Consider the following 106,735-nt stretch of genomic DNA (forward strand, 5'->3'; position numbering starts at 1 on the left):
CGCGGGATCGATCTTCTTCGGCATACAGCCATCCTCCTCGACTCAAAAGGAGGCGGCGGGAAACCTGGGGCGGTTCACCCCGGACCATCATCGACCTACCAGCACACCGCCACAGCCGCTGGTGGAACCGAAACCACCACCACTACCACCCACCCGGCAACAGCACCCTGGAAAACCGCCTCAAAACCATCATCGACAACCTCACCGACCCACCACCCTTCTGACGCCGGCCGGCACCCGCGGTGCGACATCTCGCTTCGCGCGCTCCAGAGATAGGGGAAGGTGAGCGCATGACCACGATTCCGTCCAGCCCCGCGAACAACTCCCTGGCCGACGTCATGCCCTCCCTCGCGGCCACGTTGGGAACCGAGAGCCCCAACCCCCTGGCGCTGGAGCCGGCCCAGAACGCGGTGCTCGTGCTCGTAGACGGGCTGGGCGCGGAACTCATACGCCGGTACGCCGAGCAGGCGCCCACGCTCGCTGCGATGGCCACCCGGATGATCTCCGCCGGGTTCCCCAGCACTACGGCGACAAGCCTGACGAGCCTCGCGGTCGGCGCGCCCTGCTCGAAGCACGGAATCGTGGGCTACAGCTTCCGGATATCGGACTCTGAGGGGTCGACATCGTTCAACCCGCTGAGATGGACGCTCGACTCCGCCGGAGGGCCCACGGCGATCGACCGCTTCCCGCCCCGGGACGTCCAGAAACTGCCCAGTCTTCTCGAGCTGCTGTCCGCCGACGGCGTCGACGTCACCTATGTCATGCGCGAAGATTTCCGCGACTCGGGGCTCACCCGCGCGGCGTTCCGAGCAAGCGGCGACTACCGGCCAGCCAACGCGCTCGACGAGATCAGCCGCGCGGTGGTCGAAACCGTCGCCCGCCCCTCCCGGACGAGACGGTTCGTCTACGCCTATTTCGGGGATCTCGACATGATCGGCCACATCCACGGGCCCGGCTCACCGGAGTGGCTGCAGTCGCTCCGGGAGGTCGACGCGTTCATCGCCGATCTGGCCACGGACCTCCCCCGCGGCTGCCGATTGGTCGTCACGGCGGACCACGGGATGGTCACGGCAGAGACATCCATTGACATCGACACGACCCCCGCCCTGCTCGCCGATGTCACCACCGTGGCCGGGGAAGCTCGCGTTCGTCACGCATATGCGCGCCCGGGCGCCGAACAGAGTGTGCTCTCCGCCTGGAAGTCGGAGCTCGCGGGCCACGCACGTGTCCTCAGCCGGGAACAGGCACTTAACGAGAGCCTCTTCGGCCCCGGGCGTGACCATGCCGACCGGCTGGGCGACGTGATCGCGATAGCGACCGGCGGTGTCGTCCTCACCCGATCGTGGAACGAAAAGCTGGAATCCTCACTGATCGGCCACCACGGCGCCAACACAGCTGCCGAGCAGCACATCCCCCTCATCGTGCGCTGAACGCCCGGGGGGGCGCGGCCACCATCGGACTAGCAGGTCACCAGGACCGACGGATCGCTCGTCGTGTCCAACCACCGGCCGTATGCCGTCGACCCGGCGGAACGAACGTCCGAGCAGAGTTCCTGCTTCGAATAGCCCGAGGGCCGATATACCGCATAGATGACGTTCCCGTTCTCGTCACGCTGGCGCAGCGACGGGCACGCCATATCCGTGCGTAGATAGGACGCGCCGGGGTATTGCTCCAGCGCCGACGCGATCTCCTGCGCGTAGTCGCCCGGGGCCACCGCCGAGTACAGCACGACGATCCCGCGCCCGTCGCATGCAGGCCGCGTCAGGGGGATGGGCAGCCCCAGGTCCCCTACAGTTGTGTTTCCCCGGTCACCGACAGGGGTGACAGTGGTGGACGCCTCCGGCGGCGACGCGGAAGGGGCTGGCGCTGCGGTCACGGTGACGCGCTCGGGAGCAGGTTGCTGGCTCGAGAGATCCGCGGGTACCGCTGCCGGGGGCTCATCGTCCGGAGCCGCCAGCAGATATCCCACCACGCCCGCCAGCGCCGCCACCAACACCACTACCAGCGCACCGAGCGCCTACGTGACACCGTTACGCGACTGGGCCGGGCTCGGGGGAGCCGGGCCGCACCTGGACCGGATGCGGCCGACCCCCCGTCTCATTACGGTCTGTGACATGCGTGAACGCGCATCGCAACACCCGAGAGGAGCCCGCGATGAAGGCAGTCACCTGGCACGGCAAGCGAGATGTCCGGGTAGAGGACGTCCCCGACCCGCGGATCGAGCAGCCCACCGACGCGATAGTGAAGGTCACCAGCACCAACATCTGTGGTTCGGACCTGCACCTGTACGAGGTACTGGGGCCGTTCATGAACCAGGGCGACATCCTCGGCCACGAGCCGATGGGGATCGTCGAGGAGGTCGGGGCCGAGGTCACCGACCTGAAACCCGGGGACCGTGTGGTGATGCCCTTCCAGATCTCGTGCGGCCACTGCCACATGTGCGGCAAGGGCCTGCAGACCCAGTGTGAGACCACCCAGGTCCGCGACCAGGGCATGGGCGCCGCGTTGTTCGGGTATTCCGAGCTGTACGGCAGCGTGGCCGGCGGGCAGGCCGAGTACCTGCGCGTCCCGCAGGCCCAGTACACGCACATCAAGGCCCCCCACGAGCACGCTGACGACAGGTATCTCTACCTCTCCGATGTCCTGCCGACGGCCTGGCAGGGCGTGGAGTATGCGCAGATCCCGGACGGGGGCACGGTCGTGGTACTCGGGCTGGGTCCGATCGGCGACATGGCGGCCCGGATCGCGCAGCATCGCGGCCACCGGGTTATCGGTGTGGATCCGGTCGCCGAGCGTCGTGCCCGACAGGCCCACCGCGGGGTGGAGGTCCTCGACCCGACCGCGGTGCCGGGCGAAGTCGGAGATGCGATCCGGGACATCACCGACGGCCGCGGGCCTGACTCCGTGATCGACGCGGTGGGGATGGAGGCACACGGTTCGCCTGTAGCGTCCGCGGCGCACATGGCGGTCGGGCTGCTCCCGGAGTTCCTCGGCAAGAAGATGATGGAGCACGCCGGCGTCGACCGGCTCGGTGCCTTCTATTCGGCGATCGACATCGTCGGCCGCGGTGGCACCATTTCACTCTCCGGGGTCTACGGCGGCAGCGCCGATCCGTTGCCGATGCTCACGCTCTTCGACAAGCAGGTCACGTTGAAGATGGGCCAGGCGAACGTCAAGCACTGGGTTCCGGAGATCATGCCGCTCCTCACCGACGCCGACCCGCTGGGCGTCGACGACTTCGCCACGCACCGACTCCCGCTGGCCGAGGCGCCGGGTGCGTACGAGATGTTCCAGAAGAAGGAGGACGGCGCCGTCAAGGTGGTTCTCGAGCCGTGAACCACTCCTCTGCCCCACACGGTCTGACGCCCGCGGCGTCCCGGCGATCAGTATCCGGTGCGGCGTGGGCGGGCTCGAGGACCGGTCGGGGCGTCGTCGCCGTCGTCGCCCTTCTGGCACTGCTCACCGCCTTCCTCGCCGGCTGCGGCACACCGTTTCCCAAGGACACCGACGGCAGCCTCGACCGGATCACCGGCGGCACGCTGCGCGTCGGGGTCTCGGAGAACCCGCCCTGGACCGAGGTGGGCGACGACGACTCCGTGACCGGCCGCGAGGTCGACCTGCTCACCGGGTTCGCGCGCGAGTACGACGCGTCGGTGGAGTGGACCCCCGGCGCCGAGAGCGAGCTGATCATGGCGATGGTCCGCGGAGATCTGGACATCGTCGTGGGCGGGCTGACCGCTGACTCGCCGTGGGAGAAGGAAGTCGCGCTGACAAGAGCATATGCCCAGGAAGTCACCCCGGACGGGGATACAGAGGAGATGGTGATGGCCACCCCGCTCGGCGAGAACGCCCTTCTCGTGGCGCTCGAAACCTACCTCGCACACACCGGGGAGGAGTCGTGAGCACAGAGTCCAGGCCCGCCGCCGCACACGGCCGGTCGTCGGAGCACAAGGCGGCTCAACGGCGGGCGGTGCGGCTGGAGTGGACCACCATCGCGGTCCTGCTCGTGACGGTCGCGGCCGTCTACCTCGTGTCGGGCCAGTCGCAGGCGATGAAGGTCGCGTGGATCGAGGATTCGCTCTCGCTGCTACCGCCGATCGCGTTCCTCATCGCCGCTCGTGTGGCCCACCGGGCACCGAGTACCCACTTCCCGTACGGATATCACCGGGCGGTGGGGATCGGTCACCTCGTCGCGGGGGTCGCACTGCTGGCGATGGGACTGTTCCTCGTCGTGGATTCGGGCTCCGGTCTCCTGGCCGGCGAGCGGCCGCCGCTGGGCGTCGTGGAGATCGGCGGACAGGTGATCTGGGTCGGCTGGCTGATGGTCGCGGTCATGGCGCTGTCCTGCGTGGGACCCGTCATCCTGGGCCGGATGAAGGCCGCACCGGCGGAGACGCTGCACGACAAGGTGCTCTACGCCGACGCCGACATGAACCGCGCCGATTGGAAGACGGGGATCGCCACGATCGTCGGCGTGCTGGGCATCGGCATGGGCCTGTGGTGGGCTGACGCCGCGGCCGCGCTGGTGGTGAGCGTATCGATTCTTCGGGACGGCTGGGCCAACGTGAGCGGAGCTATCCAGGGCCTGGCCGACGCGCGCCCCACCCGCTTCGACGGCACCGACCCACACCCGCTGGTCCACGAGATCGACGAGGTTCTGGACGGCGTCGACTGGGCCGACGACCACGGCGCCCGCGTGCGCGACGAGGGCCACGTCCTTCACGTCGAGGCGTTCCTCGTCCCCGCCGACGGGCAGCAGGTCACCGTCGAGATGCTGACGGCCGTGCGGCGCCGGTTGACGGACCTGAGCTGGAAGCTCGAGGACGTCGTGGTGACGGTGGTCGCCGAGGTACACGACACCCACCGACCGTCCTGAGCCCGGCCCACAGCGGCTGCGATGCGGCTCCATGCCTGGCACCCTCGGGGCATGACTATTCGGCGAAGCACCAATGAGGACGAGATCACCGACGCCGTCGACGCCGCTACGGTTCCCGAGCCGGACGTGCTCGAGCGCGCGCGGATGATCATCGTGGACAAGCTCGGCGAATGGGACAGCCTCGGTCTGGACGAGCTGGTCGAGTCGGTCTGCGAGGCCTACGAGGCGCCGTCGGGCGAGCCACTGCGGGTGGCCGATGTGAACCAAGATGCGCCCGACACCGACTCCCCCGCGCTCCGGAACCTGCGCTACGCCCGCGCCGCGCGCACTGCGGTCATCGCCCTGGTCGAGGCCGGGACGATCATCCCCGTCGCACCGCTGGACGAGGACACGGCCCTGGTCGGCGAGGGCTCGCGAACAGTCACCCCGCCCGCCAGCACCCCGGCCGCCACCGCCCAGATGGAGACCACCGACTCGGCAGCACGGCAGGCCGGCACCGACGAGGTCCTCGTGAGCGTCGGCCCGCTGCCCGAGGGTCGGCGTTTCGCGCTCGCGACGCGCTGACCCGACGCGCTGCTCTGACCCGCTGTTCAGACGCGCTGATCAGAGGGCGACCGTGGACTCCGGGTGGTCGGTCTCCTTGAGCGGCTTCTGCGCCCCACCGGAGAGCCCCGCGCCCTCGACACGAGCGTCCCGGTAGCGCTCTGCCTGCGCCTGCGTAATGGGGTCGCGGGCGCCGTCCTTGGCGTAACAGACCGGCAGCCAGGCGCCGTCGCCGTCGAGCCGCGCGACGATCCGCGGACGCAGACGGAAGGGCTGGATCGAATCCGACCACGCGATCAGCAGATCGAGATTCTTGCCGCTGGCGTCCGGCAGCGAATCGCTCAGGCAGAAATGCTGGACGCTGCGCCACACCGCGTACTGCGCGTCGGCCACCGACACCGGGTCGACGGTCGCGGCTCTGGGGGCACGAGTGGTGCGGCTCCTGGTGGCCGCGGCGGGCGCTGCGGGCGGGGGCGGCGGAGGGGAGTTCTCCCCCGACTCGACCCGGCGGCGAGCCTCCTCCATACGACGCTGCCGCCGCTCCGCCGCCGATACATCGCCCGAATCCCAGAAGCCCGTCATGGCGGACGACTTTACGCGGCCGACACCCGTTGTCGCCTCATCGCAGCACCCGGATGGGGGCCGACCTCACACCGCCGCCCGGTCGGCGCCCGGTCCGCGTCAACGACACACGGTGTTCACATATCGAGGCCGAGGTCCAGGACGCCGACCGAGTGCGTCAGACCGCCCACGGCAAGGAAGTCGACACCGCAGCGCGCGTAGTCGGCGGCCACATCGAGCGTCAGTCCCCCACTGGACTCCAGGCGTGTGCCGGGCGAGACCTTGTCGCGTCGCTGGACCGCGATCTGGGTCTGCCACACCGGGAAGTTGTCGAGCAGGACCAGGTCGACCTTCTCGTCCAGCATCTGGTCCAGTTGCTCCAGCGAGTCGACCTCCACCTCGCACGGCAGCTGCGGGAACCTCTCACGGACCGCGGCCAGCGCGGGCAGCACACCGCCGGCGGCCACCACGTGGTTGTCCTTGACCAGGACCGCGTCCCCGAGTCCCAGCCGGTGATTGACACCACCGCCGCAGCGCACCGCGTACTTCTGCAGCAGCCGTAGGCCGGGCATCGTCTTGCGGGTGTCTCGTACGGCGCAGTCGGTGCCGGCGAGCTCGTCGGCCCACACCCGCGTCGCCGTCGCGACACCGGACAGGTGGCACACCAGGTTGAGCAGCGTGCGTTCGGCGGTCAGCAGTCCCAGGGTCGGGGCGGCGATCTCGGCCACCACCTCGCCGGCCTCGACGCGGTCGCCGTCGGCAGCGAGCAGGGTCACGGCGAAGTCGTCGGAGCCGACTCCGGGGCCGTTGCCTCCGAGCACCTCCGCGAGGACCATCTCGACCAGCGGTAGACCGGCCACGACCCCGTCCGATCGCGAAGCCAGCCGCGCGGTCGCCCGGTCGTCCGCCGGCACGGTCGCGAGCGAGGTCGCGTCCGGGCCGTAGCGCAGGTCCTCCTCGAGTGCACGACGGATCGCGATCACCGCGTCCGCGCGGGTGACGGCATCGAGAGTGGGGGCGCCGTGGCTAGGGGCGCTGTGGGTAGGGGCGCTGTCGTCGTCGTTCACTCTCCCGACCCCGGATTGCCGATCGCGATCATGCGCTCGACCGACCCGCGCGCGGCCTCGGCGGTGACGGGGTCCACGTCGACCTCGTCGGCACCCTCGACCAGGGCACGCAGCAGCGCGGCCGGGGTGATCATCTTCATGAAGGGGCAGCTCGCGTCCTCGTTGACCGGCAGGAAGTCGATCTCCGGCGCCGCCTTGCGCAGTTGGTGGATCATGCCGACCTCGGTGGCCACCAGGACCTCACGCGCGCCGGAGGCGCGGGCCGCGTCGACCATCCCGCCGGTCGACAGGATCTTGACCTGCTCCGCGGGCACCGCGCCCTCGGTGGCCAGGTGCAACGCGCTGGTCGCGCAGCCGCACTCCGGATGGACGAACAGCTCGGCGCCCGGATGGGACTCCGACTTCGCGGTGAGCTGGTCGCCGTTGATCGCGGCGTGGACGTGGCACTCGCCCGCCCACACCAGGACGTTGCCGCGGCCCGTCTTGCGCCGCACGTGGGCCCCGAGGAACTGGTCGGGCAGGAAGAGGATCTCCCGGTCGGGATCGATCGACTCCACCACGTCGACCGCGTTGGAACTGGTGCAGCAGATATCGGTGAGTGCCTTCACCGCGGCGGTCGTGTTGACGTAGGAGACCACGACGGCGTCCGGATGCTCGGACTTCCACTCGGCCAACTGCTCGGCGGTGATGGAGTCGGCGAGCGAACACCCGGCGGCCTCGTCGGGGATGAGGACCGTCTTCTCGGGCGAGAGGATCTTGGCGGTCTCCGCCATGAAATGCACGCCGCAGAAGATGATGGTCGACTGCTCGGCGCTCGCCGCGACGCGCGACAGGGCCAGCGAGTCCCCCACGTGGTGGGCGATGTCCTGGATGGCCGGAATCTCGTAGTTGTGCGCGAGGATCACGGCGTCGCGCTCGGCCGCGAGTCTGCGGATCTCCGAGGCCCACATCTCGTCGGGCTCGACGCCGGTGTACATCGATCCGTCGTGGCGGACCTTCCCGGCCAGCGGCGAATCGAGCCGCCCCACGGCGGTGTCGGTTCCAGTGGCAGTGCTCATCCCTGCCCCCTCTCGGGTAGAAAGTTCAGGCCGATACCCCACCGGCCGCGTTTTCGTCTTACAATCGAAAACGTGCATGAGTGTAACACCGGTCACGAGGTGCTCGTCGTCGTGGGCCAGGTACGGCCGACCCCAGGTGCCGCCGCGCCGTCACTTCACGTACTGCTCTGGCAGCACTCCCTGGGCCCCGCCGCCGGACGCTGGGCGCTGCCCGGCGGTGAGGTTCGTAACGACGAGGACCTCCCCACCTCCGCCACACGTCAACTCGACGAGAAGGTCGATGTCCGCGAGCTCAGCCACCTGGAATCGGTGTCCGACTTCTCCGATCCGGGGCGTGTGCCGGGTCGTCGCGTGTTCGCGTCCGGCTTCCTCGGCGTGCTGCCGAGCGACGCCGACCCCGACATCCCGGACGACACCGCGTGGTTCCGGGTCGACGACCTGCCGGAGACCGCGTTCGACCACGCGGAGATCATCGCCCGCGCCCGGCTCCGGCTGGCGGCCAAGCTCTCCTACTCCACGCTGGGCTTCGCCCTCGCCCCCGAGGAGTTCACGCTCTCCCTGCTCGCGCAGCTCTACGGTGCCGCGCTCGGGCACCCGGTGGACCCGACCAACCTGCAGCGGATCCTCACCCGGCGCGGCGAGCTCGTGCGGTGCGGGCGCAGCGCTCCCCCGGGCCCGTCAGGTGGTCGACCGGCGGCGCTCTACCGCTTCGCCGAGCGACGGCTACGGATCACCGATCAGTTCGCGACTCTCCGGCCACCGGGTCCGGCAGACGGCTGAAGTGGGCCAGGGCCGCGACCGCGAACAGCGCGATCATCGTGCCCCACACCAGCCAGCCCGCGCCCGGCGGCAACCAGTCCCACGACGGGCCCGAGGTGCCGTAGATCATCCGGTCGAAGAACAGGGCTCCGACGGCAGGCGCCTGCGAGACCACCCCACCAGCCGGGGCGTCCTGGGGCGGCGAGGCCACGAGGTCGGCGATCCGCGTGGCGTCCATGGCGGCAAGGGCGCACGCTAACCCTGGCAGGAGCGCGAGCGCGGGCACGCCCAGCGGGCGTCGCAGTCCCGGATGCCGGTGCCAGAGGACGAGCGCGGCGCACACGGACGCGAAGCCGAGCAGGACCACCAGCATCAAGAGCTGGCTCCCGCCGTCAACGCCGGCGTCGGGGAACCGGACGCCCCGCCCCTGCCCCACGGACAAGAGCTCCGAGCGCGGCGCGGCGACGATCCACACCAGCACCGCGACGATGAACGGCGCGAGAAGCCCGACGAGGGTCCCCACCGCGCGCGGCAACCCGCGGACGTTGCGCCGGTCACCTGTGGACGACGACGTGCTGGTCATGAGCGGGACTGTACCAACGCCCGAGCGCACCGACACGGGAGATCCGGGGCGGCTGTGGTCTAATCGGACCCGGCTCCGCCCACCTATCAACCGGACGAGACGTCAGGAAGTACCCGCCAGTGGCCACCAGCTCTACTCCCGCGACCACTGGTCGGTCGCGGAAGACGATGGCATACCGGCACGACATCGACGGCCTGCGGGGACTGGCGATCGCCTTGGTGGTGGTCTTCCACATCTGGATGGGCCGGGTCTCCGGCGGCGTCGATGTCTTCCTCGCCCTGTCCGGGTTCTTCTTCCTCGGGTCCCTGCTCCGCGGCGCGGGTAGCACGCGCACTCCGCTGAACCCCCTGCCCCACCTCCAGCGCCTCGTGCGGCGGCTCTACCCGGCGCTCGCGGTGACCATCGCCGCCACGGTCCTGGGCACCATGCTCATCAAGCCGCCCACGCAGTGGACGGCGATCTTCGACCAGACCGTCGCGTCGCTGCTCTACTACCAGAACTGGGAATTGGCGTACACCGCCGCGGACTACGCCGCGGCCGATGCGACCATCTCCCCGCTGCAGCATCTGTGGTCGATGTCCGTCCAGGGGCAGTTCTATCTGATCGCGCTCACCGTGATCCTCGGCGGCACCGCACTCTGGCGACTCCTTGTGCGCCGCGGCACCCCCAAACGGTTCCTGGTCGCCGTGGTCGCCGCCGGCACCATCGCCTCGGTGTGGTGGTCGGCGATCGGGCAGGACGCGAACCAGGCCTGGAACTACTACGACACCGCGTCCCGCATGTGGGAGCTACTCATCGGCGGTCTGGTGGCCATCGTGCTCGCCGGAATCGTCCTGCCGTGGCCGCTGCGTCTGATAGCCACGGTCTCCGGCCTGTTCCTCGTGGTGAGCACCGGGTTCTTCTTCGACGGCGCCGCATACTTCCCCGGCCCGCTCGCCTGGTATCCCATCGGTGGCGCACTACTCATCGTGCTCGGCGGAAACCTGCCCGCGGGCCAGCGTGCGACCCCCGCCAGGGACCCCATCACCTGGTTGCTGTCCGGAAAGGTGTTCCGCCGACTGGGCGATATCTCCTACTCGCTGTACCTGTGGCACTGGCCACTGCTCATCCTGTGGCTGTCCTACGACAGGGAGAACGAGACCACGTTCGTCTCCGGTACGGCGATTATCGTGATCTCGCTCGTGCTGGCCCTGATCACCGAGAAGTACATCGAGCGGCCGCTACGGATGGCCAGCCGGGCGAAGGGTCAGAAGACCCCCGCCGCCCTCGCGCGCGACATGCTCAGGGGCGCACCCGCGCGAACGGGCCGCCAGAAGCGCCAGTTCGTCGGTGCGACCGCGCTCGTCGTCGTCGCCGCCGTCGCCTCGCTCGGCACGGTCGGATGGTGGAGCGCCACCGCCTCCTCCCGGTCGTCGGTCCCTTACGTCGACTCCCTCACCGACCCCGTCCACCCGGGCGCTCGCGCCTTCTTCGACGGTGTCGGCGCCCCGGCGGACGCCCCGTACCTGCCCTCCCTTCTCCAGGTCGGCCACGATCTGCCGCCCAGCACCATGGACGGCTGCATCTCGACCTTCGAGTCCAGTGACGTGATCCTGTGCGTCTACGGCGACGAGGCCGCCACCCGCACCATCGCGCTGACCGGCGGATCCCACGCCGAGCATTGGATCAGCGGACTCGACGAGGTCGGGCGCCACTACGGGTTCCGGGTGGTCACCGTCCTCAAGATGGGCTGCCCCCTCACGCTCGACGCCACGGTCTCCGACAACGACGAACTACTGTACGAAAGCTGCGCCGAGTGGACCCCCAAGGCTCTGGGCGCCGTGGCCGGACTGCAGCCGGACTTCGTGTTCACCACGGCGACCCGGCCGGTGGGCGTCATGGGGCCCGACGTCGCCCCGCGGCAGTACGTCGACTTGTGGCGTGCGCTCGGCGAGCAGGGCATCAACGTGATCGCCATCCGCGACACCCCGTGGCTCAACAACGGCCGCGGACCGATCCGCGCCAGCGACTGCCTGGGCGACGGCGGCACCCCCGAGGAGTGCGGGATGCCGCGCGAGAGGTCCATCTCGCCCATCAACCCCGCCTCGCTCGCCGCCGCCGGACTCGACAATGTGCGGTTGATCGACCTGACCGACGGGTTGTGCGACCCCGAGAGCTGCCCTGTCGTGGTGGGCAACGTGATCGTCTACCACGACTCGCATCACCTGTCGGGGTCGTGGGTCCGGTCCGCCTCGGGCGAGCTGGCCCGGCAACTGGGACCCGCGACCGGCTGGTGGTGACCCCGGCGTAGCCCGTTACCGCCCCGAACCCCCGGTGTCGAGCACGCTGACCAGCGGCTCGATTCACGGGCGGTCCCGCGCGCGGCGTAAGCACTACTCTTGGACTTCGTGACCAACGCCGACCCCCAGCCGTCCGCTCCCGAACTCGTCCGCTCCTGGCCGGGCACCGCGTACCCACTCGGCGCGACCTACGACGGGACCGGCACCAACTTCGCGCTGTTCTCCGAGGTCGCCGAGGCGGTCGAGCTCTGCCTCATCGACCGCGACGGCGTCGAGTCGCGCATCGAACTCACCGAAGTCGACGGCCACATCTGGCACTGCTACCTGCTCGGCGTGACCCCCGGCCAGCGCTACGGCTACCGCGTGCACGGGCCCTACGAGCCCGAGCAGGGGCTGCGGTGCGACCCGTCCAAACTCCTGCTCGACCCGTACGGCAAGGCGTTCAGCGGAGCGTTCGACGGCGACCCCAGCCTCCACAGCTACGACCTCGACGACCCCACGCAGCGCAACACCGACGACTCGCTCGGGCACACCATGACCACAGTGGTGATCAACCCGTTCTTCGACTGGGGGAACGACCGCGCGCCGGGACACGAGTACCACAACACCGTCATCTACGAGGCCCACGTCAAGGGCATGACCGCCACGCACCCGGATGTTCCGGCCGAGATGCGGGGCACCTACGCCGGACTGTGCCACCCGGCGATCATCGAGCACCTCAAGGACCTGGGCGTCACCGCCATCGAGCTGATGCCCGTCCACCAGTTCATGCAGGACCAGCGCCTGATCGACCTGGGGCTGCGGAACTACTGGGGCTACAACAGCTTCGGCTTCCTGGCCCCGCACAACGAGTACGCGTTCGCCGAGAAGCCGGGCGACGCCGTGGCCGAGTTCAAGGCCATGGTCAAGACCTTCCACGACGCGGACATCGAGGTGATCCTCGACGTGGTCTACAACCACACGGCCGAGGGCAACCATCTGGGGCCGACGATCGGCTTCCGGGGCATCGACAACCAGGCCTACTACCGGCTGGTCGAGGGCGACGAGCAGCACTACATGGACTACACCGGAACCGGGAACACGCTCAATGTGCGGCACCCGCACTCCCTGCAGCTGATCATGGACTCGCTGCGCTACTGGATCCTCGAGATGCACGTCGACGGTTTCCGCTTCGACCTGGCCTCCACCCTGGCGCGCGGTCTGCACGACGTGGACCGGCTGTCGTCGTTCTTCGACCTGGTGCAGCAGGACCCGGTGGTCAGTCAGGTCAAACTCATCGCCGAGCCGTGGGACGTCGGCGAGGGCGGCTACCAGGTCGGCAACTTCCCTCCGCTGTGGACCGAGTGGAACGGGCAGTTCCGTGACACGGTTCGCGACTTCTGGCGCGGTGAGCCCGCCACCGTGGGCGAATTCGCCTCGCGACTGACCGGGTCCTCCGACCTGTACGAGCACACCGGTCGCCGTCCCACCGCGTCGATCAACTTCGTCACCGCGCACGACGGGTTCACTCTCAACGACCTGGTCAGCTATAACGAGAAGCACAACGACGCCAACGGCGAGGACGGCAACGACGGCGAGAGCCATAACCGTTCCTGGAACTGCGGCGTCGAAGGCCCCACGGACGACCCCGACGTGCTCGCGCTGCGCCACCGGCAGCGCCGCAATCTGCTCACCACGCTCATCCTGTCCCAGGGCACGCCGATGATCGCGCACGGTGACGAGATAGCCCGCACCCAGGACGGCAACAACAACGTCTACTGCCAGGACAACGAGCTCGCCTGGATGAACTGGGAACTCGACGACGAACAGGCCGACCTCCTCGAGTTCACCCGCGCACTCATCCGGCTGCGCAAGGACCACCCGGTGTTCCGCCGCCGCCGCTTCTTCGGGACACCGTTGCGCGGCGAGGAGGACCCGCAGGACATCGCCTGGTTCGCCCCGGACGGCTCCGAGATGACCAGCAAGGACTGGGACTCCGGCTTCGGCAAGTCCCTGGGCGTGTTCCTCAACGGCGAGGGCATCCACGAGCCGGACGAGCGTGGCCAGCGGATCGTCGATGACTCGTTCCTGCTGCTGTTCAACGCCCACCACGAGCCGATCGAGTTCGCCCTCCTGGGCAGCGAGTACGCGCACGAGTGGCAGGTCGTCCTGGACACCGCGAGCTACACGGGCGACGAGACCCCCGCTCTGCCGGCCGACGGTTCCCTCTCGGTCGACGGCCGCTCGACAGTGGTACTGCGGAAGCTGAGCTGACCGTGCGCCGGCTCCCCTCCAGCACCTATCGGCTCCAGCTCCGCACCCCGTCCTCCGACCCCGACGGCTGTGGCTTCACCCTTGCCGACGCCCGCGATCTGCTGCCCTACCTCGCCGACCTCGGGGTGGGTGCGGTGTACCTGTCGCCGATCCTCGAGGCCACGCCCGGCTCGACCCACGGCTACGACGTGGTGGATCCGACCACGGTCTCAGCCGAGCTCGGCGGGATCGACGGACTACGCGAGTTACGGGCCGCCTGCCGGGAGCACGGACTGGGCCTGGTGGTGGACATCGTGCCCAACCACCTGGGTGTGGACGAGCCGGCCGCCAACCCCTGGTGGTGGGATGCGCTGCGCAGGGGCCCGGAGTCACCGTATTACCCGTTCTTCGACTTCGACACGTCCCCCGCCAACGGCGCCGACGGTCGGATCGCCATCCCGGTGCTCGGCTCGCCGGACGATGTGGCGGACCTCGTCGTCGTCGCCCCCACCGACACTCCCAGCGGTGAGGCGGAGCTCCACTTCTACGAGCACCGGTTCCCGATCGCCCCCGGCACGGACGGACCAGTCCCCGGCACGGAGGGATCAGCCCCCGACACCGACGGCGGCTCGGCGCGGGAGGTCCACGACCGGCAGCACTACCGGCTGGTGCACTGGCGCGAGCCGCTGCTGGGCTACCGGCGGTTCTTCACCGTCACCGGCCTGGCAGGGCTGCGACAGGAGGACCCGGCCGTCTTCGACGCCACGCACGCCGAGGTGCGCCGGTGGTGCGAGGAGGACCTGGTCGACGGGATCCGCGTCGATCACCCCGACGGGCTGGCCGATCCCGTGGAGTACACACGGCGGCTCCGCGAGCTGGTCGGCGACGAGCGCTGGCTGTTGCTGGAGAAGATCCTCGCGCCCGGTGACGCCACGACCCCGCCCGAGGTGCTGGATCCGGTGATGCCCGTAGACGGAACCACCGGGTACGACGCATTGCGCCTCATCGACCAACTGCTGGTCGACACCCGCGGCGAGGCGCGGCTGTCCGCGCTGGCCGCGCGGTACTGCGGCGGTCCCGGTGACGAGGCTCAGGTGCACGCGCAGTCCGCGGAGATCAAACGCCGGATCGTGAGCGAGGACCTGGCGCCCGAGTTGGCGCGGTTGGTTCGGGCGGTGCGCCGCGACGGTGGTAGTGGCGACGACGACGAGGCCACCACCGGCGCCGACGCTCACCTGAGGGAGGCACTGCTCTCCGTGATCGCGCAGACACCGTTCTATCGGGCCGACTATCCCGTCCTGCGTGGCACTCTCCCGGCGATCCTGAACCGGCTGCGTGGGCAGCGGCCCGAGCTGGCGCCGCCGCTGCGGCTCCTGGGTGTCGCACTGGCCCGCGGGGGCGAGGCGTCGGTCAGGCTCGCACAGGTCACCGGGGCCGTCACCGCGAAGGCCGAGGAGGACCGGCTGTTCTATCGGCTCGGTCGGCTCGTCTCGCTCAACGAGGTGGGCGGGTCGCCGGGGCGGATGGACCTGTCGGTCGAGGCGTTCCATCTGACGATGGCCGAGCGCGCCTCCTCGACACCAGGGGCCATGACGGCACTGTCCACCCACGACACCAAACGCGGTGAGGACGTGCGCGCCAGGATCTCCGTACTGTCCCAGGTCCCCGACGAGTGGGCCGGATTCGTCGCGGCGGTGTTCGACGAGTTCCCACCGCCTGCCGAAGACGCCGCGTATTTCCTGTTACAGGTGATCGTGGGCGTGTGGCCGGAGCCGGGCGGCCCGTCCGAGCAGCTGCGCTCGCGACTGCACGCGTACGCCGACAAGGCGATGCGGGAGGCCGCCGTCCATACGACGTGGACGGATCAGGATGCCGGGTTCGAGTCGCGGATGCACCGGTGGATCGACGCGCTGATCGACTCCGGTGCCGGGGCGGTGGGCGCGTTCGTCGAGCGCATCGCGCCTGCAGGGCGGGACAATTCGCTCGTGGCCAAGGCCGTGCAACTGCTGTCGCCCGGCGTGCCGGACGTCTACCAGGGCACGGAGGTCTGGGAGGACTCGCTCGTCGACCCCGACAACCGCCGGTTCGTGGACTTCGAGCCGCTGCGGTCGGGGGCGGTCGCGCGGGCCGGTCATTGCAAGTTCCTGCTGGTGCGCGAACTCCTGAGGCTGCGGCGCGAGCATCCGGAGGCGATGGCCGGTGGCGCGTACCTACCGATACCGGTGCACGGCCCGGCCGCCGCCGACGTCGTGGCGTTCCGGCGGCCTCTCGTGCCCGCCGCCGACGGGAGCCGGCCCGCGGTCGGACTCATCGCCCGACTACGCACCGCGGCGAAGTCAGCCGACGAGCTCCTCGGGACGGTCGCCGAGTTGCCCGCGGGTTCGTGGGTGGTGCGCCCCGATGGCGCCGAGATCTCGGGCCGCGTCGACGTGGGTGAACTGCTGTCGGCGACGCCCGTCGTCGTCATCGTCCGCGAGTAGGGCTGGCGGCGGCGAGCCTGCACCCCCGGCAGCGGCTCATCGCGGCTCGCGGCCCAGCAGCCGGTCGGTCTCGCGCCGCTCCCGCTTGGTCGGCCGGCCGGCGCCCCGGTCCCGCCTCGGCTGAGACGCCACGATCTCCTTGGGTGGCGGCGGGGGCGAATGGTCGATGTAGCAGGTCGCGGCCACCGGCGCGCCCACCCGCTTGCTGACGGTCTCGACCACCTCGAGGATGCGGATCCGCCCCAGCGCGCCCGTGACCTGCACCCGGTCGCCGGGGACCACACTCTTCGAGGGCTGCACCGCCTCGCCGTTGACCTTGACGTGCCCGCCCCTGCACGCGGCTGCCGCCTTGGTGCGGGACGGGAACAACCGCACCGACCAGGTCCATGCGTCCACCCGAACTCCCATGGGCCGAGGATAGCGACCCAGCGCGGCCCACTGCCGCCGGCGCGCGACTGCGTCCGGGGCCCCGGCCCGCAGCCCGTGCTGGTGACGCGGCCTCAGCCCGATAACCCCCGCAGCCCGAGCCCGTGCGAAATCTGCCGCTCGAGTACCGATCTGCTGCGAGAGGTACGGCGGCAGATCGCATTCGGAGGCGCGGATCGTGAGGCTGCGACCGGCGTGGCGAACCCCGAAGTACGGCCGGCGCGGCGAGCGCCGAAGGCCGGGCCGCGGAGGCGGGCGTCGAGCGTGCGAGACTGGGAACACAGTCCTCGCATTACATCCAGCCCCGCGACTCACACGGGAGTGCCCATGTCCGACCCCACCGTCACGCCCGGCCCCGTCACTACCGACGGCCCTTCCACCGCCGCCGACGTGCTCGAGCGGATCCTCGAGGATCGCCACAGTTGCCGAGCATTCAACCCGGAGCCGGTCGACGAGGCGACGATCGAGAAGATCCTGCGAATGGCGCAGCGAACCGCGTCGTGGTGTAACTCACAGGCCTGGCAGATCGACCTGGTGTCGGGTGATGCGACGGCCGCGTTCGGCAAGGCCCTCACCGACTACGTGGCGTCCAACGACATGCGATCGGATCTCCCGGCACCCGAGCGTTATGACGGCGTGTACGGCGATCGCCGCCGGGCCAGCGGGTACGGGCTCTACTCGGCGCTGGGGATCGAGCGGTCCGACCACGACGCCCGCGCGCGTCAGATGCTCGAGAACTACCGGTTCTTCGGCGCCCCGCACGTCGCCATCATCACGTCCGACGCGGGACTGGGGACCTACGGCGCGGTGGACTGCGGCGCGTATGTGTCCACGTTCCTGGCGGCGGCGTCATCGCTGGGTGTGGCGACCTGCGCGCAGGCCGCGCTGGCGTTGTACTCGGACGGGGTCCGCGAGCACCTGGCCATTCCGGAGGACCGGCTGATCGTGTGCGGAATCGCGTTCGGCTACGCTGACCCGGAGCACCCTGCGAACGCGTTCCGCACCGAGCGTGCCGAGCTCGCGGATGTGGTGCGTCGACACTACTGAGCAGGGACGCTGACCGAGTCTGTCAGTAGCCGATCTGTCCGCGCGGGGAGTCCGGCCCCTTGATGCCCTTGCGCACCTTGAGCCCGTAGTAGACGGTGGCGATCCCGGCGAGGATCGCCACGACCATGAAGAACGAGCTCGCGAACAGTCCGATCGGCAGCGACACAACCGTCACGCCCAGCGCGATCGCGGTGTTCCGCGAATTCTTGCGGACCTGCTGCTTCCGGAGCTCGATCGAGTTCGGCTGGTAGGGCTGCATGCTCATGTACTCAGGATTCCATATCCCGGCGGGTGGCCGCGTTCTCGGTGGTCGCGACCCCCACGGACTCCCACTCGACGCCCCCGGACGTACGGGCAGCGAGGATCGGTCCGAGCACCTCGAACTCGCCGGCCACGCTCAACCGCACCCGCCGCCCGTAGTCCACATCCCGCACCTGCGCCCCGGCCGCGCGGAGGGCCGACTCGAGTCCGCCGGCCACGGCGTGGTCGACCTCGGCGACCCAGGCCGGCGTCTGCACGACCTCCACCACGCGTCCGGCACGCCACGCCTCGTCCACCGCGTCCGTCACCGCCGCCGCATACGCCCTGGCCAGCCCGCCGGTGCCCAACTTGGTGCCGCCGAACCACCGCACCACCACCGCACACAGCCCGGTCAGTCGGCTGCCGCGCAGCACGTCCAGCATGGGGGTTCCCGCGGTCCCGGACGGCTCGCCGTCGTCGTTGGACCGCTCGATCCGGCCGGCCCCGTCCGCGTCCACCAGGTAGGCGCTGCAGTGATGGCGCGCGGTCGGATACGTGGCCCGGAGCTCGGCGATCAGGGCGCGGGCGGCCTCGTCGTCGTCGCACCTGCGCAGTACCGCCACGAACCTGGAGCGTTTCTCCTCGTACTCCCCCGTCACGTCCGGTCCGGCGGTGAGGCGGAGAGCGCGGGGCGCGATCTGGTCCATGCCCCCAGTATCACGGTCCGCACGGCGTCCCGCCCGGCCGCCCGCGGCCCCACACATCCCGCGCGACACTTGCCTACCCTGGCCATGTGACCTCCCCGCGCCACGCGACCAACTCCCACCGCGACCCCTCCCCCAATCCTCTCGACGACGTCTTCTCGGTCTGGGCGCCGTACGCCCGCGCCATCGGCCTGGTTCTCGACTCCACCGACACCACCCCGATCCCGATGCACCGCACCGACAACGGATGGTGGGTCTCAGACCTGCGCCGGGAGGAGGGCAGGGACTACGGGTTCGTGCTGACGGGCGACGACGACGAGGTGCGCCCCGCCCGACCCGACCCGCGATCGACGCGACAGCCCTCCGGTGTGCACGGGCTGTCACGGGTGCACCGCGTCGACCCGGCGCGCTGGACCGATTCGTCCTGGACGGGGCGGCAGCTGGCCGGGTCGGTGATCTACGAGATGCACGTGGGCACGTTCTCGGCCGGTGGGACCCTGACCAGCGCGATCGAGCATCTGGACGAACTGGTCGCCCTCGGCGTCGACATGGTCGAGGTGATGCCGGTGAACGCCTTCAACGGCGAGCACGGCTGGGGTTACGACGGCGTGGCGTGGTTCGCGGTGCACGAGGCCTACGGCGGACCGGACGCGTTCCAGGAGTTCGTCGACGCGTGTCACGCGCGCGGGCTCGCCGTGTGTCTGGACGTGGTCTACAACCACCTGGGGCCGTCGGGGAACTATCTGCCGGAGTTCGGGCCGTACTTGTCAGCGGCCGACGGCCCCTGGGGGTCGGGGCTCAATCTGGACGGTCGGGATTCCGACGAGGTGCGGCGATACATCATCGACAATGCGCTGCGGTGGTTCGACGAGTTCCATGTGGACGCGTTGCGGCTGGATGCGGTGCATGCCCTGCACGACGGCTCGGCGGTGCACCTGCTCGAAGAGCTGGCAGTGGCGACGGAGTCGCTGTCCACACATCTGGGGCGGCCGTTGTCCCTGGTGGCGGAGTCGGACCGGAACGATCCGCGGACGATCACCGCACGGGAGGCCGGCGGTCTCGGACTGCACGCCCAGTGGGACGACGACGTGCACCACGCCGTCCACGCCGCGGTCTCCGGGGAACGGCAGGGATACTTCTCGGATTTCGGCTCACTCGAGGCGCTGCGTCAGGCGCTGACAGGGGCGTTCGTGCATGCGGGGACGTGGTCGTCGTTCCGGGGCCGGGTGCACGGCCGGCCGGTGGACGTGGGCCGCCTTCCGGGATCGCGCTTCGTCGCCTACACGCTCACCCACGACCAGGTGGGCAACCGCGCGGCCGGCGATCGGCCGTCCATGAGCTTGTCACCGCAGCAACTGTTGGCCAAGGCGGCGATCGTGCTGTGCTCGCCGTTCACCCCGATGCTGTTCCAGGGCGAGGAGTGGGGTGCAGCGACACCGTTCTGCTACTTCTCCTCGCATCCCGAGCCGGAGTTGGCCGAGGCGGTGCGGGGTGGCCGGCGGCGGGAGTTCGCGGCGACGGGCTGGGACCCGGCCGAGGTGGCGGACCCGCAGGACCCGGGGACGTTCCACCGGTCGAAACTCGACCGCGCCGAGCAGACCGCCGAGCCGCACGCCGGAATCCTCCGAGTCTACCGGGAGTTGATCGCCCTGCGGCGAGCCGAGCCGGAACTCAGTGATCCGTGGCTGGGCTATGTCCGCGTCGAGACGGGAACGGAGGCCGCGGACGACCGGTGGCTCGTCGTTCACCGCGGATCGGTGGCCCTCGCGGTCAATCTGGGCACCGAACCGTGCCGGGTCCCGCTGGACGGCGAGCCGCTGCTCGCCTCGGGAGCGGTCGCCGACACGGACTCGGTGTTCTGCCAGGCATTTGGGTTCGCGGTGCTGAAGAAGCACGCCGGCTGATCGACGGGGTACCGCTTCCCGCCGTGCCCCCTCGAGAAGAGTGTTTGGAACATCTCTACTCGCGCAACGTGCGCGCAATGCTCTTCTCGACGAGGGGAGGGCTCGGGAGGACGGTTCAGGTGAGGTACTCGTACGCGGCGGTACCGGGCTCCAGCCGCTCGCATTCGATGCGCGAGGCGTCCATCCGCTCGAGGAGGGAGTGCAGGCCCGTCGGCGAGCCGAGTTCGATGCCGACCAGGGCGGCACCGATCTCGCGATTGTTGCGCTTGAGGTAGTCGAACTGGGTGATGTCGTCTTCCGGGCCGAGCACCTCGTCGAGGAAGCGGCGCAGCTGGCCGGGCTCCTGAGGGAACTTGACCAGGAAATAGTGCTTGAGCCCCCGGTGGACCAGCGAGCGTTCGATGATCTCGCTGTAGCGCGAGACGTCGTTGTTCCCGCCGGAGACGATGCAGACGACGGTCGCACCCTCGTCGATGTCCAACTGTTCCAGCGCGGTCACGGCGAGTGCCCCGGCGGGCTCGGCGATGACTCCCTCGGTCTGATAGAGGTCGAGCATGGCGGTGCAGACCGCCCCCTCGTCCACCGTGAGGACCCGGATCCGATCCGTCATGGAGGAGATCACCTCGAACGGCAGCTCGCCGAGCCGCGCGACGGAAGCCCCGTCGACAAAGGTGTCGACCGTATCGAGAGTGACGGGCTCCCCCGCCTCGAGCGCCCGGGTGAGGGAGGGGGCGCCGGCGGGCTCGACCGCGATGATCTTGCAGTCCGGCGCGTACTCGGCCAGGTACGTGGCGATCCCCCCGACAAGGCCGCCGCCACCGACCGGTACCACCACGGCGTCGGGCGCCCGGTCGAGCTGCGCGAGGATCTCCGCGGCAATGGTGCCCTGGCCGGCCATGGTCGCGGGGTGGTCGAACGGCGGAACCAGTGTCGCTCCGGTCCGGTCGGCGTCCGCGCACGCTGCTGTCTGGGCGGCGTCGAAGTTGGCGCCGGTCACCACGAGCTCCACCCAGTTGCGGCCGTGGGACAGGATGCGATCACGCTTCTGCTTGGGCGTGTTGTTGGGCACGTAGATGCGCCCGTTGATGCCGAGCACGCGGCAGGCGAACGCCACACCCTGGGCGTGGTTACCGGCACTGGCCGCCACCACCCCGGCGCTGCGCTCGTCCTCGCCCAGTTGCGCCATGAGGTTGTAGGCGCCACGGATCTTGTACGAGCGGACGCCCTGCAGGTCCTCACGCTTGAGCAGGACCCGCGCACCGGTCTGCTCACTGAGCCGCTCACTGACGTCCAGATCGGTCGACCTGATCACGTCGCCGATCCGCCGGGCGGCAGCGTCGATGTCGTCGGTTGTCACGGCCTGGTCGGTGGCGGCGTCAGTGGAGGTCACGACGACCAGTCTCCCACCGCCACCGTCGCCGCCGCCAACCGGTCAGCCCGTGAGACACCCCGGGCCCAGGAGCGCCTTGAGATCGCCCATGAGCGAGGAGGAGGTCTCGACCCGGAGATGATCGTCGAGCCGCAGCACCGTGGACGAATCCCCGCTGACCAGCCGCAGGTGAACATCCGACGGGCCGGGATGCCGGCCCAGGACCTGCTTGAGCGCGGTGACCGTCTCGATGGTGCACATCCGTGTGGCCAGCGTCAGCGCGAGCGGCGCGCCGTTCCCGCCGACCACCAGGTCCGGCACCTCGAGGGTGTCGCCGAACACCGAGACCCGGTCTTCGCGGATATTGATACGGGCCTTGACCAGCACCACCGCGTCCTCCGCGATATCCAGCGCCGCGAGCCGGTAGGTCTTGGGGAAGAACAGGACCTCGACGCTCCCGTTGAAGTCCTCGATCGTGACGATCGCCCACGGCTCGCCGTTCTTGTTGACCCGGCGGTCGACGCCCGAGATGATCCCGCCGATCGTCACCGCGGTTCCGTGCGCGAGTTCACCCTCGTGGATCGTCGCGATGGTCGTGTCGGTTTTGGCCTCGAGTGCGGCTTCGAGTCCGTCGAGCGGGTGACCGGAGACGTACAGGCCCAGCATCTCGCGTTCCAGCGCGAGCTTCTGCTTGGTGTCCCACTCCTCGTCGGGCACGCGGACGGCGAACACGTCACCGAAACCGCTGTCGGCCCCGGTGTCGTCTCCCCCACCGAACAGGTCGAACTGTCCGACGGCCTCGGCCTTCTTCGTGGACATCACCGACTCGACGGCGTCCGCGTGGACGAGGAACAGGCCCTTGCGCGGATGCTCGAGAGCATCGAACGCGCCGGCCTTGATGAGCGACTCGGTGACCTTCTTGGTGCAGGCCGTCTGGTCGATCTTGGCCAGATAGTCCGAGAAGTCGGTGAACGCGCCCTTCGCCTCGCGTGCGGCGACCACGGACTCGACCACGTGCGCGCCGACATTTCGCACGGCGCCCATGCCGAAGCGGATGTCCGTGCCCACCGAGGCGAAGTTGGTGAGCGAGTCGTTGACCGACGGCGGCAGGACACGGATGCCCATCTGGCGACAGTTGGACAGGTACAGGGCAGCCTTGTCCTTGTCGTCACCCACCGAGGTGAGCAGGGCGGCCATGTACTCGGCCGGATAGTTGGCCTTGAGGTAGCCGGTCCAGAAGGAGACCAGGCCGTAGCCGGCGGCGTGCGACTTGTTGAACGCGTACGAGGCGAACGGCTCGATGGTGCCCCAAAGGGCGTCCACGGCGTCCTTGGAGAAGCCGCGCTCGAACATGCCGCCGGAGAACTTCTCGTACTCGGCGGCCAGGACCTCGGCCTTCTTCTTACCCATGGCCTTACGGAAGCCGTCGGCTTCGCCGGCCGTGTATCCCGCGAGCTCGCGGGAGATGGCCATGATCTGCTCCTGGTAGACGATCAGACCGTGCGTCTCGCCGAGGATCTCCTTGAGTGGTTCCTCCAACTCGGGGTGGATGGGCACCAGTTCCTGCTTGCCGTTCTTGCGATCGGCGTAGTTCCAGTGCGTCCCCATGCCCATCGGGCCGGGCCGGTACAGGGCGAGGGCGGCCACGATGTCGTTGAAGCCGGTCGGCTTCATCCGCTTGAGCAGCTCGCGCATACCGCCGGAGTCGAGCTGGAACACGCCGAGGGTGTCGCCCCGGGCGAGCAGTTCGTAGGTGGGCAGGTCGTCGGTGCTCAGGGTGTCGAGGTCGATCTCCTCGCCGCGGTTGAGCTTGATGTTCTCCAGGCAGTCACCGATCACGGTGAGGTTCCGCAGGCCGAGGAAGTCCATCTTCAGCAGGCCGATGTCCTCACAGGAGGGGTAGTCCCACCCGGTGATGAGGGCCCCGTCCTGTGCGCGCTTCCACATGGGGATCACGTCGAGCAGCGGCTCGGAGGACATGATCACCGCACACGCGTGCACGCCGGCCTGACGGACCATGCCCTCGAAGCCGCGGGCGGTCTCGTAGATCCGCTTGACGTCCGGGTCCGTCTCGAGGAGCTGGCGGACCTCGGCTGCCTCGCCGTAACGCTCGTGCCCCGAATCGGTGATGCCGGACAGCGGGATGTCCTTGGCCATGATCGGCGGCGGCAGCGCCTTGGTGATGCGGTCGGCGATCGCGTAACCGGGCTGTCCGAAGTTGACGCGTGCGGCGTCCTTGATGGCGGCCTTGGTCTTGATGGTGCCGAACGTGATGACCTGGGCGATCTTGTCCGCGCCCCATTTGTCGGAGGCGTAGCGGATCATCTCGCCGCGGCGACGGTCATCGAAGTCGATATCGATATCCGGCGCGGACGGTCGCTCCGGATTGAGGAACCTCTCGAACAGCAGGCCGTGCTCGATGGGATCGATATTGGTGATCTTGAGCGCATAGGCGACCAGCGCGCCGGCGGCCGAGCCTCGGCCCGGCCCGACCTTGATCCCGATGGAACGGGCGTGCTCGATGAGGTCACCGACCACGAGGAAGTAGCCCGGGTAGCCCTTGCCCTTGATGACCTCGAGCTCGAATTCCGCGCGGTCGATGTACTCCTGCGGTACGCCGTCCGGGAAACGCCACTGCAGGCCCTTGTGGACCTCCCTAGACAGCCAGGTGTCCTCCGTCTCGCCCTCCGGCACGGGGAACTTGGGCATCCGGTCCTTGGGCGTCCAGATGTCCTCGTAGGACTGCACGCGCTCGGCGACCCACAGAGTGTTGTCGCACCCCTGGGGGACCTCGGAGTCCCACTGGGCACGCATCTCCTCGGCGGACTTGAGGAAGTACCCGTCCCCGTCGAACTTGAAGCGGTTCTCGTCGGCCAACGTCTTGCCGGTCTGCACGCAGAGCATGGCCTCGTGGGCGTGGGCCTGGTCGCGGGTGACGTAATGGCAGTCGTTGGTGACCAGCGGCGGCATCCCGAGGTCCTTGCCGAGCTTGAGCAGGTCCTCGCGGACCCGACGCTCGATGTCGATCCCGTGGTCCATCAGCTCGAGGAAGAAGTTGTCCTTACCGAAGATCGACTGCCACTTCTCAGCGGCCTCGTAGGCCTCCTTGATGTGCCCGAGCCGCAACCGCGTCTGGATCTCACCCGACGGGCAGCCGGAGGTGGCGATGATCCCCTCGGAGTGCTCGGCGAGGATCTCCGCGTCCATACGGGCCCACTTGCCGAGTTGGCCCTCGTAGGAGGCCAGAGAGGACAGCAGGAAGAGGTTGCGCAGACCGGTGGCGTTCTCCGCCACCATCGTCATGTGCGTGTAGGCACCCGAACCGGCGACATCGTCACCCTTCTGGTGCTTCTCGCCCCACAGGACGCGTTTCTTGTTGAACCGCGACTCGGGCGCGACGTAGGCCTCGATACCGATGATCGGCTTGATGCCGGACTTGACGGCCTCCTTGTAGAAGTCCGACGACCCGTACATGTTGCCGTGGTCCGTCATCCCCACCGCGGGCATCCCGAGCCGGGACGCCTCCTTGAACAGGGGATCGATCTGAGCCATCCCGTCGAGCATCGAGAACTCGGTGTGATTGTGCAGATGCACGAACTGGGATCCGCCCACGCAGCATTCCTCCTAGGACTTGTCCGGCCCAGTCTAGGACGGATCTACGACAGCCTTCGACTTGCCGACGTACGCCCTGCGCGGCGACCTCCCTGCCAGCGTGAACGCCACGACCGCTGCCCAGATGAGGGCGAAACCGACCCACTGCACGGCGTCGAGCCGCTCCCCCACGACGATCAGACCCCACGCCATCTGCAGCACCGGGACGATGTACTGGAGCATGCCGACGGTGGCCAGGGGGATGCGCTGCGCAGCGAAGGCGAACAGCAGAAGCGGCACCACCGTGACCAGCCCGGAGGCGACGAGCACCGCCGTGTGCCCGGGGCCGAAGCCGGTGAACGTGCCCGCCCCGGTCGCGCCGAGCCACAGGAGCAGGGCCAGGGCGAGTGGAGCGATCACCGCCACCTCGCCGGTCATGCCGATCACCGGGTCCACCCGCAGCTTCTTCTTGAAGACCCCGTACAGGCCGAAGCTCACCGCGAGGATCACCGAGAGGGTGGGAAAATGACCGTAGCCGACGGTCAAGACGCCGACGGCGATGACGGCGAGGCCCACGGCCGACCACTGTGGGCGTGTGAGTCGTTCACCGAAGATGACCACCCCGAGCAACACACTCACCAATGGGTTGATCGTGTATCCGAGGGCCGCCTCCGTGACGCGCCCGGAGTTGACCGTGAACACGTACACGCCCCAGTTGGCGGAGACGAACACCGCGGCGCCGGAGATCCAGCCCCACGAGGCCCGGTCCACGGCCCGCAGGTCGCGCCAGCGGCGCAGGAGCGTGAGCACGATCGCCATGACGACCAGCGACCACACGATGCGGTTGGCGAGGATCTCCAGGGCGCCCGCGGGTTCGAGGAGCGGGAAGAACGCGGGGAAGAACCCCCACAGGGTGTAGGCGGCCACGCCCGCGGCCATCCCACCGGCGACGGGCTTGTCGACGGCCGCCGGGCCCGTGCTCCCGCCCGCCCGCTCGCCTGCATCGCCACCGCTCACTGTCGCCACCTGCTCATTCGCGCCACCTGCTCACCGCCGCAACCATAGCCGCGACACGGTGTCGGCCCGCCCCCGATAACCGCCCCCGCGGACACCTCCGCCGCGAGCAGGGCCCGCGACTACGGCCGGGCCGCAGTCAGACGTCGGTCGGGTGGCCGGCGCCGGTCAGGCGGCCGACGTCGGTCAGCTGGCCGGGACAGGAGCACTGTCGGGCAGCGGCGAGGCCGACCGGACGTGCTGCGGCAGGAGCGGCCGCACGGCGAAACGCCCCGACACCGCGTCGGCGGGCAGTGCCTCGACCGCCCGGACGCCGGGCCGTCCGGACACCGCGCGCAACTGCTCGGGCGTACCGCGGACGAGCAGCCCGACGATCGCCGGATCCCCGTCCCGGATCCGCGCGGCGGTCAGCGCGGAGGTCTGCGCCCCGCGATCGGCGCCGACGTCTCCGGGCCCCGGCTCGCGACCCGCCCCGAGCCCGCTGACCACCCCGTCCAGGCCGCGACCGAACGCCGGCTCGCGCGAGGGCTCCCCCGCCACCGGCTCGGCCAGGACGACCTCGGCCACCGGCATGGCGACGCCCTCCACCGGCACCTGCGCGATCAGCCCGGACACGCGCGGCAGCCCCCGCGCGACAGCAACCGCGTCCGCGACCGACCATGCCTGAACCGCCGAGACGAGCGCCCAGTGGTCCGTGTCGGGATCGGTGGACGGGTCCGGGGAGCCGGTGGTGTCGTCGTCGTCGCGGTGGTCGTCTCCCGCACCCACGTCGAGCGACGCGGCGGCGCGCTCCAGATACTCGGCCACGGGCTCGCCCGGATCGGGCCCTACGGCGTCACTCATCACGCCCGGCGCGCGCGGCAATTCGGTGCGCAGCGCGGTGAGGATGGTGACCAGCGCCAGCACGATCACCACGCCCACTCCCGCGACCCTGGCCACCCGCGCGGCGACGGTCATGCCGAACGCAACACGTCCAGCGCGTGCTGGAGATCGCCGGGGTAGGAGCTGGCGAAGTCGACGCGCGCGCCCGTCCCGGGATGCTCGAAGCCCAGTCCGACCGCGTGCAGCCACTGCCGCTCCAGCCCGAGTCGCGAGGCCAGGACGGGATCCGCGCCATAGGTGAGGTCACCCGCGCACGGATGGTGCAGCGCCGAGAAGTGCACGCGGATCTGGTGCGTGCGACCGGTCTCGAGCTTCACCTCGACGAGGGTGGCGGCCTGGTGCGCCTCGAGGGTGTCGTAGTGGGTGATCGAGTGCTTGCCGTCGGAGGTCACCGCGAAGCGCCAGTCCGACGACGTGTGACGCCCGATCGGCGCGTCGATGGTCCCCGACAGCGGATCGGGGTGCCCCTGGACCAGCGCGTGGTAGGTCTTGTCGACCGTGCGGTCGCGGAACGCGCGCTTGAGGAGGGTGTAGGCGCGCTCGGACGCGGCCACCACCATCAGGCCGGACGTGCCCACGTCGAGGCGGTGGACGATGCCCTTGCGCTCCGGCGGGCCCGAGGTGGAGATGCGGTACCCGGCGGCGGCGAGGCCGCCGATCACGGTGGGACCGGTCCAGCCGACCGAGGCGTGCGCCGCGACGCCCACGGGCTTGTCGACGACGACGATGTCGCTGTCCGAATACAAGACCGTCATGCCCTCGACGGGTTCGGCGACCACCGCGGGCTCGGCCCGGGGTTCGGGCATCTCGACTTCGATCCAGCTCATCCCGGTGAGCTTGTCCGACTTGCCGACGGTCTGCCCGTCGAGCAGGACCTTGCCCTCCGCGGTGAGATCGGCCACCGCGGTGCGCGAGATGCCCAGGAGTCGGGAGACGCCGGCGTCGACACGCATGCCGTCGAGGCCGTCGGGGACGGGGAAGGTGCGGACCTCACCCATCGGCGGTCTTCTCGCCATCGTTGTCGGAGACCGCCGTGCGCTTCGGCCTGTCCGCCCGGTCCGACCGGTCCGAGGCCAGAGTGCCGTCGTAGTCGATGTTGCGGAACACCGCGACGGCGACGACGATCACGCCGGCCACGAGGCACGAGTCGGCCACGTTGAACACGGGCCACCAGCCGACGGACATGTAGTCCACGACATGCCCGCGCAGGACGCCGGGGTCGCGCACCAGGCGGTCCACCAGGTTGCCGGCGGCACCGCCCATGATCAGGCCCAGCCCCCACGCCCACCAGCGTGAGTGGACCCGGCGCGAGAACCAGATCAGCGCCAGCACCACGATGATCGCGACCACGCTCAGCACGGCCGTCAGTTCGGTGCCCATCGAGAACGCCGCGCCGGGGTTGCGGATCAGCACCAGCCGAACGTTTTCTCCGATGAGCTCGATCGGCCGACCCGGCTCGAGACCGATCACCGCCAGGACCTTCGCGAGCTGATCGAGGAGCACGACCACCACACCGATCACCAGCATGACCGTCGGTCCTGCCGCGAAGTAGCCCGGCGCCGCGCTCGCGGGTGCCGGGCCGGGCGTGTGCCCCGTCGCGTCCGACCGCGTCTCGTTGGTGTCCGTCATGGGACCCAGTATCCCTGATGACGCCGCCGAGCCGGATGACGCGGGTGGGCCACCCTCTAGGCTCGGTGCCGTGGAACCGCGATCGCACAGTGCCCCCGCCCGCCCGCGCGCCGCCCGCCGTGGCCGTCGACTCCTCGCCACCGCCGTGGCGGCCTCGGTGCTCCTCGGCACTGCGGCCTGCGGGGATTCCGAGTCCGAGGACCCCTCGACCGGCGCCGGCGGCTCGAGCGTCGCCGCGGACGACCAGTCACTGGAACCCGAGGTGACGGTCGATCCCGGCCCCGCGCCTGTGGTCGAGGTCCTGGACGCCGGGGCCGGCGAGCGGCGCGTCCTGTCGTACGGGCCCTCCCGCGAGCCGGCGACGGTCGAGGTGTCCCAGTCGGGCACCACGCGCACCGAGGTGCCGGGCGCCCAGACGCGCGTCGATCAGACCCCCGCGCAGACCCTCACACTCGAGGGCCGTTCCGAGCCCGACGTGGACGGGGCCCAGCGCGCCGAGGTCACGGTCCGGGAGTTCACCTCCACGGACGAGCTGCGTGCCGCCCAGTTCTCCACGGCCCCGGGGTTCACGGCGACATGGACGCGCAGCGCGGACGGCAGCATTCGCGAGCTGGGGCTCGCCGCACCCGTGGACGCCACCGACGCCGCCCGCGCGGCGGTGGAGATCGCCGCCAACGCCATCTCGGACGCCACCGTGGTCTTCCCCACCGAGGCGATCGGCGAGGGTGCCCGATGGACGGCCACCCGTCAGGTCGACGACGCGGTGGCATCGACGCGCGTCGTGACCTACGAACTCGTCGAGCTCGACGGCGACCTCGCCACCGTCCGAACGGAGACCACCGCCCCGGATGCCGCGGACACCCTGACCGCCCCGGCCCCCGACGGCGGGCCCGGCGTCACCCTCGACGTGGCGACCTACGACATCACCGGCTCCGGCGAGCTGACCGTCGACCTCCGGGCGGCGCTACCGACCGACGGAGAGACCGAGTCCTCGACGAGAGCCGTGTACGTCGACCCCGAGACGGGGCAACGTACGACCTTCGACGAGGACTCGGTCCTGGAGTTCCGCAGCGTCGGCTGATCAGGCCGCCGCGCAGGTGGCCGGCGGCTCGAGGCCGGCGTTGGTGATCAGCGCGCAGGCGAAGGACTTCTGGAGCATCCAGTTGCCGCCCTGGTTGATGAACTGGGCCTGGACGTTGATGGGCTCCTGCCCGGGCTGGTTGATCACGGCGTTGGCGATGAGGGTGCCGGGGATGTCGCCCTCGGCGACGCCCGTGATCACCACGGAGGCGCCCTGCTGCTCCTTGAGGGCCGCGATCTGGTCGAAGATCTCGGGCGCCTCGGCGCCACCCTCGACCAGGTTGACCTTCTCCTCCACCGGGACGTTCGGATCCGAAGCCTGGTCGAGTAGCACGGTCAGCTCCTCGGCGGTGGGGACCGCCGCCGCCTGCTGTGAGCTCGTGGTGGGCGCCGGGGCGGTCTCCCGGCCGTCGTTGTCGTCACCACCGCAGGCGGCCAGACCGCCCAGGGCGAAAGCGGACAGGGAGACTGCGGCGATGGTCCGTCGAAGACTCACGCGGGGTCCTTTCGTCGAATGTGCGGTTCCGGGTGGACGCTCCGGGCCCGGGGCGGTCCGAGGACCGCGTCACCGGCCCAACGAACACGGAGGTGCCATTGTTCCATCGACAGCGGCCCGGGTGGTTGACGACGGGCCGTGCGACCACCACTGTGGACCGGGTGAACAGCGCCGAGACCAGCACAGATGCCCCCCATGTCGTGATCTGCACCACGGGTGGCACGATCACGGCGTCGACAGCCACGGACGGCGCGGTCGTCGCCGGGGACTCCGACGCCGTCACCGGGGCGATGCTCGACGAGCTCCGGGCCGTACTCCCGGGCGGGATACGGGTGAGCGCGCGGCCCGTTCTGGACGGCGACTCATCGACGTTCGGCCCCGCCGAGTGGGACCTCCTCGTCGCCGCCGTCACCGACGTCCTGGCCGACCCCTCCGTGACCGGGGTGGTGATCTCCCACGGCACCGACTCGCTGGAGGAATCGGCGATCGCGCTGGATCTCCACCACAGCGATCCCCGACCCGTGGCGCTGACCGGGGCGCAGCTCCCCGCCGATCATCCGGAGGCAGACGGCCCCGCCAACCTGCTCGACGCCGTCCTCCTCGCCGCCGATCCGGTCTCCCGCGGGCTCGGGGTGCTGGTGGTGCTCGGGCGCGCGATCCTGCAGGCCCGGGGGGTGCGCAAGTGGCACACCACCGACCCCGTCGCCTTCGCGCGCAACTCCCCCGAGCAGCCGGTCGAGGACCTGCCGCCCGAGCTCGAGCGCCCGGTGCTCGACGGGCGCGCCCGGTTCGCCGACGTCCGGGTCGACGTGGTGGCCTGCCCGCCCGGATCAGACGCCGCCGCCCTCCGGGCGTGCGTGGACGCCGGGGCCCGCGGGCTCGTCCTCGAGGGCTCGGGTTCCGGCAACCTGCCCCCGCTCGTGGCGGATGCGGTCGCGGAGCTGACGGACGACCGGCCCGACATCGTGGTGGTGGCCGGCACCCGCGTCCCCCGGGGGGAGGCGACAGCCACCTACGGCGGGCGCGGCGGCGGTGCCGAACTCGCGAGCCGGGGCGTCCTCTCCGCCGGCTACCTGCGATCGGGGCAGGCCCGGGTCCTGCTCGCCGCGCTCCTCAGCGTCGCCGAGGCCGGCGACACCACTTCCGATGATGAGCGCGCCGCTGCCGCGACCGCGGTGCGGCGGCAGTGGTCGCGGTACCACCTCTACAGCTGACGAGAGCACCGGGCTCGCACCTCAGGGCCGCGCGCGACGGAGCAGGACGGAGCAGGACGGAGCGGGACGAAGGCCGCGCGCGGCACGATCGGACAAACCGGTCGGACGCCGGTCACCACCCGAGGGAATCCAGCGGATCAGCGGGCTCGAGGGCGGGATCGTCATCGGCGAAGGTGCGCATGCGTCCCGGCCCGGTGGCCGCCGTCTCGAACCGCACCGACACCCGGCCGTGGCCCGAGCCCTGCACCCACCCGTGCCCGAACTCGGGATGACGCACATCCGACCCGGTGCGGAACCGCTCGTCAGAGTCCTGCCGCCACGCACCGATCGTCGGGACCACGCCGGCCGAGCCGCCGTTCCCAGCACCGGCGCCCGCGAGATCCTGCCCCACCGTGGTGATCCCGCCCGGCTCGGCGTTCTCGTCCAGCACGCCGCCCGGCTCCTCCCCCGGGTCCGCGCTCTCGGATGTCACGGTGGTGCCCACTCCGACGATGTCGGGCAGCTCGTCGTCGTCGTCGGATCCTGACCCTCCACCCACGCCGCCACCCGCCCGGTGGTCCGGCACGAACTCCTGCTCGAACAACGCGTCCTGATGGAACTGCGTCAGACCCGAGAGCCCCACGCCGAGCAGGCGGATCGCGCCGAACTCGACGGGGTCCGGGGCCAGCGAGCGGGCCACCGAGATGATCGTCTCCAGCGACGTGGTGCCCTGCGGCAGCGTGTACGAGCGGGTGATCGACGTGAAATCGGAACGCTTGACCTTGACCGTCACCGTGCGAGCCGCACGCCCATCCGTGAGCAGGCGGCGGTGCGCACCTTCCGCGGCCCGGCGTACGGCGGCCACCACCTGGCCGGCCGTGGTGAGGTCGGCGGCGAACGTGCTCTCGGCGCTGATCTGCTTGGCCTCGGCCCGTTCCTCGACGGGGCGGTCATCGTAACCGCGCGCGATGCGGGCGATCGCCGGGCCCACCGTCCGGCCGAGGGCGTGCACGACGTCGTCGTCATCCATCGCCGCCAGGTCACCGATTGTCGCGATCCCGAACTGCGCCAGCCGCTCCCCCGCCACCGGGCCCACACCCCACAGGCTCCGGGCGGGAAGGGGCCCCAGGACGTCGGCGTGATCGCGGCGCGAGACCACCGCGATGCCGTCAGGTTTCGCCAGGTCAGAGGCGATCTTGGCGTACTGCTTGCCGGCCCCCGCACCCACCGACGCCGGTAGCCCTGTGGCCTCGCGGATCGCCGTGCGCAGATCCTGCGCCCAGGCCCGCGTCCGATCGGCGTCCGCGCCGCGGAGCTCCGGGGGTTCGAGGAACGCCTCGTCGACCGACACCTGCTCGACCACCGGGGCGTGCTCGGCGAACACCTCGAACACGCGACGGCTCAGCGCGCGGTACACCGGCATCCGCGGCGGCACGAACACCGCCGACGGACCGACAAGGCGGCGCGCCTGATGCGACGGCATCGCCGACCGAGCACCGAAGGCTCGGGCCTCATACGAGGCACCTGCCACGACCCCGCGGCCGCCGGTACCGCCGACCAGCACCGGCCGACCCCGAAGGGTCGGCCGCGTGAGCTGCTCACAGGACGCGAAGAACGCATCCATGTCCACGTGCAGGACCCACCGGTCCTGCCCCTCACCCACGAGGGAGTCCGATCAGACCCGAGACAGCGTCATCCTGACGCCCTCGGCGAGCTCGATCGGATCCCCGTCGGCCGGATCCAGCGCGTCGACCACCGCGAAGTCGGTGGCCAGCACCTCGCCCGCGATGAGCTGCGCGTGGCGGTCGGCCCACTCGCGTCGCTCTGCCGGAACCGCCATGCGCACCCGGATACGGTCGGAGATGTCGAGGCCCGCCGCACGGCGCGCCTCCTGCAGTTCGCGGATGCGGTCCTTGGCCCACCCCTCGGCCTCCAACTCCTCCGTCACCGTGAGGTCCAGGACCACCAGGCCCGCGCCCCCGGGAAGCGCAGCGGTGGACTCCGGGTCGGCGGCCACGAGCCGGTGCTCGAACTCGCCCTCCACCAGACGTACGCCGCCGGCCGTCACCACACCGTCGACCTCCGTCCAGTCGCCGGTCTTGGCGGCCTTGATACAGGCCTGGACCTGCTTGCCCAGACGGGGGCCCGCGGCGCGCGCGTTGACCGCGAGCTCCATCCGACCGTGTGCGGCGACGTCGCTGGTGAGGACAACGTTCTTGACGTTGACCTCATCAGCGATGATCCCGGTGAACGGCTGCAACCGCTCGGCGTCCGGCATGGCCACGGTGAGTGTGTCGAGCGGCAGTCGCACGCGCAGCTGCTTGGCCTTGCGCACCGAGGACACGGTCGAACACACCGCCCGCACGGCCTCCATCGCCTCGACCAGGCCCGGGTCGCGCGGCAGCGAGTCCGCGTCCGGCCAGTCCACCAGGTGTACGGAATCCTCGCCCGTCAGCCCGGTCCAGATCACCTCGGACATCAGCGGCAGCAGCGGGGCCGCCAGACGCATCGTGGTCTCGAGCACCGTATAGAGCGTGTCGAACGCATCGCGCGAATCCTGACCGCTGGACTCACCCGCCCAGAAGCGCGAGCGCGACCGTCGCACGTACCAGTTGGTCAGGGCGTCGGCGAACAGACGCAGCTCGTCGCAGGCCGCCGCGATATCGGTGATGTCCAGGGCCTCGGTCATGGCATCGCGCGTCGACGCCAACCGGGACAGGATGTACCGGTCCAACACATGCTGGGAATCGGTCCGCCAGGTCGCGCGCTCGGAGGCGTACAGCTGGAAGAAGCTGTACGAGTTCCACAGCGGCAGCATCGCCTGGCGCACGCCCTCACGGATGCCCTGCTCGGTCACCACGAGGTTGCCACCGCGCAGGATCGGCGAGCTCATGAGGAACCAGCGCATGGCGTCGGAGCCGTCCCGCGAGAACACCTCGTTGACATCCGGGTAGTTGCCCTTGGACTTGCTCATCTTGAGCCCGTCGTTGCCCAGGACGATGCCGTGGGCGGCGACGTGGGTGAACGCGGGGCGGTCGAACAGCGCCGTGGCCAGGACGTGCATGGTGTAGAACCAGCCGCGCGTCTGGCCGTTGTACTCGACGATGAAGTCGCCCGGGAAGTGGGTCTCGAACCACTCCTTGTTCTCGAACGGGTAGTGGACCTGCGCGAACGGCATGGAGCCGGACTCGAACCAGCAGTCGAACACGTCCGCCACGCGGCGCATCGTGGACCTGCCGGTCGGGTCGTCCGGGTTCGGCCGGGTCAGGTCGTCGATGTACGGGCGGTGCAGGTCCGTCGGCCGCACGCCGAAGTCCCGCTCGAGCTCGTCGAGGGAGCCGTAGACGTCCACGCGCGGGTAGGCCGGGTCGTCGGACTCCCAGACCGGGATGGGCGCGCCCCAGTAGCGGTTGCGGTTGATGTTCCAGTCTCGGGCGCCCTCGAGCCACTTGCCGAACTGCCCGTCGCGCACGTGCTCGGGCATCCAGGTGATCTGCTCGCGGTTGAGCTCGACCATGCGGTCGCGGAACGCGGTGACCCGGACGAACCACGCGGGCAGCGCCATGTAGATGAGCGGTTGTCCGGAGCGCCACGAGTGCGGGTAGGAGTGCTCGATGGTCTCGTGGCGGATCAGCCGACCGGCGGCCCGCAGGTCGCGCGAGATGGGCGCGTTGGCGTCGAAGACCAGCTGGCCCGCGTACGGCGGCACCTCGGAGGTGAACTTGCCGTCCGGGCCGACGGGGATCACCAGTTCGATCCCCGCGACGCTACAGGTCTCCATGTCCTCCTCACCGAACGCGGGGGCCTGGTGGACGATGCCGGTGCCGGACTCGGTGGTCACGTAATCGGCGGCCAGGACCACATGGGAGTTCGGGTGTCCGGCGAAGAAGTCGAACGGCGGGGTGTACCGCAGGCCCACGAGTTCGGAGCCCTTGACGGTGGCCACGACCTCGGCCTCCTCACCGAACTCGGCAGCGTAGACCCCACGCCGGGCCTCGGCCACGACGAAGGTGCGGCCGGCGAACTCACCGGCGGCCACGCGGACCACCGAGTAGTCGATGTCCGGGTGCACGGCGGCCGCGAGGTTCGACGGCAGGGTCCACGGGGTGGTGGTCCACACCAGCGCCTCGGCGCCGTGGAACGGGCTGTCCTGCGGAGCCTCGAGCGGCAGACCGACGGTGACGGCCGGGTCCTGACGCATCTTGTAGGCGTCGTCCAGACGGGTCTCCTGGTTGGACAGCGGCGTCTGCTCGTACCAGGAGTACGGCAGCACGCGGAAGCCCTTGTAGATCAGCCCCTTGTCGTACAGCTGCTTGAACGCCCACAGCACGGACTCGGTGAAGTCGATGTCGAGGGTCTTGTAGTCGTTCTCGAAGTCCACCCAACGGGCCTGACGGTGGACGTACTCCTCCCATTCGTCGGTGTACTGCAGCACCGACTTCTTGCACGCTGCGTTGAACTCGGCCAGACCCATGTCGAGGATCTGCGACTTCTCCGTGATGCCCAGCTGCTTCTCCGCCTCGAGCTCTGCGGGCAGGCCGTGGCAGTCCCAACCGAAGCGGCGGTCGACCTTGTAGCCACGCATGGTGCGGTAGCGAGGGACGACGTCCTTGACGTACCCGGTGAGCAGGTGGCCGTAATGGGGCAGGCCGTTGGCGAAGGGGGGCCCGTCGTAGAAGACGTACTCCTCGGCGTCCGCACGGTTGCGGATGGACTCGCGGAAGGTGTCCCGGTCGTCCCAGCGGGCAAGGACCGTCTCTTCGAGCGCGGGGAACGACGGCGACTGCGACATGCCGCCGCCGGTCAGGTCAAGGATCGGGTACGCGCTACCGGTGACGGCGGTTCCGGGGTTCTCGGCATCCGGGGTCGCGGATTCGGTACTCATCTGGGCGGGACTCCTCGCGTACGGGGCCCGCACGAGTTCGCATCCGTGGGGCCGTCAGGCCTGCGCTCGGGGACGATCCGGGTGCGACCAGCGCACCCGTCCGCGGTACCACCCCGTTTGACGACGACGACGCGACGCCCACTCGTGGGTCAGGCTGTGACGGGCCTTCCCGTTCGGTTCTACTGAGCCATCCCGTAAAGGATCGGCCGTTCTTCCGAGCGCTCCCCGGTGATGGTCGGATCAGTGCGCGTCCGGATCGAGGCCGGATAGTTCCAGATCCTACCCGTCGGCGTTGGTGTCCGCCTCTTCCGCGTCAGCGGTCGGTGCTTCGTCACGACCGCCGCGGCCACGGATGAGGTCGACCAGCAGGAGGAGCAGACCGATCCCACCGACCGCGATGCATGCCCACGCCCACCCGATGTTGCCGGTGGCGACCGCCGCGACGAGGAATGCGAACCCGAGGATCGTCAGTCCGAGTGCGGCGACGAGCATCGTTCCTCCTGGTGCTTGTGGAGCGGGTGCCGGTGGCGGGGACGACGACACCGACCGGCGGTCGTCCACTGCCCTCGAATATACGTCGACCCCCGCACCCTGGGCAGGGGCGGGGGCCGAGGCCTCAGATCACCGGCTGGTCAGCGCGGTGTCCGGATTCCTACTTGCTGTCCTTGTCAGACGCGGAGCTGACGTCACCGGGCGCTGCCGGGGCGGCGGAACCGCTCTTACCCAGCTCATTGAGCTGGTTCTCGAGGTAGCTGGTGAGCCGGCTGCGGTAGTCCTTCTCGAAGGTGCGGAGCTGGTCGATCCGGCCCTCGAGCACGCCGCGCTGCTGGTTGATCGTGGCCATGATCTCGGTGTGCTTGCGCTCGGCGTCGGCCTGCAGGGCGTCGGCCTTGGCCTGCGCCTCCTTGACCTGCTGCTCGGAGCGGGCCTGGGCGTCCTTGACGATCCCGTCGGATTTGTTCTTGGCCTCGCCGAGGATGCGGTCGGCCTCCTTGCGGGCGTCACCGACCATCTTCTCGGAGTCGGACTTGGCGCTGCCGACCAGTCGATCCGACTCGCCGCGGGCCTTGGACATCAGCCCGTCGGACTCCTTCTTGGCCTCGCCGGTGAGACGATCGGCCATCTCCTGCGCCATGGCCAGCACGCGGGCGGCACGCAGGTGGGTGTCGGAGTTGGCTGCGCCGTCGTCCTCCGATTTGCCGAGCGACGGGGTGGCCGCGGCCGGCGTCGCAGCAGGCGCGGGCGCGGGGGCAGCCGGCGCGGCCGGGGCCGCAGCCTGCGGGGCGCTCGTGGCACCGGAGTCAGCGGAACCCTTGTCGCTCTTGTCGCCGGACTTGCGGGCCTTCTCGAGGTCCTTGCTCAGCTCGTCGACCCGATGACGGAGATCCTCGTTCTCCCCCACGAGTTCCGCGAGCTCCTTCTCGACCAGGTCGAGGAACTGGTCGACCTCGTCCTCGTTATAGCCCCGCTTACCGATCGGTGGCTTGGAGAACGCGACGTTGTGCACATCGGCTGGAGTCAACGGCATGGGATACCCCTCGTGGTCGTCTCGGGTGCCGGTCCGGCGTTTTCGCACCGGACCCACGACATCATTACTACCTTAACGCGTGCCAATCTAGTCACAATCAGCCCGCGCGTCACCATGACCCCGCAGAGACTCAGGCGACGCTGAACATCAGGTACCGCAGGATCACCTGGATCACGATGATGATCACGAACAGTACGAGCACGGAGAGATCCAGCGAGATCTGACCCAGCCGGACCGGCTTGATCACCTTCCGCAACGCCTTGACCGGCGGGTCCGTGAGGGTGAACAGCCATTCCAACATCACGGCGACGAACCCCTTCGGACTCCAGCTACGGGAGAACGAGGCGATCATCTCGACGACGATCCGGGCCAGCAGCAGATACCAGAAGACCTGGGTGGCGATATAGAGGACCAGCAGGATTTCACGCACGACTCAACCCTACTGTCACCTCGTGGGAGCGCGTCGGCCGGCGTCGGTCAGCGACGGAATGCACCGTTGACGGCGTCACGGACCTCGGCCTCGGTGAGGTCCATGCCGGCCGGCTGCAATAGGAAGGTGCGCTCGCGATCGGCGACCTTCTCCATGCGGCCGTCCAGACCGAAGACGAGCCCGGCGGCGAAGTCGACCATGCGGCGCGCGTCACCGGAGGCCATCGTGGACAGGTCCAGGACCACGGCGCGGCCGGCGCGGAAGTGATCGCCCAGGCTCTTCCCGTCACCGAAGCCACGGGGACGCTCGACCACGGTCTCGGGGACGGTGACCAGACCGTCCTCGATGAAGTCCTCCTCGGGGGCGAGGGCGACCGCTCCGCGGGTGGCGGGCACACCGCGCATCGAGGCGCGGGCGCCGGCCTCGGCGGCGTGGTAGCGCCGGGGCCGCGGCGCGACCTCGTCTGCCATGGCCCTGCGGGGGGCGGCGGCCCGATCGTCGATCGGGTCCAGCTCCTCGAGGCGGGGACGCGGTGCGGGCTCCTCGGCGTACCGGTCCGCGGCGTAGCCGTAATCGTCCCGCCGATCGCGTCCGATCGCGTCCAGGTCATCCATCTCGTGCATCGCGCGAGAGGCCCGGGGGTCGTGGTGCACGGGGCGGTCGTAGTCGTCCAGGTACTCGTCCTCGTACGCCGCGACGGGCGCCATTCCGAAGTACTCCTTGAACCGGGCGATTGCGCTCATCTTCCGGGACCTTCCTGGTAACGGGGTCGTCGCGGGCTAGGCGTCGTGGGAGACGCCTCCCACGAGGTTGGATCTCAAACTACTGGGCGGGGGCCGAGGATCGCCGTTCCGACACGCACGCAGGTCGATCCCGCGGCTATCGCGGCCTCGATGTCGCCGGACATGCCGGCGGAGAACCCGATCGCCCCGGGGTGCGCACGTCGGAGACCTTCCGCGATCTCCGCGGCATCGGCGAAGTGCGCGGCCGCGTCCCCCTCGAGTGGGGGCACCACCATCAGTCCGGAGAGGGTGAGATGCGCGAGTCCGGCCACGTGGTCGGCGAGCGCGGGCAGGTCCTCTCGCGAGACCCCACCGCGCGAGGTGTCGCCGTCGAGGCTGAGCTGGAGGAGGACGGGCAGCGGCGGCACGTCGTCACGCTCGTCGGCCAGTCGTGCCCGGCCGCGGTCGAGGCCGCCTGCGACCTTCGCCGAGTGCACGGAGTGGACCCGGTCGGCCCACCCTGCGACCGCGGTCGCCTTGTTGGACTGGATGTTGCCCACCATGTTCCACCGCACCGAGGAAGCGAGCCCGGCGTCGGCCGCCGCGAGGTCGGCGACCTTGGCGGCCGCCTCCTGGACCCTGTTCTCCCCCACGTCGCGCACGCCGAGCCGCGCGAGACGGATCACGTCGTCGACGGGATGGAACTTGGTGACGACGACGAGGTCGACCTCGTCCGTCCGGCCGGCAGCCGCCAGGGCGGCGTCGAGTCGCTCGCGGGTGGCGGCCAGTCGGATCGCCAGTTCGTCTGTCCGGGGGTCAGTCACGACCACCTACCGATACGCCGACGCAGTGCTGCATGGCCCGTAACCTATCGGAATACCCGTCGGCCCGGCCAGACACACCGTGGCCCGGTCAGACCGCGGCCCGACGCGGTCGCGATCCTGCAGGCGTCGTGGACGCCTAGTCGCGCCAGATGACGGAGGCCTGTCGTCCGGTCCGGCCCTGCCGGCGATACGAGAACAGGGACTCGTCGGCGATCGTGCACCGCGGATCGGAGTCGACCCTGCTCACGCCGAGTCCGGCGAGCTGCCGGGTGATGCCCGCCCGGAGGTCGACCCCGGAGGTGCCGCCGACGGTACGGGTCCGACTGCCGGGCAACGCGGCCTCGACCTCGTCTGCGAGTTCGTCCGGGAGTTCGTAGTGCTCCCCCGCCGCGGCGGGGCCGAGCAGGACCGTGAGGCGCTCGGCGCGGGCACCGAGGGAGGTCATGGCCCCGATGAGCGCGGGCACGATCCCCCCGACGGCACCGACCCGTCCGGCGTGGACCGCACCGATCACACCGGCCTCGGAGTCCGCGGCCAGCACGGGCACGCAGTCCGCGGTGAGCACGGCCAGGGCCAGACCCGGCTTGTCGGTCACCAGACCGTCGGTGGCGGGGACGGGCCCGCCGGTCGCCCGGGTGACGCGGGCGATGCGGGTGCCGTGGACCTGATCCATCCACACGACATCGGAGGCGGGCAGACCGAGGCGGCGTGCGAGCCGCGCCCGGTTCGCCGCGACCGCCGCGGGGGCGTCGCCGACGTGGTCGCCCAGGTTGAACGAGTCGAAATCACCGGTGGACGCGCCGCCACGGCGGTCGGTGACCACCCGGCGGACGCGTCCGGTGCTGTGAGATGCCACTATCGGCCTCAGTGCCGCATGAACGGCGGGACGTCGATGTCGTCGTCCTCGTCACGGCGGCGGGACGACGGTGCGGGCGAGGACGAGGGCCCGGCCGAGCCGGCGGACGCCGGGTACGAAGGCTCCTCGCGACGGCCTCCACCGAGGGGCGTCGAGCCGAGCTCGGAGGCTCCGCCGGTGTCCCCGGAGGCTCCGGGTACCGCATCCTCGTCGTCGAGATGGTGACGGCCGCGGCGCGGCTGGGCACCACCCGCGGTGATCGGACGCGATCCGCCCTCGAACCCGGCGGCGATGACGGTCACGCGGACCTCGTCGCCCAGCGAGTCGTCCACGACGGTGCCGAAGATGATGTTGGCGTCCGGGTGCGCCTCCTCCTGCACGAGCGAGGCGGCCTCGTTGATCTCGAACAGCCCCAGGTCGCTGCCGCCGGCGATGGACATGAGCACGCCCTTGGCGCCCTCCATCGTGGTCTCGAGCAGCGGCGAGTTGATCGCGGCCTCCGCGGCCTTGAACGCGCGACCCTCCCCCCGTGACGAACCGATTCCCATGAGGGCGCTGCCCGCGCCGGACATCACGCCCTTGACGTCGGCGAAGTCGACGTTGATCACGCCCGGGGTGGTGATGAGGTCGGTGATGCCCTGGACACCGTTGAGCAGGACCTCGTCGGCGGTCTTGAACGCCTCCATCATCGACACCCCCGCGTCGCCCAGCTGGAGGAGACGGTCGTTCGGGATCACGATGAGCGTGTCGCAGGCCTCGCGCAGCTGATCGATGCCCGAGTCCGCCTGGCCGCCGCGACGCTTGCCCTCGAACGAGAACGGACGGGTGACCACACCCACGGTGAGCGCGCCGAGCTTGCGCGCGATCGCCGCCACGACGGGCGCGCCGCCCGTGCCGGTGCCACCCCCCTCGCCGGCGGTGACGAAGACCATGTCGGCCCCCTTGAGGACCTCTTCGATCTCGTCCTTGTGGTCCTCGGCGGCCTTACGGCCGACCTCCGGGTCGGCGCCGGCACCGAGCCCGCGGGTGAGCTCCCGGCCCACGTCGAGCTTGACATCGGCGTCCGACATGAGCAGGGCCTGCGCGTCGGTGTTCACCGCGATGAACTCGACGCCCTTGAGCCCCTCGTCGATCATGCGGTTGACCGCGTTGACGCCACCGCCGCCGATTCCGACGACCTTGATGACTGCGAGGTAGTTATGCGGTGAGCTCATCGAGGCCCGGCCTTCCTTTGGGGGTGTCGTGCTCGGTTGCGTGCTGTCTCGACGAAAGTTCTGTGAACCTGAAGTCTCACCCTCTAGTTGAGGGTTAAACTTGCTGGTCAGAGGCCTTTTCCGCCGTCGGATCACACGGTAGGGGCAGCAACCCCGTGCGTCCACGAAGCGCGTGGGCGTGTCGTGTCGACCGGCGCGTGAAGGGGCCGTCCGGCCGGCTAGCGGGAGGTCGGCAGCGCCGGATTGGAGACGTTCCAGGTCTCGCCGGGCTGCTCGAGCACCATCTGCAGGGCGATCGCCTTCTCCTGGTCGCGGCCCGCCGCGCCCCATTCGACGATCCGGCCGTCCCCGAGGGTGAGGACGATCGAGGCCGGGGTGTCCACCTCGACCTCGGTGAGCTCCTGTCCGGCCGTACCCCGGACCGCGTCGAACACGGTCGCCAGGTCCCGCACGATCCCCGGCAGGTTGCTCTGCGCGTCCTCGCCCACGGTCAGCAGCGGCGTTCCCGGCGGCGCCTCCCCCTCACCGAAGTCGATGCCCTGGGCGTCCACGAGATGCTGTGCGCCGTCGACGTCCACCACGACCAGGGCGGTCCGCTCGACCAGCTCGATCCGTAGGGCCGACGGGTAGTCGCGCGTCACCGTCACCTGGTCGACCCGGGGGATCCCCGCGACCCGGCGGGCCACCGCGTGGGTGTCCACCTGTAGCAGCGGGGTGCCGGGGGCCACCGCGGCACGCTCCACGACGACCTCCGCGGGGATGGTCTGCGGTCCGTTGACGTTGACCTCGCGCACCGCGAACACCGGGAGGAAGTACATGGCGATGTACGCGATGAGGACGACGACCAGGGCCACGCCGAGCCCGATGTAGATGCGGTTGGTCCGGCGACGTCGACGCCGCAACCTGGCGCGGACGGCCGGATCGGAGTGCCGGACACGCTCGTCGGACTCGCGAACGGCGGCCGCATCCCGGTGGCGGTCGGGGTCGTCGGTCAGCGGGCCCTCCCGTCCGGGATCAGGCCGGTCGACGGGGTCGTCGGTCACCGTCCGGCCCTCCTCACGACCCCTGCCCGGCGCCGGCGACGAGGCGCGGGCCGAGCGTGGTGATGTCGCCGGCGCCGAGCGTGAACACCACATCGTCCGGGGCCAGCAGGCCGGTGACGGTGGACAGGGCCTCGTCGAGGTCGGCGGCCCTGTGCACGGGCGCGGTGACGTGACGGGTGATGAGCCCCGCGTCGACGCCGGGCTCGGGCTGCTCCCGGGCGCCGTAGACCTCGAGCACGACCACCTCGTCCGCCAGCGACAGCGCCAGGCCGAACTCCTCCGCGAAGATCCGCGTCCGCGAGTACAGGTGGGGCTGGAACACGGCCACGAGGCGTCCGCCGTCGGCCTCGACGATCTCGCGTGCCGCGCCGAGAACCGCGGTCACCTCGGTGGGATGGTGCGCGTAGTCGTCGAAGACGCGCGCCCGGCCGCCGGCCACCCGCGCCTCGCCCTTGGGCTCGAACCGGCGCCCCACTCCCCCGAACCCGGACAGCCCCGCCAGGAAGCCCTCGAGGTCGAATCGGTCGTGGCCCGTCACCTCACGTGCGGCCAGCAGTGCGGCGAGTGCGTTGAGCGCCATGTGCTCGCCCGGCGTACCCACGTGCAGTTCGCCCCGGGCCCCACCGTCGAGGGTGAGCCCGGCGCGGGCGCCGGTCGAGTCGACCGTGACCGTGTCGAGCGCGGCGGCGACGGGGAGGCCGGTGTCCGGGCCGGTGGTGGTGCGGTACCCCAGCACGCGCACGCCGGCCGCGGCGGCGCGGCGGGCGCGCTCGGCCGCGCCCTCGTCGTCGAGGCACACCACGAGCGCACCTGACGCGGGGATGCGGGCGAGGAAGGTGTCGAACACCTCGAAGTAGGCCTCGGCTGTCCCGAAGTGGTCGAGGTGGTCCGGTTCGGCGTTGGTGAGGATCACCACGTCGGGGTCGTAGTGCACCAACGAACCGTCGGACTCGTCGGCCTCGGCGACGAACACCGGGTCCGCGCCGCCCCGGGCGTTGGTACCGAACTGAAGTACCGTCCCGCCCACGGCGAAGGACGGATCCGATCCGGCCGCGGCCATCCCCGCGATGAGCATCGAGGTGGTGGAGGTCTTGCCGTGGGTCCCACACACCATGATCGACCGGACAGAGCGCGCCAGCTGCCCGAGCACCTGGGAGCGGGTCACCACGGGGATGCCGGCCTCACGGGCCGCGACGAGTTCGGGGTTGTCCGCGGGGATCGCGGCCTTGGAGACCACCACGATCTCGGGGGCCTGCCCCAGCGCGCCGAGCGCCTCGCCGTGGTGGCCGACGCGGACCACCGCGCCGCGATGCTCGAGCGCGCGCAGCTCGACCGAGTCTCGCGCATCGCTGCCCGACACCGCCACTCCGTGATCGAGCAGGATGCGGGCGACGGCGGACATGCCGGCGCCGCCGATCCCGATCATGTGCACGCGGTTCAGGACCACGGGCACCGCGGCGTGGGTGGCGGGGGCATCGGTCACCGGGCGGCCTTTCCGGCGGCGTCGAGCGCGGCCCGGGCCACGACCTCCGCCGCGTTTCGGGAGCCGCCGCTGACGGCGGCCACGGACATCGCGTCGAGCCGGTCGCGGTCGAGCAAGAGCGGCAACACCGTCGACCGCAGGTAGTCGGGGCTCAGGTCGGCGTCGTCGACCATCAGGGAGCCGCCGCCGGCGACGAGGTCCCGCGCATTGAGCGCCTGCTCGCCGTTGCCGTGGGGCAGCGGGACGAACACGGCGGGCAGCCCGACGGCCGAGACCTCGGCCACGGTGATCGCGCCGGAGCGGCACAGGATGAGGTCGGCGGCGGCGTACGCGAGATCCATGCGGTCCAGGTACGGCACCGTCACGTACGGCGCGCCGGCTCCGGTCACGGTCGGTGCGTCGTCGACGTTCTTCGGGCCCACCGCGTGGAGCACGCCGACGCCGGCGGCGGCGAACTCCTCCGCGACCGCGGACATCGCCGTGTTCAGCGAGCGGGCGCCCTGGGAACCGCCGACCACCAGCAGGGTCGGTGCGTCCGGGTCGAGGCCGAACGCCCGACGCGCCTCGTCGCGCAGCTCCCGACGGTCGAGGTTCGCGACCGACTGTCTGACGGGATTGCCGACCACCAGGGCATCGAGCCCCGAGTCGGTCACGGCCGTGAGCGTCGCCTCGGCGTACCGGGCGCCGAGCTTGTTGGCGATCCCGGCACGGGCGTTGGCCTCGTGCACGACGATCGGCACCCGCCGACCGCGGCCGGCGAGCGGTCCGGCGGCGAGGTAGACCGGCACGCAGGCGTAGCCGCCGAATCCCACCACGACGTCGGCCCCGGTCCGGCGCAACATCGCGCGCGCGCCGCGGACGGCCCTGAAGAGCCGTCCGGGCAGCCGGAACAGGTCGCCGTTGACGCGCCGCGGGAGCGGGACCGGGTCCACGAGTTCGAGGGGGACGCCGCGCTGCGGGACGATCTCGGTCTCCAACCCGCGTGGGGTGCCGACCGCGGTGACACGGGCGGTGGGGTCCAGGACGGTGACGGCCTCGCCCACCGCGAGGGCGGGTTCGATGTGACCGGCGGTCCCGCCGCCGACCACCAGGACCGAGGGCCCGCGTGTCGTACTCGTACTCATCGCTCCCTACCGCGGTGGATCGGACTTGGTCTGGGGGTCCCCGGGGTCGGCCGGGCGCCGGGGTCGGTGGCACGTCGCGGCTGGCGACGCTCCTCTTCGCGACCGCGCACGGGGCGCGCGTTGCGGCCGGTCATGGCGGTCGCGCCGCGCCGACGGTCGCGGGCGGCGTCGCCGGGGATCGGCATCGTCTCGTACACCGGGGCCCGCGGCGCGCCGCGGGGTGGCCTGGGCACCGGAGCCGGCTCCGCCACGCGACGGCCGCCCCCACTCCTACGCGGCGTCGGACCGCCGGGGCCGGAGGCCGGCCGGCGGGTCACCGGCTCGCCGTAGCGGCGGGCGCCCTCGCTGGAACGACCGGGGGCCGCCGAGGCGGGCACCGGACGCTCAGGGGTGTAGGGCTGCGGGTCGGGAAGAGAGAATCGACGACGACGGCGACGCTGCGGCGACGAGAGGATCGCGGAGATCGCCTCGGGCTCGTGCCGTGCACAGTTGGCCAGCAGACCGAGTGAGGTCAGGGTGACCACCGCCGAGGTGCCGCCGTTGGAGATGAGCGGCAACTGCAGGCCGGTCACGGGCAGCAGGCCCACCACGTAGCCGATGTTGATGAACGCCTGCAGGACGATCGTCGCCGTGATGGTGCCCGCGAGCAGCCGACGGAACGGGTCGACCGACCGCATCGCGATCCGCAGGCCGGCCCAGCCGAGCGTGAGGTACAGGGAGACCACGACCGCCGCGCCGAACCAGCCGAGTTCCTCGCCGATGATCGCGAAGATGAAGTCGTTCGTCGCCTCGGGCAGGTAGAACCACTTCGCACTGGACTGTCCCAGCCCCACGCCGAACAGACCGCCGTCGGCGAGGGAGAGCATTCCCTGATACGACTGGTAGGCCGCGCCCTGGGGGTTGGAGAAGTCGCCCCGGAGGGTGTCGATGTAGGTGCGGATCCGCTCGAAGCGGTAGGCGAACGCCACCGCGAGGACGCCGAAAAGGGCGGTGCCGAACGCGATCACCAGGACGAAATGGCGCGTGGGGTAACCCGCGAACCACAGGATGCACAGGAACGCGATGGTCACCGCGGTCGCCATGCCCAGGTCGGGGGCGACGACGACGAGGCCCGCCACCACGAGGAAGCCGACCACCGCAGGGAACAGCAGGTCCAGCCAGTACCCCGTCCGGATGCGCTTGGCGACCACCGAGGATGCCCAGATGATGAACGCGAACTTGGCGATCTCGGCGGGCTGGATGGAGAAGAACCCGAGGTTGATCCAGCCGCGAGAACCATTGATCTCGGAACCGATGCCCGGGATGAGGACCGCCACGAGCAGGCCGATCGAGACCAGCAGCATCGGCGTCCCCAACCTGCGTAACAGGTCGAAGCGCATCCGCAGCGCCGCCGCGAACCCGATCACGCCGAGACCGACGAACATGGCCTGGCGCAGGAAGATGTCGAACGGGGTGCCGCCGCCGGAGAAGGCGAGCACGTTCGAGCTGGACAGCACCATGCCGAGCCCGATCACGGTGAGCAATGCCGTGACCACCATGACCACGTGGTACGACGTCAGCGGGGCACGGTTGATCGCCACCAGCGGCGCGGCGATGCGGCCGAGCAGATCAGGACGGGTCTCCCGGTCACCGCTGTCGCCGGTGGGCCTGTCGGCGGCGCGGTCGGCGTCGGTGCCGGGGCGTCGCCCACGGCGAGCGGGGTTCTCCAGTGCCATGCCCTACCTCCCGGCCACGCGGCCCACGGCGAGGACGAAGCTGCGCCCGCGGTGGCCGTAGTCGGTGAACATGTCCATCGACGCGGCTGCGGGGGCGAGCAACACCGTGTCGCCACCTGTGGCCATCCGTGCGGCCTCCGCGACCGCGCGGTCCATCGTCTGCTGCGGCTCGTCGGGAACCGCCGCTACGCCATCGTCCCCTGATTCCAGCTGCACGACGGGCACGTCGGGCGCGTGTCGGGCCAATGCCTCCGCGATCCGGCCGCGATCACGGCCGATCAGCACGACACCGCGCAGCACGGGCGCGACCTCGGCCACGAGCGGATCCACGTCGGCGCCCTTGAGCAGGCCACCGGCGATCCACACCCGCCGCCCGCCCGCGAGCAGCGACGTGCGCGCCGCGTGGGGGTTGGTGGCCTTCGAGTCGTCCACGTAGTGCACGCCGTCGATCGTCTCGACCGGCGCCGCGCGGTGGGCCCCCACCTCGAACGCATGCAGGGCCGCGGCGACGTGCTCCGGACGCGCCCCCACGGACAGTGCCACCGCCGAGGCGGCGAGCGCGTCGAGGACGCCCGCGGGGCCCGCCGGGGACACGTCGGCGGCCGGTAGCAGCGGGACGGGATCGACGGTCTCGTCGTCGTCACCCCGGTGTGTTCCGAGACATGCGGTGAGGGTCCCGTCCGTCACGCCCAGTTCGCCCGGCGCCGGTGCGCCCAGGCGCACCCCGATGTGCGTGCCCGCAGGGGCGTCGGCGAGCAGGCGTGCGGCGATCTCGTCGTCGGCACCGGCGACCGCCACGCGACCGGTGAGGACCTGCGCCTTGGCCGCGGCGTAGGCCGCCATCGATCCGTGCCAGTCCAGATGGTCCTCGGCCACGTTGAGCACCACGCCCACGTCCGGGCGGCAACTCGGCGCCCAGTGGAGTTGGAAGCTCGACAGCTCGGCGGCGAGCACGTCCACCCGCGGTTCGGCGAGCAGCACGTCGGTCACCGGCAGACCGATGTTCCCGCACGCGCGGACGGCCATCCCGGCCTCGAGGCAGATCGCCTCGAGCATCGCGGTGGTGGTGGTCTTGCCGTTGGTGCCGGTCACGGCGAGCCACGTGCGGCGCGGGCCGAACAGCTCGGCGGCGTCGGCACGCCACGCCAACTCCACGTCTCCCCACACCGGCACCCCCGACCCGGCGGCGGCGACCAACAACGGAGAGTCCGGACGCCACCCCGGGCTGGTCACGACCAGCTCCACGGGGCTACGCCCGTCGCCGGCGGCGAGCAGCCCGGCGGCACGGTCGAGGTCGACCCCCGCGCACGTCACGCCCTCGGGCAGTGCCGCGCGCAGGCGCTCGATCGCCTCGGGCCGTGAATCGGCGACCACCGGCTCGGCACCCAGGGCGTCGAGGATCCGCACCGCACCGGGGCCGGACACGCCGGCGCCCAGCACCAGCACCCGGGCACCGGTCAGCGCACGCACATCGATCTCGGCCACGGCCGTCATCTCCCCTACACCCCTCACACCGACGCCGCGAGCCAGTCGCCGTAGAACAGTGCGATCGCCAGACCACACGAGATCGCGACCAGGAGCCAGAACCGGATGGTCACCGTGGTCTCGGCCCATCCGCCGTTCTCGAAGTGGTGGTGGATGGGGGTCATGCGGAACGGTCGGCGCCCCGTGGTCCGGAACGCGATCACCTGGATGAGGACCGAGACGAACTCGATGACGAACACCGCGCCCACCACGACCATGAGCAGCTCGGTGCGCGAGACCACCGAGACGCCGGCGACGATGCCACCGAGGAACATCGACCCGGTGTCGCCCATGAAGATCTTGGCCGGGGCCGCGTTCCACCACAGGAAGCCGAGGCAGGCGCCGAGCGCCGCCGAACACACCACGGCGATGTCGAGGGGGTCACGGACCTGGTAACAGCCCGACAGGTCCACGCCCTCCGCGGTGGAGAAGCAGGAGTAGCGGAACTGCCAGAAACTGAACACGACGTAGGTGCCCATGACCATGGCCATCGAGCCCGCCGCCAGACCGTCCAGCCCGTCGGTGAAGTTGACCGCGTTGGACCAGCCGTAGACGAGGACGACGATGAAGACCAGGAACACGACGAACGGGAACGACACCGCGACGAAGTCCCGCACATAGCTCAGCGACTGGCTGGCCGGGGTGACCCCGTCGGCGTTGCGGAACTGCAGCACGAGGATGCCGAACGCGACCGCGGCGAGGACCTGACCCACCGTCTTGGACAGGATGCCCAGACCCTTGTTCTGACGCTTGAACACCTTGAGGCCGTCGTCGATCATCCCGACGACGGCCAGCGCGGTGGCCAGACCGAGGATCAGCAGTCCGGAGGCGGTGAAGCCGCCGCCACCCACCGTCACCTGGCCGACGATGCCGGCCACGATGTACCCGAGCCACACCGCGGTCAGGATCGCGAGACCGCCCATGTTCGGCGTCCCGCGCTTGCTCATGTGGGACTTCGGGCCCTCGAGCCGGATCTCCTGGCCGTACCCGTGGCGGCGGAAGTAGATGATGAGCAGCGGAGTGAGGAAGATGCTCACGACGAACGCCACGACGCCGGCGACCATGATCTGTGTCACTGCTGGTTCTCCTCACCACGCGCCGCGAGCACGTGCTCGGCGACACCCCACAAACCGACGGCCGACGAGGCCTTGACCAACACGATGTCCCCCGGGGCCAGGCGTTCGTCCAGGATCGCCGATGCCTCCTCGGCGGTGGCGACGTGGTCCGCCTCCGAACCCCACGAGCCCTCCTGCACCGCGCCCTGGAACATCGCCCGCTGCGGGCGGCCGTGACCGACGACGACGAGCTGGGACACGTCGAGCCGGACCAGGAACCGGCCCACCAGATCGTGCTCGATCACCGAGTCGTCGCCGAGTTCCGCCATCTCGCCCAGAACGGCCCAGGTGCGGCGGTGGCCGCCCCCCGAGCGGGCCATCACGGCCAGGGACTTCAGCGCGGCCCGCATCGAGTCGGGGTTCGCGTTGTACGAATCGTTGATGACCGTGACGCCGTCCGGGGTCACCCGGACGTCCATCCGGCGTTCCGAGGCTGCCTCGGCGGTCCCGAGTGCGGCGGCGACCCGGTCGACACCCATCCCGCAGGCCAGGCCGACGGCGGCCGCGGACAGCGCGTTGCCGACCTGGTGTTCGCCGTGCACCCGGAGTGCGACGTCGGCCTCACCATCCGGGGTGATCAGCCGGAAGGACGCGCGCGCCTCGTCGTCGAGGGACACCCGCTCGGCGCGCACGTCCGCCGACGACCCGAGGCCCACCCGGACGACGTCCGCCGACGTGCGGGAGGCCATCGCGGAGACACGCTCGTCGTCGTCGTTCAGTACGGCGACACCACCGTCGGCGGCGGACGGGAGCGCCTCGACGAGCTCCCCCTTGGTCGCCGCGATGACGTCGCGCGAGCCGAACTCGCCCAGGTGGGCCGTTCCCACGTTGAGCACGACCCCCACCCGCGGCGGGGCGATGGCCGCGAGCTCGGTGATGTTGCCCGGGGCCCGGGCGCTGAGCTCGAGGACGAGGAAGTCGGTCGACTCGTCCGCACGCAGAGCGGTCCAGGGGTGGCCGATCTCGTTGTTGAACGAGCCGGGCGGGGCGATGACGGTGCCCGCCGCCGTGAGCACGGCCCCGATGAGGTCCTTGGTGCTGGTCTTGCCGGACGAGCCGGTCACCCCGACCACGGTGAGGCCGTGCTCGGCGACCAGGCGCTCGACGCTGGCGCGGGCCAGCGAACCGAGTGCCGCCAGCACCGCCGCCCCGGAGCCGTCGGTGTCGGCGGCCAGCGCCATGGCGTTGGTCTCACGCCGATCGACCTGCGGCACCACGATCTGTGGGCCCCCCGCACCGTCGACCTCTCTGGCCACCAGCGCCGCGGCCGCCCCCGATCGCAGGGCGCGCGCGACGAAATCGTGGCCATCGACCCGCTCGCCGGGAAGGGCCAGGAACAGCCCGCCCTCCGCGACGCGCCGGGAGTCGAACTCGACGGTTCCGGTGACGGCAGTGGACGGGTCACCTCCGACCAATCGACCACCGACGATCTCGGTGATCTCACCGAGGGTGAGGTCGATCATGACGTGCTGTCCTCCGTCTCGCCCTCATGGGCGGTGTATCCAAGGCGTCTGACGAGTTCTTCCGCCGCCCGGGCGCGGTCGTCGAACGGGTACACGGTCCCGTTGACCTCCTGGCCCGTCTCGTGGCCCTTGCCGGCGATCACCACGATGTCTCCCGTGCGGGCCCAGTCGATCGCCGTCCCGATTGCGGCGCCGCGATCACCGATCTCGCGGACCAGCGTGTGTTCCCCGGCGGCGGATTCGGCGCCCGCCCGGACGGCGGCCCGGATCGACGCCGGATCCTCAGTGCGCGGATTGTCGTCGGTGACCACCACGAGGTCGGCGATGTCCGCTGCCGCCGCGCCCATCAGCTCGCGCTTTCCGGCGTCGCGGTCGCCTCCCGCACCGAGCACGACGGCAATCCGCCCCGTGGCCTGGGCGCGAACGGACGTGAGGACGGCAGCCACCGCTCCGGGCTTGTGGGCATAGTCCACCAGAACGCGGAAGTCCTGCCCGCGAACGACCGGCTCGAGGCGGCCGGGGACCCGCACCTGCGTCAGCCCGACCGCCGCGGTCCGCACGTCGACACCGAGCGCGTCGACGATCGCGAGCGCGACCAGTGCGTTGGCCACGTTGAACCGCCCGAGGATCGGGAGCTCCACCTCCGTGGTGAACCCGCCCGGTCCGTGGACGGTGAACGTCTGGGTGCCGTACTCGGTGGTGACGGACTCCCCGGCCGTCCAGTCCGCGTCCGCCCCCGGCTCGGCCGAGACCGTGACGGCGTCCGGGCGCATCTCCTTGAGACGCCGGCCCCAGTCGTCGTCGATCACCACGACCGCCTTCACGGCGGGCGCGACGGCGGAGCCGGGGTCCGCGGCGGCGTCGAAAAGTCGGCACTTGGCCCGGAAATAGTCCTCCATATCCGGGTGGAAGTCGAGGTGGTCCTGCGAGAGGTTGAGGAACGCGCCGACCTCGAATCGGGTCCCGTCGACGCGGCCGAGCCGCAGCGCGTGGCTCGAGACCTCGGCGGCCACCGCGCGGGCCCCCTCGGCGCGCATCCGGGAGAGCAGTGCCTGGAACTCCGGCGCCTCCGGGGTGGTGAGGCGGCTCGGGAGCACCCGGTCGGCCACCCGGCTGCCGGTGGTCCCGATGAGTCCGGCGACGGCCCCGCTGCCCAGCAGCGCGGCCTCCACGAGATAGGACGTCGTGGTCTTGCCGGAGGTGCCGGTGATCCCCACGACGTCGAGCTCCGCCGACGGATCCCCGGCCACCAGGGCGGAGGCGGCGCCCAGCACCGAGCGGGGCTCGGGGTGGACGAGAACCGGCAACTGCCCCGCCACGGCCGACAGGATCGCGATGCCCTCCGGGTCGGTCAGGATCGCGGAGGCCCCCGCCTCGATGGCGGTGGCACCGAACGAGGCGCCATGGACCCGTGCGCCGGGCAGTGCCGCGAACAGGATTCCGGGCCCCGCATCCTGGGCGCGGATGGTGGCGCCGACCAGGTCGACGTCGGCACCGGCCCTGTCGCCGAGTACCGCGGCATCCACCGCGTCGGCCAACTGTGCGGCTGTGATCATCGCCTGTTCTCGCCTTGCCTTCCTTGCTCGCGCCCTCCCGTGAACTCGCTACACGCTACCCTGCCGCGCTGCGGTCACTGCGCCTGTAGGATCAGTTCGCGGGCGGGCGCGGACGGCGGGATGTTGTCCCTGTTGACCAGCCACGAGGCGATGTCGTGGAACAACGGTGCGGCGGAGGCGCCGAGCACGCCACGTTGTGGCGCGTCGAGCATGATCGCGATCACATACTCGGGGTCATCGGCCGGCAGGATCCCCGCGAAGGTGATCCAGTACCGCGAGTTGGAGTAGCAGGAGCACCCGGGATCGATCTGCTGGGCGGTTCCGGTCTTGCCACTGATCTGGTAGCCGGCAAGAGCGGCCTGCGGGCCCGTGCCGGCCTGTGCGCCGGGGCCCGATTGAACGACCGCGCGGAACATGTCCCGCACGGTGCGGGCCGTCTCCTCGCTCACCACCCGAACCCCCTCGGGGCGCTCGGTCTGCACAGCGGCGCCGTCAGGGCCGACCTGCTCTGCCACGATCCGGGGCGGGACCCGCACGCCGTCGTTGGCGATGGCCTGGTAGATCCCTGCCATCTGCAGGGTGGTCATGGACAGGCCCTGACCGATCGGGAGGTTGGCGAACGTGCCGCCCTGCCAGTTCTGCAGGTCCGGCACGAGCCCCTCGGACTCACCGGCGAGCGCGATCCCCGTCCGTTGGCCGAGCCCGAACTTCTCCAGGTACTCGGAGAACGGCTGCTTGCCCACCCGCTGGGCGAGCATCAGGGTGCCGACGTTGGAGGACTTACCGAAGATCCCGGTGGTTGTATACGGGGTCGGCCCGTGCTCCCACGCGTCGGCGACCGTGACACCCTCCATACTGATGCTGCCGTCGACGGAGTGGACCTCGTCGGGGTCGGTCAGGCCGGCCTCGATCGCCGCGGCGGCGGTGATGATCTTCTGGACCGAGCCGGGCTCGAACGGCGAGGTGATCGCCGGGTTGCCGAGGTCGGCCCCGCGTTCGAGTTCCGCCCCGATCCCCACGGCCGGGTTGAAGGTGTTGTCGTTGGCCATCGCCCGGACCTCCCCGGTGTGGGCATCCAGGACGACGGCGGAGGCGTTCTCGGCGCCGGACGAGTCCTTGGCGGACTGGATGGCCTTCTGCACGTGCCACTGGAGGTCCGCGTCGAGGGTGAGTCGGACGGTGTCGCCGTCCCGGGGTTCGGCGACGTTGCGCAGCGTGCCCGGGATGACCGTGTTGTCCTGGGCCCGGTCGAACGTCTGGCGCCCGTCCTCGCCGTCGAGGGCGTCGTTGAAATACGCCTCGATCCCCTGTAGTCCGATGAGCTTGCCCTCGTCGCTCTTCGTCGTGGCACCCACGACGTTGGCACCGAGCGAGCCGCCCGGGTACTCACGGATGTCCACGCGCTCGGCGCCGATCATCGGGAACTTCTTGGTGATCTCGTTGGCCTGCGTGACGTCAACATTGCGGGCCAGGTAGGTGAAGCCGCCGCCCGAGTCGAGCTTGGCCTCGATCTCGTCCCGGTCGACGGAGTCGCCGAGGACCTTCTCGAACTCGTCGGCGATGTCGTCGACCAGCTCGTCCCAGCCGGGCTTGGTGCTGTCGAGCTTGCGCCGCTCCTCGGCGTTGGCCTCTTCCACCTTCGGCTGGATGGACAGATCGCGTGCCTCGCGGGTGAACGCGATCGGGTCGCCGCTGACATCCACGATCGATCCGCGGGTGGCGGGCAGCACCTGGTGCACCTGCCGCTGGCTCTCCGCGCGGGCGGCCAGCTCCGTGCCGCCGATCGTCTGCACCCACAGCAACTTGACCAGGGCGACCACCATGATGATGGCGAACAGCGTCCGCATGAACGTGAACCGCCCGTCCGTGGAGGCGGTGGTGCGGATCCGTCCGGACCGGTTCGGTGGCCGCCCGTTTCCCGGCGGCACGCCGCGCGGGGCGCCTGAGGGGCCCCGCCGGCCCGTTCCCGGGGTGCGTCGGTCGGTCATCGAGAGGCCTTTCGGGTTCTGACGGTCAGAAGGGCTGTCCGGGCACGGGGGCCAGGGTGGCGAGCTCGCCACCGGTCGGCGCGGGCGCGGGAGCATCCGGTTGTGGCGCGGGATCCGCCGGTGCGGCGGGGGCCTGCGGGACGCGGTCGGCCACGGGTGCCGGTGCCGCGAGCGGCGCCGGCGGGCCGGACATCGGCGGGTACGGGACGGGCGAGACCCCTCGGGGTGCACGGTCCTGGGGGGCCTGGGCGGGTGGTGCGTCGAACCCGTCGCGGTCCGACGACTTCGGCGGATCGGACGCTACCGGAGCAGGCTGGAGCGGCTTGATCGGCGCGCCGAGCTTCGCCTCGGGCTCGCCGACGATCTGGATGACCCCGTCCGACCCCCTGGTGAGTATCGGCGCGCTCGCGACGCCGACCATGCCGAGCTTCTCTGCGCGTTGCGCGAGAACCTCCGCCGACCGGGCACGCTCGTTGGAGGCCTGGAGCGACTCCATCCGTTCGACCAGTTCGACGTTGGCGTCACGAGCGTTCTTGAGGTCGTAGGTATCCTGGGTGGTCTGCGCGGACAGGAGGAGGGTGCCTCCGACGCCGGCCCCGATGACGAGGAGGAGGACGACGACGAAGGGCACTCTCGCGGCGAGTTCAGCTGCGCTGAGGCGTTCAGCGGGGACGACGACCGTGCGTCGACCGCGGACCGAGCGGGTGACCGGCTTGCGCCGCAGACCGACTGCCCGCCTCGCCGGTGCGGGCCCGTCGAGCTCAGGTCCAGCGGGTGCCGGAGCCGCGGTCCGGGTATCGGCTCCGGCCGTGTCGATGGTGCTCGTCATGGGATTCTCCCGTCGATTCGCCGGACGCATCGCACTCGGACCGAGGCCGAACGCGGGTTGTGATCGATTTCCGTCGGTGACGCCTTCTCCGCTCCACGGGTGACGGCTGCGAACTCCGGCCCGTGGCCCGGCAGCTCGACCGGCAGGCCCGCCGGGGTCCGGGACGCGGTCCGCGTGGACAGTTCGCGCTTGACGATCTTGTCCTCCAGCGAGTGGTAGGCCATGAACACGGCACGGCCGCCCCCGCGGAGGAGGTCGAGATACCCGGGGACGGCGTTCTCCACCGCCTCCAGCTCCGCGTTGACCTCGATCCGCAGCGCCTGGAAGACGCGCTTGCCCGGGTGTCCGCCGGTCCTACGCGCACCCTGCGGGATGGTGTCGTAGAGCAACTCCACGAGCTCGGAACTTGTGCGTAGAGGATCAGTGTCGCGACGGCGGACGATCGCGGCGGCAATCTGACGTGCGAAGCGCTCTTCGCCGTAGACGCGGAAGATCCGCGCCAGGTCGTCACGCGGATAATCGGCCAGGATGTCGGCCGCGGTGGGCCCCGTGGTGGGATCCATCCTCATGTCGAGCGGCGCATCGACGGAGTATGCGAAGCCGCGGTCCGCCACGTCGAGCTGCATCGATGAGACCCCGAAGTCCAGTAGGATGCCGTCGATCGCCGGGCCGGCGTCATCCCTGGAATCTGCCGGGAGTGCGGCCACCACTGAGTCGAAGTCGTCAAAACGAGCGTGCACCGGTGTGAACCGGTCACGGAAGGCGGTGAGCCGGCGGGTGGCCATCTCGAGCGCGGCCGGGTCGCGGTCGACCCCGAGCACCCGAAGGGTCTCGAACTCCGCGAGGAGGTGGGAGGTGTGTCCGCCGAGCCCGAGCGTGCCGTCCACTATCACCGGACGGCGGCCTTCGGTTGTAGCGGTCGCGACGACGGGGCGGAAGAGTTCGATTGTCCGCTCGAGGAAGACGGGAACATGCCCTGAGCGAGCGTCGTCGCGGTCGGCATCGGGCTCTGTCGCCATCTCGCCTCCTCGCATCCGGAATGGGTGTGCGCTCCGGTTGTGGTGGAGCCCCCTGGTCCCCGTCCGGTACCCACCTGGCGTTGGGGAAGTACGTCAGGGTGGTGCCGGGCAGGGGCCGGGGGGCTCCGTCCGTCGTGCGGTCGTTCCTCTTCTCGCGCCCTCTCCCCCGGATCAGAATTCGATCCCGAGAGAGGTGCCCTCCATCTCGGAGAACACGGGCAGGTTCTCTTCGCTGTAGCGGTCCCACGCGTCGGCGTCCCAGACCTCGAGACGCTCCCCGAGACCGTTGACGACGCAGTCTTTTCCAAGACCCGCGTACTTCCGCTGACTCGTCGGGATGGAGATCCGCCCCTGCGAGTCCAACTGCTGGACTTCCGCGCCGCTCACCAGGAGCCGGAAGAACGCCATGTGCCTCTCACTGAGGTTGGCGGTCGGCCGGACCTTTCTGACCAATGCGTCGAACTCGTCTTCCGGGAAGACCGACAGCGTGTTGGTGAACCACCCACACACGACCACCCCGTCCGCCAGACCAGGCCTGAATCTGGCGGGGATCGTCAGCCGCCCCTTGTCGTCGAGTTTGGGACGGTGGGTCCCGTACCCGACAAAGGCTCGTTCGCGTCCGGAGTCGACGGGATCGGTGTCGGTCACCCGCCACCTCCTGGGGTTCAGGCCCTTCGATCTCCTTGCGTGCCCCACTGTACCCCACAATGCCCCACAAACAAGGCCTGAGCCCCACTTCGCCCCACCGGCGGCCATAACAGCAGGTCGTGCGTGTGGTTTTCTCTTAGATCCTCAGCGGCGCCCCGCCGCGACCACAGGAGTTATTGCCACGATCGCAGCTTGGAAGTGACGAATGAGACTGAAGCGATCAAGAGCGGCCGTTGGGGCAGCAACGGTGGGAGGAAGTGGGGAGACGGGGCGGGCACACTGGAACCCCAGGTCAGAGCTCTCTCGGTTACCCGTAGCCCCGGTCGACCCAAGCAGGCGTGCTTTAGCGCACCACGGGTGCCGTCATCCGACCCGGCTGGCGACTGCCAGGGCCCAATCCGCCAGCCGACTCCGCCTGCGAGGTGCGGTCACAACTGCGCGACCACTCCTCCCGATACCGCGATGACCTGCGGAACCAGACGAGAACACGCACGCGTGATGCGCCACCACTGTTCGCTTGCAGCACGTGCGTCGTGATGTGAAGTGATGCGGGTATCCGTCCGGTGGGCCACGGTGGGGGCGGCCACCACCCGGGGACGGGCTCCGCCCGGTGGCGATAAGTGGGGCGATCCCCGGCGGTGTGGGGACGCGTGGGGCGCCAGCCTCTGCTGCGAACCGGGAGCGGCGTCCTCCTACGCCGCCACGACCAGTAGTGGGGTTCGGCAACAGAAAGGAGGGGTGAGCGCGACTGCGCTCACCCCTCCTTGGAAGATATTCGGACGACTAGGGGCCCTGCTCGAAACGACGGCGGAAACGGTCCTCCATGCGAGTGGAGTACGACCGGCCGTCCCCCCCGCCGGAGGACGAAGCCCGGCCGCCACCCGGCATGCGGGGGCCGCCCGACTTCTTCGGACCGGCGGCGGCCGGGCCCGGCCTGGAACGAAGCGCGAGAACGCCAGCGGCGAACATCACGAGAAAACCGACGAGGCTGAGGACCGGGAACCCTCCCGGCTTGAAATCGAGTGCCAGACCGCCGATGAGGAGGGCCACACCGAGGATGCCGAGTCCCACGACGAGTCCGGTGGGACGACGAACGCCGGTCGCGCCGGTCTTGCGAACGGACGACGCGAACTTCGGGTCGTCGGCGTAGAGCGCGCTCTCAATCTCCTTGAGCATGCGCTGCTCGTGCTCGGACAGGGGCACTTCGACCTCCTTCATGTGCTCGCGTAGACGAGCGCGGCCGGCTAAGTCGGTACATACCGACCGGTTCTGGAATCAGCCGGTCAAGGCTGCCCTCCATCATACGAGGGCAACGCCGTGCTGACCACTGGGATTCCCAGGGAGCGCGGGAAACCCCCCGGCCGGAGCACTCGACCGATCAGGCAGCAGGACCGAGAACCCCCAGCCGCTGGTCCACCAGATCGAGAAAGCGGCCGACCGCCCACAGGAAGTCATCGGCCATCTGGGGCTGCACAGTCCGCGGTAGTCCGTCCTCGACGGCGGCCGCCAGCGACGAGTACCCCCCGAACGCGGCCGCCCACTCACTCATCTCCGGCACTTCGACGGCGAGCCTGTGCCAGACGTCGGACGGGCCACGCTTCCTCGCACCGGGGACGAGTAGCGCGCCTGCGGCAGAGCGTGCGGCGCGGTACGACTCGAGGAACCGGTCCTCGGGAGTCACGGCGGATATCGCCCGGCCACGATGCGACTCGGCTCGTTCGGCCCTCCCCAGAGACACCCGGGCGCAGCCTCCGCCGGCAACCCTCAATCCGGTGACCTTCTCCATGCCCACTGCACCACCCATCTCCGCCGACTCTCCGCGTCTGTCCGCACGCTATCGCCGGGGTACGACACAACCCGGGGCGCGCGACGCACGCTCGTGGTGAGATGGAGCGGATGGATACGGTGATCACCCGGCTCGACGCGGCCGACTTCAGAGATCGACTTCCCGAGGCGCTCGGGGTATACGTCGACGCGATGGGCTACCCACCCCAGGTGATCCGCTCGCGGGCAGCGGCGTGGTTGGAGCACAGCCGCCGCGACGGCTGGTCCGGCGTGGCCGCGTTCGAAACCCCCAGTCGTCGGCTGCTCGGGCCGTCGCGGGGACCGCTGATCGCCATCTGCTACGGCTACCGTGGCGCCCCGGGTCAATGGTGGTACGAGCAGGTCTCGCGGGGTCTCCGGGAGCGGGACGGCTCGCTGCCGGAGGACTACGTGGAACTGACCGAGCTTCACGTCGCGCCGTCCTACCAGGGCAAAGGCATCGGCACGGCCCTGCTACGAGAGTTCCTCTCCGACCGCCCCGAGAGCACCGTTCTGCTGTCGACCCCCGAGGTCGAGAAGGAGAGCAACGGGGCCTGGAGACTGTACCGCTCACTGGGTTTCCGTGACGTTCTGAGGTCATACCGCTTCGACGGCGACGCCCGGCCGTTCGCGGTGCTCTCCCGCCCCCTCCCTCTGCCCGAGCAGGAGGACTGAGTTGTCCACCGGTCATGACGTGGTGGTGATCGGGTCCGGCCACAACGGACTGGTCTGCGCCGCCTACCTCGCCGCTGCCGGACTCGATGTCCACGTGGTGGAGAAGGACACCGTGATCGGCGGCGCGACGTCGACCGTCGAGCGCTACCCGGGCCATCTCACCGATCGCGGCTCCTCGGCGCATCTGATGATCCGCCACACGAGCATCCCCGAGGAGCTCGATCTGGCCTCGCACGGCCTGCACTACGTCGACTGCGATCCCTGGGGCTTCGCGCCGGCGCCGCCCGGGACCGACGAACCGCCGATCGTCTTCCACCGCGACCTCGACGCGACCTGCGCGAGCATCGCCGAAGCCTGCGGAACGGCTGACGCACAGGCGTACCGCGCGTTCGTCCGTCGTTGGGAGGTGCTGGCCGGGCGGATGATGAAGGGCTTCGCGGTGCGACCGAGTGCTGCGGGCCTGGGTTCGGCCTTCCTCGGAGTGGAGGACTTCCGGGATCCCTTCGGGGCTGTCCAGACGTTCCTGTCGTCGGGGGACGCGCTCCTCGACGCCACGTTCACCTCGGAGCGGCTGAAGGCCGCTCTCTCGTGGTTCGGGGCGCAGTCCGGTCCCCCGATGTCGCATCCGGCCACGGCTCCGATGATCGGGTTCGCCGCGCTGATGCACACGATCCCGCCGGGCCGCGCGATCGGTGGCTCCGGAGCCCTCGCCGATGCCCTCGCCTCGGTCATCCGCACGCATGGCGGCGCCATCACCGCCGGCGCCGGCGCAACGGCGATCCGCCGGTCCGGACGCGGATGGCGCGTGGAGACCGAGGGTGGCCCCACACTCTCCTGCTCGGCCGTCGTGTCGGCCTGCCATGTCCACACCACGCTCGGCCTCCTCACTGACGTGCTCCCGACTTCGACGCTGGACACCTGGCGGAGGCGGATCCGCCCCGGGTTCGGGCTGGGAATGGTCGTCCGGCTCGGCACTACCGACCTGCCGCGTTACCCCGGCGTGCCCGTCGAATCGAGCGCTCACGGCCTCCAGTTCCTGGTGACGGATCGCCGCCACCTGGATCGTCGCCACGGTGTCGCCGCGGCCGGCGGGCTGGATGCGGACCCCGCCGTCCTCGCGATGAGTTTCAGCTCGCTTGACCCGTCACTCGCCCCCGAGGGCCGACACGAACTCACGTTGTGGTCGCAGTGGCATCCCCGCCACCTCGCGGACGGCCGGTCCTGGGCGGCGGCCGGTCCGGACGAAGCCGACCGGATCATCGCGGCTGCGGACCGGTTCGCGCCCGGGCTGGCCGACTCGGTCGTCCACCGTCACGTCCAGACCCCCGAGGATCTCGAACGCGAACTGGGCTTGATCGGCGGAAACGTGATGCACGTCGAGATGTCGCTGGATCAGATGTTGCCCATGCGGCCCCATCCGGACCTGCGCGGCTACGCGGTTCCGGGGGCAGACGGCGTCTTCCTGGCGGGTGCATCGACCCATCCCGGTGGCGGCGTCATCGGGACCAGCGGCCGGACGGTCGCACGGCTTGTCGGTCGGCGACTCGGCACGTCGACACGCCGCCGCCGCGGGGCACGGGCAGAATGACGGACGTGACCGAACCTCATCCGACCGCTACCGCACACGCCACCGGTGGACGTAGCTCCCTGGCCCGGCGGCTGACCGGTGTCACGGCACTGGTCACGATGCTGTTCGTTCTCACCGGATGCCTCCAGCTCAACGCGCAGATGAGCGTCCGGAAGGACGACACGGTCTCCGGCCGGATACTCATCGCCGCCGATCAGCCCGCGCAGGCCGCCGCACTGGAGCGACTGGGCACGCCGTCCGGACTCGAGCAGAAGGTCCGGATCACCCCGTACTCGGCGGACGGCTTCACCGGCAGGGAGATCTACTTCACCCAGTTGACCTTCGCCGAGATGGACACCCTCTCGCTCGCGGTGGACATCGAAGGGGCGCGTCCCTACTCCATGAGCTTCCGCCGCAGCGGTGACACCGTGTCGTTCAGCGGCTCCGTGGACCTGTCGGGGCTTCCCGCCGATCGTGCGGAGTCGGCCACCACACGGGTCGATCTGACCTTCCCCAACCGCATCAGCGAGACGAACGGGACGATCGGGACCGGAAACTCCGTCAGTTGGACGCCGGCGCCGGGGTCCATCACACGGATGCAGGCGTCGTCCTCCTACCCGGACCCCGCCGCGCGCGGATTCGCCGTGTGGATGATCGTCGGCATAGGCGCGGCGCTTCTGGTGTCGATCGGCACGGTGCTCGCCGCCCGCACCTCGAGGGCTCGTTCGGACCGGCTGTCGCGCTGACCGCTGCCTACGCGATGACCACAGCGCCGCGCCGTTCCGACCGGCGCGGCGCTCCGGCGAATGCGGGTGTCGGGGGTCAGGCGGTGCCGATCGAGGCCCCTGCCGCGGGCACCATCGACAGGTTGGCCAGGACCTCGTGCGTGGCCCGCGAGAAGTTCAGGGTGTTGAAGTGCAGACAGGGCACGCCTTCGGCGATCAGGCGCTCGCAGAGCCGCGTCGCGAACCCGATCCCGACCTCGCGCACTGCGGCCCGGTTCTCCTCGGGGCCGTCACCGGCCGCGAGCCGGAGCTGCTCTGCCAGGCCGGTCGGCAGTTCGCAGCCGGACAACTCCACCATGCGGCGCACCACCCGGAGGCTCGTGACCGGCATCAGCCCGGGGATGATCGGCTTGGCCCCCTGCTCCGGGTCCGCCTCGACGACACGATCACGCAGCCGCAGGTAGTCGTCGACATCCCAGAACATCTGGGTGATCGAATACTCCGCCCCGGCGCGCAACTTGCCGACCAGCACCTCCGTGTCGTGGTGCAGGTCGCGGGCGCGGTAATGCCCTTCCGGGAACGACGCCACGCCCACATGGAAATCGCCCACCTCGTGGATGAGACGGACCAGCTCCTCCGCGTAATGCAGCCCCTCGGGGTGCGCGGCCCACTCGCCGAGCGGGTCCCCGGGCGGGTCCCCCCGGAGGGCGAGAATGTTCGAGACCCCGACCTCGCCGTACACGCGGACCATCTCGCGCAACTCGTCGACGGTGTGTCCGACGGCGGTGAGGTGCGCGATGGGCACGATGTCGGTCTCGCGGACGATGCGCTCCACCACTCGAACCGTGCGATCGCGTGTCGAGCCACCGGCGCCGTAGGTGACGGAGGCGAACGCCGCCCCGAGCTCGGAGAACACGGAGGCGGCACGCCAGAGTCGCTCCTCCGCCGCTTCATCGCGCGGCGGGTAGAACTCCACGGAGAACGGAACCCTGGGGGTGGTGGACGCGGCGATGCGCTCCACGATGCACGGGTGCCGGCCGCCGTCCGTCGGGTCGAAGTCGGGGAGCTGGGTCACCGGACCAGCGTAGCCCGACACGTGCCCGGGACTGCTTCCGCCCGGGGACTAGGATTGACGACGACGAGGGCGACCGGACCGGACGCCCGGAAGGGATGGTGCCCGTTGGCCCCGACGACTCGCCCCGACGACGGAGAACGCGTCCTCACAGCGCTCCGCCGGCATCTCGACGGGCGGCGCGAGGTCGTGGCCGGTGTGGATGACCGGGTGGACCGCCTGGCCGGCCTCCTGTCGGATTTCGTGACCGACGGCGGCAAGCGGATGCGTCCGCGGTTCGCGCTTGCCGGATGGACCGCGGCCACCCCCGACGGAGCAGCAGTCCCCGACGAGGTCGTGACCGCGTGCGCCGCCCTCGAACTCATCCAGGCATGCGCGCTGGTGCACGACGACATCGTCGACGCCTCCGACACCCGCCGCGGTCGGCCCACCGTCCACCGCACCGCCGAAGCGCTGCACCGCGATTCCGGATGGGACGGCGATGCCGAGCGTTACGGGATCTCCCAGGCGATCCTCATCGGCGATCTGGCCCTGACCTGGGCGGACGAGATGTTCGTGACCTCGGGCGTCAGCCCCGGGGCGCTGTCCCGGGCGCTCGTTCCCTGGTACGCGATGAAGACCGAGGTCCTGTCCGGGCAGATGCTCGACGTCCTCGCCGAGGCCTCCGGCGCCACCGACGAGGTCACCCCCGCCCGCGTCAATCGGTTCAAGACCGCCGCGTACACCGTTGAACGCCCGCTACACATCGGAGCCGAGCTGGCCGGCGCCGGGCCGGAGACGATCGCGGCGCTCCGCGAGTTCGGCGTGGCCGTGGGCCAGGCGTTCCAACTCCGGGATGACATGCTCGGCGTCTTCGGCGACCCGGAGGTCACCGGTAAGCCGTCGGGCGATGACCTCCGCGAGGGCAAGCGCACTCTCCTGCTGGCCCGTGCCACCACCCTCTCCGCCAACGACGACGCGGACTTCCTCCTCGGTGTGCTCGGGACCGAGATAGACGCAACCCGGCTGGACCGGGCCCGCCGCATCCTCGTGGATTCCGGTGCGGTGGCCTCCGTCGAGGCCGAGATCGACACGCTGACCACCCGTGCACTACACGCCGTCGACACCGCCGCGATCACCGACCAGGGCCGGGAGAATCTGCGAGACCTGGCCGCGGCCGCCACCCGCCGGCAGGCGTGACCGTGCCCCCGGCCAACGAACCCGACCCGGTGAACGGGACCTCGGCGCGGGCGTTGTCGTCGTCGTCATCCGAGTCGGCGGGCACGACATCGACGGGCACGGCACCGTCGGCCACGAGGTCGGGATCCCGCCTCGCCGGACTCGCGGTCGCGACCTCCCGCTCGGCGCGTGCCGCGTTCGCCGGTCCCTCGGGCCCCGCCCTGTGGCGCGGCGTCGTGGGATCGGTCGTCCTCACCATCGCCGGCTTCGGCGTGGGCGCCGTCCCCGTCGACGGCGGGCCCGCCGTCGCGCTGGGACTGCCCGGCCTGACCTTCGGCCACGGCGCGACCCTCGCGATGGTCCTCTGCTGGCTGGGTGTGGCGCTGCTGGTCACCTCCTGGCTCGCGCTCGGACCACGCGCGGTGGCCGGGCGCCTGCCCGTCCGGGACGGCGCGTGGGCCACGGCGCTGTGGTCGCTACCCATGCTCCCCGCGATCCCGCTGTTCAGCCGCGACGCGTGGTCCTACCTCGCGCAGGGCGCCATGACCGGCGCCGGAGTGGACCCCTACGAGTTCGGTCCCGAAGCCAACCCCGGCCCTTTCACCACCGAGGTCAGTCCCGACTGGCAATCCACCCCCACGCCCTACGGCCCTCTACACCTGTCGCTGATGCGCATCGTCGTGGCGATGTCCGGTGGGCACCCGGCTGTCGGCATCCTGATTCTCCGGGTACTCGTCCTGGCCTTCGTCGCCGCGATGCTCGTGCTCATCGTGGCCGTCGCCCGCCGCATCGGCGTCAACGCCGGTGCGGCAGTATGGATGGCGGGAGCCTCGCCGCTGACCGTGATCCACCTGTCCGGCGGGCTCCACAACGAGGTCTTCCCCCTCGTCGCGTGCCTCGGCGCGGTCGTCCTCACCCTCGATCGGCGTTATGCCTGGGCCGGGGTGGCGGTGGGGTTGGCGGTGGCGTTCAAGGCCACTGCGGTGATCGTCGCCCCGTTCCTGCTGTGGATCGCCCTCGACGGTCGCCGCACCTCCCCGGCGCCGGGGAGGCCGGGCCGGCCGGGCATGCGCCCGCTCGCCGGCGCGATCACCGACACGGCACTCGCGGCGGCGGTGGCCGCCATCGTCTTCGTACTGGCGACCATCGCCTCCGGCACCGGGTTCGGATGGGTGAACGCGATCTCGGTCTCCGACCGCGTCATCAACTACCTCAGTGCCCCCACCGCGGTGGCGCACCTCGTCCACGCGCTACCCGGCACCCCCGGGTTCGCCGACATCCTCGCAGTCTCCCGCGATGCCGGACGGGTCGTCCTGGCCCTGACCCTGATCGCGATCTGGTGGGTCAGCCGCCGCGACACCCGCTCGGCGCTACGCGGCATCCTCGTGGGATTGCTGGCGTTCGTGGTCCTGAACTCGCTGGCCTGGCCCTGGTACCACGTCTGGGTGACGGCGTTCTGGTTCCTCGGCCGCCCCGGGCCGCGGGCGACCACAGCGGCCGTGGGCGCCACGGTATTCCTCCTCATGGCGATCGGCCCCAACGGCTCGACGAGTCTCTACAGCCCCGCCATCGCCGGGGCCGCGATCGCCGCGTCCGCCGCCGCCTGCTGGTGGTGGTGGCGCGCAACGGCCGACAGTAGAAGTCCCGACCTCAGAACGCCATCGCCTGAGCGCGCCTCATGACCTCACGCGCCGCGTGACCGTGCAGGGCGTCAGCCGGCCGGCCCGGAAGTGACTCGTCCTCCTCGAACAGCCACTGCAGGATCTCGGTATCGCCGAATCCCCCGTCTCTGAGGACCGCCACGAGACCGGGGAGGAAGCGCACCACCTGGTCGTCGTCGAAAAAGACCTCCGGCACCACCACGACGCCCGCGCGACGGACTGCGATCAGCGCCCCTTCGCGAAGCAGGTCGTGCACCCGGGTGACCGGGATTCCCAACCTCTCGGACACGTCGGGCAGGTTGACGGTCTCGACGTCGGCGGACAAGACGTCGTCACAGTGCGGAACTTTACTCACGCTCACCAGGTTAGTCGTCCGCCGCGCGTCGGGCACCACCGCGGCCGACTCCCCGCCGGGCATACCGCTCGGGAGGCTGGAGGGGCAGAATGGACTGTATGAGCACTCTTGACGGGCAGATTCCACGGCCGGGCGCCCTGCTCGACGGGCGATACCGGCTGGATGCCGTGATCGCCCGCGGCGGCATGTCGACCGTCCATCTGGCCACGGACGAGCGGCTCGACCGTCACGTGGCCGTCAAGCTGCTCGACCCGACCCTCGCGGGCGATCGCGCATTCGTCGACCGCTTCACCCTCGAGGCGCGATCCGCCGCGCGGCTGTCCGACCCGGGCATCGTGCAGGTCTTCGACCAGGGGGTCGAGGGCGATACCGCGTTCCTCGTCATGGAGCTCGTGCCCGGCGGCACCCTGCGCGAACTGCTCGACGAGCGCGGTCCCATGCCGCCGTACGCCGCCGCAGCGGTGCTACGCCCACTGCTCGGAGCGCTCCGCGAGGCCCACGAGGCCGGCCTGGTCCACCGCGACATCAAGCCGGAGAACGTCCTGATCTCCACCAACGGCTCCGTCAAGCTCGCCGACTTCGGATTGGTCCGCGCGGTCGCCGAGTCGCGGGCCACCTCCAGCAGCGTGGTCATGGGCACCGCCGCCTACCTCTCGCCCGAACAGATCTCCGGTGCCGACACCGACGGTCGCTCCGACCTCTACTCCCTGGGCGTGCTGGCCTACGAGATGCTCACGGGTGAACCGCCGTTCAGCGGGGACAACAACATCGCCGTGGCCTACCGGCGCCTGGACACGGACGTCCCCTCCCCCTCCGACCAGGCTGACAGCGTGGCGGAGGACCTCGACCACCTGATCCTGCGCGCCACCAGGCGCAGCCCCCAGGATCGGTACGCCGACGCCGGCGAGATGATCAGCGACCTCGACCGGGCCGCGCGCGAGGGCCGGTTCCCGGAATACGTGGTCCCGGCGCCGCGGCAGTCGTCGTGGTCGCGGGCCCGGGCCAACGCCGCGCGGTCGGCTCCCGGTAGCGAGTCCGAGTTCGACGCCGCGGACCGCGAGAGCGGCGAGGCCCTCCGGCGAGCCGGCGGACCCGTCCCCACACGCGTGGAGACACGGGCGGTCCCGGCGCCCGAGGGACAGCCTCACGGCGATCACCCCCGCGACGGCCCGCCACCCGTGTCCCCCGCCCCCGGGCAACCCCAACACTGGCACGGCGCGGGCGCGGGCCCCTACCCCCCGGACGAACTCGAGGTCGCACCGGGGCGGGATGAGATCCGGCCGCGGCGATCACGGGGACTGTTATGGCTCATCGTGGTGCTGGCCGCCGCCATCGGTGTGGCCGTGGCGGGGTGGTGGCTCGGGTCGGGACGGTTCGTCGAGGTCCCGTCCGTGCAGGGCATGTCCGTGGGGCAGGCGACGGAGGCGGTCACCGCGGTCGGGTTGACGGCGGCGACCCGCGACGCGTTCAGCAACGACATACCGCCGGACGCGCTCGTGGGCACCGACCCCGGTACCGGGGAACGCGTCGTGCGCGGCGACACCGTCGACCTGCTGGTGTCGGTGGGTCGACCGGTGGTGCCCGACGTGGGGGCCGATCGGACCGTCGAGGCGGTGTCGGCGATGCTGCGCGAGCACTCTCTGGAACCCATGGCCGGGCAGACCACCCATTCCGATTCGGTGCCGATCGGCCAGGTGGTGTCGCTGGAGCCGGGCTCGGGTACGACCGTCGACGTGGGGACCCGGGTCGAGATGCTCACGAGCGCCGGGCCGGCGCCGGTGACCGTGCCGGACGTGGTGGGGCTCGAGGAAGATCAGGCGCGAGCCGCTCTCGAGGGGGCGGGCCTCGCCGTGTCGAACGTGAAGAGGGTCTACGACGGTGACGCGGACAGAGGACTGGCCGTGGGCACCGACCCGGACGCCGGCGAGGACGTGGCCCGAGGTGACGGCGTTACGCTGCTGGTGTCCAATGCCCTGACCGTCCCCGACATCCGGGACGTGCCCGTCGACGAAGCGGCCGACGTTCTCAGCGAGGCCGGCTTCACGGTCGTGCGCGAATCGCCCGTCACCGATCGCCGGATCGGCGACGGCAGGGTCGTCCGCACCGACCCGCCCTCCGGCACCCGCCTCGATCCGGAGAACGCCGTCCTGAGGATTGTGCCCTCGAATGCCGTCACCGTTCCCGTCGTGCTGGGTTCCCGCGCCTCGGATGCGCGCCGCACGCTCGAGGACGCGGGGTTGCGTGTGTCGATCGATACCGGCACCTCGAGCGGGATCGTCTACGGGCAGAGCCCCCTCCCCGGCCGTGTCGTCGCCCGGGGAACCGAGATCGAGATCGACGCGCTGGGCTGAGACACGGCCCAGCGCCCGCGGTCGGTCCCTCAGCTGCGGAGCATCTCCGCGACCAGGTAGGCGAGCTCCAGCGACTGCTGGGTGTTCAGTCGGGGGTCGCACGCGGTCTCGTAGCGGCCCGCCAGGTCCAGGTCCGAGATATCCTGGGCGCCGCCCAGACACTCGGTCACGTCCTCACCGGTCAGCTCGATGTGGATGCCGCCCGGGTGCGAACCGATCGCGTGATGGACCTCGAAGAAGCCCTGGACCTCGTCGATGATGCGATCGAAGTGGCGGGTCTTGTAACCGTTCGAGGTGGAGTGCGTGTTGCCGTGCATGGGGTCGCACTGCCAGATGACCTTGTGCCCGGTCGCCTCGACGGCCTTGACGATCGGTGGTAGCGCCTCGCGGACCTTGTCGTTGCCCATCCGGGAGACCAGTGTCAGGCGGCCCGGGCGGTTGTCCGGGTCGAGCTTCTCGACGTACTCGACGGCGAGCTCGGGGCTCGTGGTGGGACCGATCTTCAGCCCGATGGGGTTCTGGATCATCGACGCGAACGCCACATGCGCGTCGTCGATCCCACGGGTCCGCTCCCCGATCCACAGGAAGTGGGCCGACAGGTCGTACAGGCCCGGCTCGGCGTCTCCGGACAACCCGGTGCCGTCGTCGGCGAGACGCAGCATGGCGCGTTCGTAGTCCAGGACCAGAGCCTCGTGGGACGAGAAGATGTCCGCCGACCGGAGGTTCTCATCGGAGACGCCGCAGGCGTCCATGAAACGCAGACCACGGTCGACCTCGGCCGCCAGCGCCTCATAGCGGGCGCCGGCCGGCGAGCCGGCGACGAACTCCATGTTCCACTCGTGGACACGGTGCAGGTCAGCGGTGCCGGACGCGGTCAGCGCTCGGACGAGATTCATGGCCGCCGCCGCGTTGGCGTAGGCACGGACCAGACGCGAGGGATCGTGCTCCCGGGCGGCTTCGTCGGCCTCGAGCGCGTTGACCATGTCACCGCGGTAGGACAGCAGACCCGTACCGTCGCGGTCCGCGGAACGGGGCTTGGCGTACTGGCCGGCGATACGACCGACCTTGACCACGGGCAGGGACGCGCCGTAGGTCAGGACGACGGACATCTGCAGCAGGGTGCGGATGACCCCCTTGATGTGGGGCTCGGTGTTGGCCTCGAAGGTCTCGGCGCAATCGCCGCCCTGGAGCAGGAACGCCCGCCCGTGCGCCACCTCGGCCAGCCGGTCCGAGAGGTGCTCTACCTCGGAGGCGACACAGATCGGCGGGACGCTCTCGAGAACCTTGCGCATCGCCGCAGCGTGCTGGGGGTCCCACGACGGCTGCTGGAGCGCCGGCCGGGAGAGTGCGTCCGCCAACTTCCTGTCGAGCTCCGAAGAGAGCGGGGGCAGATCGGGAAGCTGTGCGATGTCGACGTCGACTGTCCAGTTGCTCACCTCGGCGAGAATACGCGACAGCGGCGACCGCCGGTCTCAGAGGCCCAGGTGGGGCGCTTTCGCGGCGATGGCGCGGAAGCGCATCAGTGCGTGCCGGGCGTCGGCCAGCGCGTCGTGCTCCCCGCCCGGATGAGAGGGCAGGTCCGGCTTGCCCGCCGTCTCCCACAGCTGCCGGACGTCACGGGTGAACCGCGGCATCGCCGCCGGGAGCGCGGTCATATCGCCCCACAGCTGGCACACCGCCACGTGGTCGTAGGCGCCGACCCAGGCCCACATCTCGACGCCGCCGGTGGGCGGTGCGGTGACGAACTCGTACAACTCGTCGCGGATCCGCGACCTGGACATCCAGGCCGACGAGGACGGGCTGGGCAGCTTGGGCAGCACGTTCCGGCGTACCCACGGGCCCGCGGCGCCGGCGTCGAACTCGGTCGACACGGCGTAGAACTCGCGGCCGTCCTCGGCGACGACGCCCACCGACACCAGTTCGATGGTGGCGCCGTCCTCGATGAACTCGCAGTCGTAGAAGTAACGCACCGGGTCAGCTCTGCCCGTCGACCGGCTGGTCGAGCAGGTTGTGCCCGGAATCGCGGACGGCATCGAACTGCTTCTTCATGTCAGCTCCGTAGACGCCACTGACATATTCCTGGCCGGTCAGCGCCTGGATCCTGCGCATCAACTCGTCGGTGATCTCACGCTCGGCAGCGCGCTCCCCCTCGCGGCCGGCCCACGGGGTGATGTCGAGGGGCTCGCCGACCATGACCCGGACCTCGGCGCGACGGCCCGGCCGCGGCCTGCAGATCGCGCGGATGTAGTCGCCGGTCCCGGTGACACCGATCGGGATGACCGGGACCCCGGCTTTCATGGCGAGGCGAGCCGGGCCGGTCTTACCGCGGTAGAGCCGCCCGTCCGGCGAGCGGGTCCCCTCCGGGTAGATGCACAGTATCTCGCCCTTGTTGAGCACCTCGAGCCCCGCGTTCAACGCGGCCTGCGCGGCGTCCGCGTTCGTGCGGTCGATCGGGTGCTGCCCCGACCCGGCGAAGAACCAACGACTCAGCATGCCCTTGATTCCGGTCCCGGTGAAGTAGTCGCTCTTGGCGAGGAACGTCACCCGGCGCGGCATGAGCAGCGGCATGAACAGCCAGTCGCCGACAGACAGGTGGTTGCCGACCAGCAGCGCCGAACCCTCGCGCGGGAAATTCTCCTTCCCGATGACGACATGCCGGCTGGTCAATCGGAGGAAGGGTCCGATGAGTACGAACTTGAACAGCCAGTACAGCAACCTGGTCACCGTTCCTCATGTCGAATGATCGTGTCGATCGCGGATATTACCCGGCCCGGCCGACGAAGCCGGACGGTACGAGGTTCGGGGGCCACAGATCCGGATCGGGCTCGAAACGCAGCAGCACACGGCCGGTCTCGTCGTCATACCCGGAGCCGATCAGCACACACCGCGACAACAGTGCCGGTAGCGGCAGGACCGCCCGGAACCCGTCGTGGTCCAGCGTGACCATGTCGCCGTCGACGGCGGCCGGGCCGGACGGCATGGTCGGGGACGGATAGGCGACGACGTAGGACCCGTCGGCGTCGGCCTCGATCTGCGGACGCACCCCGCCCCGCGCCAGCTCCGCCATCGCCGCGGTCCGCTCGGGCGCCCGCCCCGCCACTGTCACCTCGACGGGTCCGGCGAGGAAGCTCGCCACGTCGTCGGCGAGCAGCGCCAGGCGGTGGGCCTCCCGCACGCGCACGTCGGCGAGATCCCCGGCGGCCATGGACGCGAACCGCACGTGCGCCGGCCACCTGGATTCGACGAACGACGCCAGTTCGCCCGCGGACGCGAGCCGCCGGACCGCGGCGAGATCGCCGTCGAGTTCCACAACCACCACGTCCCAGTAGCGGGCCGCCGTCGCCCGACGGGCGTACTCCCACCCCAGCACGGCGGAGAGCGGGGAGTCGCCCCCGGCCGCCAGCGCCGCCAGCAGGTCGTCGTGGGGATCCGCGGCACCGGACCTGTAGGCGTCGAGCCGCGCCACGGGGTCGTCGGCGCGCACCTCAACGGTGCCGCCCTCGGTGCTGTCGAGTCGCGAATCCACCGCGTCCGGGTGTCCGGTGAGCACCAGCGCCGTCCCCCCGGTCCCCGAGATGACGTCGGCGGTCCGCTCCGCGCGGTCGGTGGGGTCGCCACCCATGACGACGACGACACGCGTGTCCTTCACCCGGCCTCGACTCTCCGCTTGAGTTCACTCAGAGCGCCCACAAGGATCCGGCGTTCCGCGCGCGTGCGCAGACTGCCGATGACCGGGACCGCCAGCTCGATCTCGAGCTCGTAGTCCACCCGCGTCCCGCCCTCCACCGGCTCGAGCCGGTAGCTACCGTGCTGCGACCTCTGCAGTGCCGAGCTCACGAGGCGCCACTCGAGAGCCCTGCCGTCCTCCGACCACGAATATGCGAGCACGTACTCGTCGATGATGGCGCCCGCCTCGAGCTCGAAACGGACGCGGTCCGGGTGGCCGTCCGGCCCGATTGACTGCACCTCGGCCAGCTGGATGAACGTGGACCATTCGGGATACGCGGGGAAGTCGGAGATCACGGCCATGACGTCCTCGGGCGTCGCCGCGACCACCGTGGAGTCCCGGGTCGGCCAGACCTCGGGCACGCCGTTGTCGTCGCTCATACGCTCTAGCTTCACACATCGGGCCCCGCGATGCGTCGTCAGCGAGGTCTGACGGAGTTGTCCGGGCCCGCATCGATGCCGGGTGCCCGAGACGGCATGGACGGGCGGGGATAGTGTGAGGTGACAGACACACAGCGAACGTCTCCACCGGGAGGACCCTTGCGCGAATACGTCGCCGCACCCGCCAACTTCACCGTCGCCGAGGACTGGTCGTGCGTCCAGTCTGCATACGATCGCGCCGAGAAGACCCCGGACAACGTGGCGTTCCAGCGGCCTGTGGGCGGCGAGTGGAGCGACGTCACCAACCGAGAGTTCGCCGATACCGTCCGTGCCGTCGCCCGCGGCCTGGTGGCACGAGGAATCCGGGCCGGCGACCGGGTCGCACTGCTCTGCTCGACCCGGTACGAGTGGAACGTCATCGATTTCGCGATCTGGGCGGTCGGGGCTGTCACCGTCCCGGTGTACGACTCCTCGAGCTCCGAGCAGATCCGCTGGATCATGGAGGATTCCGCGGCGCGCCTGATCATCGTCGAGAAGGACGAGTACGCGGTCACCGCGCGAAACGGCGTCACCGGACTCGAGAGCACTCCCGAGGTGCTGGTGATCGACGGTGACACCCCGGTGATCGACATGCTCACCACCGAGGGCGAATCGGTCGACGGGTCAGTCCTCGACGAACGACGCGCCTCGGTGCGGGCCGACTCCCCCGCGACGCTCATCTACACGTCCGGAACGACCGGCCGGCCCAAGGGCTGCATGCTCACCCACCGGAACTTCATGTCCGAGACCCTGGCCGTCCTCGAGACCCCGTTCCACCAGTATCTCCGCGACGACGCGACGACGGTCATGTTCCTCCCGCTGGCCCACGTTCTCGCCCGGGCCATCACCTACGCCGGCTTCCACGCCGGCGTGACCATCGCGCACTCGTCCGATATCGCCAATCTGGTCGACACGTTCGCGGAGATGCGTCCCCATTACATCCTCGCGGTGCCCCGGGTGTTCCAGAAGGTCTTCAACAAGGCCCAGGCGACCGCCCAGGACGGCGGCGCGATCAAGGCCTGGATGTTCGACAAGGCCACCGACACGGCCGTCGCGTACTCCAGAGCACGACAGGACGGTCGTGTGGGTCCGATCCTCCGACTCCGCCACGCCGTGTTCTCGAGGCTGGTCTACGCCAAGCTCATCGCCGCGCTCGGCGGCCGCTGCGAGATCGCGATCTCGGGCGGTGCGGCGCTCGGCGAGCGCCTCACGCATTTCTTCGACGGCATCGGGGTCAATATCTTCGAGGGCTACGGCCTGACCGAGACGTGCGCGGCCATCACGGTGAACACGCCCGGACGCATGCGGATCGGCAGCGTCGGGCAGCCGCTACCGGGATGCGCGGTGCGCATCGCCGCTGACGGCGAGGTGGAGGTGAGCGGCCCCGTCGTGGCCTCCGGCTACTGGCAGAACGAGAAGGCGACGGCCGAATCGTTCGCCGGCGACTGGTTCCGTACCGGTGATCTCGGCACGCTCGACGAGAACGGATTCCTGACGATCACCGGCCGCAAGAAGGAGATCATCGTCACCGCCGGAGGCAAGAACGTCGCCCCCAACCAGCTCGAGGACGCCCTCCGCGCCGATCCGTTGATCTCCGAGGCGGTGTGCGTAGGCGACGGGCAGCCGTTCATCTCCGTGCTGCTCACGCTCGACCCGGAGGCGCTCGAGCGGTGGAAGCACCATCACGGCAAGACCGGTTCGCTCTACGACCTGCTCAAGGACGCAGGCCTGATCGAGCACCTCGACCAGACCGTGTCGCGGGCCAACCGGTCGGTCTCGCACACCGAGTCGATCAAGAAGTACCACGTGTTGCCGGACCAGTTCACGGAGGAGACCGGTGAGCTGACGGCCTCGCTCAAGGTCAAGCGGAACGTGGTGCACCAGAAGTACGCCCGGCAGATCGAGGCGCTCTACGCCTGATACGGCGCCCACACGGAACGCGTGCTCCCGGGTCAGTCCCCCGAGAGCACGCGTTCCATGTCTCTGGCGAGGTCCTGCCAGCGCCAGCGGTCCAGCGTCCAGTTGCGCCCTCGCATCCCCATCGCGGACGCCCGGGGCTTGTCCTCGAGGATCCCGGCCACCGCATCGACGATCTCGGGGACGGACGTGCCGTCCACGACCGACCCGGTGCGGCCGTTCTGGACGGTTTCCGGCGCTCCCCCGCTCCGGCCGGCCACCACGGGCACGCCGCATGCGGAGGCCTCCAGGTAGACGATCCCCAGGCCCTCCACGTCCAACCCGCCACCGCGGGTGCGGCAGGGCATGGCGAAGACGTCCGCCATGCGGTGGTGGTCGACGATCTCCTCGGCGGGGATGCGACCGGTGAAGATCACGCGGTCGGTGACGCCGTGACGCCGCGCCAGTCCTTCGAGTGTCCGCCGGTACGGGCCTCCCCCGACGATGACGAGCACCGCCCCAGGCACACGTCGGGCGATCTCCGGCAGGGCCCTGATCAGCATGTCCTGGCCTTTTCGCGGCACGAGACGGGACAAACACACGATCACGTCACGATCGGCCACCCCGTAGCGCTGACGGATCGCCTTCCGGGCCGCCGGGTCCGGACGGAACCGGTCCGTGTCGACCCCTCCGGGCTGGTGCACCAGCCTGGCCCGCGGCCCGAATGCGGACGCGAACCGGCGGCGCGTGTAGTCGCTGACGTAGGTCACGGCGTCCGTTGAGTCGCCGATCACCCGGAGTACCTGCCGAGAGCCGGGCAGCATCGACCATCCCACCTCGTGCCCGTGGGTGCTGGCCACGATGCGGTTCACCGGCCCGGCCCTGAGTACCGGGGCCATCGCGGCCAGTGGGGCGGCCGCGCCGAACCAGATGGTGCTGGCGCCGAAGTCCTCGGCCAGGCGGCGGGCCCGACCGGCCAGATCCGGCGTCGGCAGCAGCATCTCCGTCGGCACCCGTTCCACCAGATACGGCTTCGACTCGTCGTACCGGGTGGATTCGTCACCGCGGAAGGTCGAGGCCAACACCGCGACATCGTCGGGGTCGAGGTGTGCGAGGTACGTCTCGAGGTACGACTGGATTCCCCCGGGCCTCGGCGGGTAGTCGTTGGTGATCAGTAGGGTCTTCGTCATCGACTGCGAGCCTGCCACACGGCAGGTCGGGCGACCGCCCGACCTGCCGTCCTCTCAGTACCGGCGGATGCCGCTGATCGGCATCGCGTCGACCTTCTCGAGCTTGACAGGGACCCCGTAGGTCGGTGCGTGGAGGACCAGTCCGTCACCGGCGTACATTCCGACGTGCGTGGCGCCCGGGTAGTAGATCACCAGGTCACCCGGCTGCATGTCCGCCGGCGCGACCGGCGTCCCGGCTGCGGCCTGCGCCTGACTCGAGCGAGGCAGCGTCTTGCCCTCCCGGGCGTACGACCACACCATGAGCCCGGAGCAGTCGAACTCCGACGGCCCGGTGGCGCCCCACGAGTACGGAGCCCCCAGCCGGGTCAGGGCGGTCCGGAGTGCAGCGGAGTTGACCCCGTCGACCGGAGGGGCGACGTAACCCTCCGGGACCATCGGCCCGCCGATCCACAGCGCCCGCTGGGAATCGGACAGGGCGTCGACCCGCCGCCGGACCTCATCCATCCGGAGCCGCATCTCATCCGAGCGCCGGTCGAGCTCTTCCATCCTCTTCCGCGTCTCCTCTGCGACCGCCCTCGCCGCATCAGCAGCCCCGTTCGCGTCCTCCCGCAGCCTGGCGGCTTCGACAGAGGCGGCCCTGGACGCGTCCAGGGCCGTGGTGGTGGCGCCGGAGAGACGGCTGAGCGCATCGAGTCGATGGACCAGGTCCCGCGGGCTCTCGGCGAGAACGGCAGCACGGGTCGCGCCGGTGTCACCGCCGCGATACCTCATCGCCGCCAGGTGGTCGACGAGTGACTGGTCCCGGCGAGCGGTCCCGTCCGCGGCCGCCGCGGCTGCCGCCGCGACACCCGCCGCACGCTCCAGACGGTCCCGATCGGCGACCGAGCGTTCCAGTTCCGCGCGGGCCAGGTGGAGTTCCTCGCCCAGCGCTCCGGCCTCCTCCGACAAGCGCGACAGCTCCGCGAGGTCCTCCCCGGCGTCCGCGAGGCCTCCGATCCCGACTGCCAGCGGAGAATCGTCGGTCTCGGCCCCGCTGGCCAGCTGGTCGACACCCCCCGGCTCGCCTGAGGGAACGGCATCAGCAGGAGCCTGCGGGGCCGGAAGTGCCTGCTGCGCGGACGCGACCGCCCCGAATGTGAGCGAAAGTGCCACGGTCGCCGCGCCGACGGCCGCGATGAGACTGCGAGTCATCTGATGTGGGTCGAACTCTCGAATCGGTGGGATGCCGGATTCGTCCGCGATCACGGACGTCAAGGGTGGCATCGGGTGCCCGGAAACGAATGTTACAGACGACAAGACCCCGCTGGTCCTGGTTCCTCACCGGGATCAGCGGGGTCTGCGCAGTGCAGGGGACCCGATCAGTAGTAGCGGGTCGCGCCGTAGAACGGCATGGAGTCCAGCGGGGCGTAGCTGACCGAGGTGCCGGAGTACGGTGCGTGAACGACCTGGCCGTTACCGGCGTAGATGCCCACGTGGCTGGCGCCACTGTAGAAGGCGACGATGTCACCCGGCTGCAGATCGGCCTTGGAGACCTGGGTGCCGCCGCCGACCTGGGCCTGGCTGGTGCGCGGAATGGAGATCCCGGCCTGCTGGTAGGCCCACGAGGTCAGGCCCGAGCAGTCGAAGGAATCCGGCCCGGTCGCGCCCCAGACGTAGGGGGAACCGACGCGGGTCGAGGCCGCGTCGAGGATCTTCTGGCCGGTGCTGACCTGCGGCGCGGGAGCTGCGAACTCCTCCACGGGCGCGGCGACCTGCTGAAGGCCGGCGGGGAGGGCGATCCCCTCGGGCAGATCAACCGTGACCTGAGACGGCACACCGGGCAGACGAAGCTCGACGGGAACGTCGACTGTCACGGGTGCGGCGGCGGCGGTACCGGATCCGGCGACGGCCGCTCCGGCGGCGAGCAGTCCGGCTGCGGCCACACGACGGCCGGTCGAACTGGTCTTGATGCTGTGGGCTCCCACGAGAGTCTTTCCTCTTTCTTCCTGCGACACCGACCGGGTTAGCTGACGGGTTCGGACACGGAAGTCTGTCCTACGCTCTCGGACCTTCGAGGCCCTCGGGCGATTCACCCCAGTAGTTCTTGGTTCCCCGGCGCACCGTGACGGTGCTTAGGTGTTGACCTCGGCCCCCCACCGGTGGGCGGGTGATGACTTCCGAGGTCTCGAAAAGGTTACGAAAACGTCTCGCCGAAGTCCAGCCCATCGACTACGCGGCGGGAAATGCAGCCAGGATCTCGACGGAAGAGACCATTCCGACATCCCGCAGCACCTCGATCGCGGCCCGGACATCAGGAGCGAGAACATACCCGCAGGACTCCGCAGAAAGGTCGTCTACCTGGGAACTCTCCGACCACAGCAACTCCACGATACATCCGGAGCAACCGCGATCCGCCTCAGGGCATCGTCCACAGTCCAATGAAAACATGATCTATCTCACACTCCGTCCCGGGCGCGTTGCCCGTCCGTTATCGATCCGCGATCCGCGTGTCGTGACGACCGTCAGGCCGGACCATAGACAGCAGGTACGACATCCCCTCGTCGAGCGGCCGGGGCGGCAGCAGTGTCGGACCGGACCGCTACGGTCTGCGGCATGTCCCGACCGATCTCTCCACCGACGACATCGGCGCCGTCGACCGCCTCGCCGGGGGCGCAGACGTCGTTCGATGAGCTCGAACCACTGCTGTCGGAGATCACCTTCGTCGTCGTCGACCTGGAGACGACGGGCACGCGAGCCGGTACCGACGAGATCACCGAGGTCGGCGCGGTGCGGGTACGCGGCGGCGAAGTACAGGCGGAGCTGTCCACCTTCGTCGCGATCGACAGCCCGCTCCCCACGCACATCAGCCGACTCACCGGGATCCTGCCCGGCGATCTCGTGGACGCGCCGCGACTCGGCGAGGTCATGGCGACGTTCCTCGAGTTCTCCCGGGGAGCTGTCCTCGTGGCACACAACGCCAGGTTCGATCTCGGGTTTCTTCGCGCAGCGGCATCCGCCACAGGAAACGAGTGGCCCGAGCCCTTGTCTCTGTGCACCCTCACGCTCGCCCGCCGCATCCTGCACAGCGGGGAGACGCGAGGGCACCGGTTGGGGACACTCGCAGCGCACCTCGGGTCGGCCGTCGAGCCGAACCATCGCGCCCTCCAGGACGCGAGGGCGACCGTGGACGTCCTCCACGCGCTCATCTCCAGGGTGGGCGACTGCGGCGTCTCCACGCTGTCGGAGCTCCGTTCCTACGACGGGCGTCTGTCCCCCGAGGTCCGTCGTCGGGCCTCGCTCACCGACTCACTGCCCACCGGCTCCGGCGTCTACGTCTTCCGCGACGGTGAGGGCGTCCCCCTCTACGTGGGGTCGTCCGTCGATGTCCGCCGGCGAGCGCGTTCCTACTTCTCCGGCGGTGACACCCGGGGTCGGATGCGAACGATGGTCGGACTCGCGGATTCCGTCGAGGCTGTGGAGTGCTCCCACCTGCTCGAGGCATGGAGCGTCGAAGAGCAATTGATCGACTCACTCCAACCACCTTTCAACCGCCGGTCCCGCGCTCCACGGCGCGGCTGGTGGCTCGCCCCACCACGCGGGAAGGGCACGAAGGGACGGGTGAGCCGAATCCCGGAGGACCATCTGGCGTTGGGGCCGTTCCGGCGAGCCGAGGATGCGCGATCAGCGTGGGAAGACCTCGTCATGGGCTTCGGGGCCGAACCGACACCACAGAACTGGCTCGAACTGGTGACCGGGGAGGACTCCGGGCCCCTGCGAATGTTGACGGCGAGAGTGGACGACATCGCCGCGGAAGGCGGCTTCGAACGGGCGGCCCGGCTACGGGACCGGACCGCCATGCTCATCCGTGTCCTCACCCGGCTCCAGGAACTCGCTGCCACCGCGGGCCTGACCGAACTGGTCCTGGCCCAGAGAGCGGGCCGCGCGAGGTGGGAGGTGGCGGTGATCCGTCACGGCCGCCTCGCGGGCTCTGGAGCGGTACCCACCGGCGCCTCGCCGATGCCGGTCATCGACGCGTTACGCACGGCGGCGACGTCAGTGCGGCCCGGGCCCGGGCCGCTGGGAGGCGCGACCCTGGACCAGGTGCGGAATGTCCACCGATGGATAGATTCCGCACCCACACGCATCGTGTCCGTCGCGGGCTCGTGGCAACTTCCCGTGAACGGCGCACACACAGTGAGCGACTGGGCGTCACGCGCCGAACGCGCGGCGTCGGAACACGCGGAGACGAACGGCGCGCGGTAGCACACCCGAGGGTCGGGCCGGCCGCGGACCCGACACCCAGGAGAGCGGCGTCAGCGAACGCTACTGACCCGGGCCCACGTGTCGAGTAGCCGTGTCGCCGAGCCGTCGTCGATCGCGGCGGCCGCCCGATCCACGGCAGAACGCATGGAGCTCACCAGGTCCGCGTCCCTATCCAGCCCGTCGAAGGCCACCAGGGCTGCCGCGGAGTTCAGGAGCACGGCATCACGGACCGGGCCTCTCACGCCCGCGAGCAGATCGCGGGCAACACCCGCATTGTGCTCGCCGTCGCCGCCCCGCAACTCCTCGATCGAGCAGGTCTGCATGCCGAAATCCCCGGGTTCGATCGAATCCTCGTCGACATGCCCGCCCGCGACACGCAACACGCGTGTCGCCCCGGTCATGGTGATCTCGTCGAGCCCGTCGGATCCGCGGACGACCAGGGCCGACTTCCCCCGACGCGCGAACACCTCGGCCATGACCGGCATGAGGTTCTCGAACGCGCACCCGATGAGATTCGCGATCGGGGACGCCGGGTTCGTGAGCGGCCCGAGGATGTTGAACACCGTCGGTATGCCGATCTCCTTGCGCGGCGCGGCCGCGAAGCGCAGGGCGGGATGGAAGACGGGGGCGAAGCAGAAGGCGATCCCCACCTCATCCAGGCACCGGGCGACCTCGTCGGGCCCCAGGTCGATCGCCACGCCCAGCGCCTCCAGAACGTCGGCCCCGCCGCTCTTCGACGACGCGGCCCGGTTGCCGTGCTTGACCACCGGCACCCCGCAGGCGCTCACCACGAGGGACGACATGGTGGAGATGTTGACAGTGCCCTGTCGGTCCCCGCCGGTGCCCACGATGTCGACACACGGGCGGGAGGTGGGTACCCGGCGGGAGTAATCGAGCATCGTCGCGGACAGCGCGTCGAGTTCCGGGCCCGTCACGCCCTTCATCTTGAGCGCGACCCCGAATGCCCCGATCTGCGCGTCGGAGGCGACGCCCTCCATGATCCGGGCCATCGCCCAGCCGGCGGCGGCAGGATCCAGGTCCTCACCGCTGGTCAGGGTGCCGAGCACCGCGGGCCACGAGTGCCCCCCGTCGAACGTCGCCGAACTGCCCACGTGTACCGACCTCCTCCGAATACCGGATCGCACGACGCCTTCGACAACGCCGACCATTCGCCGTCAATCGTGCCACCGCAAAGTCCGACGGGGCCGACCGCCCACCCCGGATGAGAGCGGAACGCAGGTTCCGAAGGCACGCCTGAGAGTGCCCTGATAGCCCCTGCAAGGGGGACGATTTCCGGGGTGCTTCCAGTAAGTTTCGAAAACGACCTGCGGAAACACTGAGCGGACACGCCGATTTCGGGGGTCCATGCAGACTCCACCCACCTCAGGGGTCATACTTGGCCACGTGACGAGCGCAGTAGATAACTCAGGATCGGCCATGGCCCAGCGTGTTCATTCGCTGAATCGGCCGAACATGGTCAGTGTGGGCACCATCATCTGGCTGTCCCAGGAGCTGATGTTCTTCGCGGGCCTGTTCGCGATGTACTTCGTCTCCAAGGCGAACTCGGGAGGTGACTGGCCCTCCTATCCGGTGCACCTCAACGTGCCCTTCGCCGTGACGATCACCGTCATCCTCGTGGCGTCGTCGTTCACCTGTCAGATGGGTGTCTTCGCGGCAGAGCAGGGCGACGTCTTCGGCCTACGCCGGTGGTACGTGATCTCGGCGGTCATGGGGACGGTCTTCCTGCTGGGCCAGTCCTACGAATACCTGTACCTATACCTCGAGGGCGTCACCATCTCCTCGAGCGTCTACGGGTCGGTCTTCTTCATCACCACCGGATTCCACGGACTCCACGTGGCGGCCGGCGTGATCGCCTTCGTCGTACTCGTGATGCGTACGACGATGTCGCGCTTCACCCCGGCACAGGCCACCGCGGCGATCGTCGTGTCGTACTACTGGCACTTCGTCGACGTCGTCTGGATCGGCCTCTTCGTCACCATCTACTTCATTCAGTAGTCAGCTGGCCGCAGGACGCTGTGTCCAGCAGGTCCCAACACCAAAGGGAACTCACAATGAACTCACCTCACCCATCCGCTGCGGACTCGCCGGCGCCTGAACCGGCGCCGGCCACCACGCGGACTGCTTCCACCAAGCGGCGCCGCAAGGCGACCGGCGCGCTCGTCATCGCCGCCGGTCTGCTCGGCGCGGGAGCCATCGCGACCGCCGTGGTCCCCGAGCCGCAGGTGGCCACCGCGCAGCAGGATCAGGCCGCGCTCATCGCCGAGGGTAAGTCGATCTACGACGTCGCCTGCATCACCTGCCACGGGCAGAACCTGCAGGGCGTGGAGGACCGTGGCCCCTCGCTCGTGGGCGTCGGCGCGGGTTCGGTCTACTTCCAGGTGCACTCCGGTCGTATGCCGGCAGCGGACAACGAGGCCCAGGCCGAGCGCAAGAAGCCGCGCTACAGCGAGCACCAGATCGTCGCCCTGGCCGCCTACGTCGACCAGTACGGCGGCGGACCGGGCATCATCACCAACCCCGACGGCACCATCGCCCAGGAGAGCCTGCGCGGCGTCTCCGGGGAGAGCCGCGCCGAGGAGCTGGCCCGCGGTGGCGAGCTGTTCCGCCTGAACTGCGCGTCCTGCCACAACTTCACCGGTCGCGGTGGCGCCCTGTCCGCGGGCAAGTACGCCCCGATTCTCGATCCTGCCAACGAGCAGGAGATCTACCAGGCCATGCTCACCGGCCCGCAGAACATGCCCAAGTTCTCGGATCGCCAGCTGACGCCGGACGAGAAGCAGGACATCATCGCCTACATCAAGAACGCTGACTCCAAGGTCTCCCCCGGTGGCTATGGCCTGGGTGGCCTCGGCCCCGTCACCGAAGGTGTGGCCATGTGGCTTGTCGGCATCGTCGCCCTCATCGGTGCGACCCTGTGGATCGGATCCCGTTCATGAGTGAGACCCCCAAGAACCCGTCCCCCGCGGACCTGGACCGGATGAGCGATGAGGAGCTCGTCCGGCTCGGTACCGAGCTCGACGAGGTCGACGTCAAGTTCCGCGAGGCCCGCTGGCCCGAGGGTGTCGAGACCCGCGCCGAGAAGCGCGCCGCACGGACCGTCACCATCTGGTTCGCCCTGTCCGCCCTCTTCGGCCTGGCCTTCGCCGCCGTCTACATCTTCTGGCCCTGGGAGCACAAGGGTGAAGGAGAGGCCGGCCACGCGCTGTACATGGCGTACACGCCGCTTCTCGGCCTCACGATCGGTCTGTCGATCCTGTTCCTGGGCTTCGGCGCGGTGCAGTTCACCAAGAAGTTCGTTCCCGAGGAGATCTCGGTCCAGACGCGCCACGACGGCCCGTCGTCCGATGTCGACCGGCGGACGATCGTCGCCGAGCTCAATGACTCGTGGAAGTCCTCCACCCTGGGCCGCCGCAAGGTCATGGGCGGGTTCCTCGGTGCGAGCGTCGGTCTCATCGGCCTCTCCGCGATCCTGCCGCTCGGCGGCATGATCAAGAACCCGTGGAAGCGCGGCCCGATGACCGTCGCCGGCGACGGCACGCTCCACACCACGGGCTGGACTCTCGCCTCGGACACCCGTCCCGACGGTCTGCCTCCGGAGAAGGTCTATCTCGGGCGTGACACCGCCAAGGTCTTCCCGGACGGCCACCCGCCCGCCGGGCAGGGCCGGCTCGAGCGGATCCACATCGACGATCTCTCGACCGGAGCCCTCGAGTCCGTGTTCCCGCTCCCCGCGAGCGCGATCGGCAACTTCACCGAGGACATGCACTCGATCCACGGCACCCGCAATGCGGTCATGCTGATCCGCTTCCGCCCGGAGGACGCCGCTCGCGTGATCAAGCGCAAGGGCCAGGAGAACTTCAACTACGGCGACCTGTACGCCTTCTCGAAGATCTGCACGCACCTCGGGTGCCCCACCTCGCTGTACGAGCAGCAGACCCACCGTTTCCTCTGCCCGTGTCACCAGTCGCAGTTCGATGCGCTCGAGTACGCCAAGCCGGTCTTCGGCCCCGCCGCGCGTGCGCTTCCGCAGCTGCCCATCGCCGTGGACAACGAGGGCTACCTCGTCGCCAACGGTGACTTCATCGAGCCGGTCGGACCTGCCTTCTGGGAGCGTCGTTCATGAGCAACAACACCAAACTCGCCACAGTCGGAGACAATCTCGACTCGCGGTACACCATGGCCCAGGGCATGCGCCGGCAGATCAACAAGGTCTTCCCGACGCACTGGTCCTTCCTCCTGGGCGAGATCGCCCTGTACAGCTTCATCATCCTGCTGATCTCGGGTGTCTATCTCACCCTGTTCTTCGATCCGTCCATGTCGAAGGTGATCTACCAGGGTGCCTACGCGCCGCTGAACGGCATCGAGATGTCCCGGGCGTACGAGACCGCACTGAACATCTCGTTCGAGGTGCGCGGCGGTCTCTTCGTACGGCAGATTCACCACTGGGCGGCGCTGCTGTTCGTCGCCTCGATGGTCGTCCACATGATCCGGATCTTCTTCACCGGTGCGTTCCGCCGCCCGCGTGAGGCCAACTGGATCATCGGTTGTGTGCTGCTGCTCCTGGGCATCGTCGAGGGCTTCCTCGGCTACGGTCTGCCGGACGAGCTCCTTTCCGGCACCGGCCTCCGGATCACCTCCGCCATCATTGTCGGCCTGCCGGTGATCGGCACCTGGATGCACTGGATGATCTTCGGCGGGGACTTCCCCGGCGAGCTCATGATCCCGCGCTTCTATGTCCTGCACGTGTTGATCATCCCGGCCATCATCCTGGCCCTGATCGCCGCACACCTCGCGCTGGTCTGGTACCAGAAGCACACGCAGTTCCCCGGGCCGGGCCGCACCGAGAACAACGTCGTCGGCGTGCGTATCCTCCCGGTCTTCGCGGTGAAGTCGATTGCGTTCGGTGCGATCACGCTCGGTGTGATCATGCTCTTCTCGGGCTTGTTCACCATCAACGCGATTTGGAACCTCGGGCCCTACAACCCGGCACACATCTCGGCCGGATCCCAACCTGACTGGTACATGCTCTGGACAGAGGGCGGCGCACGTGTGATGCCGGCCTGGGAGCTCTACCTCGGCCCGTACACGGTCACCGCCACCACCTGGGTGGCCGTGATGCTCGGCGCCATGGTCGCCCTGATGTTCGTCTACCCGTGGATCGAGTCCAAGTTCTCGGGCGACACCGCTCACCACAACCTGCTGCAGCGTCCGCGCGACGTCCCGGTCCGCACCGCCGCCGGCATGATGGCCATCACGTTCTACGTGATCCTCGTGCTGATGGGCGCGAACGACCTCATCGCGTACCACTTCGACATCTCGTTGAACGCCACCACGTGGGCCGGTCGTATCGGGCTGATCCTGCTACCGCCGCTGGTGTACTTCTCCACCTACCGCCTGTGCCTGGGTCTGCAGCGTGCGGATCGTGAGGTGCTGGAGCACGGCATCGAGACCGGCATCATCATGCGGATGCCGCAGGGTGAGTTCATCGAGGTCCACCAGCCGCTCGGCGAGGTCGACGAGCACGGGCACGCGATCCCGCTCGAGTACGCGGGTGCCAAGGTGCCCTCCAAGATGAACCAGCTGGGCGTCGCCGGGCGGCCCCCGTTCGGTGGTCTGTCCGCCGACCCGGCCGACGAGGCCGAGCTGCTCGAGGGTTCGTCGCATGACAAGCACGAGCGTGAGTACCGGATGCTCAACACGCTCCAGGAGGAGAACCGTGCCCGTCGCAATGACGAGCACTGATCACCTGTAGCACCCGACCGCGGGCCGGATCTCCACACGGAGATCCGGCCCGCGGTCTTTGAGCAACCGATCCCCGCGCACAGGAGAACAATGACGTCGTACGAGCGAGACGGCGCCCGGTTCCGGGCCGGGTCCGGGTCCGGGTCCGGGTCCGGGTCCGGGTCCGGGATCATCCTCACCGACGAGATCCGCCACGCCCTCCAGCTCCTCCACAGCGGCCACGACCTCTTCCTCACCGGCAAGGCCGGGACCGGGAAGTCCACCCTCATCCGGCACTTCCTCGCCGAAACCGACCACCCCACCCTGGTAGCGGCACCTACCGGTATCGCCGCACTCAACGTCGGCGGCTATACAATCCATCGGCTCTTCGGCTTCCATCCGAACCACACCGTGGAACACGTCCGCGGTCCCGCGTACCGGCCCGGCCGCTTCGCCACAGCCCTGTCCCGCGTGCGCACGCTCGTCCTCGACGAGGCCTCCATGATCCGCGCTGACGTGTTCGACATGATCTCCGTTGCCCTCGAGCGGTTCGGCCCCGACCCGACACTGCCGTTCGGCGGCGTCCAGGTGGTCCTGGTGGGAGATCTCTTCCAACTCCCGCCCGTGGTCCCGGAGAACGAGAAGTCGACCTTCACGACCGACTACGACACCCCGTACTTCTTCTCCGCCGCGCACTTCAGCCGCGACCACTTCCCCACCGTCGACCTCACCCACGTCTTCCGACAGTCCGGGGACCCCACACTCGCCACCATCCTCAACTCGATACGTGAGGGAAGCCTCGTCGGCCACGCCCGAGCGAGGTTGAACGCGCGCACGGACCCAGACTTCGAACCCCCGGATGACGAGTTCTGGCTGACGTTGACCACCACCAACCGCATGGCCACGGCACGCAATCGCCGACGACTGGAGCGCATACCGGGGGCCGAGCTGGCGATGGAGGCCACCAGCACCGGCGACCTAACCGACTTCGAACCCCCGACGGCCAAGACGCTCAGCTTCAAGATCGGCGCACAGATCATGATGTTGACCAACGACCCGGCCGACCGGTGGGTCAACGGTTCGATCGGCCGCGTTCTCGATGTGACGTTCGGTCGACGTGGCGATCGGGACGAGCGCGGTCCCGTCGTCGTCGTCCGGTTCACCGGCGGGGACGTCGCCGAGGTCGCGCTGCACACCTGGGACGTCACCCGCCCCGTCGCCTCCGGCGGCGCCATGCGACACGAGGTGGTCGGCACCTACACCCAATACCCCTTCGCGCTCGCGTGGGCGATCACCATCCACAAAAGTCAGGGGCAGACGCTCGACAAGCTGGTCGTGGACCTCAGCGGAGGCACCTTCGCCGCCGGCCAGCTCTACGTGGCCCTGAGCCGGTGCCGCACGCTCGACGGCCTGGTCCTCACCCGTCCGGTGCATGCGCGGGACCTCAAGACCGACCGGCGGATCACCCGCTTCCTGCGCTCCCCCGACACAGACGCCCCTCCTCGCCGATACTGCGCGATCGCCACCCTCACCGTCGGCGACGACGGCGTCCGCACGCGCCCACGGCCGGTGGAGCTCGCGGTCGCGTTCCCGGACGGCACCGCGGTCACCACACTCCTCAACCCGCAACGGGATATGGCCCGGGCACGCACGGAGTACGGCATCACCGTCTCGGACGTGCTGCTCGCACCCACGCTCCTCGAGGCGTGGACGCTGCTCGCACCGCTGCTCGACGGCCACACGCCGGTCGCGGTGGGCGCCGACCGGACGCTCGGCGAGGTGGAGTTCGAGCTCCGGCGGCTCGGCAGCGCGTCCCCGACGCCCCTCGGGGTCGACCTGCCCCCGCACCTGCTGACGCCGGCCGAGCGGGCTCGGACACGCGCGGCGTCGGCCCTCACCCGCGCGCGGACGGCGCTCGCGGCGCACGGCCGTCTGTGGCCTGACGATGGCGCCTCCGAGGCGTTCGACGCCGATCTCGTGGAAGAGGCGGAGCTCGGGTACCTGCTCAGCCGCGATGTCGGGCTCACCACGCCGACATCGGACGTGCTCCCCCAGCTGTCGGCGATGTTGGCGGTCAGCGCCGACGTGGGGGCGTCTCTGTTGGATCGGTCAGGACGGGGGCGGGCGGTAGGAGGTGCAGGGGCCGGCGGGCCCGGCACCGAAGTCGTGCGCGGAGGCGACCACGATGATGACGACGACAACCACGACACTGTGGGCCTCACGGCCGGAGACCGTGAGCTCCGGAATGGCGCCCGGACTCTGGTGGCAGAGCAGATTCGCCACGCGGCGGAGCGGGTGACCGTCACCGCCGAACTGTGGTCACGACTGCAGACCGTTGCCGGGGTGCTCGGCGCCGACGTGACGAGCGGACTGCGCGCAGCGGCGGAGGCCGAGGCGGAGACGGTGCTCAGGCCCGGGACCCGGGTGTGCTTCACCGGTAGTGCACTCGACCACGACGGCGTTCTCCTCTCTCGCGAGGAGATGGAGGCGCTGGCGGCGCGGGTGGGCCTCGAGCCGGTATCGAACGTCACCAAGGCGCGCTGCGACGTCCTGGTCGTGGCGGAGCCCGGGACCCAGTCGACGAAGGCGCGCAATGCGCAGAAATGGGCGAAGCCCATCCTGTCGGCGGCGGAGTTCCTGACCTGGGCCCGCGGGCCGGGGCCCGGCTAGAGCGTGACGGTCAGCGGCTCACCCACCATGTCCGCGACCGCGCGGAACGCCATCGCCATCCCCGAACCGAGCGGCACGCCGGGCCCAGGGTAGGCCTCGCCGGAGACGGACGCGGAGGAGTTCCCGGCCGCGTACAGGCCCGCGATGGGCCGGCCCTCGGTGTCGAGGACGGCGCCGTTGACGTCGATCACCGCGCCGCCCTTCGTTCCCAGGTCGCCCAGCACCAGCCGGACCGCGTGCAGGCGCTCTCCGCCCACCGGGCGCAGGCACCCCTGCGCGGTCGAGGCGCCCACGAAGAAGCGACCATAGGGGTCCTCGCCACGGTGGTGGTCCGCGTCCTCCCCCCGCTCGGCGAACTCGTTGAAGCGGTCGACGCTCGCGCGCAGGGCTGCAGGATCGAGACCCGTGGCCCGGGCGAGCTCCTCCACGCTGCCGGCGGTGTGCCAGAGACCGGCCGCGCGAAGATCGTCCGCGCCCGGTGCGGGGATACAGATCGCCGGGAAGCCTCCGGCTTCCGCGTCGTCGAAGACGAACCAGAAGTCGTCGCCCGCCCCGTCTGCCATCCGAGCGCGCATCTGACGTCCCATCTGGTCGTACGGCAGCAATTCGTTGGCGAACCGACGACCGGTGCCGTCGACGATGAGTCCGGACCGGAATCCCAGGGTGAAGGCCGCGTGCCCGTTGGGGAACAGGGTCGCCGGGCACCACCACGACTGGTCGAGCAGGTCGAGCCGGGCGCCGACATCCTCGAACATGCGGACCGCATCCCCGGATCCGGTGTCGGGGTGCGACGAGGACCAGTCGGCGGTGGGCATCTGCTGCAGCCGCTCACGGAGCTCGGCGGATCGCTCGAAGCCACCGGCCGCGACGAGCACCCCGCGCCGGGCTCCCAGCGTCCGCCGCTCTCCGTTCTGGTCCACCGCCACCCCGGTCACCCGTCCGTCGGCGTCGCGGATCAGTTCGCGGGCGGCGCTCGAGAGCCGCAACTCGGCGTTGTCCATCGCATCCATCGCCAGCACGAGGCGGGCCACCCACGCACGGCCGCCCTCGAGACGGGTGGTGTCCTCGTCGGCGGCGAACTGGTCCACGGGCACCGCCGATCGGACATCGGAGACCCTGGCCCCGACCTCGACCCCCTTGATCGGCTTCGGGTAGATGCTCCGGCCCACCTCCTGGCGGCCCGGGGCGTCGAAGTAGTCCGGGAACGCCTGGAAACGCATCGGGATCCCGAGCTCGTCCTGCAGGAACTCCACGACCGCCGGGCCGGTGCTCAGGAAGGCGTCCTGCACCTGCTGATCCGTGCGATCGCCCACCACGGCCCTGAAATACGTCCGCCCACGCTCGACGGAGTCCTCGAGTCCGTCGCGGGCCAGGACAGGGTTGCCGGGCAGCCACACGGCCCCACCCGAGTACGCCGACGTCCCACCGAACCGGTCGGTCTTCTCGACGAGGCACGTGGACAATCCGCGGGAGGCCGCGGCCGCGGCGCCGAACAACGCCGCCACACCGGACCCCACGACCACCACGTCGTATTCCGCGTCGAATGTTCCGTCCTGAACTGTCACGGTATGTTCCTCGTCTTCCGTCCGCCATTTGTAGAACACGTTTCAGTGCCCCATCGCGACGATAGCACCGGCCCAGCCCGGCCCCGCGGAAAAGCTGATCGCCGCCGCGCTGCGACGCGCACAGGCATGATCGACGGGATGACCGACGATCAGCCCGGCCGGGACCGCAGAGTGGAACACACCGATGACGGGCGCTACGTCGTGGTGGGTGGACGGCGGTGGCGCGCCACCGATCCGTCCATCCCGGAGAAGCTGCGTGTCGAGCTGGTCCGCGCGCTCATGGCCGGGCGCCGCGGCGTGAAGAGGCACGGTGACGCGGCACGGGTGGTGGTGCACGACGCGAAGGTCGCCCTGGGCGAACGCGGCGATCCGTGGTGGGAGCCGACGGAGGACGGGACGCGCCAGCGACTCGGGGCCGCCATCAGGACACTTCTGCGCGCCCGGGGCACCGGATCGATCTGCCCTTCCGATGCGGCCCGGGTTGCCGGTGGGGATCGGTGGCGCGAACTCATGGACACGGCTCGGTCGGTCGCCTTCGACCTCCGGGGGCGAGGCATGGTGGCGGTGACGCAGAAGGGTCAGCGGGTCGACGGTACCGAGGTGAGGGGGCCGATCCGCCTCGTCGCGGACTCCGCGCTGGAATTCGCCGACACCACTGAGTGAATCGACGCGAACGGATGAGCCGCGAGCCCGGCGGAGTGCACTCCTTTCCTTGTAAGCTACTCGTTGGTAGTAGTCCACCACCCTGAGGCCCCGCTCCTCTGACGGCACGTCCAGCCGCAGCGATTCGAGCGGCGGATCGACCATTGGAAAGGCAGACCTTTGCGCCGCACTGTGTTCGACGAAGACCACGAGGCCTTCCGCCAGACCCTCCGCTCCTTCATCGAGTCCGAGGTGACCCCCCACTTCGAGGAGTGGTATGAGGCCGGGATCGTCCCCCGCGAGTTCTACTACAAGCTCGCCGACCTCGGCCTGTTCGGTATCACGGTGGACGAGGAGTACGGCGGCGCAGGCCTCGACACCCACAAGTTCGAGGCCATCCAGACCGAGGAAATCACCCGGGCCGGCGTGACCTTCGGCGGATCCAACGTCCACGTCGCGCTCTGCCTGCCCTACCTCAAGATGCTCGCCACGGAGGAGCAGAAGAAGCGCTACTTCCCCAAGTTCGTCTCCGGCGAGGAGATGTGGGCCATCGCCATGACCGAGCCCGGCACCGGCTCGGACCTGGCGGGTATGAAGACCACCGCGAAGCTCTCCGAGGACGGCACGCACTACATCCTCAACGGCGCCAAGACCTTCATCACCGGCGGCGTCCACGCCGACCGGATGATCGTGTGCGCCCGCACCTCCGCTCCGCGTGAGGACGACCGCCGGTTCGGGATCTCCCTGCTCGCCGTGCAGACGTCACTCGAGGGCTACTCGGTGGGCCGCAAGCTCGACAAGGTGGGCCTCAAGACCTCGGACACCGCGGAACTCTCGTTCACCGACGTCAAGGTGCCGGTCGAGGACCTGCTGGGCGAGGAGAACCGCGGCTTCAACTACCTGGGTCAGAACCTGCCGTCCGAGCGCTGGGGCATCGCCTTCGGTGCCTACGGTCAGGCCGCCGCGGCCGTCCGCTTCGCGCAGGAGTACGTGGAGCAGCGCGAGGTGTTCGGCAAGACCGTCGCCTCGTTCCAGAACACCAAGTTCGAGCTCGCGGCGTGCAAGGCCAAGGTCGACGCGGCCCAGGCCGTCGCCGACCGCGCCCTCGAGGCCCTCGACGTCGGCGAGCTCACGCCCGCCGAGGCCGCCTCGGCCAAGCTGTTCTGCACCGAGGTCGCGGCCGAGGTCATCGACCGCTGCCTCCAGCTCCACGGTGGTTACGGCTTCATCAACGAGTACCCGATCGCACGCCTGTACTCGGACAACCGCGTCAACCGCATCTACGGCGGCACCAACGAGGTCATGAAGACCATCATCGCCAAGGACATGGGACTGTAACCACGGGTCCGCGCCTGGCTGCGCGTCGCCCGGGGCCCCGACCGCTCACCGCGGTCGGGGCCCCGCGCCGTTTCCGCCGCCCGTCTCGGTGTACGCGAGAACCCCCGGCGCGGGTCCGCGCCGGGGGTTCCACGGGGTCGTTCACACCGGGATCAGTGCTTCTCGCGACCCCAGTGGTACTCGAAGACCAGGCCGCAGACGGTGATGATCACGGCGGTGCCGCCGCCGATGATGACCCACCAGTTCCAGAACGCCAGCCCGTAGCCCACGACGAAGACCGAGAAGGCCACGAGGAACGGCCAGAGGCTGTGCGGGCTGAAGAAGCCCAGCTCGCCGGCACCATCGGAGACCTCGGCCTCCTCGTAGTCCTCGGGAAGTGTGCTGATACGACGGGCCACGAAGCGCAGGTAGCCACCGATGAGCAGGCTCAGGCCGGCCGAGAGGATGAAGGCCGTGGTGCCCACCCACTCCACGCCGGTGCGGGAGGTGCCGGTCAGATAGCCGTACCCGATTCCCAAGACGGCGAGGAAGATAAACAGCCCGTCGAAGATTCTTACTGTTGCGTTCATCGCTTAAGGAGTCCTTCGCGTGATACCCGGGAGAGACGTCAGTTGGCCGACGCGTTCTCGATGATGTTGTTCTGGTCACGCGTATCGCTACGGCCCGTCTTGAACGGGGACGTGGACGTGGCGTACGGCGTCTGGCCGATCTCCTGCAGCGCCTCGGCATTGCTGGCCGTCGGGTTGTCCTGACGGAACTGGATGTACTGGGCGAAGTCCTCCGGGGAGACCGCCCGCAGCTCGAAGTTCATCATCGCGTGGTAGACGCCACACATCTCGGCGCAACGTCCGACGAAGGCGCCCTCGCTGTCGATCTGCTCGACCTGGAACATGCTCAGCTGCTGGTTGCGGCCGGGGTGCGGCATGACGTCCAGCTTGTAGATGAACTCGGGGATCCAGAACGAGTGGATCACGTCGGCCGAGGCGAGGCGGAACTCGATCCGGGTATCGGTCGGAACCACCAGTACCGGGACCTCCTCGGAGGTGCCGACGGTCTCGATGTTGTTGTAGTGCAGGTACGACTTGTCCTCCGCGAGGCGGCCGTGGATCGGGCCACCCGCGGCGGGCATTCCCTCGTGACCGAGAGCCTCACGCTGTTCGTCGGAGAGCACGCCGGCCTCCTCGGCCTGGCGGGTCGCCTCCTCGTTGGTGCCGTCCGCGATGGTCACACCGTCGACGTCGACCTTGTTGTAACCGAACTTCCAGTTCCACTGGAACGCGGTCACGTCGACGCGGACCCCCACCTCGTCCTCGGGACGCAGGTCGAGCACCTTGTTCTGCGTGATGACGGTGAAGTAGAAGAGGATCGAGATGATCACGAACGGCACTGCCGTGTAGATCAACTCGAGCGGCACGTTGTACGCCGTCTGACGGGGGAACTCCCCGTTGTCGTTCTTCTTCTTTCGATGGAATGCCATCGACCAGAAGATGAGGCCCCACACGAAGAAGCCGACGATCAGCGACGTGATGACGGTGCCCGTCCAGAACTCACGAATCGCGACGCCCTCGGGGGTGATCCCGGTGGGGAACCCGAAGTTGATCGTCTGGTTCCACCACTTGTTGTCGGTGTGGAGGCTACAACCGGACAACAGCAAGCCCAATGTGCCGAGAGACACAGCCAGTGTCGCCCTGCGCGTCCGACGACGCCCGTCACGCTGTTCCACCATCACGCCTTCCTGATCAGCGGCACCGACCACATGGCCGGGACACCTAAGAAGAGTAGACCACGACTCTCAGTTTGGATGCCGCGGGTCCGGCAATTCACCCGATGCGCCCCCGCGCCGTCCGCCGGAGCGGTACGGGGGCCCGGGACCAGTAGTATTCGAACCCGTCGCGGTCCGTCCTTGCGGGCCCTGCTCCATTACCGACTTCCGATCGACGAGGTACCCGACGCATGTGTGGCCTACTTGGTCTGCTCACCCCCGACGGCTCCGCCCGCACCCACGAGAACCGGGTGCTGAGCGCCATGGGATGCCAGCGGCACCGCGGTCCCGACGAGGTCGGTACGTGGGTCGACGAGAACGTGGCGTTCGGTTTCAACCGGCTCTCGATCATCGACATCGCCCACTCGCACCAGCCGCTGCGCTGGGGGCCGCCTGAGCAGCCCGACCGCTACGCGCTCGTGTTCAACGGTGAGATCTACAACTATGTGGAACTCCGTGCGGAACTGCGGGAGAAGCACGGCGCCGAGTTCCGAACGGAGGGCGACGGCGAGCCGATCGTCGTGGCGTTCCATCACTGGGGCCCCGCCGCGGTCCGCCGACTCCGCGGCATGTTCGCCTTCGCGATCTGGGACACCGTCGAGCGCTCGCTCTTCGTCGCCCGCGACCCGTTCGGGATCAAGCCGCTGTACATCGCGAGCGGCAAGGGCGGCACGGTCTTCGCCAGCGAGAAGAAGTCCGTGACGGAACTGCTCGACCTCGTCGTCGTCGACACCTCCCTCGACACCCGCGCCCTGCAGCACTACGTCACCCTCCAGTACGTCCCCGAGGACGAGACCCTCACCCGCGGGGTCCGGCGCCTCGAGTCCGGCTGCCACGCGCGCATCACCCCCGGCGCCGCACCGGTCATCGAGCGGTACTTCGAGCCCACCTTCCCCGTCGTGCCCGTCGCGGACGGCGACACCGAGCGTCGCTACGACCAGATCGCCTCGGCGCTCGAGGACTCCGTCGCCAAACACATGCGCGCCGACGTGACCGTGGGCTCGTTCCTGTCCGGCGGCATCGACTCCACAGCGATCGCCGCACTCGCCCGCCGGCACAACGAGAACCTGCTGACTTTCACCACCGGTTTCGAGCGCGAGGGTTACTCCGAGATCGACGTGGCCGCCGAGTCCGCCGCGGCGATCGGCGTCGAGCACATCGTCAAGGTGGTCTCCCCCGAGGAGTTCGCCGCCGCGATCCCCGAGATCATCTGGTACCTCGACGAGCCGGTCGCCGACCCTGCCCTGGTCCCCCTCTACTTCGTGGCCCGCGAGGCGCGAAAGCACGTCAAGGTGGTCCTGTCCGGTGAGGGCGCCGACGAACTGTTCGGCGGCTACACGATCTACAAGGAGCCGCTCTCCCTCGCGCCGTTCGAGAAGATCCCCGGCGGCCTGAGGCGCGCGCTGGGCAAGGCCAGCACCCGGATCCCCGAGGGCACCCGCGGCAAGAGTCTTCTGCACCGCGGTTCGATGAGCCTCGAGGACCGCTACTACGGCAACGCCCGCTCGTTCTCCGAGGAGCAGGTCCGGTCCGTGCTACGCGACTACCGTCCGGAGTGGGGGCACCAGGACGTCACCGCGCCGATCTACGAGCGCTCCCGCGGCTGGGACCCGGTCGCGCGGATGCAGCACCTGGATCTGTTCACCTGGCTGCGCGGCGACATCCTCGTCAAGGCGGACAAGGTCACCATGGCCAACTCTCTCGAGCTGCGGGTGCCGTTCCTCGACCGCGAGGTCTACGACGTGGCCTCCCGTCTGCCGCACTCCGAGAAGATCTCGCACGGCACCACCAAATACGCGCTACGCCGCGCGCTCGAGCGGATCGTCCCGGCGCACGTGCTGCACCGCAAGAAGCTCGGCTTTCCCGTGCCGACCCGCCACTGGCTGGCCGGCCCCGAGCTGCACGACTGGGCCCGCGAGCACGTCCTGGCCTCCGGCACGGACGAGTACGTCGACAAGGCGGCGGTCCTGCGGATGCTCGACGAGCACCGCCGCGGGGACTCCGATCACAGCCGTCGGATCTGGACGATGCTCTGCTTCATGATCTGGCACGGAATCTTCGTCGAGGGCCGGATCGTCCCGGACATCGAGCAGCGCGACTACCCCGTCCGTCTCTGACCGGGACGGACCGTCCGTCCCAACGAGCAGAGCGTTCAGCACACGATTCCCGGGTGAAGGTGTGCTGGACGCTCTGCTCGTTGCGAGGTGGCCCGGATCAGTCAGGCAGGAGCGCGGCGAGCTCCTCGGCCGCCTCGTCGCCGTAGGTCTCGGCCAGACGACGACGAGCGGCCACGGGGTCGATCGTCCACTCCTGGGTACCGGTGGTCTCCAGGACATGGGTGGCGATGAGCGCACCGAACTGGGCGGAACGCTCCAGCGACAGCCCGTCGAGCACGCCGCTGAGGAAGCCGGCGCGGAAGGCGTCACCGACGCCCGTGGGGTCGAGCAGGTTGGTCGAGGGCACGATGCCGACCTCGATCGGCTCCGCCCCCTGCTCCACGATCACGACGCCCTTGCCACCGCGAGTGGTGATGCGGGTGCCGACCCTGGCGTCGAGCTCCTCGGCACTCCACCCGGTCTTGTTGAGCAGGAGCTCGTACTCGTACTCGTTGGTGAACAGGTAGCGGGCGCCGTCGACGAGCGCGGCAGCCGCCTCGCCGTCGAGGAAGGCCAGCTGCTGCGACGGATCGGCCGCGAAGTCCAGCCCGAGCTCGCGGCACTCCGCGGTGTGCGAGTTCATCGCTGTCGGGTCGTTGGCGCCGATCAGCACCAGCTCGGGCCGACCGATCCGCTCGACGAGCTTCGGCAGAGAGATGGTGGAGGCCTCCCCCATCGCACCCGGGTAGAAGGACGCGAGCTGGGCCATATCCGAATCGGTGGTGCACACGAAGCGGGCGGTGTGCAGCGCCGAGCTGATGTGCACCGCCGAACAATCAACGCCGTGACGCTCGAGCCAGGCGCGGTAGTCCGCGAAGTCCTCGCCGGCGGCACCCACCAGGTGCGGCTGGCGGCCGAGCACGCCGAGCGCGAACGCGATGTTCCCGCCGACCCCTCCGCGACGGATCTGGAGCGAATCCACGAGGAAGCTCAGCGACACGTGCGCGAGCTGGTCCGGCAGCAGCTGCTCGGAGAATCGACCCGAGAAGGTCATGAGGTGGTCGGTGGCGATGGAACCGGTGATGACGACGGGCATGCCCCAGACAGTAGACGACCCGGGCCGACGATCTGTCGGCCCGGGTCGTCAGTTGAGACCGTGTGGTCAGTTGAACGAGTCGCCGCAGGCGCACGAACCGGTCGCCTGGGGGTTGTCGATCGTGAAGCCCTGCTTCTCGATGGTGTCGACGAAATCGATCGAGGCGCCCGTCAGGTACGGGACGCTCATGCGGTCGACGGCGAGCTTGACGCCACCGAAGTCATCGATGACGTCGCCGTCCAGCGAACGGTCATCGAAGAAGAGCTGGTAGCGCAGGCCGGCACAACCACCGGGCTGAACGGCGATACGCAGCGACAGATCGTCACGACCCTCCTGCTCGAGCAGGGCCTTTGCCTTGGAAGCGGCGGCGTCTGTGAGCAGAACGCCGGTGGCGGTGTTCTCCGCAGTGGTCATGTCGGTTCTCCTTGCGATCTACAGAGGGCTTCGGGGACGTCTCGTGTGTGTCAACGCCCAGCGGGGAGTCCTCTATTCCCCGGCATCCGTTCCGCTGCCCACGATACGCCTGCCACCGCGTATGGGTGAATGTCCGGCCCCGTTCCCCGATCGCCTAGCCTGGTCATGTGAAGTTGCGCGCATTCGGCTCCAGAGATGACGAGAACGGCAAGGGCTCACCCGCCCCCGAGGCCCGGCCCGAACCGGAGCCGGACACCGGGCCCGTCGTCGACCCGCGCAAGCCCGCGGGCAAGGGCAAGCCGACCCCCAGACGTCGCGACCAGGAGCGGGCCCGCGGTATGCGTCAGGGCCCGGTCACGGCTCCGCTGACCCGCAAGGAGGCCCGGGACCGCCGCAAGGCCGCCGAGGCCGACATGACCAAGGAAGAGCGCAAGGAGGCCAAGGCCGGGGCCCGGGCCGCGCGCGAGGAGCGCCGCCAGCTCATGATGGAGGGGGACGACCGTTACGTGCTCTCCCGCGACCGAGGCGAGGTCCGCCGGTTCGCCCGCGACTGGGTGGACACCCACCGCCGCCTCATCAACTGGTTCATGCCGCTGGCACTGTTCGTGATCGTCTTCCAGCTGATCCCGAACCCCACGTTGATGGTGTACAGCCAGACGCTGTTCCTCGTGCTCATCGCCGTCGTCGTCATCGACGGGATCCTTCTCGGCCGTACGGTCAACCGCGTGGTCCGGGAACGCTACCCCGACACCGAGGACACCGGGTTCGGTATGGGCTGGTACGCCGTCATGCGCGCGACGCAGCCCCGGATGCTGCGCACGCCGCGTCCGCGTGTCCGCCCCGGCGACACGATCTGATCTGATCGCGAGCGCCCTGCTCCCCGCACCGCTCTGATCCACCGACCTCCCCCGGAAGGGCCGAACCCCATGCGCCAGCTCGTCCTCGGCGGTACCCGCTCGGGCAAGTCCGTTCACGCCGAGTCCGTGGCCGGTTCCGCCGGCGCCGACGTGGTCTATGTCGCCACCGCCCGTCACGATGCGGACGACGAGGAGATGTCGGCACGTATCGCGGCGCACCGGGGCCGCCGGCCCGCGCACTGGACCATCGAGGAGACCGACGAGGTCGTCCGCGTCCTACGGGATCACCCGTCCGGGACCGTGCTAGTGGACGATCTCGGCGGCTGGCTGACCCGCCGGATGGACGCGACGCTAGGCTGGACCGACGGTGGTGCGGCCGTGGCCACCGAGCTGGACGAGCTCGTCTCCGCGGTCGCCGGCCGCACCGGCCCGGTGGTCCTGGTCTCCCCGGAGGTCGGGCTCGGGGTGGTGTCCGAGACGCTCGCGGGCCGACTGTTCGCCGACATGATCGGATCGCTCAACCGACGCCTGGCCGAGGTCTGTGATTCGGCGGTGCTCGTCGTCGCCGGTCGGGTCCTCCCCCTGACCGGCGGGACGGCAGCGGCGCCGAGCGACGTGGCCGTCCCCGCCGCTCCCTCCGCCGGACCTCCTGCCGTGCCCCTGCCGCGGTCCGGGACCGACGACGACAACGCCGCCGCCGACGACGATGACGACAACGCCATCACCGGGTCCCCCGCCACCGACACGGGGCCGGGTTCGGAGTTCGCCGGCCTCCGCGACGTCGGGTACTACGACGACCCGGTTGCCTTCGGCCCCGTCCACCCGCCTTCCCACACGGTGTCGGAGCAGGCACGGGACCGGCAACTGACGCTCACCAAGCCGGCCGGTTCGCTCGGCCGTCTCGAAGAGCTGGCGACGTGGATCGCCGCCTGCCAGGACGCGTGCCCGCCCCGCCGGCTCGAGCGGGCCCGGGTCGTGGTGTTCGCCGGCGACCACGGCATCGCCGAGCACGGGGTCTCCGCTTTCCCGCAGGAGGTCACGTTGCAGATGGCCGACAACATCGTCGGCGGCGGTGCGGCCGTATCGGTGCTGGCCAGGCAGGCGGGCGCCACCGTCCGGGTGGCCGATATCGCGATGTCGGCCGAGCGCCCGGGTGGGCTCGACGATCACAAGATCCGACGTTCCTCCGGCGCGATCGACCGCGAGGACGCGCTGACCGGGGACGAGGTGCGGGCCGCGATCGCCGCGGGCCGCCGGATCGCCGACGAGGAGGTCGACGCAGGGGCGGATCTGCTGATCGCCGGAGACCTCGGGATCGGCAACACCACCCCCGCCACCGTGCTCGCGTGCCTGATCACCGGCCGCGAACCGGTCGAGCTGGTCGGGCGGGGTACCGGGATCGACGACGAGGGGTGGATGCGCAAGACCGCCGCCATCCGCGACGCCATGTTCCGGGCGTCCGGTGATGTGCGGGATCCGGTCGCGATGCTCCGCAAGGTCGCCGGCGCCGACATCGCCGCGATGGCCGGCTTCCTCGCCCAGGCCGCGCTCCGCAGGACGCCGTGCATTCTCGACGGCTCCGTGGTGACCGCCGGGGCGCTCATGGCCGAGGCCCTCGCGCCGGGCTCGCGCCAGTGGTGGGTGGCCGGGCACCGAAGTGCCGAGCCGGCTCACACCGCCGCGCTGACCTATCTGACCCTCGAGCCGGTTCTCGAGCACTCCATGCGCCTCGGCGAGGGCAGTGGCGCCGTCGCCGCGCTGTCGGTCGTCCACAACGCGATCGCGATCCTCACGGAGATGGCGACCTTCGCCGACGCCGGGGTCAGCGGCAGGGACGACTGACCTCTCGTGCTGGACGCGGTGCGGGTGTCGCTGTCGTGGATGACCGTGCTGCCCGTCGGTCGCACCGGTGTTCCCGATGCAGCCACAGCCGGGCGCGCGATGACGGCATTGCCGGTAGTGGGGCTGACCTGCGGGGCCCTGGCCACCGCGACCGCCCACAGCGTGCACGCCCTCGGCGCGGGCGCCTTGTTGTCCGGTGTCGTGGGGGTCGCGGCGGTGCTCGCCCTGACCCGCGGAATGCATGTCGACGCGCTGGCCGACACCGCTGACGCGCTGGGCTCGTACGCCGGTCCGGAGCGGGCCCTTCAGATCATGCGCTCCGGGTCGATCGGTCCGATGGGGGCCGCGGTACTCGCCCTGACTCTTCTCGCCGAGGTCGCGGCGCTGGGCCAACTCGTCGACTCGGGTGCCTGGCTCGCGCCGATCGCCGCGTTCGTCGTCTCGCGTTGCCTGCCGGTCGCGCTCCTCCGACGGGGCATTCCGCCCGCGTCGCCGACGGGGTTCGGTGCGATGGTCGCCGGGTCCCAGTCCCGGGTGTCCGTGGCCGGGGTCGGCCTGCTGACCGTGGTCGCAGGTGCCGGCCTGGCGGGCACGGGACCGCTCCCCGATCACTGGTGGATGCCGGCCGTGGGCGCCGCCGTGGGCCCGGCCACGTTCCTCGCGACCGCCGCCGTCGGCCGTCATGTGGTCCGCCGGCTGGGCGGCATCAACGGCGATGTGCTGGGCGCCGCCATAGAGACGGGAACGGCGGCGACTCTCGTCGCCGCCGTTCTCCTGCTCTGATCGGTCTCCGGGCCGGGTCGGGGTGACCGACCGGCGTCACCGGGCGGACCGCGGCCGTCAGGCCAGGGTGGTCATCCAGCCGAACGGATCCTCGACGGAGCCGCGCTGGATGCCTGTGAGGGTCTCGCGCAGCCGCATGGTGATCTCGCCCGGCCCGCCGTCCCCGACCGTGTAGCCCCCGCCGGCATGCTTGACGGAGCCGACGGGGGTGATCACGGCTGCGGTGCCGCAGGCGAAGACCTCGGAGATCTCCCCGGTGGCCACCCCGGACTCCCACTCCTCCACCGAGACCTTGCGCTCGGTGACCGGGTAGCCCAGGTGCCGGGCCAGCTGCAGAAGACTGTCGCGGGTGACGCCGGGCAGCAGCGAACCGGACAGCTCGGGAGTGACGATCTGCGCGGAGTCCCCGGAGCCCAGGATGAAGAACAGGTTCATCCCGCCCATCTCCTCGACGTACTTACGCTCGATCGCGTCGAGCCAGACCACCTGGTCGCAGCCCTCGGCCGCGGCCTGCTCCTGCGCGCGCAGGGACGCCGCGTAGTTTCCACCGAACTTCGCGGCACCGGTGCCGCCGGGGCTGGCGCGCACGTACTCGGTGCTCAGCCAGACGCTGACGGGCGCGACGCCGCGCGAGAAGTACGCGCCCGCGGGTGAGGCGATCACGGAGTACATGTACTCCTCGGCCGGTCGCACGCCGAGTCCGCTCTCGGTGGCGATCATGAACGGTCGGAGGTAGAGGGCCTCCTCGCCGCCGGCGGCGGGCACCCAGTCGCGATCGATCGCGATGAGCTGCCGCAGCGACTCCATGAACAGGTCCTCCGGGATCTGCGGCATGGCGAGTCGCTGCGCAGACCTGTTGAACCGGGCCGCGTTCTGCTCCGGACGGAAGGAGGCGATCGAGTCGTCCGCCTGGCGGTACGCCTTGAGCCCCTCGAAGATCGTCTGCGCGTAGTGGAGGACGACGGCCGAAGGATCAATGCTCAGCGGGCCGTACGCCTCGATGACGGGCGTACCCCAGGCGCCGTCGGCGTAGTTGATGGTGACCATGTGGTCGGTGAAGTGCTGGCCGAAGCCGGGCGACGCCAGGATGGCCTCGCGGTCCTGCGCTGATCTCGGCGAGGCAGAGGGACGGATATCGAAGTCGGACATGAGGTCTCGTTCCTGGAATGGGTGGTGCGTGGTCAGCGGGTGCGAATCTCGATGAGCGGGGGTACCGCGAGGCGGCAAGCTACCTCGCGCCCGCGTACGTCCACCACGACCTCGTCGTTCTTCTTCAGTCCCGCGTCCAGCTCGATGAACGCCAGCGCAATGCCGGTCTTGAGAGTCGGCGAGAAGGTGCCGGAGCTGGTGACGCCCACGTCGCGACCGCCGGCCCGCACCGTCTGCCCGGCGCGCAGCACCCCGCGGCCCGTCACCTCGAGCGCGTACATGCGGCGCGCGGGCCCGGCCTCCTTCTTCTGCAGCAGCGCCTCGCGGCCCCAGAAGCCGGGCTTGTCCCAACCGATGGCCCATGCGCAGCGCGCCTCGAGCGGATTGAGATCCACGGACAGCTCGTTGCCGTGCAGCGGGTACCCGGCCTCGGTACGCAGCGAGTCGCGTGCCCCGAGCCCGCAGAGGGCACCCTCGCGGGCGAGGACCTGCTCGGCGAGTGCATCCCAGAGGGCGCCTGCGTGCTCCCACTCGGGCAGGACCTCGAAGCCGTACTCGCCGGTGTAGCCGGTGCGGCAGATCCGGACGAAACTCCCGTTCCAGTCGGCGTCGACGTAGGCCATGTAGTCCAGGTCGGTGGGCAGGCCGAGGGCGGTGAGGACCTCGCCGGACCGCGGCCCCTGGACGGCGATCACGGCGCGCGAGCGGTGCTGGTCGGTGATGGTGATCCCGGGCGCGCGCTCGGCGGCGGCGGCCTGCAGCATCCGCACGACCTCGGCGGTGTTGGCGGCGTTGGGGATGAGGAAGATCTCCTCGTCGGAGACGCGGTAGGCGATCAGGTCGTCGACCACGCCGCCGCGGTCGTCACAGCACAGGGTGTACTGCGCGCTGCCGGCGGAGATCCGGTCGATGTCGTTCGTGAAGCACGAGTTGACGAACTCGGCGGCGCCCGGCCCGGTCAGGAGCGCCTTGCCCAGGTGGCTCACGTCGAACAGCCCGACGGAGGCGCGGGTCGCGGTGTGCTCGGCGACGGTTCCGGAGTACTGCACAGGCATCGACCAGCCACCGAACGGCGCGAAAGTCGCCCCGGCGTCGGCATGGCGGGAGTGCAGTGGCCCCTCGTAGAGGTCTCCGGTATCAGTCATGTCGCCACTCCTCGCGCTCTCCAGTACGGCTGGACCCCCACGTTAGTCGATAGACTATGGTGCCCTCGCCGTGGCGGCCCACGCCACGGCACGCGGGCCCCGGGACCTGTTCCCGCCATTGTGCCCAGCCAGTTGCCCACGACCCCAGGAGCGCCATATGCCGACCGCGGATTCGATCCTCAGCCACGACCCGGACCTCGCCCCGATCGAGGCGGTCACCTCGCCTGTGAAGTCCGACGTGGTGGTGGTGGGAATCGCCGCGGATGCCGCTGCCGACGGCGAGAAGAAGGCGGCCCCCGTCGTCGTCGCCCCGGGTCTCGAGGGTGACGCGACCGCGGCGTTGGCCACACTCGCCCGTTCGATCGGCGCGTCGACGAAGGTCGGCGCGACCACCCGCGTGCCGGCGCCGGCGGGCGTCCCCGGTGATTCGGTCGTGTTGGTGGGCCTGGGTGGCTCCGAGGAGGAGCGGACCGACGAGGTCCTGCGCCGTGCGGCCGGTGCCGCCGCCCGCGCCTGCCGGGGCCTCGGGTCGGCGCTGGTCCTTCTCGACGCCGGGCGCGCGGAGGCCGTCGCCCTGGGCGCCGGGTTGGGATCCTTCACGCCGGCCAAGGTCACCGCGAAGGACGAGAAGAACGACGACGACGCAACCGCCGCGGACACCCTCCGGGTATTCGTCGGCGAGGCGGGCTCGGACGCGGTCTCCCGGGCCGCCACCATCGCCGAGTGCGTCGGTCTGGCCCGCGACCTCGTCAACACCCCGCCCAACCTGTTGTTCCCGGGCTCGTTCGCTGATCGCGCAGCGGCACTTGCCGCGGAGGCCGGCCTGGAGGTCGAGGTGCTGGACGAGGCCGCGCTCGCCGAGGGCGGGTTCGGCGGCATCCTCGCCGTGGGTGGCGGCTCGTCCCGCGGCCCACGCCTGGTGCGTCTAACCCATCGTGGCGGCCAGGGGCGCCCGACGGTCGCGCTCGTGGGCAAGGGCGTCACGTTCGACACCGGCGGCATCTCCATCAAGCCCGCCGCGGGCATGGAGCAGATGACCATGGACATGGGCGGCGCCGCGGCCGTGGTCGCCACCGTGATCCTGGCCGCGCGCCTCGGGCTGGACATGACCGTCATCGCCTCGGTGCCGATGGCCGAGAACATGCCGTCGTCCACCGCCTACCGTCCCGGCGACGTGCTGACCATGTACGGCGGGACGACAGTCGAGGTGCAGAACACCGACGCCGAGGGCCGGCTCATCCTGGCCGACGCGATCGTGCGCGCCTGCGAGGACTCGCCCTCACACCTCATCGACACCGCGACCCTGACCGGTGCCCAGATGGTCGCGCTCGGCAAGAAGACGCCGGGCGTCATGGGCACCGAGGATTTCCGCGACCGCGTCTCCGAGCTCAGCCGCGGGGTCGGCGAGGGTGGCTGGTCGATGCCGCTGCCCGAGGAGCTGCGCGACGGTCTGGACTCGGAGGTCGCCGACATGACCAACGTGACCCCGCACCGCTGGGGCGGCATGCTCTCGGCGGGCCTGTTCCTGCGGGAGTTCGTGGCCGAGGGCGTGGAGTGGGCGCATATCGACATCGCCGGCCCGGCGTACAACGACGGCGGCCCGGAGGGCTATCTGCCCAAGGGCGCGACCGGCGTGCCGGTGAGGACCATGCTCGCGGTGCTCGAGGACATCGCCGCGACCAACTGACGGCGTTCGGCGGCGACCGGCCGCCGACGGCTTCCGGGGCCGACGGGCGGGCTACCGCTCGTCGGCCCCGCGCATCTGTTCGCGTAGACGTTCGGCGCGCTCGCGACGCTCCCGCTTGATGCGGACCTCTTCGTAGTCACGCATCCGCTGCGGGTACCCGTTCACGGAGGCGTCGAAGAGCGGCACCTTCAGTTCGGAGGTGATCCGACGGGCGGTGGCCAGGTCACCGACCGGACGACGCGTCCACTCGCCGTCGAACGCCACGAGGCACAGTCCCGGAACGGAGACCAGTGTCTCCGGCTCCAGGAAGGCCTCGACCCCCACGCGGGTGCGGCACCACCGGCGGAAGTGGTCCAGATCGGCCGGGTCAGCGGGGATCCGGGCGTTCCGCCGTCGGAAGATGTCCTGGATCCCCATCGTCGGCCTCCTTCCGCCGGACCCCCGTCCGGGGTGGGTCCGACCATGATGTGGCGATCGTACCGAGCCTCAGCGGCCGAGATCTGAGCGGCCACCTGCCGGAACCGGGTCCGGCCTGCGCCCGGATCGGTGCGTCCGGCAACGCCGACCAGTGGCAGAAGGCACAATGGACGACGATCATCTGGACCGGGCGCCACCGCGGACCGGTCCGGTGCTCCGACGAACAGATTGTTGCCCAACCCACGTCGCCGCTCATCGCGGGTGCGGACCGCGCCCGGGAGCTGCGCCTAAGAACTCTCGAGGAGTCACGACACCATGGCCTTCTCCGTACAGATGCCGGCACTCGGTGAATCCGTCAGCGAGGGAACCGTCACCCGCTGGCTCAAGAAGGAGGGGGACACGGTCGAGGTCGACGAGCCTTTGCTCGAGGTCTCCACCGACAAGGTCGACACCGAGATCCCTTCACCCACCGCGGGTACGCTGACCAAGATCATCGCCGGCGAGGACGAGACCGTCGAGATCGGCGGCGAGCTCGCCGTCATCGACGACGGCTCGGGCGGAGCCGACGATTCCGCCTCCGGCGAGGCCGCCGCCGAGCCGGCCGAGGACACCTCCTCGGACGATTCGGCCGACGAGCCGGCCGAGGAGACCCCGGCCCCGACCGAGAAGCCCTCCGGCGGCAGCAACAAGGGCGGCGGCAAGGGCACCGA

At 70.0% G+C, this 106,735-nt stretch carries 92 protein-coding genes and 1 riboswitch; of the genes, 35 read left to right on the forward strand and 57 right to left on the reverse strand.

Annotation, left to right across the window (positions count from 1 at the left end):
- The coding region (locus K3888_RS06325; protein ID WP_230929412.1) for a hypothetical protein at positions 1-224 on the forward strand (224 nt) is incomplete at its 5' end.
- Between the two features lie 66 nt (positions 225-290).
- Positions 291-1,430, forward strand: a complete 1,140-nt coding sequence (locus tag K3888_RS06330) for an alkaline phosphatase family protein (protein WP_230929413.1) — start codon at positions 291-293, stop codon at positions 1,428-1,430.
- A 29-nt stretch (positions 1,431-1,459) separates the two neighbouring features.
- Here the strand turns inward: K3888_RS06330 and K3888_RS06335 are convergent, their stop codons facing one another.
- Positions 1,460-1,999, reverse strand: a complete 540-nt coding sequence (locus K3888_RS06335) for a serine/threonine protein kinase (protein ID WP_230929414.1) — start codon at positions 1,997-1,999, stop codon at positions 1,460-1,462.
- Positions 2,000-2,154: 155 nt separating this feature from the next.
- Here K3888_RS06335 and K3888_RS06340 point away from each other — a divergent pair, with 155 nt between their 5' ends.
- From K3888_RS06340 to K3888_RS06355, 4 genes are read left to right on the forward strand one after another with little or no spacing between them, the layout of a single operon-like run.
- Positions 2,155-3,336, forward strand: coding sequence for a zinc-dependent alcohol dehydrogenase (locus tag K3888_RS06340; RefSeq protein WP_230929415.1), 1,182 nt, complete (start codon positions 2,155-2,157; stop codon positions 3,334-3,336).
- A complete protein-coding gene (locus tag K3888_RS06345) occupies positions 3,333-3,902 on the forward strand; it encodes a substrate-binding periplasmic protein (protein WP_230929416.1) in 570 nt (189 codons plus the stop codon). The genes K3888_RS06340 and K3888_RS06345 overlap by 4 nt, the downstream gene beginning before the upstream one ends.
- Entirely contained in the window at positions 3,899-4,876 is a 978-nt protein-coding gene (locus K3888_RS06350) for a cation efflux transmembrane domain-containing protein (RefSeq protein WP_230929417.1), read from the forward strand. The genes K3888_RS06345 and K3888_RS06350 overlap by 4 nt, the downstream gene beginning before the upstream one ends.
- Before the next feature lie 51 nt (positions 4,877-4,927).
- Positions 4,928-5,440, forward strand: a complete 513-nt coding sequence (locus K3888_RS06355) for a hypothetical protein (protein ID WP_230929418.1) — start codon at positions 4,928-4,930, stop codon at positions 5,438-5,440.
- A 39-nt stretch (positions 5,441-5,479) separates the two neighbouring features.
- On the opposite strand, the gene K3888_RS06360 is transcribed toward K3888_RS06355, so the two are convergent.
- From K3888_RS06360 to nadA, 3 genes are all read right to left on the reverse strand, one after another.
- Positions 5,480-6,001 (reverse strand): hypothetical protein, encoded by a 522-nt coding sequence (locus K3888_RS06360; protein ID WP_230929419.1) that lies wholly within the window; start codon positions 5,999-6,001, stop codon positions 5,480-5,482.
- A 116-nt stretch (positions 6,002-6,117) separates the two neighbouring features.
- A complete protein-coding gene (gene nadC, locus K3888_RS06365) occupies positions 6,118-6,963 on the reverse strand; it encodes a carboxylating nicotinate-nucleotide diphosphorylase (protein ID WP_230929592.1) in 846 nt (281 codons plus the stop codon).
- Between the two features lie 80 nt (positions 6,964-7,043).
- Entirely contained in the window at positions 7,044-8,024 is a 981-nt protein-coding gene (gene nadA / locus K3888_RS06370; protein WP_230929593.1) for a quinolinate synthase NadA, read from the reverse strand.
- Positions 8,025-8,177: 153 nt separating this feature from the next.
- On the opposite strand from nadA, the gene K3888_RS06375 reads away from it, so the two are divergent.
- The gene (locus tag K3888_RS06375) at positions 8,178-8,885 is read left to right on the forward strand and encodes an NUDIX hydrolase (protein ID WP_308281907.1); all 708 of its coding nucleotides are present in this window, start codon (positions 8,178-8,180) and stop codon (positions 8,883-8,885) included.
- On the opposite strand, the gene K3888_RS06380 is transcribed toward K3888_RS06375, so the two are convergent.
- Positions 8,836-9,447, reverse strand: a complete 612-nt coding sequence (locus K3888_RS06380) for a hypothetical protein (protein ID WP_230929420.1) — start codon at positions 9,445-9,447, stop codon at positions 8,836-8,838. The genes K3888_RS06375 and K3888_RS06380 overlap by 50 nt on opposite strands.
- A gap of 167 nt (positions 9,448-9,614) precedes the next feature.
- Between K3888_RS06380 and K3888_RS06385 the strand changes: the two genes are divergently transcribed.
- The 3 genes from K3888_RS06385 to treY all read left to right on the forward strand — a co-directional run bounded on the left by K3888_RS06385 (position 9,615) and on the right by treY (position 16,438).
- Positions 9,615-11,726, forward strand: a complete 2,112-nt coding sequence (locus K3888_RS06385; RefSeq protein ID WP_230929421.1) for an acyltransferase family protein — start codon at positions 9,615-9,617, stop codon at positions 11,724-11,726.
- A gap of 108 nt (positions 11,727-11,834) precedes the next feature.
- Entirely contained in the window at positions 11,835-13,979 is a 2,145-nt protein-coding gene (gene glgX / locus K3888_RS06390; protein ID WP_230929422.1) for a glycogen debranching protein GlgX, read from the forward strand.
- A complete protein-coding gene (gene treY / locus K3888_RS06395) occupies positions 13,976-16,438 on the forward strand; it encodes a malto-oligosyltrehalose synthase (RefSeq protein WP_372459541.1) in 2,463 nt (820 codons plus the stop codon). The genes glgX and treY overlap by 4 nt, the downstream gene beginning before the upstream one ends.
- A gap of 36 nt (positions 16,439-16,474) precedes the next feature.
- Here the strand turns inward: treY and K3888_RS06400 are convergent, their stop codons facing one another.
- Positions 16,475-16,846: an RNA-binding S4 domain-containing protein gene (locus K3888_RS06400; RefSeq protein WP_230929424.1), complete on the reverse strand. Its 372-nt coding sequence runs from the start codon at positions 16,844-16,846 to the stop codon at positions 16,475-16,477.
- 345 nt (positions 16,847-17,191) lie between these two features.
- Here K3888_RS06400 and K3888_RS06405 point away from each other — a divergent pair, with 345 nt between their 5' ends.
- Positions 17,192-17,911: a nitroreductase gene (locus K3888_RS06405; protein WP_230929425.1), complete on the forward strand. Its 720-nt coding sequence runs from the start codon at positions 17,192-17,194 to the stop codon at positions 17,909-17,911.
- Between the two features lie 22 nt (positions 17,912-17,933).
- Here K3888_RS06405 and K3888_RS06410 read toward each other — a convergent pair whose 3' ends face one another.
- Both K3888_RS06410 and K3888_RS06415 read right to left on the reverse strand, forming a co-directional pair.
- Positions 17,934-18,176 (reverse strand): hypothetical protein, encoded by a 243-nt coding sequence (locus K3888_RS06410; RefSeq protein ID WP_230929426.1) that lies wholly within the window; start codon positions 18,174-18,176, stop codon positions 17,934-17,936.
- 4 nt (positions 18,177-18,180) lie between these two features.
- On the reverse strand, positions 18,181-18,858 hold the full coding sequence (locus K3888_RS06415) for an IMPACT family protein (protein WP_230929427.1): 678 nt from the start codon (positions 18,856-18,858) through the stop codon (positions 18,181-18,183).
- An 86-nt stretch (positions 18,859-18,944) separates the two neighbouring features.
- Between K3888_RS06415 and treZ the strand changes: the two genes are divergently transcribed.
- Positions 18,945-20,759, forward strand: coding sequence for a malto-oligosyltrehalose trehalohydrolase (treZ, locus tag K3888_RS06420; RefSeq protein ID WP_230929428.1), 1,815 nt, complete (start codon positions 18,945-18,947; stop codon positions 20,757-20,759).
- A gap of 115 nt (positions 20,760-20,874) precedes the next feature.
- Here the strand turns inward: treZ and ilvA are convergent, their stop codons facing one another.
- The 6 genes from ilvA to lspA form a co-directional block, all read right to left on the reverse strand.
- A complete protein-coding gene (gene ilvA / locus K3888_RS06425) occupies positions 20,875-22,158 on the reverse strand; it encodes a threonine ammonia-lyase IlvA (RefSeq protein ID WP_372459542.1) in 1,284 nt (427 codons plus the stop codon).
- Between the two features lie 33 nt (positions 22,159-22,191).
- The gene (gene dnaE / locus K3888_RS06430; protein WP_308281908.1) at positions 22,192-25,740 is read right to left on the reverse strand and encodes a DNA polymerase III subunit alpha; all 3,549 of its coding nucleotides are present in this window, start codon (positions 25,738-25,740) and stop codon (positions 22,192-22,194) included.
- 33 nt (positions 25,741-25,773) lie between these two features.
- Positions 25,774-26,658, reverse strand: a complete 885-nt coding sequence (rarD, locus tag K3888_RS06435; protein ID WP_230929596.1) for an EamA family transporter RarD — start codon at positions 26,656-26,658, stop codon at positions 25,774-25,776.
- Positions 26,659-26,919: 261 nt separating this feature from the next.
- Positions 26,920-27,690: a hypothetical protein gene (locus K3888_RS06440; RefSeq protein ID WP_230929430.1), complete on the reverse strand. Its 771-nt coding sequence runs from the start codon at positions 27,688-27,690 to the stop codon at positions 26,920-26,922.
- On the reverse strand, positions 27,687-28,613 hold the full coding sequence (locus K3888_RS06445) for an RluA family pseudouridine synthase (protein ID WP_230929431.1): 927 nt from the start codon (positions 28,611-28,613) through the stop codon (positions 27,687-27,689). The genes K3888_RS06440 and K3888_RS06445 overlap by 4 nt, the downstream gene beginning before the upstream one ends.
- Positions 28,606-29,244: a signal peptidase II gene (gene lspA / locus K3888_RS06450; RefSeq protein WP_230929432.1), complete on the reverse strand. Its 639-nt coding sequence runs from the start codon at positions 29,242-29,244 to the stop codon at positions 28,606-28,608. The genes K3888_RS06445 and lspA overlap by 8 nt, the downstream gene beginning before the upstream one ends.
- Before the next feature lie 70 nt (positions 29,245-29,314).
- Between lspA and K3888_RS06455 the strand changes: the two genes are divergently transcribed.
- Positions 29,315-30,325 carry a hypothetical protein gene (locus tag K3888_RS06455; protein WP_230929433.1) on the forward strand — a complete coding sequence of 337 codons (1,011 nt, stop codon included), beginning with the start codon at positions 29,315-29,317 and terminating at the stop codon, positions 30,323-30,325.
- Here K3888_RS06455 and K3888_RS06460 read toward each other — a convergent pair whose 3' ends face one another.
- Positions 30,326-30,820 (reverse strand): WKL family lipoprotein, encoded by a 495-nt coding sequence (locus K3888_RS06460; protein ID WP_230929434.1) that lies wholly within the window; start codon positions 30,818-30,820, stop codon positions 30,326-30,328.
- Positions 30,821-30,981: 161 nt separating this feature from the next.
- On the opposite strand from K3888_RS06460, the gene K3888_RS06465 reads away from it, so the two are divergent.
- The gene (locus K3888_RS06465; RefSeq protein WP_230929435.1) at positions 30,982-32,034 is read left to right on the forward strand and encodes an asparaginase; all 1,053 of its coding nucleotides are present in this window, start codon (positions 30,982-30,984) and stop codon (positions 32,032-32,034) included.
- A gap of 112 nt (positions 32,035-32,146) precedes the next feature.
- Here the strand turns inward: K3888_RS06465 and K3888_RS06470 are convergent, their stop codons facing one another.
- The 23 genes from K3888_RS06470 to K3888_RS06580 form a co-directional block, all read right to left on the reverse strand.
- Entirely contained in the window at positions 32,147-33,676 is a 1,530-nt protein-coding gene (locus K3888_RS06470) for a DNA polymerase IV (RefSeq protein ID WP_230929436.1), read from the reverse strand.
- A gap of 12 nt (positions 33,677-33,688) precedes the next feature.
- Positions 33,689-36,898 (reverse strand): isoleucine--tRNA ligase, encoded by a 3,210-nt coding sequence (gene ileS, locus K3888_RS06475; RefSeq protein ID WP_230929437.1) that lies wholly within the window; start codon positions 36,896-36,898, stop codon positions 33,689-33,691.
- A 279-nt stretch (positions 36,899-37,177) separates the two neighbouring features.
- Positions 37,178-37,390 carry a hypothetical protein gene (locus K3888_RS06480; RefSeq protein ID WP_230929438.1) on the reverse strand — a complete coding sequence of 71 codons (213 nt, stop codon included), beginning with the start codon at positions 37,388-37,390 and terminating at the stop codon, positions 37,178-37,180.
- A gap of 160 nt (positions 37,391-37,550) precedes the next feature.
- Entirely contained in the window at positions 37,551-38,426 is an 876-nt protein-coding gene (gene wag31, locus K3888_RS06485; RefSeq protein ID WP_230929439.1) for a DivIVA-like cell division protein Wag31, read from the reverse strand.
- 130 nt (positions 38,427-38,556) lie between these two features.
- Complete coding sequence (locus tag K3888_RS06490; protein WP_230929440.1) at positions 38,557-38,856, reverse strand: YggT family protein; 300 nt, start codon at positions 38,854-38,856, stop codon at positions 38,557-38,559.
- 47 nt (positions 38,857-38,903) lie between these two features.
- Positions 38,904-39,599 (reverse strand): cell division protein SepF, encoded by a 696-nt coding sequence (locus K3888_RS06495; RefSeq protein WP_230929441.1) that lies wholly within the window; start codon positions 39,597-39,599, stop codon positions 38,904-38,906.
- A gap of 74 nt (positions 39,600-39,673) precedes the next feature.
- Positions 39,674-40,402 carry a YggS family pyridoxal phosphate-dependent enzyme gene (locus K3888_RS06500; RefSeq protein WP_230929442.1) on the reverse strand — a complete coding sequence of 243 codons (729 nt, stop codon included), beginning with the start codon at positions 40,400-40,402 and terminating at the stop codon, positions 39,674-39,676.
- A gap of 136 nt (positions 40,403-40,538) precedes the next feature.
- On the reverse strand, positions 40,539-41,258 hold the full coding sequence (gene pgeF, locus K3888_RS06505; protein ID WP_230929443.1) for a peptidoglycan editing factor PgeF: 720 nt from the start codon (positions 41,256-41,258) through the stop codon (positions 40,539-40,541).
- A gap of 8 nt (positions 41,259-41,266) precedes the next feature.
- The gene (gene ftsZ / locus K3888_RS06510; RefSeq protein ID WP_230929444.1) at positions 41,267-42,472 is read right to left on the reverse strand and encodes a cell division protein FtsZ; all 1,206 of its coding nucleotides are present in this window, start codon (positions 42,470-42,472) and stop codon (positions 41,267-41,269) included.
- 218 nt (positions 42,473-42,690) lie between these two features.
- Entirely contained in the window at positions 42,691-43,515 is an 825-nt protein-coding gene (locus K3888_RS06515) for a cell division protein FtsQ/DivIB (RefSeq protein ID WP_230929445.1), read from the reverse strand.
- Positions 43,516-43,528: 13 nt separating this feature from the next.
- Positions 43,529-44,941 carry a UDP-N-acetylmuramate--L-alanine ligase gene (gene murC / locus K3888_RS06520; protein WP_230929597.1) on the reverse strand — a complete coding sequence of 471 codons (1,413 nt, stop codon included), beginning with the start codon at positions 44,939-44,941 and terminating at the stop codon, positions 43,529-43,531.
- A 53-nt stretch (positions 44,942-44,994) separates the two neighbouring features.
- A complete protein-coding gene (murG, locus tag K3888_RS06525) occupies positions 44,995-46,122 on the reverse strand; it encodes an undecaprenyldiphospho-muramoylpentapeptide beta-N-acetylglucosaminyltransferase (protein ID WP_230929446.1) in 1,128 nt (375 codons plus the stop codon).
- Positions 46,119-47,837: a putative lipid II flippase FtsW gene (gene ftsW, locus K3888_RS06530; RefSeq protein ID WP_230929447.1), complete on the reverse strand. Its 1,719-nt coding sequence runs from the start codon at positions 47,835-47,837 to the stop codon at positions 46,119-46,121. Before ftsW ends, murG begins: the two co-directional genes overlap by 4 nt.
- A gap of 3 nt (positions 47,838-47,840) precedes the next feature.
- Positions 47,841-49,331, reverse strand: a complete 1,491-nt coding sequence (murD, locus tag K3888_RS06535; protein WP_230929448.1) for a UDP-N-acetylmuramoyl-L-alanine--D-glutamate ligase — start codon at positions 49,329-49,331, stop codon at positions 47,841-47,843.
- Between the two features lie 14 nt (positions 49,332-49,345).
- Positions 49,346-50,437, reverse strand: a complete 1,092-nt coding sequence (gene mraY, locus K3888_RS06540) for a phospho-N-acetylmuramoyl-pentapeptide-transferase (RefSeq protein ID WP_230929449.1) — start codon at positions 50,435-50,437, stop codon at positions 49,346-49,348.
- Complete coding sequence (locus K3888_RS06545; RefSeq protein WP_230929450.1) at positions 50,434-51,939, reverse strand: UDP-N-acetylmuramoyl-tripeptide--D-alanyl-D-alanine ligase; 1,506 nt, start codon at positions 51,937-51,939, stop codon at positions 50,434-50,436. The genes mraY and K3888_RS06545 overlap by 4 nt, the downstream gene beginning before the upstream one ends.
- On the reverse strand, positions 51,936-53,495 hold the full coding sequence (locus K3888_RS06550) for a UDP-N-acetylmuramoyl-L-alanyl-D-glutamate--2,6-diaminopimelate ligase (RefSeq protein ID WP_230929451.1): 1,560 nt from the start codon (positions 53,493-53,495) through the stop codon (positions 51,936-51,938). The genes K3888_RS06545 and K3888_RS06550 overlap by 4 nt, the downstream gene beginning before the upstream one ends.
- A gap of 74 nt (positions 53,496-53,569) precedes the next feature.
- The gene (locus K3888_RS06555; RefSeq protein WP_230929452.1) at positions 53,570-55,483 is read right to left on the reverse strand and encodes a peptidoglycan D,D-transpeptidase FtsI family protein; all 1,914 of its coding nucleotides are present in this window, start codon (positions 55,481-55,483) and stop codon (positions 53,570-53,572) included.
- A gap of 25 nt (positions 55,484-55,508) precedes the next feature.
- Positions 55,509-56,312 carry a cell division protein FtsL gene (gene ftsL, locus K3888_RS06560; RefSeq protein ID WP_230929453.1) on the reverse strand — a complete coding sequence of 268 codons (804 nt, stop codon included), beginning with the start codon at positions 56,310-56,312 and terminating at the stop codon, positions 55,509-55,511.
- A complete protein-coding gene (gene rsmH, locus K3888_RS06565) occupies positions 56,309-57,331 on the reverse strand; it encodes a 16S rRNA (cytosine(1402)-N(4))-methyltransferase RsmH (RefSeq protein WP_230929454.1) in 1,023 nt (340 codons plus the stop codon). The genes ftsL and rsmH overlap by 4 nt, the downstream gene beginning before the upstream one ends.
- Positions 57,332-57,502: 171 nt before the next feature.
- Positions 57,503-57,979: a division/cell wall cluster transcriptional repressor MraZ gene (locus K3888_RS06570; protein WP_230929455.1), complete on the reverse strand. Its 477-nt coding sequence runs from the start codon at positions 57,977-57,979 to the stop codon at positions 57,503-57,505.
- 783 nt (positions 57,980-58,762) lie between these two features.
- The gene (locus K3888_RS06575) at positions 58,763-59,182 is read right to left on the reverse strand and encodes an SCO2097 family morphological protein (RefSeq protein ID WP_230929598.1); all 420 of its coding nucleotides are present in this window, start codon (positions 59,180-59,182) and stop codon (positions 58,763-58,765) included.
- A 175-nt stretch (positions 59,183-59,357) separates the two neighbouring features.
- Positions 59,358-59,783: an SAV_6107 family HEPN domain-containing protein gene (locus K3888_RS06580; protein ID WP_230929456.1), complete on the reverse strand. Its 426-nt coding sequence runs from the start codon at positions 59,781-59,783 to the stop codon at positions 59,358-59,360.
- A gap of 92 nt (positions 59,784-59,875) precedes the next feature.
- Between K3888_RS06580 and K3888_RS06585 the strand changes: the two genes are divergently transcribed.
- From K3888_RS06585 to K3888_RS06595, 3 genes are read left to right on the forward strand one after another with little or no spacing between them, the layout of a single operon-like run.
- The gene (locus K3888_RS06585; protein ID WP_230929457.1) at positions 59,876-60,457 is read left to right on the forward strand and encodes a GNAT family N-acetyltransferase; all 582 of its coding nucleotides are present in this window, start codon (positions 59,876-59,878) and stop codon (positions 60,455-60,457) included.
- Between the two features lies 1 nt (position 60,458).
- Positions 60,459-62,045 carry a phytoene desaturase family protein gene (locus tag K3888_RS06590; RefSeq protein WP_230929458.1) on the forward strand — a complete coding sequence of 529 codons (1,587 nt, stop codon included), beginning with the start codon at positions 60,459-60,461 and terminating at the stop codon, positions 62,043-62,045.
- On the forward strand, positions 62,042-62,770 hold the full coding sequence (locus K3888_RS06595; protein ID WP_230929459.1) for an LppM family (lipo)protein: 729 nt from the start codon (positions 62,042-62,044) through the stop codon (positions 62,768-62,770). Before K3888_RS06590 ends, K3888_RS06595 begins: the two co-directional genes overlap by 4 nt.
- A gap of 76 nt (positions 62,771-62,846) precedes the next feature.
- Here K3888_RS06595 and metF read toward each other — a convergent pair whose 3' ends face one another.
- Complete coding sequence (metF, locus tag K3888_RS06600) at positions 62,847-63,824, reverse strand: methylenetetrahydrofolate reductase [NAD(P)H] (protein ID WP_372459538.1); 978 nt, start codon at positions 63,822-63,824, stop codon at positions 62,847-62,849.
- A gap of 105 nt (positions 63,825-63,929) precedes the next feature.
- Between metF and K3888_RS06605 the strand changes: the two genes are divergently transcribed.
- Positions 63,930-65,000, forward strand: coding sequence for a polyprenyl synthetase family protein (locus K3888_RS06605; RefSeq protein ID WP_230929460.1), 1,071 nt, complete (start codon positions 63,930-63,932; stop codon positions 64,998-65,000).
- A 2-nt stretch (positions 65,001-65,002) separates the two neighbouring features.
- Positions 65,003-66,661 carry a polyprenol phosphomannose-dependent alpha 1,6 mannosyltransferase MptB gene (gene mptB / locus K3888_RS06610; RefSeq protein ID WP_230929461.1) on the forward strand — a complete coding sequence of 553 codons (1,659 nt, stop codon included), beginning with the start codon at positions 65,003-65,005 and terminating at the stop codon, positions 66,659-66,661.
- Here mptB and K3888_RS06615 read toward each other — a convergent pair.
- Positions 66,630-66,995: an Rv2175c family DNA-binding protein gene (locus K3888_RS06615; RefSeq protein WP_230929462.1), complete on the reverse strand. Its 366-nt coding sequence runs from the start codon at positions 66,993-66,995 to the stop codon at positions 66,630-66,632. The two genes, mptB and K3888_RS06615, sit on opposite strands and share 32 nt — an antisense overlap.
- 98 nt (positions 66,996-67,093) lie before the next feature.
- Here K3888_RS06615 and pknB point away from each other — a divergent pair, with 98 nt between their 5' ends.
- Positions 67,094-69,346, forward strand: a complete 2,253-nt coding sequence (gene pknB, locus K3888_RS06620) for a Stk1 family PASTA domain-containing Ser/Thr kinase (protein ID WP_230929463.1) — start codon at positions 67,094-67,096, stop codon at positions 69,344-69,346.
- Between the two features lie 29 nt (positions 69,347-69,375).
- On the opposite strand, the gene K3888_RS06625 is transcribed toward pknB, so the two are convergent.
- From K3888_RS06625 to K3888_RS06645, 5 genes are read right to left on the reverse strand one after another with little or no spacing between them, the layout of a single operon-like run.
- The gene (locus K3888_RS06625) at positions 69,376-70,782 is read right to left on the reverse strand and encodes a class II 3-deoxy-7-phosphoheptulonate synthase (protein ID WP_230929464.1); all 1,407 of its coding nucleotides are present in this window, start codon (positions 70,780-70,782) and stop codon (positions 69,376-69,378) included.
- Positions 70,783-70,818: 36 nt separating this feature from the next.
- On the reverse strand, positions 70,819-71,316 hold the full coding sequence (locus K3888_RS06630; RefSeq protein WP_230929465.1) for a polyadenylate-specific 3'-exoribonuclease AS: 498 nt from the start codon (positions 71,314-71,316) through the stop codon (positions 70,819-70,821).
- Positions 71,317-71,320: 4 nt separating this feature from the next.
- On the reverse strand, positions 71,321-72,070 hold the full coding sequence (locus K3888_RS06635) for a lysophospholipid acyltransferase family protein (RefSeq protein ID WP_230929466.1): 750 nt from the start codon (positions 72,068-72,070) through the stop codon (positions 71,321-71,323).
- A 37-nt stretch (positions 72,071-72,107) separates the two neighbouring features.
- A complete protein-coding gene (locus K3888_RS06640) occupies positions 72,108-72,995 on the reverse strand; it encodes a hypothetical protein (RefSeq protein WP_230929467.1) in 888 nt (295 codons plus the stop codon).
- Positions 72,992-73,453: an SRPBCC family protein gene (locus K3888_RS06645; RefSeq protein WP_230929468.1), complete on the reverse strand. Its 462-nt coding sequence runs from the start codon at positions 73,451-73,453 to the stop codon at positions 72,992-72,994. The genes K3888_RS06640 and K3888_RS06645 overlap by 4 nt, the downstream gene beginning before the upstream one ends.
- Positions 73,454-73,612: 159 nt before the next feature.
- Between K3888_RS06645 and K3888_RS06650 the strand changes: the two genes are divergently transcribed.
- Positions 73,613-75,412, forward strand: coding sequence for an AMP-dependent synthetase/ligase (locus K3888_RS06650; protein WP_230929469.1), 1,800 nt, complete (start codon positions 73,613-73,615; stop codon positions 75,410-75,412).
- 32 nt (positions 75,413-75,444) lie between these two features.
- Here K3888_RS06650 and K3888_RS06655 read toward each other — a convergent pair whose 3' ends face one another.
- From K3888_RS06655 to K3888_RS06665, 3 genes are all read right to left on the reverse strand, one after another.
- The gene (locus K3888_RS06655) at positions 75,445-76,578 is read right to left on the reverse strand and encodes a glycosyltransferase family 4 protein (protein WP_230929470.1); all 1,134 of its coding nucleotides are present in this window, start codon (positions 76,576-76,578) and stop codon (positions 75,445-75,447) included.
- A 54-nt stretch (positions 76,579-76,632) separates the two neighbouring features.
- A complete protein-coding gene (locus K3888_RS06660; protein WP_230929471.1) occupies positions 76,633-77,769 on the reverse strand; it encodes an NlpC/P60 family protein in 1,137 nt (378 codons plus the stop codon).
- Positions 77,770-77,936: 167 nt separating this feature from the next.
- Positions 77,937-78,542 (reverse strand): C40 family peptidase, encoded by a 606-nt coding sequence (locus K3888_RS06665; protein ID WP_230929472.1) that lies wholly within the window; start codon positions 78,540-78,542, stop codon positions 77,937-77,939.
- Positions 78,543-78,554: 12 nt separating this feature from the next.
- Positions 78,555-78,706: riboswitch (cyclic di-AMP (ydaO/yuaA leader) on the reverse strand.
- 464 nt (positions 78,707-79,170) lie between these two features.
- On the opposite strand from K3888_RS06665, the gene K3888_RS06670 reads away from it, so the two are divergent.
- Positions 79,171-80,820 carry a DEDD exonuclease domain-containing protein gene (locus tag K3888_RS06670; RefSeq protein ID WP_230929473.1) on the forward strand — a complete coding sequence of 550 codons (1,650 nt, stop codon included), beginning with the start codon at positions 79,171-79,173 and terminating at the stop codon, positions 80,818-80,820.
- Positions 80,821-80,870: 50 nt separating this feature from the next.
- Here K3888_RS06670 and trpD read toward each other — a convergent pair whose 3' ends face one another.
- Positions 80,871-81,932 (reverse strand): anthranilate phosphoribosyltransferase, encoded by a 1,062-nt coding sequence (gene trpD, locus K3888_RS06675; protein WP_230929474.1) that lies wholly within the window; start codon positions 81,930-81,932, stop codon positions 80,871-80,873.
- A gap of 292 nt (positions 81,933-82,224) precedes the next feature.
- Between trpD and ctaE the strand changes: the two genes are divergently transcribed.
- The 5 genes from ctaE to K3888_RS06700 all read left to right on the forward strand — a co-directional run bounded on the left by ctaE (position 82,225) and on the right by K3888_RS06700 (position 89,232).
- Positions 82,225-82,836 carry an aa3-type cytochrome oxidase subunit III gene (ctaE, locus tag K3888_RS06680; RefSeq protein ID WP_230929475.1) on the forward strand — a complete coding sequence of 204 codons (612 nt, stop codon included), beginning with the start codon at positions 82,225-82,227 and terminating at the stop codon, positions 82,834-82,836.
- A gap of 56 nt (positions 82,837-82,892) precedes the next feature.
- Positions 82,893-83,777 carry a cytochrome bc1 complex diheme cytochrome c subunit gene (gene qcrC / locus K3888_RS06685; protein ID WP_230929476.1) on the forward strand — a complete coding sequence of 295 codons (885 nt, stop codon included), beginning with the start codon at positions 82,893-82,895 and terminating at the stop codon, positions 83,775-83,777.
- A complete protein-coding gene (qcrA, locus tag K3888_RS06690) occupies positions 83,774-84,964 on the forward strand; it encodes a cytochrome bc1 complex Rieske iron-sulfur subunit (protein WP_230929477.1) in 1,191 nt (396 codons plus the stop codon). Before qcrC ends, qcrA begins: the two co-directional genes overlap by 4 nt.
- Positions 84,961-86,583: a cytochrome bc1 complex cytochrome b subunit gene (qcrB, locus tag K3888_RS06695; RefSeq protein ID WP_230929478.1), complete on the forward strand. Its 1,623-nt coding sequence runs from the start codon at positions 84,961-84,963 to the stop codon at positions 86,581-86,583. Before qcrA ends, qcrB begins: the two co-directional genes overlap by 4 nt.
- A 90-nt stretch (positions 86,584-86,673) precedes the next feature.
- Positions 86,674-89,232, forward strand: coding sequence for an AAA family ATPase (locus tag K3888_RS06700; protein ID WP_230929479.1), 2,559 nt, complete (start codon positions 86,674-86,676; stop codon positions 89,230-89,232).
- Here K3888_RS06700 and K3888_RS06705 read toward each other — a convergent pair.
- Positions 89,229-90,797 carry an FAD-dependent oxidoreductase gene (locus K3888_RS06705; protein ID WP_230929480.1) on the reverse strand — a complete coding sequence of 523 codons (1,569 nt, stop codon included), beginning with the start codon at positions 90,795-90,797 and terminating at the stop codon, positions 89,229-89,231. The two genes, K3888_RS06700 and K3888_RS06705, sit on opposite strands and share 4 nt — an antisense overlap.
- A gap of 138 nt (positions 90,798-90,935) precedes the next feature.
- Here K3888_RS06705 and K3888_RS06710 point away from each other — a divergent pair, with 138 nt between their 5' ends.
- A complete protein-coding gene (locus tag K3888_RS06710; RefSeq protein ID WP_230929481.1) occupies positions 90,936-91,460 on the forward strand; it encodes a DUF3253 domain-containing protein in 525 nt (174 codons plus the stop codon).
- A gap of 159 nt (positions 91,461-91,619) precedes the next feature.
- Positions 91,620-92,777, forward strand: coding sequence for an acyl-CoA dehydrogenase family protein (locus K3888_RS06715; protein ID WP_230929482.1), 1,158 nt, complete (start codon positions 91,620-91,622; stop codon positions 92,775-92,777).
- 152 nt (positions 92,778-92,929) lie between these two features.
- Here the strand turns inward: K3888_RS06715 and K3888_RS06720 are convergent, their stop codons facing one another.
- Together K3888_RS06720 and ctaC are read right to left on the reverse strand one after the other, a co-directional pair.
- Positions 92,930-93,346 (reverse strand): cytochrome c oxidase subunit 4, encoded by a 417-nt coding sequence (locus tag K3888_RS06720; protein ID WP_230929483.1) that lies wholly within the window; start codon positions 93,344-93,346, stop codon positions 92,930-92,932.
- A 38-nt stretch (positions 93,347-93,384) separates the two neighbouring features.
- Positions 93,385-94,503, reverse strand: coding sequence for an aa3-type cytochrome oxidase subunit II (gene ctaC / locus K3888_RS06725; RefSeq protein ID WP_230929484.1), 1,119 nt, complete (start codon positions 94,501-94,503; stop codon positions 93,385-93,387).
- 227 nt (positions 94,504-94,730) lie between these two features.
- Between ctaC and asnB the strand changes: the two genes are divergently transcribed.
- Positions 94,731-96,656 (forward strand): asparagine synthase (glutamine-hydrolyzing), encoded by a 1,926-nt coding sequence (asnB, locus tag K3888_RS06730; RefSeq protein ID WP_230929485.1) that lies wholly within the window; start codon positions 94,731-94,733, stop codon positions 96,654-96,656.
- A gap of 97 nt (positions 96,657-96,753) precedes the next feature.
- Here the strand turns inward: asnB and K3888_RS06735 are convergent, their stop codons facing one another.
- Together K3888_RS06735 and K3888_RS06740 are read right to left on the reverse strand one after the other, a co-directional pair.
- On the reverse strand, positions 96,754-97,731 hold the full coding sequence (locus K3888_RS06735; RefSeq protein ID WP_230929486.1) for a carbohydrate kinase family protein: 978 nt from the start codon (positions 97,729-97,731) through the stop codon (positions 96,754-96,756).
- Positions 97,732-97,797: 66 nt separating this feature from the next.
- Positions 97,798-98,145: a HesB/IscA family protein gene (locus tag K3888_RS06740; RefSeq protein ID WP_230929487.1), complete on the reverse strand. Its 348-nt coding sequence runs from the start codon at positions 98,143-98,145 to the stop codon at positions 97,798-97,800.
- Positions 98,146-98,312: 167 nt separating this feature from the next.
- On the opposite strand from K3888_RS06740, the gene K3888_RS06745 reads away from it, so the two are divergent.
- The 3 genes from K3888_RS06745 to K3888_RS06755 all read left to right on the forward strand — a co-directional run bounded on the left by K3888_RS06745 (position 98,313) and on the right by K3888_RS06755 (position 101,627).
- Positions 98,313-99,002 carry a DUF3043 domain-containing protein gene (locus K3888_RS06745; RefSeq protein WP_230929488.1) on the forward strand — a complete coding sequence of 230 codons (690 nt, stop codon included), beginning with the start codon at positions 98,313-98,315 and terminating at the stop codon, positions 99,000-99,002.
- Between the two features lie 69 nt (positions 99,003-99,071).
- On the forward strand, positions 99,072-100,844 hold the full coding sequence (gene cobT, locus K3888_RS06750) for a nicotinate-nucleotide--dimethylbenzimidazole phosphoribosyltransferase (protein WP_230929489.1): 1,773 nt from the start codon (positions 99,072-99,074) through the stop codon (positions 100,842-100,844).
- 6 nt (positions 100,845-100,850) lie between these two features.
- Positions 100,851-101,627, forward strand: a complete 777-nt coding sequence (locus K3888_RS06755) for an adenosylcobinamide-GDP ribazoletransferase (RefSeq protein ID WP_230929490.1) — start codon at positions 100,851-100,853, stop codon at positions 101,625-101,627.
- Positions 101,628-101,684: 57 nt separating this feature from the next.
- Here the strand turns inward: K3888_RS06755 and K3888_RS06760 are convergent, their stop codons facing one another.
- A complete protein-coding gene (locus tag K3888_RS06760; RefSeq protein ID WP_230929491.1) occupies positions 101,685-102,776 on the reverse strand; it encodes a branched-chain amino acid aminotransferase in 1,092 nt (363 codons plus the stop codon).
- Positions 102,777-102,808: 32 nt separating this feature from the next.
- Positions 102,809-103,921 (reverse strand): glycine cleavage system aminomethyltransferase GcvT, encoded by a 1,113-nt coding sequence (gene gcvT / locus K3888_RS06765; RefSeq protein WP_230929492.1) that lies wholly within the window; start codon positions 103,919-103,921, stop codon positions 102,809-102,811.
- Positions 103,922-104,078: 157 nt separating this feature from the next.
- On the opposite strand from gcvT, the gene K3888_RS06770 reads away from it, so the two are divergent.
- The gene (locus K3888_RS06770; RefSeq protein ID WP_230929493.1) at positions 104,079-105,608 is read left to right on the forward strand and encodes a leucyl aminopeptidase; all 1,530 of its coding nucleotides are present in this window, start codon (positions 104,079-104,081) and stop codon (positions 105,606-105,608) included.
- Positions 105,609-105,659: 51 nt separating this feature from the next.
- Here the strand turns inward: K3888_RS06770 and K3888_RS06775 are convergent, their stop codons facing one another.
- Positions 105,660-106,025: an oxidoreductase gene (locus K3888_RS06775; RefSeq protein WP_230929494.1), complete on the reverse strand. Its 366-nt coding sequence runs from the start codon at positions 106,023-106,025 to the stop codon at positions 105,660-105,662.
- A gap of 315 nt (positions 106,026-106,340) precedes the next feature.
- Between K3888_RS06775 and K3888_RS06780 the strand changes: the two genes are divergently transcribed.
- The coding region (locus K3888_RS06780; RefSeq protein WP_308281912.1) for a biotin/lipoyl-containing protein at positions 106,341-106,735 on the forward strand (395 nt) is incomplete at its 3' end.

The sequence above is a fragment of the Dietzia aurantiaca genome (assembly GCF_021033825.1).
In the GTDB taxonomy this organism is placed as follows: Bacteria; Actinomycetota; Actinomycetes; order Mycobacteriales; family Mycobacteriaceae; genus Dietzia; species Dietzia aurantiaca.

Excerpts from the sequence above, each read along its gene's own strand:
- cobT (WP_230929489.1), top strand. The coding sequence starts at position 99,072 with ATGCGCCAGCTCGTCCTCGGCGGTACCCGCTCGGGCAAGTCCGTTCAC.
- K3888_RS06440 (WP_230929430.1), bottom strand. The coding sequence starts at position 27,690 with ATGACCGTCGCCGCGCGGGTGGCCAGGGTCGCGGGAGTGGGCGTGGTG.
- lspA (WP_230929432.1), bottom strand. The coding sequence starts at position 29,244 with ATGACGGACACCAACGAGACGCGGTCGGACGCGACGGGGCACACGCCC.
- K3888_RS06410 (WP_230929426.1), bottom strand. The coding sequence starts at position 18,176 with ATGAGCATGCAGCCCTACCAGCCGAACTCGATCGAGCTCCGGAAGCAG.
- K3888_RS06770 (WP_230929493.1), top strand. The coding sequence starts at position 104,079 with ATGCCGACCGCGGATTCGATCCTCAGCCACGACCCGGACCTCGCCCCG.
- K3888_RS06735 (WP_230929486.1), bottom strand. The coding sequence starts at position 97,731 with ATGCCCGTCGTCATCACCGGTTCCATCGCCACCGACCACCTCATGACC.
- rarD (WP_230929596.1), bottom strand. The coding sequence starts at position 26,658 with ATGGCCGCGGGCGTGGCCGCCTACACCCTGTGGGGGTTCTTCCCCGCG.
- K3888_RS06760 (WP_230929491.1), bottom strand. The coding sequence starts at position 102,776 with ATGTCCGACTTCGATATCCGTCCCTCTGCCTCGCCGAGATCAGCGCAG.
- K3888_RS06400 (WP_230929424.1), bottom strand. The coding sequence starts at position 16,846 with ATGGGAGTTCGGGTGGACGCATGGACCTGGTCGGTGCGGTTGTTCCCG.
- qcrB (WP_230929478.1), top strand. The coding sequence starts at position 84,961 with ATGAGCAACAACACCAAACTCGCCACAGTCGGAGACAATCTCGACTCG.
- pknB (WP_230929463.1), top strand. The coding sequence starts at position 67,094 with ATGAGCACTCTTGACGGGCAGATTCCACGGCCGGGCGCCCTGCTCGAC.
- K3888_RS06555 (WP_230929452.1), bottom strand. The coding sequence starts at position 55,483 with ATGACCGACCGACGCACCCCGGGAACGGGCCGGCGGGGCCCCTCAGGC.
- wag31 (WP_230929439.1), bottom strand. The coding sequence starts at position 38,426 with ATGCCGTTGACTCCAGCCGATGTGCACAACGTCGCGTTCTCCAAGCCA.
- K3888_RS06580 (WP_230929456.1), bottom strand. The coding sequence starts at position 59,783 with ATGGGTGGTGCAGTGGGCATGGAGAAGGTCACCGGATTGAGGGTTGCC.
- ftsL (WP_230929453.1), bottom strand. The coding sequence starts at position 56,312 with ATGACGAGCACCATCGACACGGCCGGAGCCGATACCCGGACCGCGGCT.
- ftsW (WP_230929447.1), bottom strand. The coding sequence starts at position 47,837 with ATGGCACTGGAGAACCCCGCTCGCCGTGGGCGACGCCCCGGCACCGAC.
- K3888_RS06330 (WP_230929413.1), top strand. The coding sequence starts at position 291 with ATGACCACGATTCCGTCCAGCCCCGCGAACAACTCCCTGGCCGACGTC.
- K3888_RS06740 (WP_230929487.1), bottom strand. The coding sequence starts at position 98,145 with ATGACCACTGCGGAGAACACCGCCACCGGCGTTCTGCTCACAGACGCC.
- K3888_RS06480 (WP_230929438.1), bottom strand. The coding sequence starts at position 37,390 with ATGCTCGTCGCCGCACTCGGACTGACGATCCTCGGGTTCGCATTCCTC.
- K3888_RS06355 (WP_230929418.1), top strand. The coding sequence starts at position 4,928 with ATGACTATTCGGCGAAGCACCAATGAGGACGAGATCACCGACGCCGTC.
- ctaC (WP_230929484.1), bottom strand. The coding sequence starts at position 94,503 with ATGGTGGAACAGCGTGACGGGCGTCGTCGGACGCGCAGGGCGACACTG.
- murD (WP_230929448.1), bottom strand. The coding sequence starts at position 49,331 with ATGACGGCCGTGGCCGAGATCGATGTGCGTGCGCTGACCGGTGCCCGG.
- K3888_RS06385 (WP_230929421.1), top strand. The coding sequence starts at position 9,615 with ATGGCATACCGGCACGACATCGACGGCCTGCGGGGACTGGCGATCGCC.
- asnB (WP_230929485.1), top strand. The coding sequence starts at position 94,731 with ATGTGTGGCCTACTTGGTCTGCTCACCCCCGACGGCTCCGCCCGCACC.
- qcrA (WP_230929477.1), top strand. The coding sequence starts at position 83,774 with ATGAGTGAGACCCCCAAGAACCCGTCCCCCGCGGACCTGGACCGGATG.
- K3888_RS06670 (WP_230929473.1), top strand. The coding sequence starts at position 79,171 with ATGTCCCGACCGATCTCTCCACCGACGACATCGGCGCCGTCGACCGCC.
- K3888_RS06360 (WP_230929419.1), bottom strand. The coding sequence starts at position 6,001 with ATGACGGGCTTCTGGGATTCGGGCGATGTATCGGCGGCGGAGCGGCGG.
- qcrC (WP_230929476.1), top strand. The coding sequence starts at position 82,893 with ATGAACTCACCTCACCCATCCGCTGCGGACTCGCCGGCGCCTGAACCG.
- K3888_RS06700 (WP_230929479.1), top strand. The coding sequence starts at position 86,674 with ATGACGTCGTACGAGCGAGACGGCGCCCGGTTCCGGGCCGGGTCCGGG.
- K3888_RS06710 (WP_230929481.1), top strand. The coding sequence starts at position 90,936 with ATGACCGACGATCAGCCCGGCCGGGACCGCAGAGTGGAACACACCGAT.
- K3888_RS06775 (WP_230929494.1), bottom strand. The coding sequence starts at position 106,025 with ATGGGGATCCAGGACATCTTCCGACGGCGGAACGCCCGGATCCCCGCT.
- K3888_RS06415 (WP_230929427.1), bottom strand. The coding sequence starts at position 18,858 with ATGGACCAGATCGCGCCCCGCGCTCTCCGCCTCACCGCCGGACCGGAC.
- K3888_RS06545 (WP_230929450.1), bottom strand. The coding sequence starts at position 51,939 with ATGATCGACCTCACCCTCGGTGAGATCACCGAGATCGTCGGTGGTCGA.
- rsmH (WP_230929454.1), bottom strand. The coding sequence starts at position 57,331 with ATGGCGACAGAGCCCGATGCCGACCGCGACGACGCTCGCTCAGGGCAT.
- K3888_RS06585 (WP_230929457.1), top strand. The coding sequence starts at position 59,876 with ATGGATACGGTGATCACCCGGCTCGACGCGGCCGACTTCAGAGATCGA.
- K3888_RS06340 (WP_230929415.1), top strand. The coding sequence starts at position 2,155 with ATGAAGGCAGTCACCTGGCACGGCAAGCGAGATGTCCGGGTAGAGGAC.
- K3888_RS06645 (WP_230929468.1), bottom strand. The coding sequence starts at position 73,453 with ATGAGCGACGACAACGGCGTGCCCGAGGTCTGGCCGACCCGGGACTCC.
- murC (WP_230929597.1), bottom strand. The coding sequence starts at position 44,941 with ATGATCGGGATCGGCGGCGCCGGCATGTCCGCCGTCGCCCGCATCCTG.
- K3888_RS06720 (WP_230929483.1), bottom strand. The coding sequence starts at position 93,346 with ATGAACGCAACAGTAAGAATCTTCGACGGGCTGTTTATCTTCCTCGCC.
- K3888_RS06595 (WP_230929459.1), top strand. The coding sequence starts at position 62,042 with ATGACGGACGTGACCGAACCTCATCCGACCGCTACCGCACACGCCACC.
- K3888_RS06380 (WP_230929420.1), bottom strand. The coding sequence starts at position 9,447 with ATGACCAGCACGTCGTCGTCCACAGGTGACCGGCGCAACGTCCGCGGG.
- gcvT (WP_230929492.1), bottom strand. The coding sequence starts at position 103,921 with ATGACTGATACCGGAGACCTCTACGAGGGGCCACTGCACTCCCGCCAT.
- ftsZ (WP_230929444.1), bottom strand. The coding sequence starts at position 42,472 with ATGAGCTCACCGCATAACTACCTCGCAGTCATCAAGGTCGTCGGAATC.
- ileS (WP_230929437.1), bottom strand. The coding sequence starts at position 36,898 with ATGAGTACCGAATCCGCGACCCCGGATGCCGAGAACCCCGGAACCGCC.
- K3888_RS06655 (WP_230929470.1), bottom strand. The coding sequence starts at position 76,578 with ATGACGAAGACCCTACTGATCACCAACGACTACCCGCCGAGGCCCGGG.
- murG (WP_230929446.1), bottom strand. The coding sequence starts at position 46,122 with ATGAGTACGAGTACGACACGCGGGCCCTCGGTCCTGGTGGTCGGCGGC.
- K3888_RS06495 (WP_230929441.1), bottom strand. The coding sequence starts at position 39,599 with ATGAGCGCAATCGCCCGGTTCAAGGAGTACTTCGGAATGGCGCCCGTC.
- K3888_RS06405 (WP_230929425.1), top strand. The coding sequence starts at position 17,192 with ATGTCCGACCCCACCGTCACGCCCGGCCCCGTCACTACCGACGGCCCT.
- K3888_RS06660 (WP_230929471.1), bottom strand. The coding sequence starts at position 77,769 with ATGACTCGCAGTCTCATCGCGGCCGTCGGCGCGGCGACCGTGGCACTT.
- K3888_RS06445 (WP_230929431.1), bottom strand. The coding sequence starts at position 28,613 with ATGGGTGAGGTCCGCACCTTCCCCGTCCCCGACGGCCTCGACGGCATG.
- K3888_RS06550 (WP_230929451.1), bottom strand. The coding sequence starts at position 53,495 with ATGATCACAGCCGCACAGTTGGCCGACGCGGTGGATGCCGCGGTACTC.
- nadA (WP_230929593.1), bottom strand. The coding sequence starts at position 8,024 with ATGTACACCGGCGTCGAGCCCGACGAGATGTGGGCCTCGGAGATCCGC.